Origin of the sequence: Acinetobacter sp. 22512, assembly GCF_052044755.1 — a bacterium.
Lineage (GTDB): Bacteria > Pseudomonadota > Gammaproteobacteria > Pseudomonadales > Moraxellaceae > Acinetobacter > Acinetobacter pittii.
The window spans coordinates 1-86298 of sequence record NZ_JBQENP010000014.1; the positions used below are offsets into that span (position 1 = coordinate 1).

93 protein-coding genes, 1 tRNA gene and 2 pseudogenes are annotated in these 86298 nt (G+C 39.8%); 30 read left to right on the forward strand and 66 right to left on the reverse strand.

The features are described from left to right. Positions 1 to 65: 65 nt before the first annotated feature. Positions 66 to 156: transfer RNA gene (locus ACTJJG_RS14220), tRNA-Ser, on the reverse strand. Between the two features lie 261 nt (positions 157 to 417). Here ACTJJG_RS14220 and rnr point away from each other — a divergent pair. The 4 genes from rnr (at position 418) to ACTJJG_RS14240 (ending at position 5718) form a co-directional block, all read left to right on the forward strand. After that, the gene (gene rnr / locus ACTJJG_RS14225) at positions 418 to 2835 is read left to right on the forward strand and encodes a ribonuclease R (protein ID WP_005078314.1); all 2418 of its coding nucleotides are present in this window, start codon (positions 418 to 420) and stop codon (positions 2833 to 2835) included. Positions 2836 to 2970: 135 nt separating this feature from the next. After that, positions 2971 to 5025, forward strand: a complete 2055-nt coding sequence (locus ACTJJG_RS14230; RefSeq protein ID WP_069119509.1) for a M3 family metallopeptidase — start codon at positions 2971 to 2973, stop codon at positions 5023 to 5025. A 40-nt stretch (positions 5026 to 5065) separates the two neighbouring features. Continuing rightward, on the forward strand, positions 5066 to 5275 hold the full coding sequence (locus ACTJJG_RS14235) for a YheV family putative zinc ribbon protein (RefSeq protein ID WP_032004797.1): 210 nt from the start codon (positions 5066 to 5068) through the stop codon (positions 5273 to 5275). Between the two features lie 11 nt (positions 5276 to 5286). Further along, positions 5287 to 5718, forward strand: coding sequence for a hypothetical protein (locus tag ACTJJG_RS14240; protein WP_032057384.1), 432 nt, complete (start codon positions 5287 to 5289; stop codon positions 5716 to 5718). 169 nt (positions 5719 to 5887) lie between these two features. Here the strand turns inward: ACTJJG_RS14240 and ACTJJG_RS14245 are convergent, their stop codons facing one another. From ACTJJG_RS14245 to ACTJJG_RS14265, 5 genes are all read right to left on the reverse strand, one after another. Further along, positions 5888 to 8098: a TRAP transporter large permease subunit gene (locus tag ACTJJG_RS14245; protein WP_032057383.1), complete on the reverse strand. Its 2211-nt coding sequence runs from the start codon at positions 8096 to 8098 to the stop codon at positions 5888 to 5890. Between the two features lie 180 nt (positions 8099 to 8278). Then, positions 8279 to 8854 (reverse strand): rhombosortase, encoded by a 576-nt coding sequence (gene rrtA, locus ACTJJG_RS14250; protein WP_005067290.1) that lies wholly within the window; start codon positions 8852 to 8854, stop codon positions 8279 to 8281. A gap of 83 nt (positions 8855 to 8937) precedes the next feature. Beyond that, positions 8938 to 10026, reverse strand: coding sequence for a hypothetical protein (locus ACTJJG_RS14255; protein WP_069119507.1), 1089 nt, complete (start codon positions 10024 to 10026; stop codon positions 8938 to 8940). Positions 10027 to 10796: 770 nt separating this feature from the next. Next, a complete protein-coding gene (locus ACTJJG_RS14260; protein WP_069119505.1) occupies positions 10797 to 11186 on the reverse strand; it encodes a hypothetical protein in 390 nt (129 codons plus the stop codon). Between the two features lie 6 nt (positions 11187 to 11192). After that, positions 11193 to 11450: an FAD assembly factor SdhE gene (locus ACTJJG_RS14265; protein WP_002117064.1), complete on the reverse strand. Its 258-nt coding sequence runs from the start codon at positions 11448 to 11450 to the stop codon at positions 11193 to 11195. A 188-nt stretch (positions 11451 to 11638) separates the two neighbouring features. Between ACTJJG_RS14265 and ACTJJG_RS14270 the strand changes: the two genes are divergently transcribed. Further along, complete coding sequence (locus ACTJJG_RS14270) at positions 11639 to 12811, forward strand: acyl-CoA dehydrogenase family protein (RefSeq protein ID WP_005067286.1); 1173 nt, start codon at positions 11639 to 11641, stop codon at positions 12809 to 12811. 50 nt (positions 12812 to 12861) lie between these two features. On the opposite strand, the gene ACTJJG_RS14275 is transcribed toward ACTJJG_RS14270, so the two are convergent. The 30 genes and pseudogenes from ACTJJG_RS14275 to ACTJJG_RS14420 all read right to left on the reverse strand — a co-directional run bounded on the left by ACTJJG_RS14275 (position 12862) and on the right by ACTJJG_RS14420 (position 29074). After that, positions 12862 to 14352, reverse strand: coding sequence for a flavin-containing monooxygenase (locus ACTJJG_RS14275; RefSeq protein WP_069119502.1), 1491 nt, complete (start codon positions 14350 to 14352; stop codon positions 12862 to 12864). A 181-nt stretch (positions 14353 to 14533) separates the two neighbouring features. Continuing rightward, a complete protein-coding gene (gene rplQ, locus ACTJJG_RS14280) occupies positions 14534 to 14911 on the reverse strand; it encodes a 50S ribosomal protein L17 (RefSeq protein ID WP_002049717.1) in 378 nt (125 codons plus the stop codon). Between the two features lie 18 nt (positions 14912 to 14929). After that, on the reverse strand, positions 14930 to 15937 hold the full coding sequence (locus ACTJJG_RS14285) for a DNA-directed RNA polymerase subunit alpha (RefSeq protein ID WP_002116730.1): 1008 nt from the start codon (positions 15935 to 15937) through the stop codon (positions 14930 to 14932). A gap of 17 nt (positions 15938 to 15954) precedes the next feature. Next, the gene (gene rpsD / locus ACTJJG_RS14290) at positions 15955 to 16581 is read right to left on the reverse strand and encodes a 30S ribosomal protein S4 (protein ID WP_000135204.1); all 627 of its coding nucleotides are present in this window, start codon (positions 16579 to 16581) and stop codon (positions 15955 to 15957) included. A 12-nt stretch (positions 16582 to 16593) separates the two neighbouring features. Continuing rightward, positions 16594 to 16980, reverse strand: a complete 387-nt coding sequence (gene rpsK / locus ACTJJG_RS14295) for a 30S ribosomal protein S11 (protein WP_001040166.1) — start codon at positions 16978 to 16980, stop codon at positions 16594 to 16596. A gap of 19 nt (positions 16981 to 16999) precedes the next feature. Further along, positions 17000 to 17356, reverse strand: a complete 357-nt coding sequence (rpsM, locus tag ACTJJG_RS14300; protein WP_000090816.1) for a 30S ribosomal protein S13 — start codon at positions 17354 to 17356, stop codon at positions 17000 to 17002. A 106-nt stretch (positions 17357 to 17462) separates the two neighbouring features. Continuing rightward, complete coding sequence (gene rpmJ, locus ACTJJG_RS14305; RefSeq protein WP_000867907.1) at positions 17463 to 17579, reverse strand: 50S ribosomal protein L36; 117 nt, start codon at positions 17577 to 17579, stop codon at positions 17463 to 17465. A gap of 20 nt (positions 17580 to 17599) precedes the next feature. Then, positions 17600 to 18919, reverse strand: a complete 1320-nt coding sequence (secY, locus tag ACTJJG_RS14310) for a preprotein translocase subunit SecY (protein ID WP_014207743.1) — start codon at positions 18917 to 18919, stop codon at positions 17600 to 17602. A gap of 45 nt (positions 18920 to 18964) precedes the next feature. Beyond that, positions 18965 to 19405, reverse strand: coding sequence for a 50S ribosomal protein L15 (gene rplO / locus ACTJJG_RS14315; protein WP_002116985.1), 441 nt, complete (start codon positions 19403 to 19405; stop codon positions 18965 to 18967). Positions 19406 to 19408: 3 nt separating this feature from the next. After that, positions 19409 to 19585 (reverse strand): 50S ribosomal protein L30, encoded by a 177-nt coding sequence (gene rpmD / locus ACTJJG_RS14320; protein ID WP_000849088.1) that lies wholly within the window; start codon positions 19583 to 19585, stop codon positions 19409 to 19411. 6 nt (positions 19586 to 19591) lie between these two features. Continuing rightward, complete coding sequence (gene rpsE, locus ACTJJG_RS14325; RefSeq protein ID WP_001141025.1) at positions 19592 to 20089, reverse strand: 30S ribosomal protein S5; 498 nt, start codon at positions 20087 to 20089, stop codon at positions 19592 to 19594. Positions 20090 to 20091: 2 nt separating this feature from the next. Then, on the reverse strand, positions 20092 to 20442 hold the full coding sequence (rplR, locus tag ACTJJG_RS14330) for a 50S ribosomal protein L18 (protein WP_002049741.1): 351 nt from the start codon (positions 20440 to 20442) through the stop codon (positions 20092 to 20094). A gap of 14 nt (positions 20443 to 20456) precedes the next feature. Beyond that, a complete protein-coding gene (gene rplF / locus ACTJJG_RS14335; protein WP_002116801.1) occupies positions 20457 to 20990 on the reverse strand; it encodes a 50S ribosomal protein L6 in 534 nt (177 codons plus the stop codon). A 13-nt stretch (positions 20991 to 21003) separates the two neighbouring features. Beyond that, positions 21004 to 21399 carry a 30S ribosomal protein S8 gene (gene rpsH, locus ACTJJG_RS14340; RefSeq protein ID WP_002049732.1) on the reverse strand — a complete coding sequence of 132 codons (396 nt, stop codon included), beginning with the start codon at positions 21397 to 21399 and terminating at the stop codon, positions 21004 to 21006. A gap of 11 nt (positions 21400 to 21410) precedes the next feature. Then, the gene (gene rpsN, locus ACTJJG_RS14345) at positions 21411 to 21716 is read right to left on the reverse strand and encodes a 30S ribosomal protein S14 (protein ID WP_002049689.1); all 306 of its coding nucleotides are present in this window, start codon (positions 21714 to 21716) and stop codon (positions 21411 to 21413) included. Between the two features lie 9 nt (positions 21717 to 21725). Next, entirely contained in the window at positions 21726 to 22262 is a 537-nt protein-coding gene (gene rplE / locus ACTJJG_RS14350) for a 50S ribosomal protein L5 (RefSeq protein ID WP_002116961.1), read from the reverse strand. A 15-nt stretch (positions 22263 to 22277) separates the two neighbouring features. After that, complete coding sequence (gene rplX / locus ACTJJG_RS14355; RefSeq protein ID WP_002116820.1) at positions 22278 to 22595, reverse strand: 50S ribosomal protein L24; 318 nt, start codon at positions 22593 to 22595, stop codon at positions 22278 to 22280. Positions 22596 to 22604: 9 nt separating this feature from the next. Further along, positions 22605 to 22973 carry a 50S ribosomal protein L14 gene (rplN, locus tag ACTJJG_RS14360; RefSeq protein WP_001982634.1) on the reverse strand — a complete coding sequence of 123 codons (369 nt, stop codon included), beginning with the start codon at positions 22971 to 22973 and terminating at the stop codon, positions 22605 to 22607. A gap of 92 nt (positions 22974 to 23065) precedes the next feature. Further along, entirely contained in the window at positions 23066 to 23323 is a 258-nt protein-coding gene (gene rpsQ, locus ACTJJG_RS14365; RefSeq protein ID WP_002116661.1) for a 30S ribosomal protein S17, read from the reverse strand. Continuing rightward, positions 23320 to 23517 (reverse strand): 50S ribosomal protein L29, encoded by a 198-nt coding sequence (rpmC, locus tag ACTJJG_RS14370; protein WP_000849928.1) that lies wholly within the window; start codon positions 23515 to 23517, stop codon positions 23320 to 23322. Before rpmC ends, rpsQ begins: the two co-directional genes overlap by 4 nt. Then, entirely contained in the window at positions 23517 to 23930 is a 414-nt protein-coding gene (rplP, locus tag ACTJJG_RS14375) for a 50S ribosomal protein L16 (RefSeq protein ID WP_002049688.1), read from the reverse strand. Before rplP ends, rpmC begins: the two co-directional genes overlap by 1 nt. Then, positions 23870 to 24686: pseudogene (gene rpsC, locus ACTJJG_RS14380) on the reverse strand (30S ribosomal protein S3). The gene rplP and the pseudogene rpsC overlap by 61 nt, the downstream one beginning before the upstream one ends. Position 24687: 1 nt before the next feature. Further along, on the reverse strand, positions 24688 to 25017 hold the full coding sequence (gene rplV, locus ACTJJG_RS14385) for a 50S ribosomal protein L22 (RefSeq protein ID WP_001982638.1): 330 nt from the start codon (positions 25015 to 25017) through the stop codon (positions 24688 to 24690). Positions 25018 to 25028: 11 nt separating this feature from the next. After that, entirely contained in the window at positions 25029 to 25304 is a 276-nt protein-coding gene (gene rpsS / locus ACTJJG_RS14390) for a 30S ribosomal protein S19 (RefSeq protein WP_001138119.1), read from the reverse strand. Between the two features lie 13 nt (positions 25305 to 25317). Continuing rightward, positions 25318 to 26142: a 50S ribosomal protein L2 gene (rplB, locus tag ACTJJG_RS14395; protein WP_002049686.1), complete on the reverse strand. Its 825-nt coding sequence runs from the start codon at positions 26140 to 26142 to the stop codon at positions 25318 to 25320. 11 nt (positions 26143 to 26153) lie between these two features. After that, positions 26154 to 26474 carry a 50S ribosomal protein L23 gene (gene rplW / locus ACTJJG_RS14400; RefSeq protein WP_002049693.1) on the reverse strand — a complete coding sequence of 107 codons (321 nt, stop codon included), beginning with the start codon at positions 26472 to 26474 and terminating at the stop codon, positions 26154 to 26156. Then, positions 26471 to 27073 carry a 50S ribosomal protein L4 gene (gene rplD / locus ACTJJG_RS14405; RefSeq protein ID WP_002049755.1) on the reverse strand — a complete coding sequence of 201 codons (603 nt, stop codon included), beginning with the start codon at positions 27071 to 27073 and terminating at the stop codon, positions 26471 to 26473. The genes rplW and rplD overlap by 4 nt, the downstream gene beginning before the upstream one ends. Before the next feature lie 11 nt (positions 27074 to 27084). Next, the gene (rplC, locus tag ACTJJG_RS14410; protein WP_014207747.1) at positions 27085 to 27723 is read right to left on the reverse strand and encodes a 50S ribosomal protein L3; all 639 of its coding nucleotides are present in this window, start codon (positions 27721 to 27723) and stop codon (positions 27085 to 27087) included. A gap of 58 nt (positions 27724 to 27781) precedes the next feature. Continuing rightward, entirely contained in the window at positions 27782 to 28093 is a 312-nt protein-coding gene (gene rpsJ, locus ACTJJG_RS14415) for a 30S ribosomal protein S10 (RefSeq protein ID WP_000070912.1), read from the reverse strand. 252 nt (positions 28094 to 28345) lie between these two features. Continuing rightward, positions 28346 to 29074 (reverse strand): type 1 glutamine amidotransferase, encoded by a 729-nt coding sequence (locus ACTJJG_RS14420; protein WP_017386983.1) that lies wholly within the window; start codon positions 29072 to 29074, stop codon positions 28346 to 28348. Between the two features lie 168 nt (positions 29075 to 29242). Between ACTJJG_RS14420 and ACTJJG_RS14425 the strand changes: the two genes are divergently transcribed. From ACTJJG_RS14425 to ACTJJG_RS14455, 7 genes are all read left to right on the forward strand, one after another. Beyond that, complete coding sequence (locus tag ACTJJG_RS14425) at positions 29243 to 30433, forward strand: PLP-dependent transferase (RefSeq protein ID WP_002116687.1); 1191 nt, start codon at positions 29243 to 29245, stop codon at positions 30431 to 30433. Between the two features lie 42 nt (positions 30434 to 30475). Beyond that, a complete protein-coding gene (locus ACTJJG_RS14430; protein WP_017386985.1) occupies positions 30476 to 32023 on the forward strand; it encodes a helicase HerA-like domain-containing protein in 1548 nt (515 codons plus the stop codon). Next, positions 32013 to 32165, forward strand: coding sequence for a hypothetical protein (locus ACTJJG_RS14435; RefSeq protein WP_014207750.1), 153 nt, complete (start codon positions 32013 to 32015; stop codon positions 32163 to 32165). Before ACTJJG_RS14430 ends, ACTJJG_RS14435 begins: the two co-directional genes overlap by 11 nt. A 2-nt stretch (positions 32166 to 32167) precedes the next feature. Continuing rightward, a complete protein-coding gene (locus ACTJJG_RS14440; RefSeq protein WP_017386986.1) occupies positions 32168 to 32932 on the forward strand; it encodes a globin domain-containing protein in 765 nt (254 codons plus the stop codon). 87 nt (positions 32933 to 33019) lie between these two features. After that, complete coding sequence (locus ACTJJG_RS14445; RefSeq protein WP_002116968.1) at positions 33020 to 33457, forward strand: RrF2 family transcriptional regulator; 438 nt, start codon at positions 33020 to 33022, stop codon at positions 33455 to 33457. 100 nt (positions 33458 to 33557) lie between these two features. Further along, positions 33558 to 34334: a ribosome biogenesis GTP-binding protein YihA/YsxC gene (gene yihA / locus ACTJJG_RS14450; RefSeq protein WP_002116788.1), complete on the forward strand. Its 777-nt coding sequence runs from the start codon at positions 33558 to 33560 to the stop codon at positions 34332 to 34334. A 124-nt stretch (positions 34335 to 34458) separates the two neighbouring features. Then, positions 34459 to 35409: a metal-dependent hydrolase gene (locus ACTJJG_RS14455; protein ID WP_080777119.1), complete on the forward strand. Its 951-nt coding sequence runs from the start codon at positions 34459 to 34461 to the stop codon at positions 35407 to 35409. Between the two features lie 45 nt (positions 35410 to 35454). Here the strand turns inward: ACTJJG_RS14455 and ACTJJG_RS14460 are convergent, their stop codons facing one another. Both ACTJJG_RS14460 and ACTJJG_RS14465 read right to left on the reverse strand, forming a co-directional pair. Then, positions 35455 to 36720, reverse strand: coding sequence for a dicarboxylate/amino acid:cation symporter (locus ACTJJG_RS14460; RefSeq protein ID WP_032057363.1), 1266 nt, complete (start codon positions 36718 to 36720; stop codon positions 35455 to 35457). 109 nt (positions 36721 to 36829) lie between these two features. Further along, positions 36830 to 37702: an acyl-CoA thioesterase gene (locus ACTJJG_RS14465; RefSeq protein WP_002116924.1), complete on the reverse strand. Its 873-nt coding sequence runs from the start codon at positions 37700 to 37702 to the stop codon at positions 36830 to 36832. A gap of 276 nt (positions 37703 to 37978) precedes the next feature. Here ACTJJG_RS14465 and plsB point away from each other — a divergent pair, with 276 nt between their 5' ends. Further along, complete coding sequence (plsB, locus tag ACTJJG_RS14470) at positions 37979 to 40552, forward strand: glycerol-3-phosphate 1-O-acyltransferase PlsB (protein WP_032057361.1); 2574 nt, start codon at positions 37979 to 37981, stop codon at positions 40550 to 40552. Positions 40553 to 40598: 46 nt separating this feature from the next. Here the strand turns inward: plsB and ACTJJG_RS14475 are convergent, their stop codons facing one another. Then, on the reverse strand, positions 40599 to 41582 hold the full coding sequence (locus ACTJJG_RS14475; protein ID WP_032057360.1) for a putative solute-binding protein: 984 nt from the start codon (positions 41580 to 41582) through the stop codon (positions 40599 to 40601). A gap of 79 nt (positions 41583 to 41661) precedes the next feature. After that, positions 41662 to 42477 carry an NAD-dependent epimerase/dehydratase family protein gene (locus tag ACTJJG_RS14480; RefSeq protein WP_032057359.1) on the reverse strand — a complete coding sequence of 272 codons (816 nt, stop codon included), beginning with the start codon at positions 42475 to 42477 and terminating at the stop codon, positions 41662 to 41664. Positions 42478 to 42497: 20 nt separating this feature from the next. On the opposite strand from ACTJJG_RS14480, the gene recG reads away from it, so the two are divergent. Together recG and ACTJJG_RS14490 are read left to right on the forward strand one after the other, a co-directional pair. Next, entirely contained in the window at positions 42498 to 44543 is a 2046-nt protein-coding gene (gene recG / locus ACTJJG_RS14485; protein WP_440608970.1) for an ATP-dependent DNA helicase RecG, read from the forward strand. Further along, on the forward strand, positions 44536 to 45165 hold the full coding sequence (locus tag ACTJJG_RS14490) for a ComF family protein (RefSeq protein WP_016806074.1): 630 nt from the start codon (positions 44536 to 44538) through the stop codon (positions 45163 to 45165). The genes recG and ACTJJG_RS14490 overlap by 8 nt, the downstream gene beginning before the upstream one ends. Before the next feature lies 1 nt (position 45166). Here ACTJJG_RS14490 and ACTJJG_RS14495 read toward each other — a convergent pair whose 3' ends face one another. Both ACTJJG_RS14495 and ACTJJG_RS14500 read right to left on the reverse strand, forming a co-directional pair. Beyond that, positions 45167 to 45568 (reverse strand): NUDIX hydrolase, encoded by a 402-nt coding sequence (locus ACTJJG_RS14495; RefSeq protein ID WP_005078355.1) that lies wholly within the window; start codon positions 45566 to 45568, stop codon positions 45167 to 45169. A gap of 14 nt (positions 45569 to 45582) precedes the next feature. Then, positions 45583 to 46164, reverse strand: coding sequence for a TIGR00730 family Rossman fold protein (locus tag ACTJJG_RS14500; RefSeq protein WP_005067248.1), 582 nt, complete (start codon positions 46162 to 46164; stop codon positions 45583 to 45585). Positions 46165 to 46322: 158 nt separating this feature from the next. Between ACTJJG_RS14500 and ACTJJG_RS14505 the strand changes: the two genes are divergently transcribed. Next, complete coding sequence (locus tag ACTJJG_RS14505; RefSeq protein ID WP_002116978.1) at positions 46323 to 47336, forward strand: magnesium and cobalt transport protein CorA; 1014 nt, start codon at positions 46323 to 46325, stop codon at positions 47334 to 47336. Between the two features lie 72 nt (positions 47337 to 47408). Here the strand turns inward: ACTJJG_RS14505 and ACTJJG_RS14510 are convergent, their stop codons facing one another. The 9 genes from ACTJJG_RS14510 to dxs all read right to left on the reverse strand — a co-directional run bounded on the left by ACTJJG_RS14510 (position 47409) and on the right by dxs (position 56178). Then, entirely contained in the window at positions 47409 to 47696 is a 288-nt protein-coding gene (locus ACTJJG_RS14510) for an STAS domain-containing protein (RefSeq protein WP_005078357.1), read from the reverse strand. Positions 47697 to 47707: 11 nt separating this feature from the next. Beyond that, positions 47708 to 48349: an MlaC/ttg2D family ABC transporter substrate-binding protein gene (locus tag ACTJJG_RS14515; RefSeq protein WP_002116826.1), complete on the reverse strand. Its 642-nt coding sequence runs from the start codon at positions 48347 to 48349 to the stop codon at positions 47708 to 47710. Positions 48350 to 48375: 26 nt separating this feature from the next. Further along, positions 48376 to 49056, reverse strand: coding sequence for an outer membrane lipid asymmetry maintenance protein MlaD (gene mlaD, locus ACTJJG_RS14520; RefSeq protein WP_005067241.1), 681 nt, complete (start codon positions 49054 to 49056; stop codon positions 48376 to 48378). Further along, positions 49056 to 49832 carry a lipid asymmetry maintenance ABC transporter permease subunit MlaE gene (gene mlaE / locus ACTJJG_RS14525; RefSeq protein WP_002117010.1) on the reverse strand — a complete coding sequence of 259 codons (777 nt, stop codon included), beginning with the start codon at positions 49830 to 49832 and terminating at the stop codon, positions 49056 to 49058. Before mlaE ends, mlaD begins: the two co-directional genes overlap by 1 nt. After that, entirely contained in the window at positions 49829 to 50647 is an 819-nt protein-coding gene (locus ACTJJG_RS14530) for an ABC transporter ATP-binding protein (protein WP_002116999.1), read from the reverse strand. The genes mlaE and ACTJJG_RS14530 overlap by 4 nt, the downstream gene beginning before the upstream one ends. A 90-nt stretch (positions 50648 to 50737) precedes the next feature. After that, complete coding sequence (locus tag ACTJJG_RS14535) at positions 50738 to 50947, reverse strand: hypothetical protein (RefSeq protein ID WP_025465417.1); 210 nt, start codon at positions 50945 to 50947, stop codon at positions 50738 to 50740. 106 nt (positions 50948 to 51053) lie between these two features. After that, positions 51054 to 52916 carry a DEAD/DEAH box helicase gene (locus ACTJJG_RS14540; protein WP_016143582.1) on the reverse strand — a complete coding sequence of 621 codons (1863 nt, stop codon included), beginning with the start codon at positions 52914 to 52916 and terminating at the stop codon, positions 51054 to 51056. Positions 52917 to 53321: 405 nt separating this feature from the next. After that, positions 53322 to 54152 (reverse strand): inositol monophosphatase family protein, encoded by an 831-nt coding sequence (locus ACTJJG_RS14545; RefSeq protein ID WP_002117045.1) that lies wholly within the window; start codon positions 54150 to 54152, stop codon positions 53322 to 53324. A 121-nt stretch (positions 54153 to 54273) separates the two neighbouring features. Continuing rightward, entirely contained in the window at positions 54274 to 56178 is a 1905-nt protein-coding gene (gene dxs, locus ACTJJG_RS14550) for a 1-deoxy-D-xylulose-5-phosphate synthase (RefSeq protein WP_002117085.1), read from the reverse strand. 303 nt (positions 56179 to 56481) lie between these two features. On the opposite strand from dxs, the gene ribA reads away from it, so the two are divergent. From ribA to aroE, 3 genes are all read left to right on the forward strand, one after another. Further along, the gene (gene ribA / locus ACTJJG_RS14555) at positions 56482 to 57084 is read left to right on the forward strand and encodes a GTP cyclohydrolase II (protein WP_002116908.1); all 603 of its coding nucleotides are present in this window, start codon (positions 56482 to 56484) and stop codon (positions 57082 to 57084) included. Positions 57085 to 57212: 128 nt separating this feature from the next. Continuing rightward, positions 57213 to 58163, forward strand: a complete 951-nt coding sequence (gene hemF, locus ACTJJG_RS14560) for an oxygen-dependent coproporphyrinogen oxidase (protein WP_005078368.1) — start codon at positions 57213 to 57215, stop codon at positions 58161 to 58163. A 179-nt stretch (positions 58164 to 58342) separates the two neighbouring features. After that, positions 58343 to 59131, forward strand: coding sequence for a shikimate dehydrogenase (aroE, locus tag ACTJJG_RS14565; RefSeq protein WP_005067230.1), 789 nt, complete (start codon positions 58343 to 58345; stop codon positions 59129 to 59131). A 47-nt stretch (positions 59132 to 59178) separates the two neighbouring features. On the opposite strand, the gene ACTJJG_RS14570 is transcribed toward aroE, so the two are convergent. Further along, positions 59179 to 61521 carry a hypothetical protein gene (locus tag ACTJJG_RS14570; protein WP_372552661.1) on the reverse strand — a complete coding sequence of 781 codons (2343 nt, stop codon included), beginning with the start codon at positions 61519 to 61521 and terminating at the stop codon, positions 59179 to 59181. 257 nt (positions 61522 to 61778) lie between these two features. Here ACTJJG_RS14570 and ACTJJG_RS14575 point away from each other — a divergent pair, with 257 nt between their 5' ends. Then, positions 61779 to 63602, forward strand: a complete 1824-nt coding sequence (locus ACTJJG_RS14575) for an acyl-CoA dehydrogenase C-terminal domain-containing protein (RefSeq protein ID WP_002116803.1) — start codon at positions 61779 to 61781, stop codon at positions 63600 to 63602. Positions 63603 to 63671: 69 nt separating this feature from the next. On the opposite strand, the gene ACTJJG_RS14580 is transcribed toward ACTJJG_RS14575, so the two are convergent. Beyond that, on the reverse strand, positions 63672 to 64319 hold the full coding sequence (locus tag ACTJJG_RS14580; protein WP_078224980.1) for a hypothetical protein: 648 nt from the start codon (positions 64317 to 64319) through the stop codon (positions 63672 to 63674). 248 nt (positions 64320 to 64567) lie between these two features. Here ACTJJG_RS14580 and ACTJJG_RS14585 point away from each other — a divergent pair, with 248 nt between their 5' ends. Next, positions 64568 to 64822 (forward strand): PspC domain-containing protein, encoded by a 255-nt coding sequence (locus tag ACTJJG_RS14585; RefSeq protein ID WP_002116779.1) that lies wholly within the window; start codon positions 64568 to 64570, stop codon positions 64820 to 64822. A 63-nt stretch (positions 64823 to 64885) separates the two neighbouring features. Here ACTJJG_RS14585 and ACTJJG_RS14590 read toward each other — a convergent pair whose 3' ends face one another. The 4 genes from ACTJJG_RS14590 to ACTJJG_RS14605 all read right to left on the reverse strand — a co-directional run bounded on the left by ACTJJG_RS14590 (position 64886) and on the right by ACTJJG_RS14605 (position 68707). Further along, the gene (locus tag ACTJJG_RS14590; RefSeq protein ID WP_032057354.1) at positions 64886 to 65986 is read right to left on the reverse strand and encodes an HPP family protein; all 1101 of its coding nucleotides are present in this window, start codon (positions 65984 to 65986) and stop codon (positions 64886 to 64888) included. Positions 65987 to 66118: 132 nt separating this feature from the next. Then, complete coding sequence (locus tag ACTJJG_RS14595; RefSeq protein ID WP_032057352.1) at positions 66119 to 66916, reverse strand: TIGR03915 family putative DNA repair protein; 798 nt, start codon at positions 66914 to 66916, stop codon at positions 66119 to 66121. A gap of 2 nt (positions 66917 to 66918) precedes the next feature. Next, positions 66919 to 68181, reverse strand: a complete 1263-nt coding sequence (locus tag ACTJJG_RS14600) for a putative DNA modification/repair radical SAM protein (protein ID WP_032057351.1) — start codon at positions 68179 to 68181, stop codon at positions 66919 to 66921. Between the two features lie 109 nt (positions 68182 to 68290). After that, positions 68291 to 68707, reverse strand: a complete 417-nt coding sequence (locus ACTJJG_RS14605; protein ID WP_032057350.1) for a lysozyme inhibitor LprI family protein — start codon at positions 68705 to 68707, stop codon at positions 68291 to 68293. Positions 68708 to 68736: 29 nt separating this feature from the next. On the opposite strand from ACTJJG_RS14605, the gene ACTJJG_RS14610 reads away from it, so the two are divergent. The 4 genes from ACTJJG_RS14610 (at position 68737) to ACTJJG_RS14625 (ending at position 73352) form a co-directional block, all read left to right on the forward strand. Next, on the forward strand, positions 68737 to 69162 hold the full coding sequence (locus tag ACTJJG_RS14610; RefSeq protein ID WP_080777121.1) for a hypothetical protein: 426 nt from the start codon (positions 68737 to 68739) through the stop codon (positions 69160 to 69162). A gap of 89 nt (positions 69163 to 69251) precedes the next feature. Continuing rightward, positions 69252 to 70229, forward strand: coding sequence for a glycine--tRNA ligase subunit alpha (glyQ, locus tag ACTJJG_RS14615; RefSeq protein WP_002044989.1), 978 nt, complete (start codon positions 69252 to 69254; stop codon positions 70227 to 70229). Then, complete coding sequence (gene glyS, locus ACTJJG_RS14620) at positions 70229 to 72298, forward strand: glycine--tRNA ligase subunit beta (protein ID WP_032057349.1); 2070 nt, start codon at positions 70229 to 70231, stop codon at positions 72296 to 72298. The genes glyQ and glyS overlap by 1 nt, the downstream gene beginning before the upstream one ends. 223 nt (positions 72299 to 72521) lie before the next feature. Beyond that, positions 72522 to 73352: a hypothetical protein gene (locus ACTJJG_RS14625; protein ID WP_032036677.1), complete on the forward strand. Its 831-nt coding sequence runs from the start codon at positions 72522 to 72524 to the stop codon at positions 73350 to 73352. A gap of 57 nt (positions 73353 to 73409) precedes the next feature. On the opposite strand, the pseudogene ACTJJG_RS14630 reads toward ACTJJG_RS14625, so the two are convergent. Further along, positions 73410 to 73695, reverse strand: a pseudogene (locus ACTJJG_RS14630) (YciI family protein). A gap of 185 nt (positions 73696 to 73880) precedes the next feature. On the opposite strand from ACTJJG_RS14630, the gene ACTJJG_RS14635 reads away from it, so the two are divergent. Further along, entirely contained in the window at positions 73881 to 74330 is a 450-nt protein-coding gene (locus ACTJJG_RS14635) for a hypothetical protein (RefSeq protein ID WP_032004836.1), read from the forward strand. Between the two features lie 172 nt (positions 74331 to 74502). Here ACTJJG_RS14635 and ACTJJG_RS14640 read toward each other — a convergent pair whose 3' ends face one another. Next, a complete protein-coding gene (locus ACTJJG_RS14640; protein WP_045126688.1) occupies positions 74503 to 75390 on the reverse strand; it encodes a DMT family transporter in 888 nt (295 codons plus the stop codon). Between the two features lie 108 nt (positions 75391 to 75498). Between ACTJJG_RS14640 and ACTJJG_RS14645 the strand changes: the two genes are divergently transcribed. From ACTJJG_RS14645 to ACTJJG_RS14655, 3 genes are all read left to right on the forward strand, one after another. Next, on the forward strand, positions 75499 to 76365 hold the full coding sequence (locus ACTJJG_RS14645; RefSeq protein ID WP_032057346.1) for a LysR family transcriptional regulator: 867 nt from the start codon (positions 75499 to 75501) through the stop codon (positions 76363 to 76365). Positions 76366 to 76512: 147 nt separating this feature from the next. Next, entirely contained in the window at positions 76513 to 76932 is a 420-nt protein-coding gene (locus ACTJJG_RS14650; RefSeq protein ID WP_017481690.1) for a hypothetical protein, read from the forward strand. A 95-nt stretch (positions 76933 to 77027) separates the two neighbouring features. Further along, the gene (locus tag ACTJJG_RS14655; RefSeq protein WP_032057344.1) at positions 77028 to 77459 is read left to right on the forward strand and encodes a hypothetical protein; all 432 of its coding nucleotides are present in this window, start codon (positions 77028 to 77030) and stop codon (positions 77457 to 77459) included. Between the two features lie 102 nt (positions 77460 to 77561). On the opposite strand, the gene ACTJJG_RS14660 is transcribed toward ACTJJG_RS14655, so the two are convergent. Both ACTJJG_RS14660 and ACTJJG_RS14665 read right to left on the reverse strand, forming a co-directional pair. After that, positions 77562 to 78917, reverse strand: coding sequence for a S8 family peptidase (locus ACTJJG_RS14660; protein WP_440608971.1), 1356 nt, complete (start codon positions 78915 to 78917; stop codon positions 77562 to 77564). A 35-nt stretch (positions 78918 to 78952) separates the two neighbouring features. Then, positions 78953 to 79261: a hypothetical protein gene (locus tag ACTJJG_RS14665; protein WP_032057342.1), complete on the reverse strand. Its 309-nt coding sequence runs from the start codon at positions 79259 to 79261 to the stop codon at positions 78953 to 78955. Positions 79262 to 79847: 586 nt separating this feature from the next. On the opposite strand from ACTJJG_RS14665, the gene ACTJJG_RS14670 reads away from it, so the two are divergent. Continuing rightward, positions 79848 to 80642, forward strand: a complete 795-nt coding sequence (locus tag ACTJJG_RS14670) for a hypothetical protein (protein WP_372552660.1) — start codon at positions 79848 to 79850, stop codon at positions 80640 to 80642. Between the two features lie 60 nt (positions 80643 to 80702). On the opposite strand, the gene astE is transcribed toward ACTJJG_RS14670, so the two are convergent. The 5 genes from astE to ACTJJG_RS14695 all read right to left on the reverse strand — a co-directional run. Then, on the reverse strand, positions 80703 to 81677 hold the full coding sequence (gene astE / locus ACTJJG_RS14675) for a succinylglutamate desuccinylase (RefSeq protein WP_032057340.1): 975 nt from the start codon (positions 81675 to 81677) through the stop codon (positions 80703 to 80705). Between the two features lie 12 nt (positions 81678 to 81689). Next, positions 81690 to 83033 (reverse strand): N-succinylarginine dihydrolase, encoded by a 1344-nt coding sequence (gene astB, locus ACTJJG_RS14680; RefSeq protein WP_002116805.1) that lies wholly within the window; start codon positions 83031 to 83033, stop codon positions 81690 to 81692. Between the two features lie 18 nt (positions 83034 to 83051). After that, entirely contained in the window at positions 83052 to 84521 is a 1470-nt protein-coding gene (gene astD / locus ACTJJG_RS14685) for a succinylglutamate-semialdehyde dehydrogenase (protein ID WP_064786501.1), read from the reverse strand. Continuing rightward, positions 84521 to 85552 carry an arginine N-succinyltransferase gene (gene astA / locus ACTJJG_RS14690; protein WP_069119493.1) on the reverse strand — a complete coding sequence of 344 codons (1032 nt, stop codon included), beginning with the start codon at positions 85550 to 85552 and terminating at the stop codon, positions 84521 to 84523. Before astA ends, astD begins: the two co-directional genes overlap by 1 nt. Before the next feature lie 18 nt (positions 85553 to 85570). Then, the coding region (locus ACTJJG_RS14695) for an aminotransferase class III-fold pyridoxal phosphate-dependent enzyme (protein WP_440608972.1) at positions 85571 to 86298 on the reverse strand (728 nt) is incomplete at its 5' end.

Here is an 86298-nt window from a genome sequence, read left to right on the forward strand (position 1 = left end):
ACTCCCGACCCCTTAGTTCGTAGCCAAGTGCTCTATCCAGCTGAGCTATGAGCGCATTAAGTAAATGGCGGTGAGAGAGGGATTCGAACCCTCGATACCAGTAATAGGTATGCTTCCTTAGCAGGGAAGTGATTTCAGCCACTCATCCACCTCACCGGAACGAGCCGCCATAATACAAACTAAAACCCTATTGTTCAAGTCATCATAGTGAAATTTTCTTGTTTTTTAGTTCAATGAATTATTTTTTAAGCAATTTTCTAATTATTTTCGTCTTTTTCGATCAAACGCTTGTTAAGATAGATATTATTTCTTCATCAAAATACTGTAGTGCATAACACATTATTGCAAACCTAAACGTGCAGTTCGGGTCTGCATGACTTATGCTAAACTTATCTGCCAAGCGTGAAACCAAACGACATGACAAAAAACTGGGCTGACCCCGAAGCGAAAGCTGAAGCTGAACGTTATGACAATCCTATTCCAAGCCGTACTCTTATTTTAGATACATTGGAACAATTGCAGACACCGCAATCTCATGCAGAACTTGTCGATCATTTTAATATTCATGACCAAAAAAGTATTGAAGCACTCAGTCATCGCTTAAGTGCTATGGTTCGTGATGGTCAAATCATGAAAGACGGGTTTAAATTTCAGTTGGTGGCAGATCAACCGACCTATGAAGCAACTGTTTATATCAATAGTAAAGGTTTAGGCACAGCGCATATCGATGGTCAAAGTGACCTTTTACTTCCTGAACGTGAATTACGTTTAGTCTTTAACGGTGACCGAGTTAGAGTGCGACAGACTTCAGTTGATCGTAAAGGCAAACCTTGGGGATTTATCACAGAAGTTTTACAACATCGTGTTAAACAATTAATTGGTAAATTGTCGGTTCACGATGGCGAATATTTTATTCAGCCCAACAATCCAAATCAGCACCAGCCTATTCCTTTAGAAAAAGAACTGGTAACACATGCTGAAGCAAATGTTGGCGATATGCTACGTGTCGCAATAGACAGCTATCCGACTCGTGAAGAATTTGCGACGGCGCATATTATTCAATCTATGGCCGACAAAGCTGATACAGAAATTATTATTCCGCAGACTATTCTTGAGTTTGGCTTACCTTACGAATTTCCAGATGAAGTTATAAAAGAAGCTGAAAGCTTTAAAGAACCATCTGCTCAAGACCGTGAAGGCCGCATTGATTTACGAGATTTAGCATTAGTTACGATCGATGGTGAAGATGCTCGAGATTTTGATGATGCGGTTTATGCTGAAAAACGTCCAGGTGGCGGTTATCGTGTAGTGGTCGCAATTGCTGATGTTAGCCATTATGTACGCTTAGACTCAGCCCTCAATGAAGAAGCTGAGGAACGTGGTACTTCGGTATACTTCCCGCATTTCGTATTACCGATGCTACCAGAGGCATTGTCAAATGGCTTATGCTCTCTAAACCCTCATGTAGACCGTTTATGTATGGTCTGTGACTTGAAACTCTCTCGTACAGGCCGTGTAACTGGTTACGATTTTTATCCATCAGTGATGCATTCAAAAGCACGTTTGACCTATACACAGGTAGCACAATATTTTGACGGCGCAACAGATGCGATTCCAAAAGATCGTGATGTTCATAAATCTTTAAATACGCTTTTCCAGCTTTATCAGATTTTGAAAAATTTACGTGCTGATCGTCATGCAATGGAATTTGAAACCATTGAAACCTACATGACTTTTGATGAGCTAGGCGGGATTAAAGAAATTTTGCCACGTACACGTAATGAAGCACATAAACTTATTGAAGAGTGCATGTTACTTGCTAACGTTGCTGCGGCTGAATATGCATTAGAACATGATGTTCCAATGTTGTATCGCGTGCACGAAGCTCCAGAGTTCTCACGTATTCAGAAAGTAAAAGACTTTGTTAAATTACTGGGGCTACCCTTCCCTGACCAACCAACTCAAGCAGACTATCAAAGAGTAATTGAAGCAACTAAAGATCGTATTGATGCACCAAGTATTCATGCCGTCTTATTACGTTCAATGATGCAAGCTTATTATGGCGCAAAAAATGCAGGGCACTATGGTTTGGCTTATGAAGCTTATACGCATTTCACTTCGCCAATTCGTCGTTACCCAGACCTATTATTACACCGGGCCATTAAAGCTCACTTGAAACAAAAGCCTTATCCACTCTCTGGTGCTGCACTAGATGATGCAGGTGAACATTTCTCTCAAACAGAGCGCCGTGCTGATGAAGCTTCTCGTAGCGTAACGACGTGGTTGAAATGTCACTACATGCAGCAGCATCTAGGTGATGAATTTATTGGTATTGTAAGTGCGGTGACCGAATTCGGTTTATTCGTGACACTGAAAGATTTATATGTCGATGGCATGATTCATATTAGCCAACTCGGCGATGACTTCTTTATTTATGACCAAGCGAGTCAAAATCTAGTAGGTCAAAATCGTGGTCAAGTCTTTGGTTTGGGCGATGAAGTTAAAATTCAGGTTGCTGGTGTCAATCTGGAAGAACGTAAAATTGACTTTCAGCTCATTAAGCAAGTTACCCATGCAGGCCGAGTAGTTCGTAGCCGTGCGCCGCGTACGACTAAAACTACTACGCAGGCGACTGAAGAAGTTTTCAGTAAACCAACTGTCAGTAGTGATGGTGAGCGACCTGTTCACAAAAAGAAAGAAAAAAGTAAGCCAAGTTCTTACACCAAAAAATCTGGTAAAAAAACCTCAGCAAAAGCCGAGACTAAATCAGAAAAGGTGAAGAAAAAATCTAAGCCTAAAAAGAAAAAGTCGAATGCAAAATCAAAGGCTGAATAGTGAGTAAATAATTATCACGTTTCAAAAATAAGTCTCCAATAGGAGGCTTATTTCTTTTTAAAAGGGGTTATTTTACACATTAAGCTTGATTTCCGACTTGAGAGGACCTACATCTAATACCATGTTTAAAAAATAATGTGGCTATTAGCAATGACTTTACAGCAAGCGACTTTACCAACTCCGCGTTTTGACCAAATTGAATTAGAAAATTTAAAACAAGACATTCAACAAGCGATCCAAGCAGGTCAGGAATTTTTAAATACTCTTACGGCTGCACCTACAGATGCAGCTCAGCAACTTGCCGTACTTGAGCAAGTCGATACGCTTGAAAATAATCTAAGTGAATCATGGGGCGTTTTATCGCATTTAAACGCTGTAATGAGCAACGCAGAAACGAGAGAAGTCTATCAATCTTTATTACCAGCATTAAGTGAATATTACACTCAGCTTGGTCAACACACGGCGCTTTATCAAACCTATCAACACATCCATGATGGTCAAGGTTATAGCTCTCTTAGCCCTGCACAGCAAAGTGCTATCCGTCTAGCTTTACGTGACTTTAAACTTTCAGGTGTAGCCTTAGAGGGTGAAGAGAAAAAACGTTATGCAGAGATTTCTGCGCGTCTTTCACAGCTTTCTTCTGATTTTTCAAACCACGTACTTGATGCAACACAAGCTTACTTTAAACCACTTACCGAAGATCAGCTAAAAGGTCTTCCAGAAAGTAATATTGAGTTATTAAAACAGTACGGCAAACAACGTGAACTTGACCAAGCTGTAGCAACCCTAGATTTCCCAGCATATTTTGCAATCATGACTTATGCAGATGACCGTGCATTGCGTGAAGAGCTTTATAGAGCTTATGTGACTCGCGCATCTGATCAGTCTGAACAAACTGAGTTTGATAACAGCAAAATTATGGAAGAAATTTTGAGTCTTCGTCAGGAAATGGCGAAACTACTTGGTTTCAATAACTATGCTGAATATTCTCTGGCAAGCAAAATGGCACCAGACGTAAAAACAGTACATGAGTTTTTGGTTGACCTAGCAGAGCATGCGCGTGCTCCTGCGCTTCAAGAAGTTGCCGAACTTCAAGATATTGCTAAACAAGTTGGTGTTGATGAGCTTAAACCTTGGGATACAACTTACTATTCTGAAAAGCTTAAACAGCAACAATTCAACTTATCTCAAGAAGCATTAAAACCTTATTTCCCTGCACCTAAAGTTATTCAGGGATTATTCCAGATTGTGCAGCGTCTATACGGCATTAACATTATTGAAAGACAAGCACCTGTCTGGCATCCAGATGCACGTTATTTTGAATTAGAAGACCAAGGTCAAGTGATTGGTGGCTTCTTTTTTGACATCTATGCACGTACAGGTAAACGTGGTGGCGCATGGATGAACGGCTTCCGCTCGCGCATGCAAACACTTCATGGCTTACAAAAACCAATTTGCTATATGGTGTGTAATTTTACTCCTCCTGTAGGTGACCAACCTGCTTTATTGACTCATGACGAAGTGATTACTTTGTTCCATGAGTTCGGACATGGTTTACATCATATGTTGACCGAAGTAGATAATATCTCGGTTGCAGGAACTCATGGCGTTGCTTGGGATGCGGTAGAACTACCAAGCCAGTTTATGGAATTCTGGTCATGGGATAAAGAAAGTCTAGATGTATTAAGTGAACACATCGATAGTAAACAGACTTTGCCACAAGAATTACTAGATGCTTTATTAAATGCTCGATTCTTCCAATCTGGTATGCAAACTTTACGTCAGCTTGAATTTGCATTATTTGACTTGACCATTCACACCAAAACGCCAGCCCTGAACAGTGAGCAAATTCAGCAAACCTTAAACGATATTCGTAAGCAATATGCGGTCGTTCCTACTGTCGACTACAACCGCTTCCAACATAGTTTTAGTCATATTTTTGCTGGCGGTTATGCCGCAGGTTATTACTCTTACAAATGGGCAGAAGTCTTAGCGAGCGATGCATTTGATCGTTTTGAAAATGAAGGCATTTTTAACACTCAAACGGGTAAAGAATTCCGTCAGGCAATTCTAGCTGTGGGTGGAAAAGACACTGCGCTTGAGGCATTTGTTAATTTCCGTGGACGCGAGCCTAAAATTGACGCATTGTTACGTCATCAAGGTTGGACGAATGACAACAAAACCGCTTAAACTATGGGCCTAAATTGATCGTGTGGTTAGGGTGATAAAGATGAAAAAACGTTTCATTGCTGGGGCAAAATGTCCAAAATGTGAAGCCATGGATCGAATTGTCATGCTAACCACCGCAGAAGACGAATGGATTGAATGTATCGAATGCGGTTATAGCGAAAATCGTCCGACTCATGTTGATGAGCCTGAAACACCTGCTGAACCGGATGAAATTGGGGTAATACAGTTCAAGCCACGTCGTCCCGACTAAAGGTCTTAAACATGCCACTACAAAGAAAACAAAACTCAAAATTATTATGGATTTTAATTGGGGGCTTAAGCATTCTCGTAGTGCTTTTTTTTGCAGCGCAATGGTTTTTTAAAAAAACCGAGTCGTCAGCACCACTGGTTGATCCACAACCTGTCTCGACTCCTGCTCCTGCTAAACCGAAACCAGCTGACCCATTATCAAGTTCTGAACCCTTAGCTGAAAATGCAAGCTCTCAGCAACTTGTCAGTGAAAATGTGCTTAAAGAGCCTGTCCCTGCACAAGAGTCTTTAGCAAAAGAAGAAGTATCTAAACTTGAAGATATTCATCGCCAGCTAAAAGATCAGGAAGCCACCTTAAAAGCTCAGCATGCAGATGCGGATCAACTAACTAAACTCAAAGAAGAACAAGTTAAATTGCTAGAAGCTCAGCTTAAACAGCAATAGTTTTTCAATGAACTCTTAAAAAAGCTAAAGCTATCCATCTTTAGCTTTCTAATTTTAAGAAGAAAATTAGATTGTTATCGAACGCAAAATACTCATATTGTATCATCCAAAAAAGCACCCTCTTTAAGAGGGTGTTTTTTAATCAAGATATTTACTTCAAATTATTAGATTAGTGATACCAACCGAATAATTTAAAGAAGTAAGGTGCATAAGCAATAATAAGCATTGCAGGCACCATTACAATTAGTGGAAGTACCCATCGCTCGAAGCGGTAGAAGAATGATTTATGACGAACTTCTGTATCTGCTTCAGATACCTCATCGTCGCCAATTGCTTGTCTGGCCAATAAGTGGTTTAAAGCAACTGGAGGAGTAATATAGCCAAGCTCAAAACCAATTAAAGCGATCATCCAGAAATGCACAGGATCAATTCCGTATTTATATGCTACGGGTGCTACGGTTGCTGAAATTAAAATAACAGCACCGAATGGATCCATGATCATCCCAACAAATACCATGAGAATCACAATCAAAGAGATCACAACAAATAGACTATTAATATCTGTTGGGAAAGCCTCCATAATTTCGATTCGTTCCAAGAATCCACCGACACTTACAGACAATGCCATTAGAATAACTAATGCACCAATATGTCCAACAGTTTCACTTGTAGCTGTGTGTAAAGCTGATCGGAAAGAAACTCTACGCTCAGGATTACGTGGATCATCTGTAGACTTTACTTGAGGTACAGGCTGAGAACCATCGGCTGGAGCAGTATAAACATTAAGGGTACTATCCCAATGACCGACTGGTGCTAACGGAGCAGGCTCCCTACGTAACTTATCAAATAGCACCATTAGTAATAAGATTACAGGCATCATGACTGGTGCTGTGAACTCATTCAAATCTGTTGCCAAGGCATGCTTGTAAAACAACCAGATTAGGATAAAAATAACAATATATGGCGATACAGGAACAAAAGCGCGTAAGGATTTAGGAAATGCTATTTTTACTGGTGCAATACGAAATTTTTGCTCAGCAAAAAATAAAGAAACTATTAAAAATAAAGTTGAAGACAGCAGAAATGTATATATTCCATAGTGATATAACAAATCTGTTGTGACTTCTTTATTCAAAGACGCAACAACAACAATCAGCAAACATGGTCGTAACACAACACCTAATGAACCAGACATAGCTGTTGCTGCCAAAGCGAATTGACGGCGACCACCTGCATTCCAGACTTCTTTATAAATAATTGCACCAGCTGCAATAACGAAGATACCCGAAGCCCCTGTATAAGCTGTAGGTAAAGCTGCTGCAATTAGAATTAACCAAGTTAAAGTTTCAGGTGCTAGATTCCAAGGCCGTAGTATATTAAGAAATAAATCAACTATGCGTGTTTGTTTAAGTAACATACCTGCCCATATAAATAGAGCAAGATTTAAAAAGATACTTGAGAATTCAACCAACTGTCCAAGGTAAATACCTTGTCCCATTGGATAATCCATAAAGAAAGTAAATGCAATACCAGTAATAATTGCCATATAGGCATAAAGTGGCACACTTAAGAAAGCAAGCCCAAGATTTCCCCCCTCTTTCGTCGGAGTTGGAGATTTAATCAACTGAAATAAACTGATTAATGTCAAAATCGCAAATAACGTAATCCATAACCAGTAAATCACTTGCATTTCAATTGCTACAGGCACCCCCGAACCCGTTACCGAACGATATTGACTAATCGTTGATGATGTTAAAAGACCATTAGCAAATAACATCGCAATTGAATATACACGAAAATCAATTTTCGTTGCTGGGCTACGTAAACCGATATGATGTGTCTTCAATGTCGCAGTTATCGCGGCCAAAACAACCATCACAACTAAAAGCATTGCCCTATTTTCAGTACCAAATTTAAAGAGGCCAAAAAAAGAGGTTTCTATTGTTCGATACGTACGGATACTTGGATGTGCATCCATATAAGCGATTGCTTTATCATAGAACTGATATTTTTCATCACATTGTTGCTGCGCTGCGAGTAGTGATGCACGGACATCACTTTCCGATGCTGCACCAAAGAAACTCGCGAAATCATCAGACGCGTTCGCTTTCATTTGTTCTTTTACTTGAGCTTCGATATTTGGATGTCGATCACAAGTTGGCTTTTCAGGCTCAGCACGCAAAAAAGAATATTGCATACCTGTAGTAGGGTCGCCATAAAGACGTTCCCCGATACGTAATAATTGTCCGTGGATCATTTCCCCGGTACCAATAATTAGCGTCATTAATAGCAGAATGAGGATGACGAATGTTGAGATCCATTCGTTCCAGATATAACCCAGCAGACCTAATCCAGATCTTTTTTCTTGATGTTCTTGCATAAATATTCCAATTTTGTTCTCTCAAGTCCCTAAAAATTAAAGAATTGAGTCATGCAATTTTTCTTGGTCAGGGGGTTAAATCCATCCCCCTTCTACCAATCCCTTTATTCAACGATCAAATTTGCATCAAACTTTGTTAATAAAGAATGACTAAAATCTCTTTTTTAACAGTTTGTATTGTCAATGTTTCTTTTTTAATCTCTGGAAAATCCAATAACATCCTCCAAAGATTGCTCCACCAATTGCCCCATATAGATGAGCTTCAGTTAAAACTGGACTCCCTATTAGTTGAGCAGTTCCTGTTTGTCCAAAAGTGTTTTCCCATATGAGTTTGGCAATAATTAACCCTAAAACCAGCAAAGCAAAATTTCGCTCTTTACGATATTGCAGATAGACCAAAGCAACCGCTGTATATAGTCCATGTAAGACACCAGACAGACCTGCGTAAGCTTCGATATAAGGTAAATAAAAGTAGAACACCAAACTAATAAAAGGTGGCAACAGCAAAAGTAGACTTAGAAGATGCCATGCTTTTGTATGTGGAAAAATAAAGGGTAAACAAGCGAATGCCATCATATTTAAAAGGAAATGAACCCATCCAACGTGTACCCAATGTGCAGTCCACAAACGCCAGAATTCGCCAAGTAAACTTTCGCGCCAATAAATAAAAGTATCAGGAAACACCTGTAGACATGCAGATATGGAAATGCACACTGCGACCAAAAGCACTTTACTATTCAGTACATGATCCTTCATGGCACACTCCTTGAAATTAAACTTCTTACAATTATTGTAGAACTTAACAATAGACTCGCAAGAAGTTAGTCTTTCAAATATTCTTACTGCGCTGCTGGTGGAGCAGATGAATCCGCAGGAACCTCAGAAGCGGCTCCCCCATCAAACAACTCATCTAGCTCTGCTGCACCTTCATTTTTATCATCCCAGAAATGAGACATACCATCATCTCCGGTACGTACACCAGTATGCTCAGTCCAGTAACGGTCAGAGATACCACGTACAATAAGACCAGCCATACTATCGATTAACTTAAAGTTCGGATTGACAGGTTTGTCATCAGCTTGAGATGCTGCATAGGTTCTTAATGCATCACGGATTTTTGCATCATCACCGCTTGCTTGAGCAGCTACAGCATATAAGGCATGAGATAGGCGAACACCTTTTTTCTCACCAATCTGAATTGACTGTTTTAAAGTTTGGTACGGATCAGGTTTCCCTTCATCAGCACCTGGCAATAAAGTCCAGATAACAGCACGCGTTGCGTTAGGTGCGCCCCAGAATTTTTCATTATCTAGACAAACCATGCCACGCTCTACAATAGCAGCGATATCTTTAGGAACATTGACTGCACCGCCTGAGTTAATATCGTTGGTCACAGCCTGAAGACCACTGATCATGCCAAGTAAATAAACAGTTTGATCAGTATCATTACGCATCGTTGGGCAAGAATCACCTAAGTGATATTTATATTTAGATTCCCAACGATCAGCAAATAACTTATAACCCGTATATTGACGTTCAGCAGCAATTGCTGCCCAACGCTTTTGTGCAATACGTGCATCTTGAGCTTCTGTCACTTGACCAGCTTTTGATGCGCGCAAATAACGTAATTCTGCTTCTAAAGCCTGATTTTCCGCACATACACCTGATGCTGCATACATTAATACTGCAACACGTGTCGGATCTGCACCCATCCCTTTAGTAGACATGATTGCAGGTGTTAACGCACTACCGGTATTACATACCATTTCAGCATCTTGCATTGCCAAAATAGGTGGAACGACGTGCTTTTCCGTAAAACCTAGAGCAACATTTGCTCCGGTTTTCACGACGTATGAACAACCTGATAAAACTGAAGCTGCAAGAAAACTCACCGCCAAACCTTGGCTTATTTTTTGGACTTTAGACATCTTCCTGTCCTCTATGTAATTTGTTTTTTCCTTTTCAGATGTACATTAGCAGATGCATATCTTGAATAAAAGAGTAATTACTCTAATTGTAGCGCTTATACTTTGACACACTTCACAGCAGATAAAATTGACAGTTTTTCGAGGAAACAGAAATTTTAGGCAAAAAAAAGTAGCATTGCGACGGTTCAGCACATGCTACTTATTAACTGGGATAAGCTTTTAACGGCTTATATTATTTTTGTTCTATATAATCCTTAAGTAAAGTTCCTGCTCTTCCTACTACTACAGCCATAACGACTGCAATCAACAGAAACATCCACATTGAAATCTCCATGAGAGACCTCCTTACTACAATCGCACCCAGTTATAAACTGGACACTTGATGAAATTAATCGATTAACCAATTTTAATAATTGACTGATCGACGACCTTGCATCCTCTGTCTCTTAACCTTGTTAAAACTAACTTTGTTAAGATGTTCCCTGAGTAAAGTTCCTGCTCTTCCTATCACCACTGCCAGAATTATGGCAATGACCAAGAACGACCATGTTGGCATCTCCATTTTGAGACCTCCGACACACTTTACGTTGGTGTTTGTACTTTAACCGATCAAATAGTTACCCATAGGTAAAATTGTCAGACAATTGTCTTTCCTTGGCTTTTTTCTATATTTTAATTAGACAATTCGAAGTTTAATGAAGAAAATAATTATTAAGCTTTTGTTTTTTATAATTTTTAAATAAATATACAATTGTAGAATTGTCTAACAATTAATAGAGTTTTTCTAGAACTTTTAATCTTTTCCACTGCTGAATGGGAAGCTGATCGAACCATACAATAGCTATATTCTTAGGAGTCTCTTCAAGATAAATAACTACAAATAACTGATAATCAATTATTTTAATAATTTCTGCACGGTAAATTTCTTTTTTTGAGAAATATGCAACCGACCATAATTTTTGATCTAAATATTCAATTTGAGATATTTGTGCTTGCTTTAAAAAGAAAATAAAACCAATAAATAGAAGAATAACAGCACATAGCCACCATATCGGTGTTAATAATTGATAAAGCAGGATTGCTAAACCTAAACCAACAAAAAGCTGAAATATTACCGAGACACGGCTATATTTCAGCTCAAAATTTAATTCTTTTATCAAAACAGTTTAGCCATGTACATACTGTTTTAGTTTATAAATAAATTCACGTAACTCAGTACGTGGAGGTTCAGAAACTTCCATGAACCAATCTAATAAATCCGGATCTTCTTGATCGACTAACTCTGCAAATAATGCTTTTTCTGCTGGATCAGCTTTTAAATAATAGTTTTTTACATACGGGTCAAAATAGACGTCAATTTCTTTTAAGCCGCGGCGTGCTCGATAAATTACTTTACGTTCTTCCAAGGTCATTTCGTCAGACATTTACGTCCCCATCTGTGTTGATAGTGCGCCTAGTTTACCTGATCACATCCTAAAGATCGCTAAAAATATCAAATTGACCAAATTTATCATCTTATCCGCATAATTGAGCATTCATCACATTGTTAGGCATGAAATGCTTACGTATGTTTAGGGCATAACATCACACCTGAACCAAGGAAGAAATACAAATGCAATCTGGTGCCATCCGTCCTATTCCAAATATGTTACCAAGACAATTATTCAATGAAGAACACGAAGCCTTCCGTGAGACAGTGCGTAAATTCTATGAAAAGGAAGTCGTTCCCAATATAGAGAAATATGAAAAACAGCAACATGTTGACCGAGATCTTTGGAATAAAGCTGGAGAACTAGGTCTTCTTTGCACCACAATGCCAGAGGAATATGGTGGCTCTGGGGTAGATCGCCTATACAGTATGATTCTTATTGAAGAACAAGCGTATGCGATGGACTCAAGTACAGGTTTTTCTCTACATTCCGATATTGTTGCTAATTACGTTAATAATTTTGGTAATGAAGAGCAAAAACAAAAATGGTTACCCAAAATGGCAACTGGAGAAGTTGTTACTGCTATTGCAATGACGGAACCAGGCACTGGTTCAGATTTACAAGCGGTAAGAACCACCGCCGTACTTGAGGGTGATGAATATGTCATTAATGGTTCCAAAATTTTTATTACGAATGGCTACTTATGCGATATGGCCGTAGTCGTTTGTAAGACTGGCAATAGTGATAAAGGTTCGGCGAACTTATCCTTAATTATTGTAGAAGCAAATCGTGCTGGTTTTAGTAAAGGTAAACCTCTAAACAAAATTGGTATGAAAGGCCAAGATACCTGCGAATTATTCTTTGATAATGTTCGCGTTCCTAAAGAAAATCTTTTAGGCATGGAAGGTATGGGCTTTATCATGCTCATGAAAGAATTAGCATGGGAACGAATTTTAGTTGCTATCATTTGTCAGGCCGGTGCTGAAGCAGCATTTGCACATACCGTTCAATATACAAAAGATCGAAAAGCATTTGGTAAACCTATTGGCGCATTTCAGAATACACGCTTTAAACTTGCCGAACTCAGAACAGAAATAGATTTCTGCCGGACATATTTAGATCGTTGTATGGAATTACAACTTGAAGAAAAGTTGAGTGTAGAAGCTGCAGCAGCTGCTAAATATAAAATTTCTGATATGTTCTCAAAGATTGTAGATGAATGTCTTCAATTACATGGCGGTTATGGCTATATGCTTGAATATCCAATTGCACGTGCATACATTGATCATCGAGCAAATCGAATTTATGCAGGTACAAATGAAATCATGAAAGAATTAATTTCAAGAACACTTTAATACCTTCAATAAAAAAGGGGCATTACGCCCCTTTTCTTATTTCATACGAATTAAGATACTAATTTTGGTTTACGCTCATTTGCTTCAGAACGCTTATGAAAATGAAGAATGCCATCTTCAAATTTTGCATTTTTCAAAGACTTTCTATCTTCTAAATAGTTATTAGTCACCTGCCATGGAGCACGCTTACCTTGTTTAGGAAGTTCATGTGCCGCACGGTTAATGTAACCTGAAGATAATTTACCCATTACAGTATCTTCTTCCATCACAGTCTTATCACCCGATGGAATCACTTCATCATAACTATTTTTGTCCATATAGTTTAATAAGCGACAAATATATTCGGCAGCGATATCTACTTTGAGTGTCCATGAGGCATTCACATAGCCAATAATCATAGCCATATTCGGCACATCACTTAGCATGATGCCGTTATAAAGCATATGTTCAGATGAGTTGATTGGCTTCCCATCAAGAGTCGCCTGAACTCCACCCATAATCTGAACTTGTAGTCCTGTTGCAGAAACAACGATATCAGCATCAAGATGTTTGCCAGATTTAAGTAAAATACCTTTTTCAGTAAATTTCTCGATCTGATCAGTTTCTACACTTGCTTTGCCTTCACGTAAAATTTTAAATAAGTCCCCATCTGGCACTACACATAAACGCTGATCCCAAGGGTTGTATGAAGGCGTAAAATGCTTCATATCAACCTTACCTTTAAGCTGCACTTCAATTGCTTTTAAAAGTAAACGACGTACAGTTTTAGGATGTTTCTGAGACAACGCATAAATAGCGCGCTGCATACCGATGTTACGTGCGCGGGTAAATTTATAAGCTGCCTCTTCAGACATAAATTTACGCGTTTTTTCATAGATGAAATCGATAGAAGGAACGCTAGCAATATACGTTGGTGAACGTTGCAACATGGTCACATGACCTGCCCCACCTTTAGCCATTGCTGGTACTAAAGTAATCGCTGTTGCACCACTACCAATAATAACCACCTTTTTACCTGCGTAATCTAAGTTTTCAGGCCAATGCTGTGGGTGAATGAGTTGCCCTTTAAATGCTTCTTGATTTGGGAAAGAAGGTGCATAACCCTGATCATAATTATAGTAACCTGTACAACCGACCACAAAGTTAGCAATCCAAGTCTGCTGTTTTTTATTGCTATCTTCGACTACAACCTGCCATTTTTTTGAAGCCGAATCATAATTAGCAGAAAGTACGCGATGACCAAAATGAATTTTTTCTTTTAATTTAAATTCATTAATTACTTCACCTAAATATCCTTTAATAGAAGCACCATCAGCTAATACATTCGCTTTACACCATGGTTTAAAGTTAAAACCAAAGGTAGACATATCTGAATCTGAACGGATGCCAGGATAACGGAAAAGATCCCATGTTCCACCAAAAGACTCGCGACGTTCTAAAATCTCGAATTGTCGTTGTGGTGAATTTTTTGATAAATGGGCAGCGATTCCGATTCCTGAAATACCTGCGCCAATGATTAAAATATCAACTTGCTTTTCCATTTTATTTTTATACCCATTGTTGAGAATATAAGTTTATTAAAACACAATTTTGACAATACACAATGTCAAGTTTGACCGTTTATCTACTTTTTTATGTCACTTGAGGACATTTTTATAATTTATTTTTTGACTAGAAATAAAAAAGACCGGTATAAAACCGGTCTTTTTTGAATAAAATCAATTATTCAGCTGAAGTGTTTACTTCACGATCTACAAGCTCAACGTAAGCCATCGGTGCTGCATCACCAGCACGGAAGCCCGCTTTAAGAACACGTAGATAACCGCCGTTACGTTCTTTGTAACGAGGGCCGAGTACGGTAAATAATTTACCAACAGTTGCAGCATTACGAGTACGAGCAAATGCTAAACGACGATTTGCTACAGTATCGTTTTTTGCTAGAGTGATTAAAGGCTCAGCAACACGACGTAATTCTTTAGCTTTAGGCACAGTTGTTTTGATCAACTCGTGTTCAAATAAAGAATTAGCCAAGTTTTGGAACATCGCTTTACGATGGCTGCTTGTACGGCCTAATTTCACACCACTATTACGATGACGCATGGTGATAGTCCTACTTAATTAACGGCTACGATAGGCAAAACGGTCGTCCATACGAAGACTAGCTGGTGGCCAGTTTTCAAGACGCATACCGAGTTGTAAGCCTTTCGATGCCAAAACATCTTTGATCTCTGTTAACGATTTTTTACCAAGGTTAGGAGTTTTTAACAACTCAACTTCAGTACGTTGAACAAGATCACCAATGTAGTAAATATTTTCTGCTTTCAAACAGTTAGCAGAACGAACAGTAAGCTCTAGATCATCTACTGGGCGAAGCAAGATTGGGTCAACTTCTTCACGAGGCTCTTGAGCAACTGGAGTTTGGTCTTTCTGAAGATCAACAAAAATTGCAATTTGTTGTTGCAAGATTGTTGCCGCTTTGCGGATTGCTTCTTCAGGATCAACCGTTCCATTTGTTTCGAGGTCGATTACCAGTTTATCTAAATCGGTACGTTGTTCTACACGCGCATTTTCAACGGTGTAAGAAACACGCTTAATCGGGCTATAAGAAGCATCTAATTGCAAACGACCAACCGGACGTGTTTCACCTTCAGGGAAACGAGAATCAGATGTTTCATAACCACGACCTTGAGCAACTTTCAAGCGCATTTTTAATGAGCCTGAAGCACTTAAAGTACCGATTAAATGTTCTGGGTTAACCACTTCAACATTATGAGGTAAACGAAGGTCAGCAGCAGTAATATCGCCAGGACCTTGTTTTTCTAATGTTAAATATGCTTCATTTTGATCGAACAGCTTAATAGACAATCCTTTTAGGTTCAGCAAGAGCTCGACGATGTCCTGCTGCAAGCCTTCTAAAGTACTGTACTCGTGCTCGACACCTTCTATTTCTACTTCAACCACAGCAGCGCCAGGTAAAGAAGACAATAGAATGCGACGTAAAGCATTACCTAGAGTGTGGCCAAAACCACGCTCTAAAGGTTCTAGAATCACTTTTGCCGAGGTCCCGCTTACCGCTTCGACCTTGATCGCTTGCGGAGTTAGAAACTCGTTTGCAGTACGCGTCATTATTGCTACCTCAAGGATTATTTAGAATACAATTCTACAATCAAGCTTTCGTTGATTTCAGCAGGTAAATCAGAACGATCTGGTGCAGCTTTAAACGTACCTTCAAGCTTAGAATGATCAACTTCGATCCAAGCTGGAATACCACGTTGTGCAGCTAACTCAATCGCGTTTTTAATACGCAATTGTTGTTTAGCACCTTCGTGAACCGCAATTACATCACCAGCTTTAACTTGAATAGATGCGATGTTTACACGACGACCATTCAAAGTAATGCTACGGTGACTTACTAACTGACGAGCTTCTGCACGTGTAGAACCAAAACCCATGCGATAAACAACGTTATCAAGACGGCTTTCAAGCAATTTCAACAAGTTCTCACCTGTTGCGCCTTTAACACGAGCTGCTTCTTTATAGTAGTTACTAAATTGACGTTCTAACACACCGTAAATACGACGGACTTTTTGTTTTTCACGTAATTGTAGTGAATACTCAGATTGCTTACCACCGCGTGCCTGACCATGTTGACCAGGTGCTTTGTTAGCTTTTTTAGTTTTGACGTCAAATGGTTTAACGCCAGATTTAAGTTGCAGGTCTGTCCCTTCGCGGCGAGAGAGTTTGCATTTTGGACCAATATAACGAGCCATGAATGTTTCTCCTTACACGCGACGTTTTTTAGGTGGACGGCAACCGTTGTGAGGAATTGGAGTCACATCGGTAATGCTGTTAATCTTATAACCCACTGCGCCTAATGCACGAACCGCAGACTCACGACCTGGACCAGGACCTTTTACAAGGACATCCAGATTTTTCAAACCGTAATCTAAAGCTGCTTTACCAGCAACTTCAGCAGCTACCTGAGCAGCAAACGGAGTTGATTTACGTGAACCACGGAAGCCTTGTCCACCTGAGGTGGCCCAAGCCAATGCATTACCTTGACGATCAGTAATCGTAACAATGGTGTTATTAAAAGACGCGTGAATGTGTGCAACACCTTCAGAGACGGTACGAGTGACCTTCTTGCGTGTGCGAGTATCTTTAGCCATCTTTTAGCTTCCAGAAATCTTACTTTTTAATCGGTTTGCGCGGACCTTTACGGGTACGTGCGTTAGTTTTGGTGCGTTGACCACGGACAGGCAAGCTGCGACGATGGCGAAGGCCGCGGTAGCAACCCAAATCCATTAAACGTTTAATGTTCATGGAAATTTCGCGACGTAAGTCACCTTCGGTAGGAACCTTAGCAACTTCTGCACGAATCGCATCAAGCTGAGCATCGTCCAACTCACGGATCTTAGTAGTTTCAGTAATACCAACTGTAGCTAAGATATTCTTAGCAGTGTGGCGACCGATACCAAAGATGTAAGTGAGGGAGATAACAGCATGCTTGTTATCCGGAATGTTTACACCGGCAATACGAGCCATTCACTTTCTCCAAAAAGGCAGTAGAGATAATCAACCGCCCCACAAAAATCTTGAGGGGCGGATATTAACCCAATTCGCCTACTGAAATCAACAGGTCTTGATTAGATTAACCTTGACGCTGCTTATGACGAGGTTCTGCGCTACAAATTACGCGAATAACCCCATTACGACGGATAACTTTACAGCTACCACAAATTTTCTTTACAGAAGCTTGTACTTTCATGATGAAACCTCTAAGTGCGCTTATCCCTTAGGATGAGCAGTCGTTTTTCTCATTAATGTTTGATTGTCATATTGATGAGATGTTAAATGCGCTTGTAGCTGAGCCATAAAGTCCATAACCACGACAACTACGATCAATAATGAGGTACCACCCAAATAGAATGGAATCCCAAAAGAGCTTTGTAGAATCATTGGCATTAAACAAATGACCGTAATATAAATCGCACCAATAAACGTCAAACGATTAAGAATATGATCTAAGTAACGAGCAGTTTGCTCACCTGGGCGAATACCAGGCACATAAGCTCCGCTGCGTTTTAGATTTTCTGATACTTCCTTAGGGCTAAATACTAAAGCCGTATAAAAGTAACAGAAAAAGATAATTAACGCACCAAAGAGCACCAAATACAAAGGCTGTCCAGGCGACAATACTAAAGCTAAATCTTGTAAGCTGCTTTTAATAAAACCAGCATTTGGATCTGCACTTCCCACCCATTGACCAAGACTTGCCGGGAACAAGAGTAAAGAACTTGCAAAAATCGCAGGAATAACACCCGCCATATTAATTTTTAATGGCAAATGCGTCTGCTGTGCTGTAAATATACGACGCCCTTGTTGCTTTTGCGCATAGTTTACTGGAATGCGACGTTGTGCTTTTTCAATAAACACAATAGCTGCCAATACACCTAAAGACAAAAGACCAAAGATTACAAGACCAATTAAACTTGTCTGACCATTATCTACAGAAGAAACTGATTGCATAATTAGTTTAGGCAAACCAGCGACAATACCTGCAAAAATAATCATTGAGATACCGTTACCAATACCTCTTTCAGTGATTTGCTCACCTAGCCACATTAAGAACATAGTTCCAGCGACAAGTGAAGTTACTGCTGGGATGTAAAACGCAAGACCAACTGACAGAGTAATACCCTGACCAATCAAACCTGCGCACATACCAACTGCTTGAACCACTGCAAGCAACAATGTGCCCTGACGTGTATACTGATTAATTTTACGCTTACCTTGCTCACCTTCCTTTTTCAAGGCTTCAAGTGATGGAATTACAGTAGACATTAACTGCACAATAATTGACGCAGAAATGTACGGCATAATCCCTAAAGCAAGAATAGACATTCGCTCTAAAGCACCGCCAGAAAACATATTGAATAGCCCAAGAATAGTTCCTTGGTTCGCATGAAATAAATTTTCTAACGCAGCATTATTAATGCCTGGTACTGGAATATGCGCTCCTAGTCGAAAGACCAGCAATGCACCGATTAGAAAACTCATCCGGCGAATAATTTCACGGTATTTCACATGAAATGGCTGACCTTTCATCATGTTGACATGACCTGAAGAACTAGGAGACATAGACACTCGAGATTACTCCTCGACTTTACCGCCAGCTGCTTCAATCGCAGCTTTAGCGCCTTTAGTCAATGCAACACCTTGAACAGTGAATGCACGAGTGATTTCACCAGAAAGTACGATACGAGCACGAATTTGGTCACGACGAACAACATTCGCAGCTTTCAAAGTTTCTAGGCTAACGATGTCGCCTTCAACTTTGCTTAACTCAGATAAACGTACTTCAGCAGTTTTTAAAGCGATTTGGCTAGTGAAACCGAATTTAGGTAAACGACGATAAATCGCAGTTTGACCGCCTTCAAAGCCTGGACGAACGCCACCACTTTTACGTGATTTTTGACCTTTGACACCACGGCCACCAGTCTTACCAACGCCAGAACCGATACCACGGCCTAAACGACGGTGTTCACGTTTTGCACCTTCTGCAGGCGCAAGTTCATTTAAACGCAGAGTCATGGCTTATTCCTCTACACTAACCATATAGTAGACTTTGTTGATCATACCGCGGTTAGAAGGCGTATCTTGCACTTCTACAGTATGACCAATACGACGCAGACCTAAACCTTGTAAGCAAAGCTTGTGATTTTTCAAGCGATGTGAAGAAGATTTAGTCTGGGTAACTTTAATCGTTTTCATGATTGATTACCCTTGAATTTCTTCTACTGATTTACCACGTTTCGCAGCGACTTTCTCAGGAGAAGTCATATCACGCAAACCTTTGAAAGTTGCGTTTACTACGTTTGCAGCATTAGTAGAACCATAACATTTAGCAAGTACGTTATGTACACCTGCAGCTTCTAGAACGGCACGCATAGCGCCACCAGCGATTACGCCAGTACCTTCAGAAGCAGGTTGCATATATACACGGCTTGCACCATGACGAGCATTCACAGGGTGTTGTAAAGTAGTACCTGCAAGGTCTACAGTAATCATGTTGCGACGTGCAGCTTCAAGTGCTTTAGAAATAGCAGCTGGAACTTCACGAGCTTTACCACGACCAAAACCAACACGACCATTACCATCACCCACCACAGTTAATGCTGTGAAAGAGAAGATACGACCACCCTTAACAACTTTGGCTACACGATCAACGGCAACCAGCTTTTCAACAAGACCTTCGTTTTGTTCAACTTTAGCCATGATTAGAACTCCAAGCCGTTTTCACGAGCAGCATCAGCCAAGGCTTTGATACGACCATGATATTTAAAACCAGAACGGTCAAATGCAACTTTAGTTACACCAGCTGCTTTCGCACGCTCTGCGATTAAAGCGCCTACTTTAGTAGCCGCGTCTACATTACCTGTAGTACCGCTACGTAAAGATGCATCCAAAGTTGAAGCTTGTGCTAAAACTTTGCCACCATCTGCTGAAATAACTTGAGCATAGATGTGACGCGGAGTGCGGTTTACACACAAACGAGTCGCACCCAATGCACGAATGTGCAAGCGTGTGCTTTTCGCACGACGCAAACGGGATTGTTTCTTTTCGTTCATAAGAACCTCGCGCCTTATTTCTTCTTAGCTTCTTTACGAAGAATGACTTCATCCGAATAACGAACACCTTTACCTTTATATGGTTCAGGAGAACGATATGCACGGATTTCTGCCGCTACTTGACCTAACAACTGCTTGTTTGCTGATTTCAAAATGATTTCAGTAGCAGTTGGAGTTTCCGCTGTTACACCTTCAGGTAAAGCGTAGTCAATTGGGTGTGAAAAACCAAGGTTAAGGTTTACAACAGTACCTTTAACCGCAGCTTTATAACCAACACCAACTAGCTGCAACTTACGTTCGAAGCCTTCACTAACCCCTTTTACAAGGTTATTCAATACAGCGCGAGCAGTACCAGCTTGCATCCAAGCATCTTTCGATTCTTTAACTGGAGCAAGTTGAAGTTTACCTTCTTCCTGTTTTAGCTCGACCAGCGCATGCAGGTTGAAAGACAATGTACCTTTGCTGCCTTTCACTTCGACCTGCCGGCCGTTCTGAGTAACTGCTACACCATTAGGTACAGTTACTGGGGCTTTAGCCACACGAGACATGAGGAATCACCTATTAAGAAACAAAAGCAATAACTTCACCACCAACGCCCGCAGCACGTGCAGCGCGATCAGTCATGATGCCTTTGCTTGTAGAAACAATTGCAATACCTAAACCTTGCTTAACGCTTGGAAGTTTATCTTTACCACGGTATTGGCGAAGACCTGGACGGCTTACGCGTTTAACCATTTCGATAACTGGTTTGCCTTCGAAATATTTTAAAGTAATTGTCAAAGTAGATTTTGTCTCTTCTTGAGCAACTTCTACATTTGAAATATAACCTTCTTGTTGAAGTACGTTTGCAATTGCAACTTTCAACTTAGAAGAAGGCATAGAAACAGTTTGTTTCTTAGCCATTTGTGCGTTACGAACACGTGTTAGCATGTCGGCAACGGTATCTTGCATACTCATTTAGTCGCTCCTTACCAGCTTGCCTTAACAACGCCTGGTACATCACCCTGCATTACTGTGTCACGTAATTTGTTACGGCTTAAACCGAACTTACGGAAGTAACCATGAGGACGACCAGTTAAACCACAACGGTTACGAAGACGTACCGGAGATGCATTACGTGGCAATGCTTGTAACTTTAACATCGCTTCGAAACGCTCTTCTTCACTTGCATTTACGTTTGCAATCGTAGCTTTTAATTCAGCACGTTTTGCAGCGTATTTAGCAACTGTTTTTTCGCGTTTCAATTCGCGATTAATCATACCTTTCTTAGCCATATCGACCTCTTATTTGAACGGGAAGCCGAATGCACGCATAAGCGCACGGCCTTCGTCATCGGTGCGAGCAGTCGTAGTAATAGTAATATCCATACCACGAATACGATCAATCTTATCGAAATCGATTTCAGGGAAAACGATTTGCTCTTTCAAACCCATTGAGTAGTTACCACGACCATCAAATGATTTCGAAGAGAAACCACGGAAGTCACGGATACGAGGGATTGCGATTGAGATCAAACGGTCCAAGAATTCGTACATTTGGTCGCCACGTAAAGTAACTTTACAACCAATCGGCCAACCATCACGGATTTTGAAACCAGCGATAGATTTACGAGCAAGTGTAATTACTGGTTTTTGACCAGCAATTAATTGCATGTCGACTACAGCGCCATCTAATAATTTCTTATCAGTTGCAGCTGCGCCTACACCCATGTTTAGGGTAATTTTTGTGATGCGTGGAATTTCCATCACGTTCTTAATGCTAAGTTCTTCTTGTAACTTCGCTTTAAGTTCTTCGTTGTAACGTGCTTTAAGTCTGGCCATTGCCTTTTCAACCTATTACTTCGCTACCGCCACTGATTCACCATTTGATTTATAAACGCGAGTTTTCACGCCATCAATCACTTGGTAACCAACACGGTCAGCCTTCTGGGTTGTAGCATTTAAAATTGCCACGTTTGAAATATGAAGCGAAGCTTCTTGAGTAACGATACCGCCTTCAGCGCCAGTTACACGATTCGGCTTTTGATGCTTCTTCACTAAGTTAAGGCCTTCAACCTTAACGCGGTCTTCAGAAACAGACAATACAGTACCCTGTTTGCCTTTTTCTTTACCTGCGATCACGATAACTTGATCGCCTTTTTTAATCTTAGCCATGATTGCCTCTTATAGAACTTCAGGAGCCAATGAAATGATTTTCATGAACTGTTCAGTACGAAGTTCACGAGTCACTGGTCCGAAGATACGAGTAGCAATCGGAGCTTTGTTGTTGTTCAGGATAACTGCAGCATTATCATCAAAACGGATCACAGAACCATCTGGACGACGAATGCCGAATTTAGTACGAACTACAACCGCATTCATCACGTCACCTTTTTTAACACGTGCGCGTGGGATTGCTTCTTTTACAGTAACTTTAATAATGTCGCCAACAGAAGCATAACGACGATGTGAACCACCAAGTACTTTAATACATTGTACGCGGCGAGCACCACTGTTGTCTGCTACGTCGAGCATAGTTTCGGTTTGAATCATTGCCCTACTCCAAAACCGAGCATCACCGGTCACAATTTCGAAAGGCTCAAAGAGTACTCGAAATTGACCGATGATGCAACAAGAACGTCGAATTACTCAGCAGCTGCTTCAACTACTTCCACTAAAGTCCAAGCTTTAGTTTTAGAAATTGGGCGGCTTTCTTTAATGGTCACAACATCGCCAAGTTTAGCAACATTGTTCTCATCATGAGCGTGTAACTTAGTTGAACGGCGAATTGATTTGCCATACAACGGGTGTTGAACGCGGCGTTCGATAAGAACAACAATAGACTTGTCCATTTTGTCGCTTACTACTTTGCCGGTTAACGTGCGGACTGTTTTTTCACTCATTGTCCGTTCCCCTGTTTTTCGGTAAGGAGTGTCTTAATACGAGCAATTGTCTTACGAGCAACTTGCACTTCATGCGATTTACCCAACTGACCAGTTGCTTTCGCCATACGAAGACGGAATTGATTAAGCTGTTGCTCATCAAGCAAAGCTTTCAACTCTTCTACCGATTTTTCACGTAGATCTTTAGTTTTCATTACATTACCGTCCGAGTCACGATAGTGGTTTTAAACGGAAGTTTAGCAGCAGCTAAAGCAAATGCTTCACGCGCTAATTCTTCGTTCACACCTTCAATTTCGTACAGGATCTTACCTGGTTGGATCTGGCAAACCCAGTACTCCACGCTACCCTTACCTTTACCCATACGCACTTCAAGAGGCTTTTGAGTAATTGGTTTATCCGGGAATACGCGAATAAAGATTTTACCACCACGCTTAATACGGCGGCTAATAGTACGACGTGCAGCTTCAATCTGACGAGCAGTCATACGACCACGTTCAGTTGCTTTGATTGCAATCGAACCAAATGATACTGTACTACCACGATGCGCTAGACCAGTATTACGGCCTTTGTGCACCTTACGGAATTTGGTACGTTTAGGTTGCAACATGGATTATTCTCCCTTGTCAGCAGCACGGTCACCGCGACGACCACGACGCTCTTGACCTTCACCACGACCACGACCACGTTTAGCTGGACGATCTTCAGCAGGAGCAGGGTTCATGACTTGTTTCATGCCACCTAAAATCTCGCCACGGAAAATCCAAACTTTAACACCAATCGTACCGTAAGTTGTTTCTGCACGCATAGTTGCATAGTCAATGTCTGCACGTAGCGTATGTAAAGGTACACGACCTTCACGATACCATTCTGTACGAGCAATCTCTGCACCACCTAAACGGCCAGACACTTCAACTTTGATACCTTTAGCACCAGCACGCATAGTGTTTTGAACCGCACGCTTCATAGCACGACGGAACATTACACGCTTTTCTAATTGAGAAGCGATTGCTTCAGCAACTAAACGCGCATCTAAGTCTGGGCGATCAATTTCGTTGATACTTACTTGCGCTGGAACACCCATAATGCTGGTAAGTTCGCGCTGTAATTTCTCAATATCTTCGCCTTTTTTACCGATTACGATACCAGGACGAGCTGTGCTAATAGTTACTTTAGCAGCGCCTGATGGACGTTCGATAAGAATGTTGCTTACCATCGCATTCTTAAGTTTTTTAGTTAAAAACTCACGAACTTGAAGATCTTTAAGCAAGTATTCAGCGTATTGTTTCGGATTCGCATACCAGTTAGCGTTATGACGTTTCACAACACCTAGGCGGATACCGATTGGATGAACCTTCTGACCCATATCAAACCCCTACCTTAACGGTGATGTGACAAGTACGCTTAGTAATACGATCTGCACGGCCTTTAGCACGTGGCATAATACGTTTAAGGCTCATGCCTTCGTCAACGTAAATCGTAGATACTTTAAGATCGTCAACATCTAAACTGTTATTGTGTTCAGCGTTTGCAATCGCAGATTCCAATGCTTTTTTTACTAAAACAGCAGCTTTTTTATTGCTGAAGTTTAAGATATTTAAAGCATGCGCAACAGATTTGCCGCGAATAAGATCTGCAACCAAACGTGCTTTCTGTGCCGAGATAGCGGCACCGCGTAATTTAGCAGTTACTTCCATCATGACACCTATTAACGTTTAGATTTCTTGTCAACACCGTGACCACGATAGGTACGAGTTGGCGCGAATTCACCGAGTTTATGACCAACCATATGCTCAGTAACAATTACTGGAACGTGGTTACGACCATTATGAACAGAAATTGTTAAACCAACAAAATCTGGAAGGATCATCGAACGACGAGACCAAGTTTTAATCGGCTTGCGAGAGTTACTAGCAACAGCCGCTTCAACCTTAGCGAACAAGTGCGCATCGACGAATGGGCCTTTTTTCAGAGAACGAGGCATTAGTCAGATTCCTTTACTTGACGCGACGGTCGCGAATAATCATCTTAGTCGTACGCTTATTGGTACGTGTCTTGTACCCTTTAGCTTTTTGACCCCATGGGCTTACAGGTTGAATACCTTTGTTACGCCCTTCACCACCACCGTGCGGGTGATCAATCGGGTTCATCGCCATACCACGTACGGTAGGACGAACACCACGCCAGCGCGAAGCACCAGCTTTACCCAATGAACGAAGGTTGTTTTCTTGGTTAGAAACTTCACCAATTACAGCGCGGCATTCAACATGTACTTTACGCATTTCACCTGAACGAAGACGAATAATTGCGTAAGAACCATCACGACCCAACAACTGAACAGAAGCACCAGCAGAACGCGCTAATTGCGCACCCTTACCAATTTTAAGTTCAACGTTATGAAGTGTAGAACCGATCGGCATATTACGAAGTGGCAAGCAGTTACCTGGACGAATTGGAGCATCGTTACCAGATTGTACTTTATCGCCAGCACGTAAGCCTTTAGGTGCGATGATATAACGACGCTCACCATCAGCATATTTCAACAAAGCAATATGTGCTGTACGGTTTGGATCGTATTCAATACGCTCTACAACAGCTGGGATGCTGTCTTTGTTACGTTTGAAGTCAACGATACGGTAGTGTTGTTTATGACCACCACCAACGTGACGAGTAGTAATGTGACCGTTGTTATTACGACCACCAGTACGTTTTTTAGCTTCAACCAACGGTGCGTAAGGAGCGCCTTTGTGAAGATGGTCATGAACCACTTTCTCTACAAAGCGACGTCCTGGAGACGTTGGCTTACATTTTTGAATCGGCATAATTTTCGTCCTTATTCCGCTGCGCTTTCAGCGGTATCGCCCAAGTCAGCCATTTCAACATCTTGGCCAGCTTTCAGGGTGACGTATGCTTTTTTAACATCAGAACGGCGTCCCAATGTACGACCAAAGCGCTTAGTCTTACCTTTAGTAATAGTTGTGTTAACTTTAACAACTTCTACACCAAAAAGTTTTTCAACTGCTTTTTTGATTTCAAGTTTAGTAGCATTGATGTCTACTTTAAATACTTGAACACCAACAGTATCACCTAATACTTGTGCCTTTTCTGAGAAGACTGGTCCTTTTAGGACTTGATAGATACGTTCGTTGTTCATCCGAGTTCTACCTCAATTTTCTTAGCAGCAGCTACAGACATCACAACTTTATCAAACGCGATCAAGCTTACAGGATCGATTGCAGTTGCATCTACCACATCTACATGCGGAAGGTTGCGTGCTGCAAGATATAAGTTCTCATCTACAGCGTCAGTAACGATTAATGCACGAGCAGCATTTAAGTCGTTAAGCTTTGCAAGCAATTCTTTAGTTTTTGGAGCTGCAACTGCAAACTCTTCAACTAATACAAGACGATCTTGGCGAACAAGTTCAGCTAAGATACATTGCATTGCACCGCGGTACATCTTACGGTTTACTTTTTGAGACCAATCTTGTGGACGAGCAGCAAAAGTTTTACCACCGCCAACCCAGATAGGGCTACGAATAGAACCCGCACGAGCACGACCAGTACCTTTTTGACGGAATGGCTTTTTACCACCGCCAGAAACGTCTGCACGTGATTTCTGAGCACGAGTACCTTGACGACCACCTGCTAAGTAAGCAGTAACAACTTGGTGTACAAGAGCTTCGTTAAATTCACGTCCGAAAGCAACTTCAGACAATTCAACAGCAGAGCCGGAAACAGTTTTCAAATTCACGGTATTTCCCCTCAGGCCTTGATGGTAGGACGTACAATCACGTCACCGCCAGTTGCACCAGGAATTGCACCTTTAACAACTAAAACAGAACGTTCAGCGTCAATAGATACGATTTCAAGACCTTGTACTGTTACGCGTTCGTCACCTAAGTGACCAGCCATTTTCTTGCCTTTGAACACGCGACCAGGAGTCTGGTTTTGACCTGTAGAACCTAATACACGGTGAGAAACTGAGTTACCGTGAGTAGCGTCTTGAGTACGGAAGTTCCAACGTTTAACACCACCTTGGAAACCTTTACCTTTTGATTGACCAGTTACGTCAACAATTTGACCAACTGCGAACAAATCAACGCCAATAGTACCGCCAACTTCACGGCCTTCAAGCTCAGCTTCAGTAACACGGAACTCTTTAACTAAACGACCAGCAGCAACACCAGCTTTCGCGAAGTGACCTTTCTGAGCGTTAGTTACGCGAGATTCGCGACGTTCACCAGTAGTTACTTGAACAGCTTGATAACCATCAGTTTCAAGTGTTTTGATTTGCGTAATGCGGTTTGGATCGACTTCGATGACTGTAACAGGTACAGAAACACCTGCATCTGTAAAGATGCGAGTCATACCACATTTGCGACCGACTAAACCAATAGCCATGTGCATAAACCTCTAAAAAAGCGGCCTAATTAACTTAGAAGTTAATCAACCGAAAGCCTTAACCCAAAGCGATCTGAACATCAACACCAGCCGCAAGATCTAATTTCATCAATGCATCAACAGTTTTATCTGTAGGTTGAACGATATCGATCAAACGTTTGTAGGTGCGGATTTCGTACTGGTCACGCGCATCTTTGTTAACGTGCGGTGAAGTAAGAACGTTGAAGCGTTCGATGCGAGTAGGCATCGGAATTGGACCACAAACTTGTGCGCCAGTACGCTTAGCGGTTTCTACGATCTCTTGAGCAGATTGATCAATCAGACGATGATCAAAAGACTTCAAACGGATACGAATTCTCTGGTTAGACATACCAGTAAACTCCAAGCCAAACATATAAAGAATCACCCTTGACGCATCTCACCCATTGGTAAGTGTCAAAGGCAGTGAAAATCACTAAGGTCATGATCGATGCCACGACTGTAATGCACATTTACTACTTTCTTCGCAGTAAATGCCCCTCCTTTTGAGGGTCGCCCATTATAACGATTGTTTAAGTCTTATGCAATTCTCTTTTTCTGTTTTTTGTTCAAAACGTGCTTTAAACTAGCATTCACAACTCATCTAGGCATTTATGACAAACTCAATCGCTTTATTTAAGAGTTGATTACCTTGTTCAAATTTTTGTGCTTCTGAATATTGCAGTTCACTCACAGGCTGAACATATTCCCCCCTAAAAATAGATAGCTCTTCTTCATTTTCAAGTAAGAGTTCTAAAGCGGCTGGTGTCATTTCTGGATGAAATTGAAAACCCAGCACATTTTTTCCAATTTGATACATCTGATTACGACAAGCTATATTCTCGGCTAAGTGTATAGCACCTTTGGGTATTTCAAATGTTTCGCTATGCCACTGCATCACCTTTATCTTTTCAGGCAATGGAAAGCTGTCTTGAGGTAAATTTGCTACCCTTTGAACTGTCGACCAACCAAGTTCCTGATAGCGGTTTCGACTGACTGCGGCGCCTAGTGCATTAGCAATTAGCTGCCCACCCAAGCAGAGACCTATAGCAGGCTTTCCTGCTGCTAAATAACGACGCAACCATCTTTTCTCTATCTTAAGCCATGGATAATTCGCCTCATCATTTACACTCATGGTGCCACCCATGACTAATAATAAGTCAACCTCATCAATTTGTGGTAAAGCTTCTATTTCAAGTGACCGATCAACCGGAAGTGCAAAAAACTCCGTAGAACTAATAGTCGCGTGGTGAGCTTTTAAAAATGAATAACAACTCCCAAAACCCTCACCCGCGATATGTTGAAAATAATGAACTCTTAAATGCGACTTCATGCGCTTAAACCTATTGTTGTTAGAATGTTGTAGTGGTCTTTGCAAAAATAAAGCCAAGTTTTTGTTTTATAGGTCTACTGTAACGAAACGTCTTACAAAACTTTATAAATCTAGCGAAGAATTTAAATTTCTCTTAATCTAACTTTATCATTTAAAACATAACGCACTATGAAAAAGCATAACGATTTCCAGACTCGTCTCATTCATGCCCCAAGAAAGGCTCCGCAATTCATTGAAACAGTGCAACCTCCCTTATTTCGCGCATCGACTATCATTTTCAAATCAACTTCGCACCTTTTTGATCGTCACTGGACTGATAAGTATGACTATAGCTATGGAACACATGGCACCCCTACTACATTCACCTTAGGCGACAATATTGCGCAAATTGAAGGTGGTTTGCATTGTTTGCTTGCACCGAGTGGCCTATCCGCAATTAATATTGTGAACTCAGCATTTTTAAGCACTAATGATGAAGTATGGGTTCCAGACAATATTTACGGGCCAAATCTAGAACATTTAACTTATCTACAAAGTCAATATGGCATTATTGTTAAAGTATATAACCCCATTGACGCTGCAAGTTTTCAACCTACCGAAAGAAGTAAACTATTATGGTTAGAAGCTGCAGGTTCAGTTACTTTAGAATTCCCTGATCTTAAAAATCTAGTCAAGAAAGCTAAAAAGCATGGTGTATTGACAGCTCTAGATAACACTTGGGGAGCTGGGCTTGCGTTTAATGCTTTTAATTTTTCTGATGAACATCTATCAGTCGATTTAACCGTTCACGCATTAACAAAATATCCAAGTGGTGGTGGTGACATCCTAATGGGCAGCATTGTAACTCGTGATGAGAAACTTCATCACCGCCTATTCCGCACACACGCCATTTTAGGCATCGCAATCTCTGGAGATGATGCGGCTCAAGTTCAACGCAGCCTTGCTCATATGTCTTTACGCTATGAACAACAGTCAGCCAATGCTCAAACTTTACTTAAGTGGCTAAAGGACCAACGCCAATTTGCACAAGTTCTACACCCAAGTGATGAATCCTCACCAGGCCATCAATACTGGCAAGAAATATGCACAACTGATCAAAGTGCAGGTTTAGTGAGTGTTATTTTTAAACCTGAATATGACATTACAGCAGTACGTCGTTTCTGCGATGCATTAGAGTTATTTAAGCTCGGTTTTAGCTGGGGTGGACCCGTTAGCCTGATTATGCTTTATGATTTAAAAATGATGAGAAAACTTGAGAATACACATTTACAACAAGGATTATTGGTTCGATTCTGTATAGGACTAGAAGATCCGCAAGATTTGATACAAGATATCGAAAATGCACTGAAACAACTGTAAAACGACAACATTATAGTGACTCAAACCATAGGATAAAAATATATGGGTACACCGATTGTTATTGCTAAAAATATTAAGGACACATCAAAAGAAATTGTTTTACTTCCCCAGTTTGCTAACCGTCATGGACTTATTGCAGGCGCCACAGGTACAGGTAAAACAGTTACGTTAAAAGTTCTAGCAGAGAGTTTCTCTCGAATCGGTGTGCCAGTATTTCTTGCCGATGCTAAAGGCGATGTTTCGAGTCTTGCAAAAGCTGGTGAAGCTTCCGATAAATTTAATGAACGCTTAAAACTTTTACAAATTGATAGTGTTCCATTCGCAGCGAACCCAGTTGTTTTTTGGGATTTATTTGGTCAGCAAGGCCATCCTATCCGAACCACTATTTCTGAAATTGGGCCAATTTTATTGGCTCGCATGCTCAATTTAAATGATACCCAAGAAGGTGTGTTATCTGCTGTATTCCGCATTGCAGATGACCAAGGGTTACTATTAGTCGATTTTAAAGATTTAAAAGCCATGATCACTTTTGTGAGTGAACATGCAGCTGAGTTTAAAGCCGAGTATGGTAATTTATCTCCAGCCAGCCTAGGTGCCATTCAGCGCAACTTACTCGCTCTTGCCGACCAAGGTGGAGAACAGTTCTTTGGGGAACCAGCTTTAAATATTCTGGATTTTATCCAAACCGATGCAAACGGACACGGTTATATCAATATTCTTGCTGCTGACAAGCTCATGAATACACCTAAGTTATATGCCACTTTCCTCTTATGGATGCTTTCAGAGTTATTTGAACAGCTACCAGAAGTGGGTGATATGGATAAGCCTAAACTCGTGTTTTTCTTTGATGAAGCTCACTTGTTATTTGATAATGCCAGCCAAGCTCTACAAGACAAAATTGAACAAGTGGTACGTTTAATCCGCTCCAAAGGGGTGGGTATCTACTTTATTACTCAAAACCCACTCGATTTACCCGAAAGCGTTCTTGGTCAACTTGGTAATCGCGTTCAACATGCATTACGTGCATTCACCCCTAAAGATCAAAAAGCTGTAAAAACCGCAGCAGACACTTTCCGTGCTAATCCCGAGTTTAAAGTTGATGAAGCTATTACCCAACTTGGTGTTGGTGAGGCACTCATTAGCTGTCTAGATGAGCAAGGTACACCACAGATTGTAGAACGTGGTTGGGTTATGCCTCCGTACTCTGCATTTACACCGATCACTCCAGAAGAGCGTCAGACTTTAATCTCGCAAAGTATTATTGCTGGGGTTTATGAACAAGCTGTAGATCGTGATAGTGCCTATGAAATGCTACAGAATAAAGTTGCTGAACGCGAACAACAGCAGCAAGACGCCGAACTTGCAAAACAACAAGCTAAAGAACAAGAAACTTTAGCAAAACAGCAAGCTAAAGAGCAGGAACGTTTGGCACGTGAGCAATTAAAAGAGGAAGAAAGAGCAGCCCGTGAACGAGCTAAACTCACACAAGACATTGTGGGAACTTTTGCCAAAAGTGCTGCACGCAGTTTAGGAGGAAGTACCGGCCAAAAACTCGTAAGGGGCTTGCTCGGCTCTTTATTTGGTAAATAAAAATATTAAAAAAATTGCTTTAATTTTAGGGGATTTTATATCCCCTAATTTTTTTATGGTTTTTTATAAAAAAGTTATTGCCATTAATTTTTTAAAAATGTATTTTAAATACATCTTATATAGCCAGATAAATAAGGTCTAGCCATGACTCCACAACAAATTGAACTTGTTAAATCTACTGTACCGGTTTTACGTGAACACGGCGTTACGCTGACTACATACTTTTATAAGCGCATGCTTAATAACAATCCCGAGTTAAAAAATGTTTTTAATTTAGATGACCAAACCAGCTTACGTCAGCCACGTGCTCTTGCAGCTGCTGTGCTTGCTTATGCAGAAAATATTGAGAACCCTACCGTGCTCGCTAAAGCGGTAGAACGCATCACCACTAAACACGTGAGCTTAGATATTCAACCAGAGCAATATGCAATTGTTGGGGACAACTTGCTTCATTCAATTAGTGAAGTACTTAACGTGCCATTCGAATCAGAGCTTATTGAAGCGTGGAAACAAGCATACTTACAGTTGGCTGATATCTTGATTGGTGTTGAAAAACAAAAATATGAACAACTTGAAAGCTTAAAAGGTGGATGGGCTGGCTGGCGTTCATTTGAAATTACTCAAATTGATCCTTTGGAATCTGGCAAACGCTTCACTTTAAAAGCAACTGACCATGAAGACGTACTGACTAGCCCAGCAAATGCCTTTATTTCAGTTAAAGTACAAGTTCCCGAACAACAACTTGAACAACCGAAAGCTTTTAAATTTACCGAAGCTCAAGAAGATAACTCGTATCACTTTGAAGTGCAGCCCGAAGAAAATCATACTGAGTTTTCAGTTGCTAATATTCTACTTGAGCATTATAGAGTGGGTGATCAAGTACAGGTTTCAGCCCCTTTAACGCTGTAATGTAAAAACCTTTTGCCTGAAAGTTTTCTTATTTAGACTTTCAGGCTAAGATGATCATCCTTTTAATCTCTTCCATTTTTGGTGATCATGCAGCTTAATAAATTTACCGATTATGCATTACGACTCTTAATGTATGTTGCACGCCCAAGTGATGCACCCTACACGATTGCAGAAATCGCGAAAGATTTGCATGTTTCACAAAACCATCTAGTTAAAGTTGTTCACTTCATGGGCAAGCAGGAATGGATTATTACCATTCGTGGAAAAGGCGGCGGAATTCGCTTAAATCCAGATGCACTTAACTCAAATTTAGGTTCAATTGTTCGAATATTACAGGGCGACAATCAAATTGTTGAATGTAATACACCACCTTGTGTATTACGCAGTCACTGTGGTTTAAAAGGTATTTTAGATCAGGCTTTAGAGAGCTTTTACCAAAGTCTAGATCAATACACACTCGGAGAAGTTTTGCAGCAATCAAAATCTGCTCCTGCCAACTCCCCTATTGCATTTTTACAAATCTAAGCTCTACTGATTTTGATAAGTCGACTTATTGAAAATTAGCAAGAATACCCAAGCTCCTTTATACTAGGCGCGAGCCCTCTCATTTAAAAAGTTATTTTTTATGCGTCGTAGTGAAAAATCGAAAGACACCAAAGCCAGACTCGCACCCAAGCAAAAGATCAGCTATGAAAAGAAACCAGATCCAGCGATCACGGCATATGCTGTGCAATCACTCAACTGGTTACGCCAAGCTGAGTTTCTAATGAGTGCACCTAAATTGGCACTTTGTGTTGAAGATAGTGGCTACGAGATCGCTTTTGCAGGACGCTCAAATGCCGGTAAGTCCAGTGCTATCAATGCCTTAACTAACAAAAAACAGCTAGCGCGCGCCTCTAAAAAACCTGGCCGTACTCAGATGATTAACTTCTTTAGTCTAGGCAACCCCGATCAACGTTTAGTCGATCTTCCTGGCTATGGCTATGCAGCCGTACCTGAAGATATGAAACGAGTATGGCAAAAAGAATTAGAGAACTATTTAATCCATCGTAAAAGCTTACAAGGCTTAGTATTACTTATGGATATTCGCCATCCTCTACAGCATTTCGACATGATGATGCTAGAGTGGGCTTATTCACGTCATCTCTTTGTTCATATTCTCTTAACGAAAGCAGACAAACTTAATCGTGGCCCTGCAAACAAAGTGCTATTAGAAGTTAAGCAACAACTAAAAAAAATGAAGCTTGATTTCTCGATTCAACTTTTCTCCTCACTTAATAAGTTAGGTTTAGAAGAGCTAGCAAGTGTTATGGCTGGACGCCTACATTTTACGCTTGATCAAGAGCCGGAATTTGACGTTGACGCGATCCCTGAAGCATCAGATGAGGATACTGAAGAGTAAATCGTCAAAACAGATACAATTTCTTTATTAAATTTATTTTCAAATTGGCCCCTATTGCTAAACACAAATGTAGGGGTTTTTTTTATACTCGTTATAACTTCATCGAGTTAAAAATCAGGACTAAATGATGAAATTGTTATCTTTTTTGAAGAACAAGGCTTTAGGTTCTTCTATTGACTATAAAATTCTTCCACGTAAAGTAAAATTTGACTGGAAAGATACCCCTGTTGACTGGATTCCAAATCAGCCTTTCGCAAGTTATTTTATTAATGAAATTAATAACATCTTACCTGCTGGAGAATTTTGGTTTTGTCGTTTGTACAATAAAGTTTTACCGCAAATTAAAGATGAAAAACTTAAACAGGATGTGCAAGCATTTATCCGCCAAGAAGCTATGCATGCCAATGCGCATACTTCTGCCAATAAAGAATATTTAAGTGCACGTAATATTGATATCCAGCGAAATCTGGACATTATGAATTATCTATTTACCACTGCCTTAGCAGATAAACCATTCGACAAAGAAGTCCCTCAATTTCTACAAGGGCAATGGGACCTTTTCCGTTTGGGCGTTATTGCAACTGTTGAGCATATGACCTGTGTATTAGGGAAATATGCACTCTATAACGAGCGTTGGGAAGAATTAGGCGCTGACCCTGAAATGGTCGATCTGGTTAAATGGCATGGTTCAGAAGAAATTGAACACCGTACCGTTGCTTTTGATTTATATCGCCATTTGGGTGGTGGATATATTCCACGCTACTATTTAAGCCTTGCAGTGATTGTACTGGTGCTTGGATTATGGGTAGATGGCGCTGCACATATTATGAAACAAGATCCACGTTTTGCTAATGCTGCTAAATCTAGATTTTTCCCAGTATGGGTTGCTGTAGAGTGGTATAAAATTAGCAGAAAAGATAATCAGGTTTTACCAAACCCATTTTGGCTGATTGCCCAACAAATTGATTACCTCATGCCTTGGTATGATCCAGTTAAAGAAGGCAGCACTGAAGATGCGGTAAGTTATTTATCGCAATCTCCAGCAGCAAAAAGAGCCGAGTTACAAGCGGCTTAAAAATAAAAAAGCAGGATTTAAAATCCTGCTTTTTTATTTAGGAGATTAGACACTGATATCTTTATCTTTTGTATAACGGTCAACAACCACGCTAATCATCATATCACCCTGCACATTTACCACTGTTCTTACCGTATCCAATAGGCGATCAATCGGAAGTAAAATTGCAATTGCTTCAGCCGGTAAACCTACAGACTGTAAAACCATAATCATGGTAACCATACCTGCACTTGGAATTCCAGGGGCCCCTAGTGATGCAATCATTGCTGTTAAACACACAATAATTTGTTGTGTCAGGTTTAAGTCTAGCCCCACCAAATTTGCGACAAACAATGCAGCGGCTGCTTCATATAGTGCTGTGCCATCCATATTAAGCTGTGTACCTAAAGGAATTACAAAACCAGCTGTTTGCGGACGAACTCCTAAGTTTTCCTGTGCGCATTTCATACTAAGGGGCATTGTGGCAGAACTAGAGCTGGTTGCAAATGCTGTAATTAGCGCTGTACGTGTTCCTTTGAAAAAAGCCCAAGGACTCATGCGGCCAAAAATCCAAAGTAGTAACGGTAAAACAACAGCGCCATGAAAAATGGTAGTCCCTGTCACTACAACAGCAAACTCAGCCAAACGACTGAGTACCGAAATATCTTCCGTTGCCATTAACTTTGCTAATAAAGCAAAAATACCCAAAGGTGCTAGCTTCATTACCCAGCCGACTAGCATCATCATCATTTCAAAAAATTGATGACTTAATACGCGAATACTTTTAAAACGCTCACCGCCATGGACTAAAGCAACACCAACAAATAGTGCAAACACCACAACAGCTAAAACGTTACCATCGCTAAATGCTTTAAATGGGTTAATTAATGTATTTTGAATAAAATTAGTGAAAAAACTTGCAGGATTTAAACTATCTGGTGCCTGATAGTTTTGCATAGACGTTTGGAAAATAGAGATATCTATACCGCGCCCTACTTCAAATAGATGAGCACAACTTATACCTAAAATTAAAGCTAATGTTGTTGTAGTCAAACAACATAAAAAGGTAATTTTCCAGACTGGACCTAACTGCCCTCCCGCCTGCAAATTAGATACACCCACAACAATCGAGCTAAAAATCAAAGGCACCAACAACATTTTAAGCAGCCCAATAAAGACACTACTTAATATGCCTAACCCATATAAACTATGTTTTACAAACGCAGTATCGGGATACAACGTTAATATAAAACCAAAGGCTAAGCCTAAAATGGCCGCAATAAGAATTTGTGTGTTTAAGTTCATATCAGCATTATTTTTTTCAGTTGGCAATCCTTTTGCAAATATGACATGAGCTTGCTTTTCATACGAGCAATTTTTTGTCACATCGTTTCAATTAAAAATAAAAAAGCCATCTAATCAGATGGCTTTATAAATAAACTTATTGCGTTTCAATTTCCCGCAAACGAATTAAACCCTCTTGCACGGTACTGCATACAAGTTGGCCATTTTGCCACATACGGCCAAAGTTCAAGCCGCGAGAAGCTGCGCTAACGGTTGCTTCCATATCGTAAAGCATCCATTCATCAGCACGCAGCGGGCGATGGAAATAGATGGCATGATCAATACTCGCACACTGCAAACTTGGAGAAATATAGCTAAGCCCATGCGGTCTCAAAGCAGTTGTCATTAAGGTAAAGTCTGAATAAAACGCAACAATTGCTTGATGCAAAGCAATATCATCTAATTGTTTTGGAATACGGTCATGTGTGCGGATATAGTGCGCATTATACGGCGCTTCAGGTTGCGGCTGAAATGGATTTACCGGATCAATTGGGCGGATTTCTACATGACGCTCACGCATGAAACTAGCACGAACATTTTCAGGTACGAAGTTTAAAATACCTTCTTTGAGCTCATTTTCAGATTTAAGAGTCTCTGGTGCTGGATATTCTGGTTCTTGATGTTGATAGTTCAAGCCTTCTTCAGGGTTAGCAAAAGAAACCATCGCCGAAAAGATAACTCGTCCGTGTTGAATGGCACGAACCTGACGGCTTACGAAACTCTTCCCATCACGTAAACGGTCTACTTCATAGATAATTGGGGCATTAATATCGCCACCATATAAAAAATATGCATGCAAAGAATGCGCTGGGCGATCGGTTGTATAAGATGCCGCACGTAAAGCCTGACCCAAAACCTGCCCACCAAAGACACGTTTACCGACAAGATTACGGCTTATGCCACGGTAAATATTTTCTTCTAGCTTTTCTAAAGTAAGAAGATCGACAAGTTCTTGGGTTAACGCATTCATGAGAGATACCTTCATATTTCAGGTAAAAAATCGTATTAAAGTACAGATGTGTAGAATCTATTGTGCCATAAAAAACTATTTGAACATGGAACAATCAGTCAACTTCTGACGAACATTGCTCATATAACAGCTAAAAATACGATTTTTAACGATAAAATATGCCAAAAGCATTATAATTTATAAGAAAGTAGCATATTGTTTTTTTTAATAAATGCCTCAAAATAATTACCCTCTGCATTTGGTGCTGGGATTTGTCTTTAAGAAGTAGGAGTTCTTATGTCCAAGAGTGGGTTTGGTCAAATGTATCGTCGGCTTTCGAGTAAACTACTTGACCTCGTGGTAACACCACATGTTCTTGGGGAAGTTCCTACTGAACCAGTATCAGAAACAACAGAAACAGAAGCAAAAACTGACCGCCAAAAAGTGGTTTGTTACGTCTTACAAAACCACTCTCGAAGCAATGCTTTAGTGGTTGATGGAGAAACGCGTCGTTTAAATTTAAAACCTGCGTTAGACCCACTCATTGTGGGTACTCATCAGGAAAAAGCATCAGTTTTATTTTTACAGCACAATGATGAAAACAATTTACTGAATCCGCCTCCTCATGCTTTTCCACCGCGTTTAATAAAACTGATTGAAGTTTTACAAGAAAACCCTGAACTTGATATAGAGCTTGTTCCGGTTACAGTTTTATGGGGCCGTTCGCCAGATAAAGAAGATTCTTGGTTTAAATTATTATTTTCAGACACATGGGCAACACCAAGCACAGTTAAGCAGCTGGTTAATATTGGTTTGCATGGCCGTCAGTCTTATTTAGAATTTCATGAACCACAATCGCTACGTGAATTGGTTGATTATGCACAGCAGCATTATCCAAATCTTTCACCAGCAACTTATATTGTAAGTACGTTAAATGATTATTTAGACCGTCAGCGTGAAGTCGTGTTAGGCCCCGATTTGTCGGATCGCCGCAATGTCATGCAATCGGTTGTTAAATCTCGTGATGTGCAAGAAGCAATCCGCCGTGAAAGTATTCGCGGAAAAGTGAGCATGCTTGAAGCGGAACGCCGTGCGATCGGCTATGTGAATGAAATCGTATCGGATTATTCACACTCAGCAGTGCGCTTTGCTGACCTTGCCTTAACGCGCTTATGGACTCAGCTTTATGACGGCGTAGAAGTACATAACTTTAGTACAGTTCGTGAACTAGCGAAAGATTATGAAGTTGTCTACACACCTTGCCACCGCAGTCACATTGACTATTTATTATTGTCATATGTGATCTATAAGCGTGGCTTAATGGTTCCGTATATTGCTGCGGGCGATAACTTAAACTTACCTTTTGTTGGACAGCTTCTACGTGGTGGCGGTGCATTCTTCATTCGCCGCTCTTTCCGTGGAAATGGACTCTACACTACTGTATTTAAAGAATATCTATATAGTATTTTGTCACGCAACACGCCTCTTGAATACTTTATTGAAGGTGGACGTTCACGTACTGGACGTTTATTACCGCCTAAAACCGGTATGCTTGCCATGACAGTTCACAGCCATTTACGTGGCCGTGCTAAACCGATCGTTTTCTTACCAACTTATATTGGTTATGAACGACTCATGGAAGGCTCAACTTACGTAGGCGAAATGCAAGGTAAGCCAAAAGAGGCCGAATCTATTTTTGGTATTGTGAAAACCTTACGAAAAATTGAACGTATTTTTGGTAAAGTCCACGTGAACTTTGGTGAACCCGTTTTCCTTGATGATCTGCTTAAGCAACATAATGCAGAAAACGTTTATATCGAGAAAAATGACGACCCAATTCCTCAAGCTGTTTCAGATGCAGTAAATAGCTCTGCACATGCAATTTTAGAAAATATTAACCGAGCTGTGGTGATTAACCCTGTTTCTTTACTTTCTATTATTTTGCTTGCGACTCCAAAGCATACGCTTGATGAAGAAATTTGTATTAAGCAGCTAGAAGCTTATCGTAACTTGGCATCGAACTTCCCATATGACCAACGTATGGAAGTAACGCCACTTTCTGGTAAAGAAATTATTGCGTATGGTTTAAAGCTTAAACTCATTAAACGCGTTCAGCATGCGCTTGGCGATATTATTGCGATTGAAGATAACCAAGCTGTTCTTCTGACTTACTTCCGTAATAACATCTTGCACGCCTTTGTTTTACCTTCTCTGGTAGCATCACTTGTTGAACACAATGGGAAAATCAGTCGTTCAGATTTAACCAATGTCATCTATACGCTCTATCCATTCTTGAAAGCTGAGTTATTCCTTAAATGGAAGAGCAGCGAGCTTAAGGCACAAGTTGAGCAATATGCAGATGCTCTAGTTCAATCTAACCTTATTCAACAAGACGATGAAGGTAACTTGATTAGCTCTGCACCAAATACAGAAGAGCATAATCAGCTTGTTGTTTTAGCAACGCCAGTTAAGCAAAGTCTTGAGCGTTACTACATGACACTTGCGCTCATTACTCAACGTGGTTCAGGTAATATCTCTGCTAAACAAGTTGAAGAGTTAAGTCATTTATTAGGACAACGTTTATCAGTTCTATATGAATTTAATTCGCCAGAGTTCTTCGACAAAGCTTTATTCCAAAGTTTCTTAAAAGTGCTTACACAGCAAAATTATATTCGTACCAATGACCAAGGCCAAATTGAGTTTGATGATAACTTCCGTCAAATGGCTGCTGGTGCACAGTTGGTACTTGATGAAGTAACCTTACAAATGTTACAGCACATCACCACCTTTACCGACGAAGAATTGAAAGATGCTCTTGAAGCAATGGCATCTCAACAAGCTAAACGCCGTTTAAAACGCAAAAAAGCTTAAAGTCTTCAGTCAAAATAAAAGGCAACTTCGGTTGCCTTTTATTTTATTAGCGAATTGGACATTCAAAATAACGTGGATCGTCCATACAACGTAAGCGCTTCATAAGCTGAACGAAATAAGCATCGTAATAACCTGAAAGAACGTACTGATTACGTATTTTGGCAACCATTACGTCATAACTTTGCTTCTCATAAAAAGAGACATCTACCCAATAATAAGCAGGTAAATGATTTTCCCATTGTGTCGCACGATTCGTCAGCAATTGGCTATTTTGAACAAACCATCCTCGAATTTTCCGGCCAAAATTAGCAGGATAAGCTTGCGGCTTAATAATTAAATTGACACCGAAATATGCCAAAGGAAAATTAATGACTTGAGTATTTGGTCCAAATTCTTTTTGTAAGTTATACGGCAATAATCCATACACTGGGGCAGCAATAATATCGATTTTATTTTGCTTAAACTGCGCAATCGCGTTAGATAAATCGACATAAACTGGCTGAGCACCTACACTTCGTACCAGTGCTTGTTGTGGTGGATTGTTGGGTAACACCCCAATACGCTGATTTCTTAATTGAGCGACTCTAGAGAGGTTCTTATTTTTTAGAACCATGTAAGCAGTTCCAATGGGAATCATTCCTATAGCTTCATAATTCTTAGAAACTAACCTTTTTTCAATTGTTGGATGATTTAAAAGCTGCAAAAAGCTTTTGGCCGTACGGTTATTAGGAATAAGCCCTATACCCGCGGTACTTCCCATAAACTGGTTATAACGATAAGTATTGAAATTGGATGCAGCTAAACCCGAACATTTCCCATCATCAAAAGCTTGTATGGCTTGCTGTTCTTTTTGATAGGTAACCACTTTAAATTTGACTTGATATTGTTGGGCATATAATCGAATGTCATTTAAACGACGAGTAATATCCCCTTGGGACCCAATTGGATCATAGGCACACCATACCTGATCCTCGGCCCAACTCGCAACAGCTGTTACGCTCAAAACAAGAGCTAAACAAATTTTTTTCACTTTCAACCTTTTTATCTTTATCGGCAATTTGACTGCCTCATCAGGTATTTCTGTTCTTATTTAAAGTTTAATCAAAATTTTATTTAGTGCTATGAACATTTAAACATAATAAATAGTCATTAAAGCAAATTGGGTGTTCTAACTGAAAACCCGTTGCTGGCAAATGTTTTGCATAAATTCTTTTACCTGAAATTTGGTTTGATTCTAAAGTTAATTCTGGCAATCCCAATTGTTTTTGAAACCACACAATAACTTCATGTAAAGGTAATGGTTGATTATTAGTCACAATATAGCTTGCTTGATGACTTTCGTAATCAGCCATAAAAGCCAAAAATCTTGCTAAATCATCAATATGTATTCGATTGCTATAATGTATATTTGGATAACTTTGATTATTTTCAGCCATTTTCTTTAAGCGGGCAATGGAAGTTCCATAAATACCTGTAGGACGAACAATTACAGATTGAGTTGGATAATATTTTTGCCAGAGTAACTCCATATTACGCAATATGTGGCCTTGTGCATCATTTGGATGAATTTCACTAAAATCATCAATGATCTCCCCTGCATTTTCACCATACACCCGCGTAGAAGAGACAACAATTATTTTTTTTACTGGATGTATTTTTAATGCATCTCGAATCGGTTCAATACTATCTACATAAGTATGTTGGTAGCCCTCAACCGTACTCTCGTTTGGAGAAAGTAAAATATATACGACATCTACAGGTTCAATTTTACTTAAATCAAGTTTAAAGATATCTTGAACAAGATGTGTTGCGTAACTATCCGTTTTTACACTACGGCTGATTGTGGTAATTTGATGTTCTTTCTCAAATAGTTGTTTAGCAACACGCTGAGATGTTTTACCATAACCGATAAATAATATATGCATAGAAAACTCGTTGAGGGGACATGACTTCAGTCCATCAGTTACAAGGCGTTGGATCGGCTTCAGCAGCCCTACTCGAAAAACTAAATATTTTTACCACAGATGATTTACTGTTTCATCTGCCACGTGATTATGAAGACCGCAGTACGATTATTCCAATGAATCAACTGGTGGTTGGGCGGAGCTATTTACTCGAAGGAGAAGTCAAATCAATTGATTTCCCTCCCGGAAAGCGAAAATCTATGGCAGCCTTGGTGCAAGATGAATTCGGTAAAGTCACCTTACGCTTTTATCATATTTATAAAAACCTGACTGATAAAATAAAACCCGGTCATCGCTTACGTATTTTTGGTGAAGTCCGTGTAGGTGCTCGCGGCCTTGAGATGTATCATCCTGAAATTCAGCTCATTCATGAACATACACCCCTTCCAAAAACTCAGCTGACAGCAATTTATCCAAGTACGGATGGATTAACTCAACCCAAATTACGGGCATACGTTAAACAAGCTTTAAAGCATCATAGTGATGCCTTACCAGAGCTACTCCCAAAGCAATATACCAATGGCTATGCGCTTAAAGAGGCTTTGTATTACATTCATGAGCCTCCTGTGGATGCCAACATGCTGCAATTGGCTCAAGGCTCGCATCCTGCTCAGCAACGGCTTATTTTTGAAGAGCTGGTTGCACTCCAAATTAGTTTACTTAATCGCCGTGCTTATATTCGTCAAATTGCGTCACCTGCATTTTCAAGCAGTAAAGTATTAGCTAAAAAACTATTAGAAGCTTTACCATTTCAAATGACCAATGCACAAAAACGTGTATCTAAAGAAATTTTAAATGACTTAAAACAACACCAACCTATGCTACGTTTAGTACAAGGCGACGTAGGTGCTGGAAAAACCCTTGTTGCCGCTGTAGCCGCTTGCCATGCTTTAGAAGCAGATTGGCAGGTTGCATTAATGGCTCCGACTGAAATTCTTGCAGAACAACATTATTTAAACTTTAAACGTTGGTTTGAACCATTAGGTGTAACCGTGGCATGGTTATCTGGCAAACAAAAAGGTAAAGCCCGTGCCCAAGCAGAACAACAGATTAAAGAAGGCCACGCGGAACTTATTGTCGGTACCCATGCCTTATTTCAAGACAATGTTGGCTTCGCTAAATTGGGGCTAGTGATTATTGATGAACAACATCGTTTTGGTGTAGACCAACGTTTAGCTTTACGCAATAAAGGTGCTGAGCAGTTCACTCCACATCAACTCGTGATGACAGCCACTCCGATTCCAAGAACTCTAGCAATGAGTGCTTATGGTGATTTAGACACATCTATAATTGATGAGTTACCTCCAGGCCGTACCCCAATTCAAACAGTTACGATTCCTCTTGATCGTCGAGAGGAAGTACTTCAACGTATTGCTTCAAATTGCAGAGATGGGAAACAGGCCTATTGGGTATGCACATTGGTTGAGCAGTCTGAGACTTTAGATGCTCAAGCAGCAGAAGCAACTTACCAAGAGATGAAAGAACGCTTTCCTGAACTCAATATTGGTTTGGTACACGGCAAAATGAAAGCTGATGAAAAGCAAGCCGTAATGCAAGCATTTAAAAATAATGAATTACAACTTCTTATCGCAACAACAGTGATTGAAGTTGGAGTAGACGTTCCTAACTCTTCCATTATGGTGATTGAAAATGCCGAGCGTTTAGGGCTTTCTCAGCTACACCAATTACGAGGTCGCGTAGGTCGAGGTGCTCAAGCTAGTTTTTGCGTACTTTTATATAAAACACCTCTCTCTCAAAATGGACAAGAGAGACTTTCTATTTTAAGAGAAAGTAATGATGGCTTTGTGATTGCAGAAAAAGATCTGGAACTACGTGGACCGGGTGAATTATTAGGGACTAAACAAACTGGGGATATGGGATTTAGAGTGGCTCGTTTAGAGCGAGATGATCACCTACTGAGTCAAGCCCACTATGTGGCACAGCAAGTTTTAAAAGATTATCCAGAACAGGCAGATGCTCTATTAAAGCGTTGGCTTCCTGAGGCGCCTCGCTACGCCTATGTTTAATTTTTTAAACTTCCAACATCTTATTCAGTTATTTTCACCTTGCTCATTGTGCGAGTTAGGCATGCGAGAAAAATACTCGCTCTGTAAAGACTGTTGGGAACAGCTACCTTGGCTTAAACAAACGATTCAACGTAATAATCACTCTGTTCTTGTGGCTTGTAATTATGCTTATCCGGTTAACCGGATTATTCAGCAGTTTAAATATGAACAAAAGTTACATTATCAGATCTTATTAGGTGAAATTTTAAAACAATTAAAATTTCCCAAGGTACAAGCGATCGTACCTATGCCCATTTCCAATCAACGTTTAATCGAGCGTGGTTTCAATCAATCATTACTACTTGCCAATATCTTAAGCAGACACTTAAAAATACCTGTTTGGCAACCGATTCAACGTTTAAACGAGCACTCTCAAAAAGGGCTTACTCGGCTAGAACGCTTTGAAAATATAGAACAACAATTTTTACCTCATCATCAAGAGAAACGACGTTATCGCCGCGTTCTCATTATTGATGACGTGATAACCACGGGAAGCTCTGTTCATGCGCTCAGTCAGGCACTTAAACAATTAGGCTGCACATCCATTCATACCGTGTGCCTAGCAGCGACGCCGAAGAGTTAGGCTATTGCACCGTAGATAAATACTCTTCACACCAAGGAATGACAATTTCTCGGGTCAATGGTGCAAGTTGAGTTTCCGAATCATTTAAATCTATCCACTTCATTTCTGCAATTTCGGCTGCAATTTTAGGTGCTTGGTCGAGCTGAACAAGGTATAAATGACTCACCAAAATATGATCTGGCTCATTGGCAGCTACTGTTTCGAAATGACCAATAAATTGCTCAATCACACAAGAGCTTCCGACTTCTTCTAAAATTTCGCGTTGCATGGTGATCTCTGGTGCCTCATTAGGTTCCAGCTTGCCACCTACTTGCATAAAAGCGTGTGTATTACGCTTTCTCACAAGCAACAACTGATTTTGCTCATTTAAGATCACTGCGGCAGCGACCGTAATTGTTTTCACCTATTTAACCTCGTTTATGGTTGGACATCTGCGTTTGTCCATTTTGGAGCAGGAGCCTGATATTGCTCAAATTGTTGAAGAATATCTTCAATTTTGTCTGATGCGATCAATTTATCAACGAACCGTGCTTGGCTGAATCCATTATCCACCGTTCCTTGAATCATTTTAAGTAAATCTTCATAAAAGCCCGCTACATTTAAGAAAGCACATGGCTTTTGATGAATCCCTAATTGCGCCCACGTCCATTGTTCAAAGATTTCTTCCAATGTACCAGCGCCACCCGGCAAAGCAATGAAGCCATCTGAAAGATCCGCCATCTTGGTTTTACGCTCATGCATATTCTCAACCACATATAATCTGGTTAAGCCCGGATGAGCTAACTCACGATCAACTAAAGCACGAGGGATCACGCCAATGACTTGACCACCTGCTTGTAAGGCGCTATCGGCCACCACACCCATTAGGCCTGAGCGACCACCACCATAAACCAAGGTCTTCCCTTGTTTTGCAATAGCCTCGCCTGTAGCTTGGGCAATTTTTTGGAAAATTGGGTTTGAACCAAGAGATGAACCACAGAAAATACAAATTGATTTCATAGTGTAAAAAACCGTTTTATTGAACTGTCATGCTGACAAACTAAACTATCGATAGAGTTTTTTTTTGCAAAATAGCGTATTGGCAAGTGTTTTTCGGCAAATCCTTGTCTAAAATACACCCATCCATTTCCATCAGACTGCGTGAGGAAAAAAGACACATGCTTGAAGCCTTTTATGCCACAGAACGCGGAAGTCTGGAAGATGCCACCATCAATGGTGGATTTGATCTACATCCCGAATTAGTCTGGCTTGATCTTATTGCACCCTCGCAAGAAGAGCAACAATGGGTATTAGATGCCTATGACCAAAATTTACCAACACTAAAGTCGCTTGAAGACATTTCATCTTCTGCACGATTTTACCGTGATGATGACGGTATTTTGCACATCAGTACTTATTTTTTAACGAAAAATAAAAATTATCAGGTGGATGGAGACGCTGAAGAGTCATCACATATGCTTGCCATGGTGCAAACCGTAGCTTTCATTTTACATAAAGACCGCCTCTTTACGATGCGTGGAGAAAAACTAGTTGCGTTTCGTGCCTTTCGTGCCCGTGCTCGCCGAAATGACTATGACATGGACTATAAAGATCCAACGTGGATTTTATTAGGCCTTCTTGAAGCAAAACTCGATGAGCTTGCGGATATCTTAGAAGATATCCACAAAGATTTAGAAAAATATTCCACCGAGGTTCTTAATAACCACCAACGTGAAAAAATTCTAGATCTCGATGACATGATTACACGCCTAGCTCAACAAGAAGACATGCTAGGGAAAGCGCAGCTTTGTCTCATTGATTTAAGACGTGTACTTACTTTCTTATCGCGTCCACGTGCATTAGGCAGTCATATTTATGATGCAGACATTCGAGAGCTCAGTGAAGATGTACGCTCACTGGTAGAACATGATGCGTTCTTATTCCAAAAAGTACGATTCTTACTTGATACGACGTCTGGATTCATTAACACAGAACAGAATGATACGATTCGTCGATTCTCGATCTTACCAAGTATGTTAGCTCCTCCGATGCTTATTGCCAGTATTTACGGTATGAACACAGACGTATTACCTTTTGCACATGGTACGACCAGTTTCTTCGTTGTTTTGCTGATTATTATGGGTTTCTTTATTGGGCCGATCATTTATTTCCGCTGGAAAAAATGGATCTAAGCTTTGTAATAAAATGCTAATTTCGAGCATAAAAAAGCACCTAAATATAGGTGCTTTTTTACATCAAAAACATCAGATCATTTGCAGATCATCCTGCAAATGACAGGCTTGAATGATCTTCAGCATTTTTTCAGGGACATTTTTAAAATGCAAACCAGTATTTTTTGGAGTCTCTCGTAACCATTGAACTAAAACAGCCAATGCCAAAGTACTACCATGCTCAAGCTCAGTTAAATCCACCACAAGTGGGAAGCTTTGCTGCTTCTTTATGATGGCCAAACCTGCTTGATACTGTTGTTCCGCATTTTCAAAATCAATTTTTCCCGAAACAACCAATTGTTGGTTGAGATACTGAACCACACGTCACCTACTTATTTCTTTTTGTTTTGATTAACAGCTGCGTCTGCATCAGGTTGGAACGTAGCAATTGCTTTATTTAAATCACCGCCATTGCGTTTCACTGTTGCAGCAAACTGATTACGGAACTGTAATCCTAGATCAATACCAGAAACATTGATATTACGGATTTTCCATTGAGTACCTTTGTCAGCCAACTGGAAAGAAACAGGAATTTTTTCACCATTGTGATTAAAGTCCAATGTCACTACAGGGTTTTTACCCGCAGTTGCCTTGTAAGGACGCATGGTATAGCTTTGATTTGTATATTTAGCAAATGCGCTACCGTAATTTTCAATTAATGTATTACGGAAGTTTGTTTCAAACTGAGCACGCTGTGCAGCTGTACTATACTGATTCGTCGCATAAGTACCCATCACAATACGAGTGAACGCTTGTGAATCAACATATGGGTCTAAGTTCTGACGTACAATTGATTTTACTAAAGCAGGATTGTTCTGCAACTTAGCATGATCTGCTTTTAAACGAGCGATCAAGCCATCAGCAACACGTTTGATAAAATCAGGTGGTGCTTCTGAAGGTGCAGCAAAAGCTGTACCTGCAATCATAGTAGACAAAAGACTTGCTGTCAGGGTTTGTTTAAACAACGTATTCACCTGGAACCACTCCTTCAAATAAACTTTTACTCAACAAATGACGGCTGTGCACTGCTGTCGGTACTTGCAGGAGCTTTTTCTTCTGCTGAGGATGAACCAGCGGCAACTTTACCTGCGCCACCACCAGTAATAAATTTACTAATTAAATCTTCTAAATCCATGGTTCCTTGGGTATTTGAAATTGTATCGCCACGTTTAAGATAGTTTAAACCACCACCTGGAACGACTTTCAAATATTTCTCACCCAACAAACCATTGGTTGCAACCATTATATAAGCATCTTCATCAATACTGGTGATGGAGGACATGTTACTGATCAGTTGCTGTTCCATTGCTTTTTGTTGCTCTGGAGAAGCCTGCGTATAATCAGAACTATAACGTAGTTCATCTAAAGCATTTTTTTGAACTTCTTTTAGCTGCTCAGCATTAAAGCTTGTCAATTTTCCATCTAAACCAAAGGTTACCGTAGCCAAACGCGTAACTGGATCAAGGGTAATTGAATCAACACGACCAATTGTGACACCGCTCATCGTTACTTTAGCACGAGGCTTTAAACCATTGACGTTATCAAACTGAGCCTTCATGGTATAACTATCATTTAAATTAGTACCAACAAGGCCACTAACTTTCATGGCTAAAAAGAACAAGGCAATACCGAAGATAATAACAAAGATACCTACGGCCAGCTCACTACTACGTGATTTCATTAAATCCCTCCGAACATGACCGCAGTCAACACGAAATCAAAACCTAAAACACATAATGAAGAATATACAACTGTTCTCGTCATTGCAGTTGCGATTCCTTCTGGAGTTGGATCACATGCATATCCTTGATATACCGCAATCCATGTACATAACAAAGCAAACACAATACTTTTGATAATGCCATTTACGACATCATGCCCAAATTGCACGTTGTTTTGCATACCGCTCCAGAATGAGCCTTCATCGACGCCAAGAAAATCGACACCTACCATTTTACCGCCCACAATACCAATCGCAGCAAAAATGACAGTTAGCATCGGTAAACTGACCACTCCCGCCCAAAGACGGGGTGATACGATTTGTTTTAATGGGTCAACCCCGATCATTTCCATGCTGGCAAGTTGTTCACTTTGCTTCATTGAACCAATTTCTGCTGTTAATGCAGAACCTGCTCGACCAGCAAATAATAACGCAGCAACCACAGGTGCCAATTCACGCAGCAATGTTAAAGACACCATTGTACCTAGCATTGATTCACTGCCGACGTTCACTAAAATTGAATATCCTTGTAAACCCAGTACCAAACCAATAAATAGGCCCGACACAGTGATAATTAACAAAGACATCACCCCTACCCGATGCATTTGGTAAATAAATCGTCCAAACCCACCAGATGAAGGAAAAGAAAAAACAATTTGTAAGAGCATTAGTGCCGCAACACCAATCCCTCGAATCCGCTCAATAACGAGTCTACCTAACCAGGCAATCGTATTCATGGACGAACCTCGTTATCTAAATAGGCTTGATGACTAAATTGGTATTCAACCGGTCCTTCTGCCGAACCTGTTAAGAATTGGCGCACAAATGGAGAAGCATATGCCTGTAATTCTTCTGGTGTTCCTTCCCCCTGAATTTTTCCTTCTGCTACTACATAAATGTAGTCAGCAATAGAAAGGGTTTCGGGAACGTCATGCGAAACAATAATTGTGGTTAAATCTAAAGCTTCTCGCAATGAACGAATTAAACGTGTCAACACGCCTTTTACAATAGGGTCTTGCCCTGCAAACGGTTCATCGTACATGATTAAATCAGGGTCAAGCGCGATCGCACGTGCTAAAGCAACACGACGGTTCATACCACCTGAGAGTTCTGTAGGCATTAATTGTTCAGAACCACGCAAGCCTACTGATTCCAGTTTTAATGCAACCAGTTCAGCAATTAGATTTTCAGGAAGCTTGGTATGTGCTCGAATCGGAAATGCCACATTTTCATAGACCGACATATCCGTAAATAAAGCACCACTCTGAAATAACATTCCCATACGTGCACGGGCTGAAAAAAGTTCCTGACGAGACATTTTTGCAATATCTTTACCGTCGAGCAAAACTTCGCCCTGATCAGGAACTAACTGTCCACCGATCAGACGTAATAATGTTGTTTTACCTGTACCAGAAGGTCCCATAATAGCCGTAATCTGGCCACGACGTATATTTAAACTAATATTGTCATAAATGACGCGTTCCCCTCGATTAAAACTCAAATTTTTCACTTCAATAAGTGGTTGAGTCGAGAGAGGAGTTTTATTATTCATAATGGCAATCGTTCCTGCACTTTTATGCACGCATACTATAACACTGAAAATTGGCAAACTTGTTGTTATTTTGACAAAAGCAAAGCTAACTTAGTTGGTAGAAATAGAAGAGGTATGTTCGTAAAAAGAGGTTAATTCAGAAATTTGAAACTGCTCAATAGAACTTCCAGTTATAAAAGCATAGGCAAAATAAACCCCATTACACAAAACAAGTGCAATAAAAAGATAAGGCAAGCCGTGCTGAACTAATAAGTTCTTCAACTGTGCCATTATTGTTTCTTTTCGTTTACTTCTACTCATTATTTAATAAAAAATTGAACTAATTCACACTTTGTTATTTTATAACAAAACTGAAAAATAAGAAAGGCCAGTATTTCTACCGGCCTTTCTTTAAACAAACTATTGATTAACGGTCGAATTTACGACGCGGTTTGTCATCAAAGCTACGACGTGGACGATCTTCACCACCGAAGCTACGTTTTGGACGATCTTCGCCACCAAACGCTGGACGCTCACCACGTGGTTTATCATCAAAGCTACGACGCGGTTTATCGTTAAAACCACCTTCGCGACGTGGACGATCTGAGTTGAACTCACGACGTGGACGATCTTCGCCACCAAATGATGGACGCTCGCCACGAGGTTTGTCATCAAAACTACGACGTGGACGATCTTCGCCACCGAAACTACGTTTTGGACGATCACCAAAACCATTTTCACGACGTGGTTTGTAATCTACGCGGTTACCACGGTTGTCATCATTTGAGTCAAAACGCGGTTTATCGTTGAACCCACCTTCACGACGCGGACGATCTGAGTTGAACTCACGACGTGGACGATCTTCAAAACCACCTTCACGACGTGGGCGATCTGAATTGAACTCGCGACGTGGACGATCTTCACCACCGAATGGACGTTCACCACGTGGTTTGTCATCAAAGCTACGACGTGGACGGTCATCACGACCACCTTCACGGCGTTTGAAGTTGCTTTCGCCTTCAAAACGACGACCACCGCCAAAACCGCCACCACGACGACCATCACGACCACCGTTGCCGCCACGACCACGACCACCGCCATCACGACCTGAACGAGCAGGAGGTGGAGATGGCTCTAAGCCTTCAATTTCAGAAACACTTAAACGTGCATCTAAATAGTCTTCAAGCGCACGGATTTTACCGCGTTCACGATAAGTCGCTAAAGTAATTGCTTGACCTGTACGACCAGCACGACCTGTACGACCAATACGGTGTACATAGTCTTCGTGTTTCATTGGTAAACCGAAGTTAATTACGTGAGAAATTGTCGGTACATCAAGACCACGTGCAGCAACGTCTGTCGCTACCAAGATTTTTGCACGACCTTCACGAATACTACGTAAACGACGGTTACGAACTGTTTGTGGCATTGCACCGTGAAGTGCAACTACAGAGTGACCTGCTTCTGCAAGTTCTTCAGCCAACATATCTGTATCTTCTTGAGTGCTCGCGAATACAACCGCTTGATCAAGAGTTTCATCAGCCAACCAGTGAGTCAGAAGTTTCTTCTTGTGTTCGAAACCATCAGTCCAGTGTAAAGTTTGGGTGATGTCAGTGTTTGTACTGTGACCTGTTTCAATTGCAATACGCTCAGGTTCATTCATCATGCGTTCAGCAAGACGAATAATACGGTCAGCGAAAGTTGCAGAGAACATTAATGTTTGACGACGGTTACCAGCTAAATCGCTGATCGCTTCTAAATCTTCAGAGAAGCCGAGATCTAACATGCGGTCAGCTTCGTCAACGATTAAAGCTTCAACTTTATCTAACTTTAATTGACGACGGTTTACTAAATCTAATAAACGACCTGGAGTCGCAACAATAACTTGCGCGCCTTTAAGCTGTTGGATTTGCTTACCAAAAGGCATACCACCCATGATTGCAGCAATACGAACACCTTTCATGTGACGTACGAAAGCAATCGCATCTTGGCTAACTTGTTGAGCCAATTCACGTGTTGGGCATAAAACTAAAATGTTAGGTTGGGTCACAGCTTTCATACGTTCTTTGAACGGAACAAAAGTTTCTTGACCAGCTAAATTATGTAATGTCGGTAATAAAAATGCCGCAGTTTTACCAGAACCAGTCTGGCTAGATACTAGAAGGTCTTTTCCTTCTAAAGCTGCAGGAATAGATTGTTCTTGCACAGGAGTCGGGGTAGTAAAACCTAAACCTTCAAGCGCTTGTTGTAAGGTTTCATGCAAAGAAAATTCGGCAAAAGTTTTGCTCATAGAGAGTTTCACCCTAGTGGGTGCTCCATTTTTAATAAATACAAAATAGACATCGGCACAAAGCGGCAAAGCAAAGTTAGCTGAAACGTTTTTTCAGCAGCAATCCGAGTAACGACGATGTGGACTAAACGCACGCTTGATTACGGCCGAACCTGAAGAATCGCTGAGCGATCGGGGCGCAAGAAATGGTCCTCTCTATGGACAGCGTGCGCTTACAATGAATAGAACAGAATGTTCAGGTAATGAACGGAAATTTAAGTGCGTGGGCGGATTATAGCAGAAAGAAATTAAAAGTCATGTGTTTTAATCAACTTTCTTCATATTTATTGAACTAACTAAAATTTACCAATTACTTAAAAAATAAAACCCTCTGATAATAGAGGGTTTTATTTATAAATAATTAAATTATTTTGCAGCTTGACCCCAAGCTGGAACTACAGTTTGCATTAAAGGTTTTAGCATTTTGAGTGAACTTGCAAGCACTTGACCGTTTTCAAGAGACTCATTACCACCACGTGCGTCAACCACTACACCGCCCGCTTCTTTAATAATAAGCTCACCAGCAGCGATATCCCATGGTTTTAAACCAAGTTCAAAGAAACCATCAAAACGACCAGCAGCAACATATGCTAAATCTAGAGCAGCTGAACCACCACGACGAATTTGTGCGCCTGCTTGAGTCACAGCTAATAACGAAGCAAAGTGTTGTTCTGCATAAGATACGATCTCACCAGCACGTTTAGCACGGTAAGGATGGCCTACTGCCAAGAATGTATTTTCTAAAGTATCTTTTACATTTACACGGATACGGCGTTGGTTCATAACTGCACCGCGACCGCGACTTGCAGAGAATAATTCGTCACGTACTGGGTCGTAGATTACGCCGTGTTGAGTAACGCCTTTATGCTGAACTGCAATAGAAATACAGAAATGAGGGAAACCATTAATAAAGTTTTGCGTGCCATCAAGCGGGTCGATTACCCAGCACCAGTCTGCATCGTGGCCTTTGCCTTCTTGCAAACCGAACTCTTCACCTAAGAAGCTATGGTTTTTATAACTTTTACGTAATGTATCAATCGTCAATTGTTCCAAATAACGATCTACACGTGTTACTGGGCCATCAATGCCTTTCTCTTCAACTTGCAAATCGAGTTTATGACGATTTTGATGCGCTTTTAAAAGCTCTTGACCAACTGTTTGAGCCGCACGCGCAGCCATAACCACCATAGGTTCCATTGAACACCCACTACAATACAAATTTGAAGATTTTGACAAAGAATAATGCATAAAAGCGCATACATTTTAGCAAATGAATGCGCTTTATGGGAAAAAATGTTTCAAAAATTTTATTAAAGGCTTAAACCACTTGATTTAGCTTAAGCCAAGCTCGTTCAATTGAGCTCAAAATACCTTTAGCATCTAGCCCACAGTCTTGCAGCATTTGACCATGTGACGCTTGCTGCAAGAACAAATCTGGCAGACCTAAATTAATGATAGGTTTAACAATTTGTTCTTGTGCCATGAACTCATTTACTGCACTGCCTGCACCACCCATAATTGCGTGTTCTTCAACAGTTACAAATAATTGTGTATGTTCAGCCAAATCACGAATAATTTTTTCATCAAGTGGTTTCACAAAACGCATATTTACAACACGCACACCAACATCATGTTTTTGTGCAAACTGCTCAGCAGCTTCTATGGCAACCATAACGCGACTACCAAACGCTAAAATCGTAATCTGCTCATCACAAGCAGATTTAATTTCAGCAACTACTTCTGCCTTACCTAACTCAATAGCAGTTAGCTCTTGCTGAATTTCAACGCCTACCCCAGCACCGCGAGGATAACGTACTGCTGCTGGTCCATTATAAGCATAAGCGGTATGTAGCATTTGACGGCATTCATTTTCATCTTTTGGTGCCATGATGACCATGTTCGGAACTGTACGCATATATGCATAGTCATATGCACCTGCGTGAGTTGGTCCATCTTCACCCACCAAACCAGCACGATCAATCCCGAAAGTTACATCAAGATTTTGTAATGCGACATCATGAATAAGTTGATCATAACCACGTTGCAAAAATGTTGAATAAATCGCAACAACAGGTTTTAAACCTTCACACGCCATTCCCGCTGCAAGTGTTACTGCATGCTGTTCGGCAATTGCAACATCGAAGAAACGTTTTGGAAATTCTTTAGCAAACTTAACCATGCCCGAGCCTTCACACATGGCCGGGGTAATCGCTAATAAACGTTCATCCTGTGCAGCTTCGTCACACAACCATTGACCAAATACATCAGAATATTTTGGCGGTGTTTTACCTGCTGAAGTCGCATTAATTTTGCCAATTGCATGATAGGTAATTGGGTCAGCTTCTGCCGGAGTAAAACCTTTACCTTTTTTAGTATAGACGTGGACTAAGCGTGGACCTTTACGTTTTTTCAAAGCATTAAATACTTGAACGAGTTGATTTACATCATGTCCGTCGAAAGGACCGAAGTAATCAAAACCAATCGCTTTAAATAAATTATCGGCCGCATCTGTTGCCGATTGATGTAAACGAGAGTTGTACGTCCATTTCGGATGTGGCTGTACATACGCCTCGCCATGTTCATCGACATTAACTAAATGGCCTTTTTCCCAAATTGCAGCTAAATGCTTAGCAAAACCACCTGTACTGCAAGAAATCGACATGTCATTGTCATTAAGTACAACAATTAAATCGGCATCGTGTGCCACAGCATCGTTCATGGCTTCAAATGCCATACCTGCTGTCATTGCGCCATCACCCACAATACAAACGACTTCACATGGGTCATTTTGATAGCGACGTGCTAAAGACATTCCTAAACCTGCTGAAATTGCAGTTGATGAATGCCCTACACCAAAAGTATCAAAAACTGATTCTTCTCTAGCTGGAAATGCTGCTAAACCGTTCTTAGCACGGATTGTTGTCATTTGCTCACGGCGACCAGTCAAGACTTTGTGTGGATACGCCTGATGTCCTACATCCCAAACTAATCGGTCATTTGGAGTATTAAAGCAATAATGCAGCGCAACCGTCAGCTCAACCACGCCGAGGTTAGCACCGAAATGGCCACCACTCTGGCCTGCTGCATATAAAATATATTGACGCAACTCATCAGCCACTTGAACCAATTGGCTATGCTCGAGCTGACGTAATTGTTGAGGATGATCAATTGCATCTAACAATGGCGTAACAGGGCGTTGAGTTGGAATTTCGGTATACAACATATGTGGCAAAGCCTTTATAAGCCTGGCAAATCCTAAGCTGGGTCAAAATGGGTCGATCATACAATCGAATGAAGTCACCTTCAATCAGCCACATTTGCGAACGAGGTCATGCAAAGCAGTCTCTCATACAGTATGGGTATGGTTGGCAGATTATCCTGAATAATCTGACTATTTATCAACTATTATCGTCTTCTTTATACAAAAAAGAAAACCTTAGTGCTCAAAATGATTATGACAATTCGACCAATCTCCCAGCATTACGCTATACTTTAAACCGTTTTCGGTTAAAAGATGAGTTAATCTGTGCCTATAGAGTTCATTGCAACATCAAAACTCCCGACCGCTTTTGGTGAATTCAATATTTCTGTGTTTCAAGATCCAGTATCAGGTGAAGAACATGTGGCACTTTCTAAAGGGTTAGAAAATCCACCCACAGGCCCTGTTTTAGTACGTGTTCATTCAGAATGCTTAACAGGTGATGCTTTTGCGTCATTAAAATGTGACTGCGGCCCTCAATTACAGGCAACTCAAAAGCTCATTAACGAAGCAGGTCAAGGCGTTATTTTATATTTACGTCAAGAAGGACGTGGTATTGGGCTTACAAATAAAATTCGTGCGTATGCCTTACAAGATCAAGGTCACGACACTGTAGATGCAAATTTACTTTTAAATTTACCTGCTGATGCACGCCGTTATGACATGTGTAGCATTATGCTTGATCATTTAAAAGTAAAAGAAGTTAAGTTAATTACTAACAATCCTTTGAAAATTCAGGCACTCAAGGATCAAGGTATAAATGTGGTTGGTCGTGTTCCGTTAACGGTTGGACGTAATCCTTTTAATGAACAATATTTAAAAACTAAACGTGAACGCATGGATCACCTTTATCAAAAAGATGATTTCTAAAACAAAATTATAAATTTAAAAATGATTGGGAGGGATTTTTAAGACATTTCTTAAAAATCCCTTACTTTTTTTATGGTTTTGTGTTTTGATGTATCTATCTCCTATCTCAATCATCTTTGAGGGTCACTATGCAGCATCCGACTTCAACAGATATTCAACGTGTCCGCGAATTTCTCCTCGATTTACAAGCTCGTATTTGTGCTGGTTTAGAACAACAAGAAAAAGCTGGCGGTGGTACGGGTGAATTCATTATTGATGATTGGGAACGTCCAGAAGGTGGTGGCGGTCGTTCACGAGTTTTACAAAATGGCACCGTGATTGAAAAAGGTGGTGTGATGTTTTCTCACATCAACATTAGTAAACTGCCCGCTTCTGCTACAGAAAGACATCCTCAAATTGCTGGTGCTAAAGCACAAGCGCTTGGTGTGTCATTAGTGATTCACCCTAAAAACCCGAATATTCCAACCTCCCATGCAAATGTACGTTTATTTGTTGCAGAGCCTGAAGGACAAGATCCGATTTGGTGGTTTGGTGGCGGTTTTGACTTAACACCGTTCTATCCAGATGAACAGGATGTTATCAATTGGCATCAAGCCGCACATGACCTATGCCAGCCTTTTGGTGACAATGTCTATGCTGAACATAAAAAATGGTGTGATGATTACTTCTATCTAAAACATCGAGATGAACAGCGTGGTGTCGGTGGTTTATTCTTTGATGATTTAAATTGCTGGGATTTCGAAACCTGCTTTAAATATATTCAAGCTGTAGGTAATGGTTATTTAAATGCCATTTTGCCAATTTTCGAAAAACATCGTGAACAGCCTTATACCGAAGCTCAACGAGAGTTCCAGCTTTACCGTCGTGGTCGCTATGTCGAATATAATTTAGTCTATGACCGCGGAACATTGTTTGGCTTACAAACAGGTGGACGTATTGAGTCTATTTTAGTCAGCCTGCCTAATCTTGCAGCTTGGTCATATCGTCCAGAATGGGATGAAGACTCACCAGAGAAACGTTTAACCGACTATTACTTAAAACCACGTGATTGGTTAAACCTAAAAGAAAAAGTTGCTTAATTTTTTGCTTTTTGGAGATTCTTTGGCTTCCACCCTAAAGAATCTCCTTTTTTATTTTCAATTTTTTGAATCTCATTCAAATATTTTTTCTTATTAAAATTTGGCTTATAGTGAGGCCTGCTGAAAATTCAGTACAGACCTTATCTGCCTCATGCCATTTTAAAATTTTGGATATAAGAATGACCAAACAGTTTGCAGTAATTGGCAACCCCATCGAACAATCACGCTCTCCTGAATTGCATCATGCTTTCGCTCAAAAAACAGGTATTGGCCTAGACTACCAAAAACGTCTTGCCCCTCTTGATGGTTTTGAGCCGAGTATGCGTAGTTTCTTTGAAAATGGCGGGAGTGGCATGAACGTTACCGTGCCGTTTAAAGAACAGGCATTTGCTTTGTGTGATGTGCTGACTGAACGTGCTCAAATTGCCAAAGCTGTAAATACACTTTGGATGGAAGATGGCAAATTGCATGGTGACAATACAGATGGCCAAGGCTTAGTTGCCGCAATTCAAGCTTTAGATTGGAACTTAGAAAATACAGCTATTTTAATTTTAGGGGCTGGTGGTGCAACTCGTGGTGTTATTTACCCGCTTGTTCAGGCTGGTGCTAAAAAGATTGTGATTGCAAACCGAACTCTTGCTCGTGCTGAACAACTTGTAGATGACCTAAAAGCGGCAGTTCCTCAAGCTCAATTACAAGCAATTTCTTTAAATGAGTTAGAAGGGAAATTTGATATTGTAATTAATGCAACTTCTGCAAGCCTGTCTGGTGATGCATTACAACTACCTGAAAGTCTAGAGTTCAAATATGCCTATGAGATGGCCTATGGCAAGCCATCTAGCTTTCTTGATCAAGCGAAACAACGCAATGTGCCTTATGCAGAAGGTTTTGGCATGCTAGTTGGCCAAGCCATTGAAGCCTTCTATATCTGGAATGGCGTAAAGCCAGAATTAAAAGATTTTCTATAAGTCAAAAAAAGAACCTACACGAAGTAGGTTCTTTTTTATTTCATCTATTATTTTTTAGCTGTAACCATCTGCTTATAAACATCTCGGAAAATCTCATAATCAATAAATTCATTATGTTCAGGTTTTAAATTCTGAATTGTTTTTTCCGTAAGTTGCTGTTTACGAGCAGCGACATAAACTTTACCTAAAATATCAGCTGTTTCTGACAACAAATGTTTTTCTTCATCAGAAGTACCATTTTGTTTTTCAAACTCTAATTGATACTGTTTTGAGAAAAGCTGTTCAGGTTGCTTATATTGTTTCTGTAGTTTTTGCCATGCTTCACGCCCAGCTTCACCTTGTATTGTTGTGATCACAATATGGTCCACAGCTCGGCCTAAGTCATTATCAAACTGATCTTCTTGCTCAAGATGATGTTTTTTCTGTAACGCCTCAATACGTTCTAAAGCTTTGCCTTGAGGGTTATAAGTTTCCTCTTCAGAGAACCAATAAGCATAAACCTCGGCAATTTCTTGCAACTGTTGAACTGAATAATAATGAATATATGACGGTTTTTCAGCAGTCAATTTTGCAATAAAAACAGCCTTATACGTTTTATCATAAATATGTGTTGCATCATAAGTTTGGTTAGCCAACAGCGCCAGACTAGAATCTAAATCTTGTACATCGCTATGTGCACCAACTGGATGCTCAGAAACATCACCCTGTCCAAGTTTTTCACTAAATCCTTTTACGAAGTTTTCAAATAAAGAACCTTTGCTTGCCTCTGCAACTGATTTAGCCTGTTTAAGCTGCTGCTGATTAATTGGGGTCGCTTTACCATAATTGAGAATTTGCATGTCTGCTTTAATATTAAAGCGATGGTTAAATTCAGCTGGTGTATACGCAATATCATAATCCGCGTTGACTAAACGGCCCTTTTCATCCAGTCCGACATCAATCGCAACCGGATTTCTTTGTTTTGGTAAAGCTTGTTCAATTTCTGCTTTATGCTTGATCCATAGAGCTTTGAATGCCTCATCATCAACAAACTGGTTTTGATCATAAGCAGCAAAAGTTTGTTTCAACGCAGCTTGACGAGCTTTAATCTGAGTTTTTTCGGTATTTCCAGCGCTCTGATCAAGCACATCAATACCGTAAATTTGACAGTAATTAATATCACCTAAGGCAACGGAACTTTTTTGAGACTGTAATTCGACACACTGATCTTCTGTAAGTGAAGCCACTTCTTCATCTTGTGTGACTTCTTCAGCATCTGCTACAGCAACATCTTCGGCTTGGGCCGTATCAGAAGCATACTCTTCGGCTGCCCCAGCTTGAACTGCACTTGATTGGTCTTCATCACCATATTCTGAATCTAAAGCATTGCCGAAATGAGCATTAATCAGTGAGTAAAGTTGTTGGCTAACTGCTGCTGCATCTTCTGAAGAAACTTTTTGCCCACCAGCATTATTTTCTTTACCCTTCGCTTCTGAAGCAGCTAATTCAGTTGCTATAGATTCGGCAATCTTTTCTTCATCAAAACCGAAAACATTTTTTTGCAAATATTTAGCATTGACCTGACTATAGAGCTCCGATTGTAGCAATAATGCTTCAACCGTATCTTTTAAACGAATTTTTTCTACAATTCCCGCTTTACGCTCAGCGTCACTAACTGATAAACGCTGTAAATTTTGTGGTTCAGCCAAACGATAAGATACAGCGCCAGAAGCTTTCGCATATTCAACGAATTTCTTCATATCGACATTCGTAAACAGATTTTTATACTTTGAAAAATCGACATACGCTAAATTATTTTGATTATCTTTATTGACCAGATAAGGCATTAATCCAAAATAATTAACGTAAAATTTATAATCTTTCAGATCAAGTACCATTGGCAATTTTGCCTGTACCAAAAGTGTCGGTTTTTCATACCTTGCTGTAAGGTTTAAAGACCCCATTTTTTGACGATAATGAACCGAACCATCGTAACTAAATTGAAGATCATTTAATAAATTAATTAATACGGCGTTTACTTTTTCTGAGCGTGATTCACCAGAAATGCCTGAATCCGCTTGCTCATTTGCAATTGCGGCATACAGCGCCTGCTTCTGTTTTTTATTCAAATTAATTTTTTGTTCACGTAAATATTGATCTACTTTTTTTTGCACTGCAGCATCTAACTGCACTGTTTTTTCTACATTATTTATTTTTTTTGACTGATTTGGATCAACACTAACTTTAAAATGCCCACGATAGTCATAGCTTGGGTATTCATATATTGCATTCATACCCTGAATGACTTTTTGATCTAACTGAGTAGATGGTACCGATGGACGTAGGTTATGCTGCGCACAAGCGGTCAAACCCAAACTAAATAAACATAAACTGAGATATTTTAAATGCATAACCTTTTTTAAAACCTTATCGCTTTATCTTTTTAACAAAACTTGCTAAAAATAAGAAAATTAGTTGTTTTTTCACATAAAAGTATAAGTCCTGAATGTAGCAGAAATTATAATTTCAGGTGTATTTATTTTCGACAAAATTCGCTTTTCTGACATTTCTTTCGGGTGCGATTAACATTGTATTTTTATCATGCGAGTGAATAATCAAATCATCGATACAGATAATCCCACAATGATTCAAAATTAGGATTAAAGCCATGCCAGCATATAAAGCTCCGCTACACGATATCCGCTTCTTAATGAATGAAGTACTAGATTACCCTGCTCACTATAAAACTTTATCAAATGGTGAAAATGCTGATCCAGATACTGTTGATATGATTCTTGAAGGTGCGGCAGATTATTGTGAAAACGTATTGTCGCCACTTAACCAATCTGGTGATGAAGAAGGTTGCCATTTTGACAACGGCGAAGTAACTACGCCTAAAGGCTTTAAAGAAGCTTATGACCAATTCGTAATGGGCGGTTGGCAAGGTCTTTCTTACCCAGAAGAATTTGGTGGTCAAGGCCTACCAATGTCTTTAAACCTGATTAAATCAGAGATGATGGGTACTGCAAACTGGTCATTTACCATGTACCCAGGTTTAAGTTCTGGTTGTATGAACACTATTTTGCAATTCGGTACTGATGAGCAAAAACAAACATATATGCCTAAGCTTGTTGAAGGCACTTGGAGCGGCACAATGTGCTTAACCGAACCTCAATGTGGTACAGACTTAGGGCAGGTAAAAACTAAAGCTGAACCTCAAGCAGACGGTAGTTACAAAATCACCGGTACAAAAATCTTCATTTCTGCTGGTGAACATGATTTAACTGAAAACATCATTCACATCGTACTTGCGCGCCTTCCGGATGCACCTGCTGGTACGCGCGGTATCTCATTATTCATCGTACCAAAATTCATGCCTACAGCTGATGGCGGTGTTGGTGAGCGTAATACAGTCGCTTGTGGTTCAATCGAACACAAAATGGGGATCCGCGCATCTGCAACTGCGGTACTCAACTTTGATAATGCAACTGGTTATTTAATCGGTGAAGTGAACAAAGGCCTACATGCAATGTTTACCTTCATGAATACAGCACGTATTGGTACTGCTGTTCAAGGTATTGCACACGCTGAGTTATCTTTCCAAGGCGCATTACCATATGCCAAAGATCGTATGTCAATGCGTGCGCTTTCTGGTAAAAAAGATCCAGATAAAGTTGCTGATGCAATCATTCACCATGCAGACGTACGCCGTATGTTATTAACTCAAAAAGCAATCGCTGAAGGCGGTCGCTCTATGATTTATTACGCTGCTCAAATCGCTGACAAAATGACAGACGCTTTAGCACGTGGCGACCAAGCTGCTTTTGAAGACTACGATGATAAACTTGGTTTCTATACACCAATTTTAAAAGGTTTCTTAACTGAACTTGGTTTAGAAGCTGCTAACCATGGTATGCAAGTTTACGGTGGCCATGGCTACATTAAAGAATGGGGTATGGAGCAAATCGCACGTGATGCACGTATTGCGACCTTGTATGAAGGAACAACTGGTGTTCAAGCACTCGACTTGATTGGTCGTAAAGTGTTGTTAAGTTCAAAAGGTAAAGTAGTTCGTGAATACACTGCTGAAATCTTAAAATTCTGTGCTGCACATGCACGTAATAAATATTTACGTCGTTTTGCATGGGACTTAACTAAGCTTTGTGCTCAATGGAACACTTTAACAGTTCGTATCATGCTTGCTGCACGTAAAGACCGCGACATCGTATCTTCTGCTTCTGTAGATTTCTTGATGTTCTCAGGCTACGTGATGATGGCTTATTTCTGGGCTCAACAAGCTGTGGTTGCTTCTGAAAAATTAGAAGCAGGTAACGGCCAAGAAACTGCTGAGTTCTATAAAGCAAAAATCAAAGTTGCTGATTTCTACTTTGACCGTTTATTGCCACGCGCTCAAGGTCATGCAGAATCAATGGTGACTACATCTCGCACATTAACATCATTACCAGTTGAACACTTTAGCTTCGACTACTAATGATTTTTAAGTCATAAAATAAAAAGAGCGCAATTTAATATTGCGCTCTTTTTTATATTTATCGGATATCTATTCTTTAGTTAAAACATAAGCCCGATTTGGAACAAAATAGTTTTGCTCTAAAAATTCACGATTTTTTCCATAGTCGCTATAAAGTAATTTTTCTAAATTTGTGACCAATCTTTTATTTGAATCAATATTAAAATAAAAATTAACTTTAGATAATGGACATTGAATCGTTAACTCACGCTCTTTTTCATCCACTTTCCAATTTAGAGTAGGACATAATTGATTTACAGCGGCACTTTTAGCCCCGTCTTTACTTCCCACACGACCAAAATGAACAACATTCCAATAAGCCGACCCATTTGGTAATAAATTTAAAATGTACTCTGCTTCGCCTGATTCACAATCAGCAAAAGCATCCTCGCATGAAATACGAGTATGATATCGCCCTACATATTGCAATGAGGCTGCGTTTAATTTTTGGGTTTGATCTGAGGTATCTTCAGGTAAGAAAGTTCGTCCAGCGACATAATCCAATGTTTTTATAGATGTACTACTTTTTATTAAGTTTTCTTCATGATTAGAACTAGAACTTGTAGTCGAGTGATCTTTTGAATTGGTATGGTTTATATCGCAAGCACTCAGTGTCATGCACATCGCAGCCACTACAACCACATGCTTAACTGAAAAACGAGACCACTTCAAAGACATATACATTATTCACAGATAACAGCAACAGCTCTATTTACACTTCAAATCAAGTATTAGCTGATTGCCGCTTTAAACTCTTAAGCCCTGAAAAGGTGCATTTTAGTAGATGTTGGTTTCGTTCCTTTCAATCCTTTACATATTTTAACTATTTTACTTTTTAAAGGACTTTAAACCCGTTATTTCATCTCCATATTTTTATTAAGCAAGAGCAATAGCTTCTTGTAACTTTTATCTTTAAGGAGAATTAGATGGCCAGTTCTGGTTTATATCGCTCGAACCGACACAGCATGATCGCCGGTGTAATGGGTGGTATTGCTGAACGTTTTGGTTGGAACGTAACTTTACTACGTGTCATTTTTGTTTTGATCTCAATTATGAGTGCTGCCTTTCCAGGAATTTTAGTTTATCTGGTTTTATGGTTAGTGATTCCGAAAAAACAGCCAGAACATATTGAAGGCTATCGACAATCCGTCCGAACAGTAAATGAAGAACAAGTACGTTAATTCATAACTTTGGTCGCTACGGTTGCATCCCCTAATCAACCGTAGCTTTTTTTATTCTAAAAATTATAACTTTCGATTTAACTGTTGCTGTAATGCAGCAATCATATCTGCACGGCTAATCATTCCTATAAGCTTACGATCTTCAACAACAGGAATGTAATTAAAAGACTTTTCAACAAAGTATGGCACTAAATCTTGAATAGGTTGAGTTGGCAGTACGGTAACCACTCGACGGCTCATAATTTGTTTTACATAATGCTGCCAAGAATTCCTCGGGTCGGCTGCACCTTTAAACCACTCTACGACTTCATATAACGCTAAAGTTCCGACCAAATGGTTTTCTGCATTTACTACAGGTAGGCTCATTAAGTTCACTTGTTTAAACTTATCGAGTGCCTGATGAATATCATCATCTTCATGTAGTTTAATCACATCACGGCTCATAATATCCTGACAGATATATTGATTTACCATACGCTCATTGGCATGCTCCTGAGCTTCTAAAATGATTTTTTCTAAGTCGTATTGGCTAATATCTAAAAGTTCAGTGTGATGGCCTAATGCATACTCAATATCTTTCGGCTGAATTGATACTTTTTGAGTTGGCGTTGGGTCCTTACTTCGCTCATTTAAATGAGCAGTCACTGGATAATGTCGCCCAATCAATCGATTAAAGAAAACAGCAACCCCAAGTAGAAGTAACGAGTTGAGTAAAACTGGATAAAAAATAAAATAAAAGCCTAATTTATGAATTGCAGCACCGCCCAACACAGCCGTAATTGCGACTGCACCACTCGGTGGGTGCAAAGAGTCGGTGGTCATCATTAAAAATATAGCAAAACCCACAGCCACACTAAAAGCCGTGGTTAAATCAGGAATCCACTGTGCACAGGCAACGCCAATTATGCCGGCTAAGGTATTACCAACAATTACATTCCATGGTTGAGCTAAGGGACTAGTCGGCACAGCAAAAAGAAGAACAGATGAGGCACCCATTGGGGCGATGTACCATGCATTAATTCCACCGAGAACATACCAGCTAATTAAGGAGGAAATTGCTAAACCACACAACGCTCCAATACCGCAAAGTAACCGTTCTTTTAAGGGTAAAACCTTAAAATTTGGCTTTAAAATCTGTAACCATTCTCGCTGTATAACACTCACAGTACACCTTAGGGGATATGCCGTCATTTATAACGGGCAAAAGTATACGCCCAAAGCCACATAAAGTGCATTTAAATTATACCTTTCAACAGTAAGAAAACTGGCTGAACTATTTTTTATGATTTTAAAACTTTAATATTCCATAAATTTTTCATTTAAATAGCGCCAATACCGCTTCGGCAAATATTGCACATGAAGTTTTATATTCTGGCGTTCAGTAATATTTACGCTGTTAAAATAATCCTTCCAAAGCTGATCATATAAAACTTCCTGCTCATCAAGCTCAAGCTGAAAGCTTTGACTCATCCCATTTTTTAAATTGCGGTCAACCTCAGAGGCTTCGAGTGAAACTTCATGTATTTCACATAAATCATAATAAAGCCCGAACTTGCGTTGCTCGTCATAAATAAGCCAACGCTGATCTTGATAGCGCCGTTTAAAATGTGGCTGAATAAGCGGTAAAACATTAAAATCAGGACGTACTAAACTTAAAAAAAGCTCATCTTTGGTTTTCTTAAACCGAATAAAAGCTTCCATCCGATGCTTCTCTCGCCCGACCTTTTTCGTCCACTGTGCAATCGCTAAAACACTTGGATTTGAATAATCTTTTTCTATAGAAACATGGCTAGTAAACACATAAATACAGTAATTAAATAAATGCTGATAGGCATCTAAAGATTCAGATAAAGAGGCAAAATAAAATTGTTTTAACGAAGAAGATGAAAGCTTTTTTTGTAGCGCAGACCACACACGCTCAGCATGCTGCTCGTTATTTGCAACCTCAATTTTATCGGCAAATAAGCCATGTTGAGCTGCATCATTCAGATGGAGCCTGACCTGTAATTCTTTAAATTGAAAAGCACGAAACACACAGCTCAGCAACCCAACCATCGAACCATCAAAATAGTAAGCTACTTCATCATTAAACATGACTAAAACCCAAGGCTTAATTGTGGCGAGAGTTGCTGCACATATTTCGAAGATCCCTGCGTTAAAATCTCCTGCCGAACAAAACTTGAGGATAATTCTTTCTGGAATTTTGGACTGTCTTCACAGCGAATAAAGAATTTTGCACGTTGGTAAGCCACGCCTAGTTTTTTAAGTAAATCGATATGAATTTTTCCAAAACGGCGAGCCTGCACAATTTTCTTAGCCGATTTCACGCCAATACCCGGTACACGCAAAATCATTTGGTAATCGGCACGATTTAAATCTACTGGAAACTGTTCAGGATGCCTTAAAGCCCAGCTTAATTTCGGGTCTACATCAAGGTCTAAGTTTGGGTGTTTTTCATTGACGATTTCATTGACTTCAAAACCGTAAAAACGCATCAGCCAATCGCTTTGATAGAGTCGGTTTTCACGAAGCAACGGAGGTGCTGAACCAACGGCGGGCAAGTAATTATTTTCAGTATTAATTGGGATATAACCCGAAAAATAGACACGTTTGAGTTTAAATTCTTTATAGTGCTTGTCTGCCATAAACAAGACATCTTGGTCTGACTCTTGATGGGCCCCCACTACCATTTGTGTGGTCTGCCCTGCTGGCACATATTTCGGCACATGCTTAATGACTTGTCGCTCATCTTTAAGCTGAATGAGCCTGTCACGGACCAAACCTAAATCTTTTTGCACTTCCTGATGTGATTTTTCTGGTGCAAAAGTTTTTAGCCCAATTTCGGTCGGCATCTCTAAATTAATACTCATCCGGTCAGCATATAAACCTGCTTCATGAATCAGTTCAGGCGATGCTCCCGGAATAGTTTTAAGATGAATATAACCATTAAAGTTTTCTTCAAGACGCAACTTCTTTACGACTTGAAGCATACGCTCCATCGTGTGATCTGCCGATTTAAAAATACCCGAGCTTAAAAATAAGCCTTCAATATAATTACGGCGGTAAAAATTAATGGTTAAGTCTACGACCTCTTGCACCGTAAATGCTGCACGCTGGACGTCATTAGAACGACGTGAAACGCAATAGGCGCAGTCAAAAATACAAACATTACTAAATAGAATTTTTAAGAGAGATACACAGCGGCCATCTTCAGTATAGCTATGGCAAATACCCGAATGGCTGGCATCTCCCAAACCTTTATCTTTATTTTTACGGTCACTGCCACTTGATGAACAAGACACATCATATTTAGCAGCATCAGCAAGAATCTGTAGTTTTTCCCGAATGCGATCAGACATATCAAACGACTCATTTATGGCATCGTTTAAAAAATATCATTTTGCATTCTTAAATTTAATCCAGTGAAGTACGCTCGGCGTCATGAGGTGACGTTTAAAATAATCCGTCTTAATTAACGTATTCTTCTAGTTGCTTTACACGCTCGGCATACTCTTGCATTGGGCAATATGAATACATCGGTGAACCAATGTATGAGCCTGTATTATTACACTCCTGATCTACATAAGCTTTCCAAAGTCGCTGAGATTTTAGGATATCTTGGTAACGTTCTGGCTGTTTGTATTCTTCGCTTTGTGTGCGAATTTGATCAATCAGAGCAACTATTTTTTCTTCATAAATCTTTTTAGCTTGTTCAGAACAGCTATGCACAACCATATTGTTAATACTCTCAAGCTGCATTTCTTTAATGGTCTGCTCTACACATTGGTTATACTCGTCTTGCTCATCAGCATCAGTCTGCGCATATAACCATGGACTACAGAAAAGACTGGATAAAACAATAAGTTTGCAGCAAAATTTCAGCATAATTTATTCTCAATTCTATAATTTTTAATATGCTTCAATATAACAAAAAAATGATTATTCGCGCACTTGCGCTAGCCCCCATCCCTTTGTTGAGTATATCTGCCTTAGGAATAATCATCTTCAATACGGAATTTAATCTTTATTCGGTTGCAGTTATTTTTCTAGCCCATTTCTTATTTTATTTACTTTTTTATGGCCTTCTGGTTATTCCTTTCGCATATATCACTTCATATTTTCTCGCGCGTAAAAATCGTTTAAATCTGATAAGTATTTTTATCTGCGCAACTGTCATCTGGATTTTGATTAGCCCTATTACGCGCTTAATTTTTGTCGGTTCATTCCCTTCTCCTTGGTGGCATATTTATAAGATCTATAGTTTTTATCTTATGATTTTATTTACCAGCTTTTGTTACTGGTTAGGCTTGGAATGGCTGAGGCGAAAACAAATCGGCTAAACACATATTCCTGTGATTAAGCCTTTGCCACTCCCCCACAAAATCCTTATACTTAGTGGCAATTTTTCTCATAAATTCGTGGATGCTACATGAGTCGCGCCATCTCGCACATTGATACATTTCAGGGCTTAATTCTTGCCCTACAAAACTATTGGGCCGAACAAGGCTGCGTCGTACTACAACCGTACGACATGGAAATGGGCGCTGGAACATTCCACACCGCAACATTCTTACGCGCTTTAGGGCCTGAAACTTGGAATGCTGCATACGTTCAACCTTCACGTCGTCCAAAAGATGGCCGCTATGGTGAAAACCCGAACCGTTTGCAACACTACTATCAGTTCCAAGTGGTACTTAAGCCAAATCCAGACAATATCCAACAGCTTTATCTCGATTCTTTAAAAGCAATCGGGATTGATACGCTTACTCACGACATTCGTTTCGTAGAAGACAACTGGGAGTCTCCAACGCTAGGTGCTTGGGGCTTAGGTTGGGAAGTTTGGCTTAACGGTATGGAAGTAACTCAGTTCACTTACTTCCAACAAGTCGGTGGTGTTGAATGTTACCCAGTAACAGGTGAAATCACTTACGGTTTAGAACGTCTTGCGATGTACCTACAAGGTGTTGACTCGGTTTATGACCTTGTTTGGACTAAAGGCCAATTCGGCACGGTAACTTACGGCGACGTCTTCCATCAAAATGAAGTTGAGCAATCGACTTATAACTTTGAATACGCTCCAGTTGAAAAACTATTTGAACTGTTTGATTTTTACGAATCAGAAGCAAACCGTTTAATTGAAGCAAAACTTTCTCTTCCTGCTTATGAGCAAGTGGTTAAAGCGTCTCATACCTTTAACTTACTTGATGCACGTGGCGCAATTTCTGTGACTGAGCGTCAACGTTACATTTTACGTGTACGTACTTTAGCGCGTGCTATTGCACAAAGTTATGTACAAGCACGTGCAGAGCTTGGCTTCCCAATGGCAGAACCACACTTGCGTGATGAAGTATTGGCACAGCTAAAAGCACAAGCTGAAAGTGAAGCAGCAAAGGCGGAGAAAAACTAATGAGCAAACATACTGTTTTATTCGAACTTGGCTGTGAAGAGCTTCCACCAAAAAGCTTAAAAACTTTACGTGATGCATTACAGGCAGAAACGGTAAAAGGTTTAAAAGATGCGGGCTTAAACTTCGTATCAATTGAAGCTTATGCAGCCCCACGTCGTTTAGCGCTTAAAATTGTTGATATCGATGCTGCTCAAGCTGATACACAAAAACGTTTTGATGGTCCTGCAGTTCAAGCAGCTTACGATGCGGAAGGCAAACCAACTAAAGCACTTGAAGGCTTTATGCGTGGTCAAGGTATTACTGTAGACCAGCTTTCTACATTCCAAGCAGGTAAAGTTGAAAAAGTTTGCTATTTAAAAGATGTAAAAGGTCAAAGCCTTGATGCTTTACTTCCACAGATTTTACAAACTGCATTAGACAATTTACCAATTGCTAAACGTATGCGTTCTGCTGCAAGCCGTACCGAATTTGTACGTCCGGTTAAATGGGTTCTTTTACTCAAAGATGACCAAATTGTTGACGCGACTATTCAAGATCATAAAGCTGGCAATGTGACTTATGGTCACCGTTTCCATGCACCTGAAGCTGTGACTTTAGCTCATGCAAATGATTACTTAGCTGCTTTAGAAAAAGCTTACGTTGTTGCGAACTTTGAAAAGCGTAAAGCAACTATTCAAGAACAAGTGAAAAAGCTAGCTGATGAAGTGAACGCAACTGCAATTGTTCCAGCTGACTTACTTGATGAAGTAACAAGCCTCGTTGAATGGCCAGTTGCTCTTCGTGCAAACTTTGAAGAGCGCTTCCTTGCTGTTCCTCAAGAAGCACTCATTACGACGATGCAAGACAACCAGAAATATTTCTGCTTGATCAATAGCGAAGGTAAATTACAGCCTTATTTCATTACTGTTTCAAACATTGAGTCTAAAGATCCGACTCAAATTATTGAAGGTAACGAAAAAGTTGTTCGCCCTCGTTTGTCTGATGCTGAGTTCTTCTTCTTACAAGATCAAAAGCAACCGCTTGCATCTCGTAAAGAAAAATTAGCAAACATGGTATTCCAAGCACAACTCGGTACGCTTTGGGACAAATCAACACGTATTGCAAAACTTGCTGTTGCATTATCTTCAATCACTGGTGCAAACCCAGCCGATGCTGAAAAAGCTGCATTACTTGCTAAATGCGACTTAACCTCTGAGCTTGTTGGTGAATTCCCAGAACTTCAAGGTATTGCAGGTACTTACTACGCGCGTATTGAAGGTGAAAACACTGAAGTTTCTGAAGCTTTAGGTGAGCAATATTTACCAAAATTTGCTGGCGATGTTTTACCAAAAACCAAAACAGGTACAACCATTGCTCTTGCTGACCGTTTAGATACGCTGGTTGGTATTTTCGGTATTGGACAAGCGCCTACAGGTTCTAAAGACCCGTTTGCTCTTCGTCGTTCAGCAATTGGTATCTTACGTTTAATCATTGAAAATGAATTAGATGTAACGATTGAAGAATTAGTGAATCTTGCACTTCAAGGTTATGGCGATATCGTTAAAGACCACGATAAAACTCGTGCTGATGCTGTTGCATTCTTGGAAGGTCGTTACCGTGCTAAGTACGAAGACCAAGGTGTTGCTGTTGACGTACTTCAAGCCGTTCAAGCTCTTGCACCAAAATCTCCACTTGATTTTGACAAGCGTGTAAATGCTGTTAACCACTTCCGTACACTACCTGAAGCTGCTGCACTTGCTGCTGCGAACAAACGTGTTGCTAATATTCTTGCCAAAGAAGCAACACCTGAAGGTTCTGTAGTTGAAGCGAACTTAGTTGAAGACGCTGAAAAAGCATTATTTGCTGAGCTTCAAGCAGTGACACCTGTGGTTGAGCCATTACTTGCAGCAAAAGACTACACTGCTGCCCTTTCTAAGCTTGCAGCACTTCGCGCGCCGATTGATGCATTCTTTGATGGCGTAATGGTAATGGCAGATGATGCTGACCTAAAAGCAAACCGTTTACGTTTATTGGCTCAGTTACGTAACTTGTTTACTGCTGTAGCTGATGTGAGTGTGTTGCAGGGTTAAAATTATATAAAAATTAATTTTTGTATAATTAAGCTTTAATAAAAACCATGTTTTCACTCTAGTTGGAAACATGGTTTTTTATTGAAGAATTTCATTCAATATAATTATAAATGATTATTTTACGTTCAATTAATAAATAAGAATTATTTACTTCCTTCACTTTTTATCCACAATTCAATAAACTAAAACAAATAATTACCAAACTTAACAAAGTATCATTGCAATGAAAAACTTAAATTTATTACTCATATCAACATTACTATTCACTGGATGTGCAACGACCAAATCGATTCAATATCCAGCAGCGGGTAAACAAACCTCTCTTTCTGTTTCTTCAGAACAACTTTCTTCAATGACTGAATCAGGGGCAGGTGATTACTTTGTAAAGGAAAGCCAAATATTAGTTGGTGATGCAAGTAGTGCTTCAGCCAGTCCAGTTTCTGGAATGTTTGGCCTTATCGGAGTAGGTGTTGCAATGGCAATTGATAAAAATGCAAATAGTTCAGCCATTGAAAAAAGCTCTCTCAATCAACCTATTAAATTTGACCAGTTAATAAATCAAAAAATTAACGATTCTCTCGCCAAAAATAAAGCAGATCCTACTCTAAAACTTCTAAGTTTAAATCAGGCATCTGAAATTAAAATTGTGCCTTATTCACGCCTTTCTTTCCGTGAAAAGCCAATTGTAAAAGTAAATTTTGGTTTAAAGACCCAATTTAAAAATGCGGCAGACAATAATGCAGATACAAAACGCTTATATCACTATGTAAGCAAAGAACGTATTTCTTTAGCTGAATGGGAAGCTCAAAATAATTTATTATTTATGAAAAAAGCAGATCAAGCATTTAGCGCTCTTAGCCAAGTATTCACTTTAGATTTGCAACATCAATTAAACTTAAAAGCATTTGATGAGAACAAGCAAAAAAACTGTAAAACTAATGCAGATACATCCTTAGTTTCTTTTATCCAAACTCCTGACAATTTATGTGTTGGTGTAGTTAAAACGAGTAAAGGAGATGTATTCGAAAATAGTATTTATATTGTTGAGCAATAATAAATATTAACCAAAAGGTTAGAGAACTACTTAAATTTAAGTAGTTCTCTAATGTAATCAAACAAATTCTTTAATTTCTTCTAAACTTTTCGATGGCTCAAACCACATGAAATCATAATCGGCCACATCATGAATATAGAATGGATCATTTTTCATAATCTCCTCAGCTTCTTGAATCAAAGAGCTTAGAACTAAAATTACCCCACCTACTCTATTTTCTCGGCGCCCCGATGCCAGAAATTTCTTTTGCTCATAGTAATGATCTAAAAATGCAATATGTTCTTTCAATACAGCATCAACTTCGGCTAATGGTTTTTTTATAGGTCAAGGTAACAACAATCATCTTATTCTCTTAAAGCAAGTAGCGTATGACATAGCATTAGTCTATAGATAGTTTAATGATCTATAGATTATTCGATAGTACGCCTATTCCCCCAATTCATCTACATTAAAACTTTTTATAATAATTTGATATTTTCAAAAAATATCGTTATAAATTAGCAGCTTTTATTAATTAAGATTATATAAATGAAGAAGAATATTTTATTACTTGTTATTTCTATCTTATCCATTGGACAAATGGCCTGTTCTATAAACCCTCATCGGATCAATTTACCAGACACTACCAATCCGCCTGCTATAGAAAAGATTAATTTAGTTGGAATGTCTCGAAATGAATTTCTAAATAAATTCCATCCACCCGTAGTAAGTAGACTCATTGGTGAGAAAAGGATAGATACGATCACTTATTATAAAATTAACAATAAACCAAAAGCATATGGAATGGCTTTATATAATGGCTTAATAGCGAATACAATCGTGTCGACATTACATAATGTAATGCCGAGTGAATTATCGCTGGATTCTGTGGACGAAACGGTATCAATCTCAGACTCAGCACTTAACAAAGAGAAAATAGTAATTGAGATTACATATGATTCTTCTAGTCATATTGAAAAAGTCGAAAGAGTCGAATAATTTAATTTTTGGCTATAACCAAACTTTTTTAAAGTAAAATCAATAAAAGTAAATTCTAAAAACTATTTCAGTATGCTGATTTAAATGAATTTTTTAATAAAATTAATATTTTCATTTTTAAATCAGCACTCAATAACTACCACATTATTATTTACTCAGCTTGGTAAAAGAATTATTTTTTCCAATTCATCCACACCAAACTCCCTACAATAATCACTCCACCAAGCAGCACCATCATTGACGGTTTTTCATTTAAGAAAACAACTGCCAAACTCATTGCGACAATGGGCGAACAATATAAAAAATTCGATGCAATCGTTAACGACATATTTTTAAGTACATAACCCCAAAGCACATAAGCCATCGCACTTGGGAAAATACCTAGCAAGACAACCGACATATTGGCTTGCCAAGTAGCATGTAAAATTTCATGGGGTAAATGAGCACTATAAAATAGTAAAGGAATGGTTCCGAACCAGATGATGTAGCACATCATGCTCAAAGCATCATAATTTAAAGCAAATTTCTTATATAAATTAAAGTACAGACCCCACGCAATTGCTGCTAACACAATCAATAAACTATAAGGGCTCGGTACACCAAAACCATGATCTCCACTAACCACCAACACGGCGCCGCAAAGTCCCAGCAAAATACACAACCACTGTTTAAAACTGATTTTTTCTTTAAAAAGCAAAGCTGAAATAATAAAGGTAAATAGCGGAATGGATTGACTCAAAATACTAGATGCGACTGCAGTTACATATTGCTGCCCTGTATTTATAAGTAAGTGATGTAGCGTTACAGAGAAAAAACCTAATACAGCAAGCGCAGGAGCATCTTTCCAATTTAAAGGCTGAATGCCTTTTTTTATGACCAAAAGCAGTAAAAAAAACGATGCAATCAAAAAGCGAAGCAAGGCAATGTGCTGCGGTGTATATGAATGCAAAGCACTATGTACACCAATAGGTGAATAGCCCCAACAAAAGACAGTCACAGCAATATATAAATAGAGCTTAAATGCGGGAGGCTGGGTTTCGGCAGCAAGAGAAATTGCCATGTTAAATCTGCACTAATGAAATGGAACTCTTTCATCATATGCGCATGGATAGTTGAATAAAATTAACTTATATTGAGTTTAATATTCATTAAAAGTGAATGATAAAACATGGATATCGCTCAGTTAAAAATGTTCCAAACTGTGGTTGAATGCGGAACAATGGCAAAGGCATCAATGCAACTGCATTGTGTACCATCCAATATCACAACGCGTATTAAACAACTCGAAGAAGAACTAGGCACACCGCTGTTTTATCGTGAAGGTAAAGCTTTAAAACTCACCCCATCAGGAGAAATTTTCCTAAATTATTGCCATAAAATTTTAGCGTTATGTGATGAGGCAAAACGTAGTATTCACCCTGATGCACCGCCCTCTGGCCCACTCAGAATTGGTGCAATTGAATCTTCTGCTACCACTCGTCTGCCAAACTTGCTTGCGAAATATCATCAACGTTTTCCAGAAGTTTCTATTCAAATTATTACTGGCACATGGAAACAGCTATTAGTCGATATTTCTCAGCATAAACTTGATGGGGCAATTGTCGCGGGTAATATTGAGTTTCCGATGCTCAATAAGCTCGGTATTTACCAAGAAGATATGGTCTTAATCGCATCTCACTCTTTGGGAGAAATTCATTGCCAAGAAGACCTGATAGGTAAAGAAATTTTTATGTGGACGGAAGGCTGTCCTTACCGTGCAGCCCTTGAAGAATGGCTTAAACTGAAGAATATCTCTCTTCCCATCACCAGCATTACCAGCTATGCCACGATTATTGGCTGTGTCAGTGCAGGTTCAGGGGTGGCTCTGGTGCCCAAGAGCATTTATGAGCAATATAAAAATTTGGCCCATATTCATAGTTATAAATTTGAATATCTTGCCTTTATGCAAAATCACTTTTTCTGGCATAAAAATGTGAGCAACCATAAAGCCAGAGACATGTTTATAGAATTGATTAAGACTGAATTTAGCTTATGAATCATTGCAGTGATTGGTTTAGCGCTATTAAATGATGATTTATCGTAATCAAATCGTATGGGTTTTATCTCATTGCAGTACAAGCTTTATTTTTAACAGTAAGATCACCACTTCATCTTTTGATTCTGGTTGGGGAGATTGATCCATATGAAAACCTTACAAGTGTTATGCGTTGCAAGTTCTATATTGGCTTCATCAACCTTATTTGCAGAAACAACACAGCCACAACAAGTTGTTGAAACGACACCTAAAACACAACCTTATGGTGACAATCCTAGCTTAGGGCGCGTACTGTTGTATAAAACAGGCAAAGGCATACAAAATTTAGGAAACTCTATTCAAGGTGCTTCTGAAAAGACATCGAATAAAATTAGTGAGAAATGGCAAAACACCAAAGAATTTACTGCTGAAAAAGCAGAAGTCGTTCAACAAAAAGCAGATACAGCCAAAGTATTTACTGAACAGAAAATAGAGCAAGCCAAACAAAATATTACCAGTAGCCGAAATGGTGAAAATATTCCGATTGAGCAAGGTGAATTAAGTAAATCGAGCACAACAGCTAACTAATTTTTTGGATAGCGCGATAACTCCGCGCGCTTATAAACACAGATATTCATCTAGAAATAATGTCATTAACTATAAGAAAGCTAGGAATCTACCCTATGAATAGTCAAAAACTTCTCTTTTCAACGCTATGCTGCTTGGCATTAACTGCATGTGCAACTTCAGCACCTATCTCTTCTTATTCTCAGGCACAAGTTTTAGAGCAAGATACGAATATTGAAGCTTATCCATCAACTACTGGTAATGTAGCCAAACTCATTAAACAAGATAAACAGGCTTGTATGATTGAATTTACTGGCTATTTAGGGGGCGGACATGTAACTGAGCACTGGACTTTTAATAATAATGGTCTGCTTTCAGCGACCTCATCGACTATGCAGTATCCTGATGAATCAGGCATATTAAATCAGGCAACCAACTCTACAACCAAAAGCTCAACGACTTTTAATATTCAAGATCCAGAAATTCAAAATAATTTCAAAAAACTCCAAAGCAACTTTAATCCAGCGAATCTAGCAAAGTGTAATTAATACTTTTTTCATAAAAAGCCCGTTGCAGAAGTTACCCTTTGCAACGGGTTATAGCCATTTATAAATTTCTTGGACCTAATTTAAAAAATTATAAATAAGCTATTAATTAATGGTTAAACCATTTGTTGCTGCCAGTAAATCAATACGTGGGAAAACCAAGCCCGTTCTTGAATCAGTAATTGGTTTACCTGTCGTTTTTAAACGGCTGATGGTTTGATCAATACTTTCTGTTGGACTCACGCTATTCGCTCGTAACAAAGCAATTGCACCTGCCACATGTGGTGTCGCTTGAGATGTACCACCCATGGTATAACCACCCGCCGTGATCATTGCTCCAGGCGCTAATAAGGTCACAAGACTGCCACCATTACTAAAGCACGCTACCTTATCTGCCGCTGTTGTTGGGTCCGAACATTTCACAGGGTTCCCCCATGACACACCACCAATATTACTGTCATATACAGCACCAACTCTTACTGCACTAGCAACACAGGCAGGAGATGAAATTCCATCTGAAAATGCATCATTACCTGAAGCGACTACAGGCACCACACCAGCAGCTCGTGCATTGGCAAATGCAGTTCCATAACTGCTATCACTACACTCCGAGGTATATTTAACACCTGGTACGCCAAGGCTCAAATTCACCGCTTTAATATTATAGGTTTGTGCATTATTTACAGCCCAGTTAATCCCTGCGAGGATATCACTATCATAAGCTGTGCTTACCCACTTACCTTGGGATCTGACCTTTCTAAAGACATCTATGCCTATAATTTTGGTCTTGGTAGCAACCTTAGATACGATGCCTGAAACATTACTCCCATGCCCATCATCATCTAAAGCGCCATCATCTGGTGCACTATCAAATGAATAAACCACTCGACATGTGCTTGATGGTGTATTTACTGCCGTACAGCCAAAATCAGAGTGAAGATAATTCACACCTGTATCAATCACTGCCACACTAGAGCCTTCGCCCGTAAAACCATTGGTATTGGCCTGTGGTTGATTAATTAAAGGTAAACTTTCATTGGTCGTAGTCCGGTTAATACGGTTCGGATAAACTGCTTTAACATTTGGATCATTTAATAAAGTCACCAAAGCTTCGCGATTACTAATTCGATAGAAAGCTAAAGGCAAATTATTGTAGTCCCGAAGTACTTGGACACCACCAGCACGGTTAAACCTTGCCTGTATATTCTTTTTATTTGTTGCAATATAACTCCGCCGCTCTAAACCGGAAGGCACACTCACCGAAGGAATATTGTATTCGACGATTAAATCATTCGAATCATTATTGACCAAGGCATCCAAATCGATTTTGCCCTGAAATACTTTTTGTTTTGCTGCTTGATTTAACCGCTGTTTAGCACCTTGAGAATCCAAAGGAAGAGCGGATGCAGTTGTACTTAATATCGTACATAGACCTAATAGAAATAACGTTTTACTTTGCATTATTTTTCTCCGTAGTTTTTCAACTAACAATTTGCTTATTTCGCTTTTATTTCATTTGCTGGATCTTTTTCTGGATCAATCGGTTGAATAGAAAGATCACTTTTTGTGTCATAAAAAGGAACAGAATCAGCTGATACCGATTGAGGATGAGTTGAATGTTGAGATAGATTTTTAGGTTGGGTAGGCTCCTTAAGTTTAGAAAGAAACGAAGATGTATCTGGTTGTGGCGAATTCGACTCATGTAAAGCAGAATTGAACACATCAGATGCACCACTTGTGGGCTTAAGATAGAGAACAACGGCGACCAAGCCGACCAATACAAGAAGGGAAGCAATAATTTTCATCTGTCATATCTCTGTTTTTTTGTTTATAGATATCTATTTTTATTTTTGATTATTCGAAATAAAGTGCTATTTCTTTCAATACATTTCATGTGAAATTTCTATTTCATGAAATGTACAAACCTGAGAAAAGCTAAAGTATCTTTTCCCGAATAATCAAAAATACAGTTCTGCCCTGTACATTTATATTTCTGGCAGAATATGGTTCAAAAAAGTGCTAAAAAAGCACTTCATTCTCATAATAAGCAATAATTATGCCGTTTCCTCTAATAAATAATTAGATTCACATCACATTTAAAGATATAAAGGACAAGTCGAGAAAAACCGAAAGAGAAAAAATTAAAGGATATTTTTTAAAAAAGGAAAGATAAGAGAGCTTAATTAGAATATCTAACAAATAAATGTTCTTTTTCACTTTATTATTAATTTTTATTAATCTTCACAATTTATCCCTAGTCTGTTTACTCAACGTAACACTGTTGTAACATTTTGATGAAGACAGTTCACAAGACTATATTCCCTTGGCTATGATTCGTTTGCGTTTATGAAATACCTCACTAAAAGGGTATATTCTTTGAAGGATATCGCAATGAAAATGATGAAAACAGCTATCGTTACTGCAAGTGTTCTTGCTTCTGCCTCTATTTTTGCACAAAGTGCGGGCGTTAATGCAGGTGCTTCTGCTCAAGTAAATGTACAACCGGGTGGTCTTGTTAGTGGCGTAGCCAACACAGTCAAAAATACTGCTCATAATGTAGGTAGCACAGCAAAGCATGCTGGTCATGTAGCGGCTGACACTACAGTTAAAGCAACAAAAAAAACAACAGGAAAAGTGACTGAACTTTCTTCTAAAGCTGCAAATGGTACAAAACATTTTGCTACCGAAGCTGCGACAGGTACTAAAAATGTAGCAACTAAAGCCGCAACTGGTACTAAACATTTTGCTACCGAAGCAGTAACAGGTACTAAAAATGTAGCGACTAAAGCTGCAAACGGTACTAAAAACTTAGCAGTTGAAGCGAAAGCTGATACAAAAGCAGGTGTTGATGCTGTAAAAGCTAAAGTTGCAGAAAAACAAGCTGAGCAAAAAGAATTTACTGCTGAAAAACAAGCTAATGCTCAAGCGCATGTAGATGCTGTAAAAACTCGTGTAGCTCAAAACCAAGCTGAGCAAAAAGAGTTTGTAGCTGACACTAAAGCTGATGCTCAAGCAAAATTAAATACAGCTCAACCAGCTCATGGAGTTAACGCTCAAACAGGTGTAAACGTTGGTGTTAATGTTGCTGGTATTAATGCAAATGCAAACTTAAATGCAGGCGCTCAAGCGACTACACAAAAAGCTGAAAAGAAATCTTTTATTAAAGGTCTTTTCGGTAATAACTAATCCGTTATAAATAAAAAAGGGCAATTAATTGCCCTTTTTTATTTCTCAAAAATCAAGTATTCAACTCGCTTCAGTTAAAACTAAGCCCGCACGCAAACCAAGCTTCACATTTGGGTTTGGAAATAAAATCCAGACCTGATCTTGCTCAACAACATAATTACCAGAAGGTTGAGTTGCAATGATTTCACCTTTGGTAAAAGTCGAAAAATTCGGAGCTTCAGCAGATAAATTCATCTGAAAATCTTCATCTTTTTTAATTAAAGAATCAGATACTTTGAAGACCCGAATTTTTGTTTTATTGCGTAGCGGTAAGGCTTGCTCAGAAACTACATTACGAATAACTTCATCAATTGCAGCAAATTGGCTCAAGTCATTTTGCCCAAATGGTAAGGCTTTGCCTAACTCTAAAGTTGCGCTCGCAGCTTTAAAATTCTCACTCGTAAAATGTGTAAACGTTTTACCTGCTGCATTGTGATAAACCAAAGCATCTAAATCGGCTGCTTCAAGACTTGCTGTTAAATCAGCATCATAGCCATGCGTTTGATAGGGAAATAAAGCAAACGTTGGTAACAATGAAGTACGAATTGCTGTGTGTAAATCATAGTGATAGCGTTTAGCATCACTTGCACTTTCTTGAAAGAAATTTGTGACAACTTGCTCTAAAACTTCAGCACGCTTTGATTCTTCAGACACGCCTAGAGTTTTATATCCACCACAAAACATTCGATTTACATCGTCATGCACATAGCGTTTGCCTTGACGCATTGCATAAGGGTTACCCAATACAAGCAGCAACCTCACAGCAAGGTTTAAACGCCCTGCAAATAAATCCGCGCAAAGATGAGATAACAATTCAATTGGTGCTGTTTCATTACCATGCACTCCAGCTGACAGTACGACAGCTTTGTCGTACTGTGCGTTTGGCGTACATTCAAGAAGTCCTTCACCCAACCAGCGCCAAGAAAAATTATTTTGTTTTCCTTCGCGAGTTGTAGGCTGCTCACCTTGTAAGGTTAATGCTAGAAAATCTTGCATGTCACCTCCTCATTATTTTTGGAAAGGATAAACCGAACCTAAACCTAAAATTTTGGTCAGTTCGTCAAGTGCCATACGGCTTTCCATTAACAAATGCGGATCAGCCAAATCTTCTTGTGCTAAACGATCACGATAATGTTTATCTACCCATTGATTGAGTGTGCCAAACAACTGATCGTTCATCAGAACTTTTGGATTTACGGCATTTAACTCAGTTTCGTTTAAAGCTACGCGTAAACGTAGACAAGCTGGACCACCACCGTTACGCATACTTTCACGTAAGTCATATACCTGAATAGCATCAATTGGTGTGCCCATTTGAATCATGTCATTCAAATAGCCCCAGACTGCTGCATTTTGACGAGACTCTTCCGGTACAACAATAGTCATTCCACCATCTGGACGAGTCAAAATTTGGCTATTAAATAAATAGGTTGCTACGGCATCGTCAACGGTAACACGGTTTTCAGGGACTTCAATTGAAATAAAGTCTTCACCGATGCTTGCCATTTTTTGACGAATTTCAGCAAAGGCCTGATCTTGATTTAAAAAGGCATGTTGATGATGGAATAAAACCTGTTGGTTACTTACCGCGATCACATCATTATGGAAAACGCCCTGATCAATTACATCTGGATTTTGCTGAACAAAAACAGTATGTGCATCATCTAAACGGTGCAAACGTGCAATTGCTTCACTTGCCTCACGCGTTTGACGAGCTGGATAACGTTTTGGTCCCGGCAAGCCATTATTTAAATGTTGTTGACCATAAACAAACACCTGAACACCGCGCTTAGCATAATCACCACCTAAGCGGTTGTGATTGGCTGCTCCTTCGTCACCAAACAAAGCTACTTGTGGTAATGCTTCGTGGTGTACAAAGTGGCGTTCATTTTTAAAGATCGCTTGTAAAACTTGGCTTGTAGTTTCAGCTTCAATTGAACGGTGAAACTTATTGTTCAGGTTCGCTGCGGTAAAATGCACGCGCTCATCTTGGCTATCTGCCGAAGGTGAAACGGTAGCCGCATTGGCAGTCCACATTGGAGAAGCTGAACTTAAAGATGATAATAGTTCAGGTGAATGACGCATTGCTTGAGCAACAACGCTAATGTCATCACCTGTAAAACCTAAACGGCGTAACATTGGAACATGTGGACGCTCATGCGGAGCAAGTACACCTTGTTTCATTCCCATGTCAGCCAAAGCTTTCATCTTTAGCAAACCTTGTTTAGCTGCTAATTTTGGATTCGAGGTATTATTACGGTTTTTTGTCGATGCTTCATTACCAAACGACAAACCCGCGTAGTGATGTGTTGGTCCCACTAAACCATCGAAATTTACTTCATATCCTTTCATTTTTTCTTTCCCTAGTGTTTAAGGCAACACAATCCCTGGAGATAATTTTTCTGGTAAGGTTAAGCTGTCACTTTCAAGTGATGCCATTGGCCAAGCACAATAATCAGCTGCATAAAAAGCACTCGCGCGGTGATTACCTGACGCCCCTACACCACCAAATGGCGCGGCACTTGAAGCCCCAGTTAATGGCTTATTCCAATTCACAATACCGGCACGTGCTTCGATGAGTAAGTCATCAAACAGTTCACGTTTTGGTGAAACCAAACCAACTGACAAGCCAAAACGAGTTGCGTTAGCAATTTTTAATGCTTCATCAAAGTTGTCATAACGTTGAATGGTGGTAAGCGGGCCAAAATATTCTTCATCCGGAATATCTTTCACGCCTGTGACATCAACAATACCCGGAGTAAGTAGAGAACTGTCTTCTTGAGGACGTGTCATGGCTAATAAACTTTTTGCACCCAGCTCAAGTAACTTTTGCTGAGCATTCATCATGTTTGTTGCAGCAACTGACGAGATTACCCCGCCCATGAATGGTTGTTGTTCGTCGTTCCAACGGCCAACTTTTAGGTTTTTAGCAACTTCAACAAAACGTTGAATAAATGCATCACCTTCAGCACCATTTTTTACCAAGATACGGCGTGCACATGTACAACGCTGACCTGCCGAAACAAAAGCAGATTGAATAGCAAGATTAACTACTGCATCGACATCGATAATTTCATCAATAATCAATGCATTATTGCCACCCATTTCAAGCGCAAGAATTTTTTCAGGTGCACCCGCCATTTGCTTATGCAAGTGATAACCCGTGTTTGCACTTCCGGTAAACAATAAACCATCAATTTCATGTGAGGCAGCTAATGCTTCGCCCGTGGTACGACCACCTTGCACCAAGTTCATTACACCATTTGGCAGACCAGCTTGCTGCCAAAGTTTTACAGTTTCTTCAGCAGTCCAAGGCGTTAATTCACTTGGTTTAAATACAACTGTGTTGCCAGCAAGCAATGCAGGAACAATATGCCCATTTGGTAGATGGCCCGGGAAGTTATATGGACCGAAAACTGCAAGCACACCATGCGGACGATGACGTAAAGATGCTACACCATCGGCCATTTCAGTTGAGCTTTCGCCTGTACGCTGGTGGTAAGCGCGAATCGAAATCGCAACTTTGCCAATCATTGATTGAACTTCAGTTAACGTTTCCCAAAATGGCTTACTGGTTTCTTGGCTAATGACTTCTGCTAAATGCTTTTTATTTTCTTCAAGCAAAGCGGCAAATTTTTCAACAATCGCTACACGCTCTGCAAGCGGTAAACGCGCCCAAGCTGGAAATGCAGTACGCGCTGCCTGACAAGCTTGCTCTACATCAGTAGCAGTAGCCTCGGCACCTGACCATACAGTTTGGTTATCAACCGGATTTGTTTTCTCAAATGTTGCGCCGCTGCCTTGTAACCAGACACCGTTTATAAATAAAGAGTTTGACATCAGGATACTTCCATAGGATTTAGTGATAACACACGAACAGCGTGACCTTCTTGTACACCGAGTTTTTCAGCTTGTTCATGTGTTAAATTTATTGTGTTATCAACAAGATCAAGCTTTAACAACATTGCTTTATAGTCATGATAATTATCATTGGCAATGAGATATTGGGTCTTACCGACCGCAGCTTCACTTGTAATTTTGACGTTTAGTAACTGACTTTCTTTTACTGCTCGCAATTCATCAATATTGGCTTCAATGGTTGGACCAGCATCAAAAATATCGACATATCCTTGATAGCGTAAGCCTTCCGACTCAAGCACATGATAAGCAGGCAAAGTTTGTGGATGCATTTTTCCAATTACCTCTTGCGCATCTTTTGGCAAGAGATCTACATAGACTGGGAAACGTGGCATAAGCTCTGCAATAAACACTTTTTGCCCAATTCCACTCAAATAGTCTGCTGTTGAAAAATCCATATTAAAGAAATGGTGACCAATCGCATCCCAAAATGGAGAACATCCATTTTCGTCCGAGAAACCACGCATTTCAGCAATTAACTTTTTCTCGAAATATTGCTTAAAGGCAGCGATAAACATAAAACGGATTTTCGATAAGAATTTACCGTTTTGGTTTTCACGACGCTCTGGATCTAAAAATAGTGTACAGAGTTCGCTACTACCTGTTCTGTCATTACTTAAAAATAAAGTAGGTAATGACTTATAGACATTTAATGCTTTTGAAGCGTGTACTTGAGTACCAACATGAAAGTTGTACCAAGGTTCAATGAGCCCTACAGCAACTTCAATTGCACTTAATCCAATAACACGTTGAGCTTCTGTATCTTCAAGAACAAATAAATAACCTTGTTCACTTTTATGGACATTGCCATTTAAAGTATTGCGAGTACGTGAAATTCGAGCCGAAAGTGTATCCATATTTTGCGGCAAGGAAGTCAGGCCTACACCCGACTTACCTGCTAATTTATAAATATCTTCAAGGTCTCGAAACTCGGCATGACGGACGATCATCATGGCTAGCTTTCCTTTTTTTTATTTAGCCAACTTTGCCAATGCGCGTTTTAAACGAGCAATTCCTTCATCAATATCTTGTTCAGGAATAATTAGAGACGGTGTAAAACGAACCACGTTTGGTCCCGCGATTAAAGCAAGCAAACCTTCTTCGCCCGCCCAAGTCGTAATGTCTTTCGCTTTGCCTGCATACTCAGCTTTTAATACACAACCAATGAGTAAGCCTTGACCACGAATTTCTTCAAAAATCGGGTATTCAGCATTTAATTTATTTAATGCGTCTAGGAAATATTGATGACGATGTTTTACACCTTCAAGTACTTCAGGCGTATTAATAAACTCAAAGACTGCACCAGCAACCGCACTTGCTAACGGGTTACCACCATAAGTCGTACCATGTGTACCGACTGAAAAATGCGGTGCAAATTTATCAGTTGTTAGCATTGCACCGACTGGAAAACCACCACCTAGTGCTTTTGCAGTCGTTAATACATCTGGAATAACACCAGAGTTCATGTAGGCATACAGTGCACCTGTACGGCCAACACCGGTTTGTACTTCATCAAAAATCAGTAAGGCACCGAACTCATCACACAGTGCACGCAAACCTTTTAAAAATTCGATGTCAGCAGGAATAACACCGCCTTCACCTTGGATCGGCTCAACAATCACAGCACATGTTTGTTCATTAATCACCGCTTTTGCAGCTTCTAAATCATTAAAGGCAACATGGTTGATACCGTTTGGAA

Bases quoted from the DNA above. Each gene is read 5' to 3' on its own strand.
- rnr (WP_005078314.1), top strand. From the start codon at position 418: ATGACAAAAAACTGGGCTGACCCCGAAGCGAAAGCTGAAGCTGAACGT.
- ACTJJG_RS14230 (WP_069119509.1), top strand. From the start codon at position 2,971: ATGTGGCTATTAGCAATGACTTTACAGCAAGCGACTTTACCAACTCCG.
- ACTJJG_RS14235 (WP_032004797.1), top strand. From the start codon at position 5,066: ATGAAAAAACGTTTCATTGCTGGGGCAAAATGTCCAAAATGTGAAGCC.
- ACTJJG_RS14240 (WP_032057384.1), top strand. From the start codon at position 5,287: ATGCCACTACAAAGAAAACAAAACTCAAAATTATTATGGATTTTAATT.
- ACTJJG_RS14245 (WP_032057383.1), bottom strand. From the start codon at position 8,098: ATGCAAGAACATCAAGAAAAAAGATCTGGATTAGGTCTGCTGGGTTAT.
- rrtA (WP_005067290.1), bottom strand. From the start codon at position 8,854: ATGAAGGATCATGTACTGAATAGTAAAGTGCTTTTGGTCGCAGTGTGC.
- ACTJJG_RS14255 (WP_069119507.1), bottom strand. From the start codon at position 10,026: ATGTCTAAAGTCCAAAAAATAAGCCAAGGTTTGGCGGTGAGTTTTCTT.
- ACTJJG_RS14265 (WP_002117064.1), bottom strand. From the start codon at position 11,450: ATGTCTGACGAAATGACCTTGGAAGAACGTAAAGTAATTTATCGAGCA.
- ACTJJG_RS14270 (WP_005067286.1), top strand. From the start codon at position 11,639: ATGCAATCTGGTGCCATCCGTCCTATTCCAAATATGTTACCAAGACAA.
- ACTJJG_RS14275 (WP_069119502.1), bottom strand. From the start codon at position 14,352: ATGGAAAAGCAAGTTGATATTTTAATCATTGGCGCAGGTATTTCAGGA.
- rplQ (WP_002049717.1), bottom strand. From the start codon at position 14,911: ATGCGTCATCGTAATAGTGGTGTGAAATTAGGCCGTACAAGCAGCCAT.
- ACTJJG_RS14285 (WP_002116730.1), bottom strand. From the start codon at position 15,937: ATGACGCGTACTGCAAACGAGTTTCTAACTCCGCAAGCGATCAAGGTC.
- rpsD (WP_000135204.1), bottom strand. From the start codon at position 16,581: ATGGCTCGTTATATTGGTCCAAAATGCAAACTCTCTCGCCGCGAAGGG.
- rpsK (WP_001040166.1), bottom strand. From the start codon at position 16,980: ATGGCTAAAGATACTCGCACACGCAAGAAGGTCACTCGTACCGTCTCT.
- rpsM (WP_000090816.1), bottom strand. From the start codon at position 17,356: ATGGCTCGTATTGCCGGTGTAAACATTCCGGATAACAAGCATGCTGTT.
- rpmJ (WP_000867907.1), bottom strand. From the start codon at position 17,579: ATGAAAGTACAAGCTTCTGTAAAGAAAATTTGTGGTAGCTGTAAAGTT.
- secY (WP_014207743.1), bottom strand. From the start codon at position 18,919: ATGAAAGGTCAGCCATTTCATGTGAAATACCGTGAAATTATTCGCCGG.
- rplO (WP_002116985.1), bottom strand. From the start codon at position 19,405: ATGACTCTGCGTTTAAATGAACTTGCGCCTGCAGAAGGTGCAAAACGT.
- rpmD (WP_000849088.1), bottom strand. From the start codon at position 19,585: ATGAAAACGATTAAAGTTACCCAGACTAAATCTTCTTCACATCGCTTG.
- rpsE (WP_001141025.1), bottom strand. From the start codon at position 20,089: ATGGCTAAAGTTGAACAAAACGAAGGTCTTGTTGAAAAGCTGGTTGCC.
- rplR (WP_002049741.1), bottom strand. From the start codon at position 20,442: ATGAACGAAAAGAAACAATCCCGTTTGCGTCGTGCGAAAAGCACACGC.
- rplF (WP_002116801.1), bottom strand. From the start codon at position 20,990: ATGTCTCGTGTGGCTAAAGCCCCAGTAACTGTACCTAATGGTGTAGCA.
- rpsH (WP_002049732.1), bottom strand. From the start codon at position 21,399: ATGAGTATGCAAGATACCGTTGCCGACATGCTAACACGTGTTCGTAAC.
- rpsN (WP_002049689.1), bottom strand. From the start codon at position 21,716: ATGGCTAAGAAAGGTATGATTAATCGCGAATTGAAACGCGAAAAAACA.
- rplE (WP_002116961.1), bottom strand. From the start codon at position 22,262: ATGGCCAGACTTAAAGCACGTTACAACGAAGAACTTAAAGCGAAGTTA.
- rplX (WP_002116820.1), bottom strand. From the start codon at position 22,595: ATGGCTAAGATTAAAAAAGGCGATCAAGTTATCGTGATCGCAGGTAAA.
- rplN (WP_001982634.1), bottom strand. From the start codon at position 22,973: ATGATTCAAACCGAAACTATGCTCGACGTAGCAGACAACAGTGGTGCT.
- rpsQ (WP_002116661.1), bottom strand. From the start codon at position 23,323: ATGAGTGAAAAAACAGTCCGCACGTTAACCGGCAAAGTAGTAAGCGAC.
- rpmC (WP_000849928.1), bottom strand. From the start codon at position 23,517: ATGAAAACTAAAGATCTACGTGAAAAATCGGTAGAAGAGTTGAAAGCT.
- rplP (WP_002049688.1), bottom strand. From the start codon at position 23,930: ATGTTGCAACCTAAACGTACCAAATTCCGTAAGGTGCACAAAGGCCGT.
- rplV (WP_001982638.1), bottom strand. From the start codon at position 25,017: ATGGAAGTAACTGCTAAATTACGCGGTGCCGCTATCTCGGCACAGAAA.
- rpsS (WP_001138119.1), bottom strand. From the start codon at position 25,304: ATGCCTCGTTCTCTGAAAAAAGGCCCATTCGTCGATGCGCACTTGTTC.
- rplB (WP_002049686.1), bottom strand. From the start codon at position 26,142: ATGCCGATTCAAAAATGTAAGCCAACGTCTCCAGGACGTCGCTTTGTA.
- rplW (WP_002049693.1), bottom strand. From the start codon at position 26,474: ATGAACAACGAACGTATCTATCAAGTCCTAAAAGGACCAGTCTTCTCA.
- rplC (WP_014207747.1), bottom strand. From the start codon at position 27,723: ATGGCTATTGGTTTAGTCGGTCGCAAATGTGGTATGACTCGCATCTTT.
- rpsJ (WP_000070912.1), bottom strand. From the start codon at position 28,093: ATGTCTAACCAGAGAATTCGTATCCGTTTGAAGTCTTTTGATCATCGT.
- ACTJJG_RS14420 (WP_017386983.1), bottom strand. From the start codon at position 29,074: ATGAAGTCGCATTTAAGAGTTCATTATTTTCAACATATCGCGGGTGAG.
- ACTJJG_RS14425 (WP_002116687.1), top strand. From the start codon at position 29,243: ATGAAAAAGCATAACGATTTCCAGACTCGTCTCATTCATGCCCCAAGA.
- ACTJJG_RS14430 (WP_017386985.1), top strand. From the start codon at position 30,476: ATGGGTACACCGATTGTTATTGCTAAAAATATTAAGGACACATCAAAA.
- ACTJJG_RS14440 (WP_017386986.1), top strand. From the start codon at position 32,168: ATGACTCCACAACAAATTGAACTTGTTAAATCTACTGTACCGGTTTTA.
- ACTJJG_RS14445 (WP_002116968.1), top strand. From the start codon at position 33,020: ATGCAGCTTAATAAATTTACCGATTATGCATTACGACTCTTAATGTAT.
- yihA (WP_002116788.1), top strand. From the start codon at position 33,558: ATGCGTCGTAGTGAAAAATCGAAAGACACCAAAGCCAGACTCGCACCC.
- ACTJJG_RS14455 (WP_080777119.1), top strand. From the start codon at position 34,459: ATGATGAAATTGTTATCTTTTTTGAAGAACAAGGCTTTAGGTTCTTCT.
- ACTJJG_RS14465 (WP_002116924.1), bottom strand. From the start codon at position 37,702: ATGAATGCGTTAACCCAAGAACTTGTCGATCTTCTTACTTTAGAAAAG.
- plsB (WP_032057361.1), top strand. From the start codon at position 37,979: ATGTCCAAGAGTGGGTTTGGTCAAATGTATCGTCGGCTTTCGAGTAAA.
- ACTJJG_RS14480 (WP_032057359.1), bottom strand. From the start codon at position 42,477: ATGCATATATTATTTATCGGTTATGGTAAAACATCTCAGCGTGTTGCT.
- recG (WP_440608970.1), top strand. From the start codon at position 42,498: ATGACTTCAGTCCATCAGTTACAAGGCGTTGGATCGGCTTCAGCAGCC.
- ACTJJG_RS14490 (WP_016806074.1), top strand. From the start codon at position 44,536: ATGTTTAATTTTTTAAACTTCCAACATCTTATTCAGTTATTTTCACCT.
- ACTJJG_RS14500 (WP_005067248.1), bottom strand. From the start codon at position 46,164: ATGAAATCAATTTGTATTTTCTGTGGTTCATCTCTTGGTTCAAACCCA.
- ACTJJG_RS14505 (WP_002116978.1), top strand. From the start codon at position 46,323: ATGCTTGAAGCCTTTTATGCCACAGAACGCGGAAGTCTGGAAGATGCC.
- mlaD (WP_005067241.1), bottom strand. From the start codon at position 49,056: ATGAAATCACGTAGTAGTGAGCTGGCCGTAGGTATCTTTGTTATTATC.
- mlaE (WP_002117010.1), bottom strand. From the start codon at position 49,832: ATGAATACGATTGCCTGGTTAGGTAGACTCGTTATTGAGCGGATTCGA.
- ACTJJG_RS14530 (WP_002116999.1), bottom strand. From the start codon at position 50,647: ATGAATAATAAAACTCCTCTCTCGACTCAACCACTTATTGAAGTGAAA.
- ACTJJG_RS14535 (WP_025465417.1), bottom strand. From the start codon at position 50,947: ATGAGTAGAAGTAAACGAAAAGAAACAATAATGGCACAGTTGAAGAAC.
- ACTJJG_RS14540 (WP_016143582.1), bottom strand. From the start codon at position 52,916: ATGAGCAAAACTTTTGCCGAATTTTCTTTGCATGAAACCTTACAACAA.
- ACTJJG_RS14545 (WP_002117045.1), bottom strand. From the start codon at position 54,152: ATGGAACCTATGGTGGTTATGGCTGCGCGTGCGGCTCAAACAGTTGGT.
- dxs (WP_002117085.1), bottom strand. From the start codon at position 56,178: ATGTTGTATACCGAAATTCCAACTCAACGCCCTGTTACGCCATTGTTA.
- hemF (WP_005078368.1), top strand. From the start codon at position 57,213: ATGCAGCATCCGACTTCAACAGATATTCAACGTGTCCGCGAATTTCTC.
- aroE (WP_005067230.1), top strand. From the start codon at position 58,343: ATGACCAAACAGTTTGCAGTAATTGGCAACCCCATCGAACAATCACGC.
- ACTJJG_RS14570 (WP_372552661.1), bottom strand. From the start codon at position 61,521: ATGCATTTAAAATATCTCAGTTTATGTTTATTTAGTTTGGGTTTGACC.
- ACTJJG_RS14575 (WP_002116803.1), top strand. From the start codon at position 61,779: ATGCCAGCATATAAAGCTCCGCTACACGATATCCGCTTCTTAATGAAT.
- ACTJJG_RS14580 (WP_078224980.1), bottom strand. From the start codon at position 64,319: ATGTCTTTGAAGTGGTCTCGTTTTTCAGTTAAGCATGTGGTTGTAGTG.
- ACTJJG_RS14585 (WP_002116779.1), top strand. From the start codon at position 64,568: ATGGCCAGTTCTGGTTTATATCGCTCGAACCGACACAGCATGATCGCC.
- ACTJJG_RS14595 (WP_032057352.1), bottom strand. From the start codon at position 66,916: ATGTTTAATGATGAAGTAGCTTACTATTTTGATGGTTCGATGGTTGGG.
- ACTJJG_RS14600 (WP_032057351.1), bottom strand. From the start codon at position 68,181: ATGTCTGATCGCATTCGGGAAAAACTACAGATTCTTGCTGATGCTGCT.
- ACTJJG_RS14605 (WP_032057350.1), bottom strand. From the start codon at position 68,707: ATGCTGAAATTTTGCTGCAAACTTATTGTTTTATCCAGTCTTTTCTGT.
- ACTJJG_RS14610 (WP_080777121.1), top strand. From the start codon at position 68,737: ATGCTTCAATATAACAAAAAAATGATTATTCGCGCACTTGCGCTAGCC.
- glyQ (WP_002044989.1), top strand. From the start codon at position 69,252: ATGAGTCGCGCCATCTCGCACATTGATACATTTCAGGGCTTAATTCTT.
- glyS (WP_032057349.1), top strand. From the start codon at position 70,229: ATGAGCAAACATACTGTTTTATTCGAACTTGGCTGTGAAGAGCTTCCA.
- ACTJJG_RS14625 (WP_032036677.1), top strand. From the start codon at position 72,522: ATGAAAAACTTAAATTTATTACTCATATCAACATTACTATTCACTGGA.
- ACTJJG_RS14635 (WP_032004836.1), top strand. From the start codon at position 73,881: ATGAAGAAGAATATTTTATTACTTGTTATTTCTATCTTATCCATTGGA.
- ACTJJG_RS14640 (WP_045126688.1), bottom strand. From the start codon at position 75,390: ATGGCAATTTCTCTTGCTGCCGAAACCCAGCCTCCCGCATTTAAGCTC.
- ACTJJG_RS14645 (WP_032057346.1), top strand. From the start codon at position 75,499: ATGGATATCGCTCAGTTAAAAATGTTCCAAACTGTGGTTGAATGCGGA.
- ACTJJG_RS14650 (WP_017481690.1), top strand. From the start codon at position 76,513: ATGAAAACCTTACAAGTGTTATGCGTTGCAAGTTCTATATTGGCTTCA.
- ACTJJG_RS14655 (WP_032057344.1), top strand. From the start codon at position 77,028: ATGAATAGTCAAAAACTTCTCTTTTCAACGCTATGCTGCTTGGCATTA.
- ACTJJG_RS14660 (WP_440608971.1), bottom strand. From the start codon at position 78,917: ATGCAAAGTAAAACGTTATTTCTATTAGGTCTATGTACGATATTAAGT.
- ACTJJG_RS14665 (WP_032057342.1), bottom strand. From the start codon at position 79,261: ATGAAAATTATTGCTTCCCTTCTTGTATTGGTCGGCTTGGTCGCCGTT.
- ACTJJG_RS14670 (WP_372552660.1), top strand. From the start codon at position 79,848: ATGAAAATGATGAAAACAGCTATCGTTACTGCAAGTGTTCTTGCTTCT.
- astE (WP_032057340.1), bottom strand. From the start codon at position 81,677: ATGCAAGATTTTCTAGCATTAACCTTACAAGGTGAGCAGCCTACAACT.
- astB (WP_002116805.1), bottom strand. From the start codon at position 83,033: ATGAAAGGATATGAAGTAAATTTCGATGGTTTAGTGGGACCAACACAT.
- astD (WP_064786501.1), bottom strand. From the start codon at position 84,521: ATGTCAAACTCTTTATTTATAAACGGTGTCTGGTTACAAGGCAGCGGC.
- astA (WP_069119493.1), bottom strand. From the start codon at position 85,552: ATGATGATCGTCCGTCATGCCGAGTTTCGAGACCTTGAAGATATTTAT.